Annotated in this window: 96 protein-coding genes, 1 tRNA gene and 1 pseudogene (2 of these 98 running past the window's edge); 55 read left to right on the forward strand and 43 right to left on the reverse strand. The window is 58.1% G+C overall.

The features are described from left to right. The 7 genes from LGL98_RS07460 to menE form a co-directional block, all read left to right on the forward strand. Positions 1-227 carry the 3' portion of a GNAT family N-acetyltransferase gene (locus LGL98_RS07460; RefSeq protein ID WP_136034628.1) on the forward strand. The gene continues 235 nt to the left of window position 1, outside the view, so the window shows 227 of its 462 coding nt (coding positions 236-462); its start codon lies beyond the left edge, outside the window; the stop codon is at positions 225-227. A 129-nt stretch (positions 228-356) separates the two neighbouring features. Next, entirely contained in the window at positions 357-1,646 is a 1,290-nt protein-coding gene (menF, locus tag LGL98_RS07465) for an isochorismate synthase MenF (protein ID WP_136034630.1), read from the forward strand. An 82-nt stretch (positions 1,647-1,728) separates the two neighbouring features. After that, the gene (gene menD, locus LGL98_RS07470) at positions 1,729-3,399 is read left to right on the forward strand and encodes a 2-succinyl-5-enolpyruvyl-6-hydroxy-3-cyclohexene-1-carboxylic-acid synthase (protein ID WP_136034632.1); all 1,671 of its coding nucleotides are present in this window, start codon (positions 1,729-1,731) and stop codon (positions 3,397-3,399) included. Then, a complete protein-coding gene (gene menH / locus LGL98_RS07475; RefSeq protein ID WP_136034634.1) occupies positions 3,396-4,154 on the forward strand; it encodes a 2-succinyl-6-hydroxy-2,4-cyclohexadiene-1-carboxylate synthase in 759 nt (252 codons plus the stop codon). The genes menD and menH overlap by 4 nt, the downstream gene beginning before the upstream one ends. Before the next feature lie 14 nt (positions 4,155-4,168). Beyond that, the gene (gene menB / locus LGL98_RS07480) at positions 4,169-5,026 is read left to right on the forward strand and encodes a 1,4-dihydroxy-2-naphthoyl-CoA synthase (protein ID WP_008803957.1); all 858 of its coding nucleotides are present in this window, start codon (positions 4,169-4,171) and stop codon (positions 5,024-5,026) included. Then, positions 5,026-5,991, forward strand: coding sequence for an o-succinylbenzoate synthase (menC, locus tag LGL98_RS07485; RefSeq protein WP_136034636.1), 966 nt, complete (start codon positions 5,026-5,028; stop codon positions 5,989-5,991). The genes menB and menC overlap by 1 nt, the downstream gene beginning before the upstream one ends. Next, on the forward strand, positions 5,988-7,364 hold the full coding sequence (gene menE, locus LGL98_RS07490; protein WP_136034638.1) for an o-succinylbenzoate--CoA ligase: 1,377 nt from the start codon (positions 5,988-5,990) through the stop codon (positions 7,362-7,364). The genes menC and menE overlap by 4 nt, the downstream gene beginning before the upstream one ends. A 67-nt stretch (positions 7,365-7,431) precedes the next feature. Here menE and nudI read toward each other — a convergent pair whose 3' ends face one another. Next, on the reverse strand, positions 7,432-7,857 hold the full coding sequence (gene nudI, locus LGL98_RS07495) for a nucleoside triphosphatase NudI (RefSeq protein WP_136034640.1): 426 nt from the start codon (positions 7,855-7,857) through the stop codon (positions 7,432-7,434). 137 nt (positions 7,858-7,994) lie between these two features. Here nudI and LGL98_RS07500 point away from each other — a divergent pair, with 137 nt between their 5' ends. The 7 genes from LGL98_RS07500 to yfaU all read left to right on the forward strand — a co-directional run bounded on the left by LGL98_RS07500 (position 7,995) and on the right by yfaU (position 15,406). Further along, the gene (locus tag LGL98_RS07500) at positions 7,995-8,936 is read left to right on the forward strand and encodes an Rpn family recombination-promoting nuclease/putative transposase (protein ID WP_136034642.1); all 942 of its coding nucleotides are present in this window, start codon (positions 7,995-7,997) and stop codon (positions 8,934-8,936) included. Positions 8,937-9,209: 273 nt separating this feature from the next. After that, positions 9,210-9,752: a YfaZ family outer membrane protein gene (locus LGL98_RS07505; RefSeq protein ID WP_136034644.1), complete on the forward strand. Its 543-nt coding sequence runs from the start codon at positions 9,210-9,212 to the stop codon at positions 9,750-9,752. Positions 9,753-9,854: 102 nt separating this feature from the next. Beyond that, the gene (locus tag LGL98_RS07510) at positions 9,855-11,051 is read left to right on the forward strand and encodes a nicotinamide mononucleotide deamidase-related protein YfaY (protein ID WP_110210292.1); all 1,197 of its coding nucleotides are present in this window, start codon (positions 9,855-9,857) and stop codon (positions 11,049-11,051) included. 203 nt (positions 11,052-11,254) lie between these two features. Continuing rightward, positions 11,255-12,040: an IclR family transcriptional regulator gene (locus tag LGL98_RS07515; protein ID WP_002913046.1), complete on the forward strand. Its 786-nt coding sequence runs from the start codon at positions 11,255-11,257 to the stop codon at positions 12,038-12,040. A 10-nt stretch (positions 12,041-12,050) separates the two neighbouring features. Beyond that, complete coding sequence (gene rhmD / locus LGL98_RS07520; protein WP_136034646.1) at positions 12,051-13,256, forward strand: L-rhamnonate dehydratase; 1,206 nt, start codon at positions 12,051-12,053, stop codon at positions 13,254-13,256. Between the two features lie 42 nt (positions 13,257-13,298). Beyond that, positions 13,299-14,588 carry an MFS transporter gene (locus tag LGL98_RS07525; RefSeq protein ID WP_136034795.1) on the forward strand — a complete coding sequence of 430 codons (1,290 nt, stop codon included), beginning with the start codon at positions 13,299-13,301 and terminating at the stop codon, positions 14,586-14,588. A 14-nt stretch (positions 14,589-14,602) separates the two neighbouring features. Then, positions 14,603-15,406 carry a 2-keto-3-deoxy-L-rhamnonate aldolase gene (yfaU, locus tag LGL98_RS07530; protein ID WP_136034648.1) on the forward strand — a complete coding sequence of 268 codons (804 nt, stop codon included), beginning with the start codon at positions 14,603-14,605 and terminating at the stop codon, positions 15,404-15,406. Between the two features lie 21 nt (positions 15,407-15,427). Here yfaU and glpC read toward each other — a convergent pair whose 3' ends face one another. The 4 genes from glpC to LGL98_RS07550 form a co-directional block, all read right to left on the reverse strand. Next, complete coding sequence (glpC, locus tag LGL98_RS07535) at positions 15,428-16,606, reverse strand: anaerobic glycerol-3-phosphate dehydrogenase subunit GlpC (protein ID WP_136034650.1); 1,179 nt, start codon at positions 16,604-16,606, stop codon at positions 15,428-15,430. Then, positions 16,603-17,862, reverse strand: a complete 1,260-nt coding sequence (gene glpB, locus LGL98_RS07540) for a glycerol-3-phosphate dehydrogenase subunit GlpB (protein WP_136034651.1) — start codon at positions 17,860-17,862, stop codon at positions 16,603-16,605. The genes glpC and glpB overlap by 4 nt, the downstream gene beginning before the upstream one ends. Beyond that, positions 17,852-19,480: an anaerobic glycerol-3-phosphate dehydrogenase subunit A gene (gene glpA, locus LGL98_RS07545; protein WP_136034653.1), complete on the reverse strand. Its 1,629-nt coding sequence runs from the start codon at positions 19,478-19,480 to the stop codon at positions 17,852-17,854. Before glpA ends, glpB begins: the two co-directional genes overlap by 11 nt. 110 nt (positions 19,481-19,590) lie before the next feature. Further along, entirely contained in the window at positions 19,591-20,469 is an 879-nt protein-coding gene (locus tag LGL98_RS07550) for a LysR family transcriptional regulator (RefSeq protein ID WP_025711601.1), read from the reverse strand. A gap of 184 nt (positions 20,470-20,653) precedes the next feature. On the opposite strand from LGL98_RS07550, the gene LGL98_RS07555 reads away from it, so the two are divergent. After that, positions 20,654-21,844, forward strand: a complete 1,191-nt coding sequence (locus tag LGL98_RS07555) for an MFS transporter (RefSeq protein ID WP_136034655.1) — start codon at positions 20,654-20,656, stop codon at positions 21,842-21,844. A 3-nt stretch (positions 21,845-21,847) separates the two neighbouring features. Here LGL98_RS07555 and yfaE read toward each other — a convergent pair whose 3' ends face one another. From yfaE to ubiG, 4 genes are all read right to left on the reverse strand, one after another. Next, positions 21,848-22,102 (reverse strand): class I ribonucleotide reductase maintenance protein YfaE, encoded by a 255-nt coding sequence (yfaE, locus tag LGL98_RS07560; RefSeq protein ID WP_002913017.1) that lies wholly within the window; start codon positions 22,100-22,102, stop codon positions 21,848-21,850. Next, on the reverse strand, positions 22,102-23,232 hold the full coding sequence (gene nrdB, locus LGL98_RS07565) for a class Ia ribonucleoside-diphosphate reductase subunit beta (protein WP_004140835.1): 1,131 nt from the start codon (positions 23,230-23,232) through the stop codon (positions 22,102-22,104). Before nrdB ends, yfaE begins: the two co-directional genes overlap by 1 nt. A 101-nt stretch (positions 23,233-23,333) precedes the next feature. Further along, entirely contained in the window at positions 23,334-25,619 is a 2,286-nt protein-coding gene (gene nrdA, locus LGL98_RS07570) for a class 1a ribonucleoside-diphosphate reductase subunit alpha (RefSeq protein WP_002913016.1), read from the reverse strand. Positions 25,620-25,963: 344 nt separating this feature from the next. After that, complete coding sequence (gene ubiG, locus LGL98_RS07575; protein WP_136034657.1) at positions 25,964-26,692, reverse strand: bifunctional 2-polyprenyl-6-hydroxyphenol methylase/3-demethylubiquinol 3-O-methyltransferase UbiG; 729 nt, start codon at positions 26,690-26,692, stop codon at positions 25,964-25,966. Between the two features lie 146 nt (positions 26,693-26,838). Between ubiG and gyrA the strand changes: the two genes are divergently transcribed. Both gyrA and rcsC read left to right on the forward strand, forming a co-directional pair. Further along, positions 26,839-29,472, forward strand: coding sequence for a DNA topoisomerase (ATP-hydrolyzing) subunit A (gene gyrA, locus LGL98_RS07580; RefSeq protein WP_136034659.1), 2,634 nt, complete (start codon positions 26,839-26,841; stop codon positions 29,470-29,472). Between the two features lie 131 nt (positions 29,473-29,603). Further along, complete coding sequence (gene rcsC / locus LGL98_RS07585; RefSeq protein WP_136034661.1) at positions 29,604-32,444, forward strand: two-component system sensor histidine kinase RcsC; 2,841 nt, start codon at positions 29,604-29,606, stop codon at positions 32,442-32,444. A 46-nt stretch (positions 32,445-32,490) separates the two neighbouring features. On the opposite strand, the gene rcsB is transcribed toward rcsC, so the two are convergent. After that, on the reverse strand, positions 32,491-33,141 hold the full coding sequence (rcsB, locus tag LGL98_RS07590) for a response regulator transcription factor RcsB (RefSeq protein ID WP_002913007.1): 651 nt from the start codon (positions 33,139-33,141) through the stop codon (positions 32,491-32,493). 15 nt (positions 33,142-33,156) lie between these two features. Beyond that, positions 33,157-35,814: a phosphotransferase RcsD gene (rcsD, locus tag LGL98_RS07595; RefSeq protein WP_136034663.1), complete on the reverse strand. Its 2,658-nt coding sequence runs from the start codon at positions 35,812-35,814 to the stop codon at positions 33,157-33,159. A gap of 769 nt (positions 35,815-36,583) precedes the next feature. Here rcsD and LGL98_RS07600 point away from each other — a divergent pair. The 6 genes from LGL98_RS07600 (at position 36,584) to mgtE (ending at position 43,935) form a co-directional block, all read left to right on the forward strand. Beyond that, positions 36,584-37,684 carry a porin OmpC gene (locus LGL98_RS07600; RefSeq protein ID WP_032733378.1) on the forward strand — a complete coding sequence of 367 codons (1,101 nt, stop codon included), beginning with the start codon at positions 36,584-36,586 and terminating at the stop codon, positions 37,682-37,684. Positions 37,685-37,787: 103 nt separating this feature from the next. Beyond that, positions 37,788-38,840: an FAD:protein FMN transferase ApbE gene (apbE, locus tag LGL98_RS07605; RefSeq protein WP_136034664.1), complete on the forward strand. Its 1,053-nt coding sequence runs from the start codon at positions 37,788-37,790 to the stop codon at positions 38,838-38,840. Between the two features lie 73 nt (positions 38,841-38,913). Next, complete coding sequence (gene ada, locus LGL98_RS07610) at positions 38,914-39,978, forward strand: bifunctional DNA-binding transcriptional regulator/O6-methylguanine-DNA methyltransferase Ada (protein ID WP_136034666.1); 1,065 nt, start codon at positions 38,914-38,916, stop codon at positions 39,976-39,978. Next, on the forward strand, positions 39,978-40,631 hold the full coding sequence (alkB, locus tag LGL98_RS07615; RefSeq protein ID WP_136034668.1) for a DNA oxidative demethylase AlkB: 654 nt from the start codon (positions 39,978-39,980) through the stop codon (positions 40,629-40,631). The genes ada and alkB overlap by 1 nt, the downstream gene beginning before the upstream one ends. A 74-nt stretch (positions 40,632-40,705) precedes the next feature. Beyond that, on the forward strand, positions 40,706-42,349 hold the full coding sequence (locus LGL98_RS07620) for a multidrug ABC transporter permease/ATP-binding protein (protein ID WP_136034670.1): 1,644 nt from the start codon (positions 40,706-40,708) through the stop codon (positions 42,347-42,349). Positions 42,350-42,498: 149 nt separating this feature from the next. After that, positions 42,499-43,935 (forward strand): magnesium transporter, encoded by a 1,437-nt coding sequence (gene mgtE, locus LGL98_RS07625; RefSeq protein WP_136034671.1) that lies wholly within the window; start codon positions 42,499-42,501, stop codon positions 43,933-43,935. On the opposite strand, the gene LGL98_RS07630 is transcribed toward mgtE, so the two are convergent. Further along, positions 43,898-45,058: a SulP family inorganic anion transporter gene (locus tag LGL98_RS07630; protein ID WP_136034797.1), complete on the reverse strand. Its 1,161-nt coding sequence runs from the start codon at positions 45,056-45,058 to the stop codon at positions 43,898-43,900. The genes mgtE and LGL98_RS07630 overlap by 38 nt on opposite strands. Positions 45,059-45,416: 358 nt before the next feature. Between LGL98_RS07630 and mqo the strand changes: the two genes are divergently transcribed. Beyond that, positions 45,417-47,051: a malate dehydrogenase (quinone) gene (gene mqo / locus LGL98_RS07635; RefSeq protein ID WP_136034673.1), complete on the forward strand. Its 1,635-nt coding sequence runs from the start codon at positions 45,417-45,419 to the stop codon at positions 47,049-47,051. A gap of 66 nt (positions 47,052-47,117) precedes the next feature. On the opposite strand, the gene eco is transcribed toward mqo, so the two are convergent. The 5 genes from eco to LGL98_RS07660 all read right to left on the reverse strand — a co-directional run bounded on the left by eco (position 47,118) and on the right by LGL98_RS07660 (position 51,248). Continuing rightward, positions 47,118-47,609, reverse strand: a complete 492-nt coding sequence (gene eco / locus LGL98_RS07640; RefSeq protein ID WP_025711620.1) for a serine protease inhibitor ecotin — start codon at positions 47,607-47,609, stop codon at positions 47,118-47,120. Between the two features lie 175 nt (positions 47,610-47,784). Next, the gene (locus tag LGL98_RS07645; protein WP_136034675.1) at positions 47,785-48,894 is read right to left on the reverse strand and encodes an AI-2E family transporter; all 1,110 of its coding nucleotides are present in this window, start codon (positions 48,892-48,894) and stop codon (positions 47,785-47,787) included. A gap of 194 nt (positions 48,895-49,088) precedes the next feature. After that, positions 49,089-49,165: transfer RNA gene (locus LGL98_RS07650), tRNA-Pro, on the reverse strand. A 76-nt stretch (positions 49,166-49,241) separates the two neighbouring features. Beyond that, complete coding sequence (gene yejM / locus LGL98_RS07655) at positions 49,242-51,002, reverse strand: LPS biosynthesis-modulating metalloenzyme YejM (protein WP_136034676.1); 1,761 nt, start codon at positions 51,000-51,002, stop codon at positions 49,242-49,244. An 18-nt stretch (positions 51,003-51,020) separates the two neighbouring features. Continuing rightward, a complete protein-coding gene (locus tag LGL98_RS07660; protein WP_004195346.1) occupies positions 51,021-51,248 on the reverse strand; it encodes a YejL family protein in 228 nt (75 codons plus the stop codon). Between the two features lie 186 nt (positions 51,249-51,434). On the opposite strand from LGL98_RS07660, the gene yejK reads away from it, so the two are divergent. Beyond that, the gene (gene yejK, locus LGL98_RS07665; RefSeq protein ID WP_004144267.1) at positions 51,435-52,442 is read left to right on the forward strand and encodes a nucleoid-associated protein YejK; all 1,008 of its coding nucleotides are present in this window, start codon (positions 51,435-51,437) and stop codon (positions 52,440-52,442) included. 25 nt (positions 52,443-52,467) lie between these two features. Here the strand turns inward: yejK and LGL98_RS07670 are convergent, their stop codons facing one another. Next, positions 52,468-53,223: a DeoR/GlpR family DNA-binding transcription regulator gene (locus LGL98_RS07670; protein ID WP_136034678.1), complete on the reverse strand. Its 756-nt coding sequence runs from the start codon at positions 53,221-53,223 to the stop codon at positions 52,468-52,470. A gap of 81 nt (positions 53,224-53,304) precedes the next feature. Between LGL98_RS07670 and LGL98_RS07675 the strand changes: the two genes are divergently transcribed. Then, positions 53,305-53,901: an NUDIX domain-containing protein gene (locus LGL98_RS07675; RefSeq protein WP_136034680.1), complete on the forward strand. Its 597-nt coding sequence runs from the start codon at positions 53,305-53,307 to the stop codon at positions 53,899-53,901. Positions 53,902-53,919: 18 nt separating this feature from the next. Here LGL98_RS07675 and LGL98_RS07680 read toward each other — a convergent pair whose 3' ends face one another. After that, on the reverse strand, positions 53,920-55,206 hold the full coding sequence (locus tag LGL98_RS07680; RefSeq protein WP_136034682.1) for a serine hydrolase domain-containing protein: 1,287 nt from the start codon (positions 55,204-55,206) through the stop codon (positions 53,920-53,922). A gap of 103 nt (positions 55,207-55,309) precedes the next feature. Here LGL98_RS07680 and LGL98_RS07685 point away from each other — a divergent pair, with 103 nt between their 5' ends. Continuing rightward, entirely contained in the window at positions 55,310-56,197 is an 888-nt protein-coding gene (locus tag LGL98_RS07685; RefSeq protein ID WP_136034684.1) for a LysR family transcriptional regulator, read from the forward strand. Between the two features lie 58 nt (positions 56,198-56,255). On the opposite strand, the gene rplY is transcribed toward LGL98_RS07685, so the two are convergent. Together rplY and radD are read right to left on the reverse strand one after the other, a co-directional pair. Then, positions 56,256-56,540, reverse strand: a complete 285-nt coding sequence (gene rplY, locus LGL98_RS07690; protein WP_004201664.1) for a 50S ribosomal protein L25 — start codon at positions 56,538-56,540, stop codon at positions 56,256-56,258. Positions 56,541-56,676: 136 nt separating this feature from the next. Continuing rightward, positions 56,677-58,434, reverse strand: coding sequence for a DNA repair helicase RadD (gene radD / locus LGL98_RS07695; RefSeq protein ID WP_136034685.1), 1,758 nt, complete (start codon positions 58,432-58,434; stop codon positions 56,677-56,679). 147 nt (positions 58,435-58,581) lie between these two features. Between radD and rsuA the strand changes: the two genes are divergently transcribed. The 3 genes from rsuA to LGL98_RS07710 all read left to right on the forward strand — a co-directional run bounded on the left by rsuA (position 58,582) and on the right by LGL98_RS07710 (position 61,169). Then, positions 58,582-59,301: a 16S rRNA pseudouridine(516) synthase RsuA gene (gene rsuA, locus LGL98_RS07700; RefSeq protein WP_136034688.1), complete on the forward strand. Its 720-nt coding sequence runs from the start codon at positions 58,582-58,584 to the stop codon at positions 59,299-59,301. Beyond that, positions 59,298-60,494, forward strand: a complete 1,197-nt coding sequence (locus LGL98_RS07705) for a Bcr/CflA family multidrug efflux MFS transporter (protein WP_136034690.1) — start codon at positions 59,298-59,300, stop codon at positions 60,492-60,494. Before rsuA ends, LGL98_RS07705 begins: the two co-directional genes overlap by 4 nt. A 330-nt stretch (positions 60,495-60,824) precedes the next feature. Further along, complete coding sequence (locus LGL98_RS07710; RefSeq protein WP_002912974.1) at positions 60,825-61,169, forward strand: YejG family protein; 345 nt, start codon at positions 60,825-60,827, stop codon at positions 61,167-61,169. A 3-nt stretch (positions 61,170-61,172) separates the two neighbouring features. On the opposite strand, the gene yejF is transcribed toward LGL98_RS07710, so the two are convergent. From yejF to LGL98_RS07755, 9 genes are all read right to left on the reverse strand, one after another. After that, a complete protein-coding gene (gene yejF, locus LGL98_RS07715; protein WP_136034694.1) occupies positions 61,173-62,762 on the reverse strand; it encodes a microcin C ABC transporter ATP-binding protein YejF in 1,590 nt (529 codons plus the stop codon). A gap of 1 nt (position 62,763) precedes the next feature. Next, positions 62,764-63,789, reverse strand: coding sequence for a microcin C ABC transporter permease (locus LGL98_RS07720; RefSeq protein ID WP_136034696.1), 1,026 nt, complete (start codon positions 63,787-63,789; stop codon positions 62,764-62,766). Next, positions 63,789-64,883, reverse strand: coding sequence for a microcin C ABC transporter permease YejB (locus LGL98_RS07725; RefSeq protein WP_004149130.1), 1,095 nt, complete (start codon positions 64,881-64,883; stop codon positions 63,789-63,791). The genes LGL98_RS07720 and LGL98_RS07725 overlap by 1 nt, the downstream gene beginning before the upstream one ends. 9 nt (positions 64,884-64,892) lie before the next feature. Further along, positions 64,893-66,698, reverse strand: coding sequence for an extracellular solute-binding protein (locus tag LGL98_RS07730; protein WP_136034698.1), 1,806 nt, complete (start codon positions 66,696-66,698; stop codon positions 64,893-64,895). 68 nt (positions 66,699-66,766) lie between these two features. Then, the gene (locus LGL98_RS07735; protein WP_136034700.1) at positions 66,767-68,329 is read right to left on the reverse strand and encodes a cyclic di-GMP phosphodiesterase; all 1,563 of its coding nucleotides are present in this window, start codon (positions 68,327-68,329) and stop codon (positions 66,767-66,769) included. Between the two features lie 188 nt (positions 68,330-68,517). Beyond that, positions 68,518-69,087, reverse strand: a complete 570-nt coding sequence (gene mepS, locus LGL98_RS07740; protein ID WP_004201653.1) for a bifunctional murein DD-endopeptidase/murein LD-carboxypeptidase — start codon at positions 69,085-69,087, stop codon at positions 68,518-68,520. Between the two features lie 426 nt (positions 69,088-69,513). Further along, entirely contained in the window at positions 69,514-70,227 is a 714-nt protein-coding gene (locus tag LGL98_RS07745) for a phosphatase PAP2 family protein (protein WP_168435423.1), read from the reverse strand. Between the two features lie 37 nt (positions 70,228-70,264). Continuing rightward, positions 70,265-71,242: a CobW family GTP-binding protein gene (locus LGL98_RS07750; protein WP_136034704.1), complete on the reverse strand. Its 978-nt coding sequence runs from the start codon at positions 71,240-71,242 to the stop codon at positions 70,265-70,267. Between the two features lie 120 nt (positions 71,243-71,362). Beyond that, positions 71,363-72,829 carry a mannitol dehydrogenase family protein gene (locus tag LGL98_RS07755; protein ID WP_136034706.1) on the reverse strand — a complete coding sequence of 489 codons (1,467 nt, stop codon included), beginning with the start codon at positions 72,827-72,829 and terminating at the stop codon, positions 71,363-71,365. A 206-nt stretch (positions 72,830-73,035) separates the two neighbouring features. On the opposite strand from LGL98_RS07755, the gene uxuA reads away from it, so the two are divergent. Continuing rightward, positions 73,036-74,226: a mannonate dehydratase gene (gene uxuA / locus LGL98_RS07760; protein WP_136034708.1), complete on the forward strand. Its 1,191-nt coding sequence runs from the start codon at positions 73,036-73,038 to the stop codon at positions 74,224-74,226. Between the two features lie 487 nt (positions 74,227-74,713). Here the strand turns inward: uxuA and yeiP are convergent, their stop codons facing one another. Further along, the gene (yeiP, locus tag LGL98_RS07765) at positions 74,714-75,286 is read right to left on the reverse strand and encodes an elongation factor P-like protein YeiP (RefSeq protein ID WP_002912951.1); all 573 of its coding nucleotides are present in this window, start codon (positions 75,284-75,286) and stop codon (positions 74,714-74,716) included. A gap of 147 nt (positions 75,287-75,433) precedes the next feature. Here yeiP and LGL98_RS07770 point away from each other — a divergent pair, with 147 nt between their 5' ends. Further along, positions 75,434-75,688 carry a YkgJ family cysteine cluster protein gene (locus tag LGL98_RS07770; RefSeq protein WP_004175066.1) on the forward strand — a complete coding sequence of 85 codons (255 nt, stop codon included), beginning with the start codon at positions 75,434-75,436 and terminating at the stop codon, positions 75,686-75,688. A gap of 39 nt (positions 75,689-75,727) precedes the next feature. Here LGL98_RS07770 and setB read toward each other — a convergent pair whose 3' ends face one another. Next, positions 75,728-76,909, reverse strand: coding sequence for a sugar efflux transporter SetB (setB, locus tag LGL98_RS07775; RefSeq protein WP_136034712.1), 1,182 nt, complete (start codon positions 76,907-76,909; stop codon positions 75,728-75,730). A gap of 334 nt (positions 76,910-77,243) precedes the next feature. Here setB and fruB point away from each other — a divergent pair, with 334 nt between their 5' ends. Genes fruB through fruA form a run of 3 tightly spaced genes read left to right on the forward strand, consistent with a single transcriptional unit; the run spans position 77,244 to position 81,024 of the window. Continuing rightward, positions 77,244-78,374 carry a fused PTS fructose transporter subunit IIA/HPr protein gene (fruB, locus tag LGL98_RS07780; protein ID WP_136034714.1) on the forward strand — a complete coding sequence of 377 codons (1,131 nt, stop codon included), beginning with the start codon at positions 77,244-77,246 and terminating at the stop codon, positions 78,372-78,374. Next, positions 78,375-79,313, forward strand: coding sequence for a 1-phosphofructokinase (gene fruK, locus LGL98_RS07785; RefSeq protein ID WP_002912941.1), 939 nt, complete (start codon positions 78,375-78,377; stop codon positions 79,311-79,313). 16 nt (positions 79,314-79,329) lie between these two features. Then, entirely contained in the window at positions 79,330-81,024 is a 1,695-nt protein-coding gene (fruA, locus tag LGL98_RS07790) for a PTS fructose transporter subunit IIBC (protein WP_136034715.1), read from the forward strand. Between the two features lie 52 nt (positions 81,025-81,076). On the opposite strand, the gene nfo is transcribed toward fruA, so the two are convergent. Both nfo and LGL98_RS07800 read right to left on the reverse strand, forming a co-directional pair. After that, complete coding sequence (nfo, locus tag LGL98_RS07795; RefSeq protein WP_104453429.1) at positions 81,077-81,931, reverse strand: deoxyribonuclease IV; 855 nt, start codon at positions 81,929-81,931, stop codon at positions 81,077-81,079. A 71-nt stretch (positions 81,932-82,002) separates the two neighbouring features. Continuing rightward, positions 82,003-83,052: a YeiH family protein gene (locus LGL98_RS07800; RefSeq protein WP_136034718.1), complete on the reverse strand. Its 1,050-nt coding sequence runs from the start codon at positions 83,050-83,052 to the stop codon at positions 82,003-82,005. A gap of 265 nt (positions 83,053-83,317) precedes the next feature. On the opposite strand from LGL98_RS07800, the gene yieE reads away from it, so the two are divergent. From yieE to cirA, 3 genes are all read left to right on the forward strand, one after another. Then, complete coding sequence (gene yieE / locus LGL98_RS07805) at positions 83,318-84,184, forward strand: DNA-binding transcriptional regulator YeiE (protein WP_002912932.1); 867 nt, start codon at positions 83,318-83,320, stop codon at positions 84,182-84,184. 177 nt (positions 84,185-84,361) lie between these two features. Further along, positions 84,362-85,831 carry an amino acid permease gene (locus tag LGL98_RS07810; RefSeq protein WP_002912929.1) on the forward strand — a complete coding sequence of 490 codons (1,470 nt, stop codon included), beginning with the start codon at positions 84,362-84,364 and terminating at the stop codon, positions 85,829-85,831. 299 nt (positions 85,832-86,130) lie between these two features. Continuing rightward, entirely contained in the window at positions 86,131-88,104 is a 1,974-nt protein-coding gene (gene cirA / locus LGL98_RS07815; RefSeq protein ID WP_136034722.1) for a catecholate siderophore receptor CirA, read from the forward strand. A 71-nt stretch (positions 88,105-88,175) separates the two neighbouring features. On the opposite strand, the gene fghA is transcribed toward cirA, so the two are convergent. Beyond that, a complete protein-coding gene (gene fghA, locus LGL98_RS07820) occupies positions 88,176-89,009 on the reverse strand; it encodes an S-formylglutathione hydrolase (protein ID WP_136034724.1) in 834 nt (277 codons plus the stop codon). Positions 89,010-89,369: 360 nt separating this feature from the next. Here fghA and folE point away from each other — a divergent pair, with 360 nt between their 5' ends. From folE to mglC, 6 genes are all read left to right on the forward strand, one after another. After that, positions 89,370-90,038: a GTP cyclohydrolase I FolE gene (gene folE / locus LGL98_RS07825; RefSeq protein ID WP_023290444.1), complete on the forward strand. Its 669-nt coding sequence runs from the start codon at positions 89,370-89,372 to the stop codon at positions 90,036-90,038. A gap of 15 nt (positions 90,039-90,053) precedes the next feature. Then, positions 90,054-91,211, forward strand: a complete 1,158-nt coding sequence (gene yeiB, locus LGL98_RS07830) for a DUF418 domain-containing protein YeiB (RefSeq protein ID WP_136034726.1) — start codon at positions 90,054-90,056, stop codon at positions 91,209-91,211. 155 nt (positions 91,212-91,366) lie between these two features. Further along, positions 91,367-92,389: an HTH-type transcriptional regulator GalS gene (gene galS, locus LGL98_RS07835; protein WP_080892452.1), complete on the forward strand. Its 1,023-nt coding sequence runs from the start codon at positions 91,367-91,369 to the stop codon at positions 92,387-92,389. 297 nt (positions 92,390-92,686) lie between these two features. After that, positions 92,687-93,685 carry a galactose/glucose ABC transporter substrate-binding protein MglB gene (mglB, locus tag LGL98_RS07840; protein ID WP_136034728.1) on the forward strand — a complete coding sequence of 333 codons (999 nt, stop codon included), beginning with the start codon at positions 92,687-92,689 and terminating at the stop codon, positions 93,683-93,685. A gap of 118 nt (positions 93,686-93,803) precedes the next feature. Continuing rightward, entirely contained in the window at positions 93,804-95,324 is a 1,521-nt protein-coding gene (mglA, locus tag LGL98_RS07845) for a galactose/methyl galactoside ABC transporter ATP-binding protein MglA (RefSeq protein ID WP_004201625.1), read from the forward strand. A 15-nt stretch (positions 95,325-95,339) separates the two neighbouring features. Further along, on the forward strand, positions 95,340-96,350 hold the full coding sequence (mglC, locus tag LGL98_RS07850) for a galactose/methyl galactoside ABC transporter permease MglC (protein WP_002912871.1): 1,011 nt from the start codon (positions 95,340-95,342) through the stop codon (positions 96,348-96,350). Positions 96,351-96,418: 68 nt separating this feature from the next. On the opposite strand, the gene sanA is transcribed toward mglC, so the two are convergent. The 6 genes from sanA to LGL98_RS07880 all read right to left on the reverse strand — a co-directional run bounded on the left by sanA (position 96,419) and on the right by LGL98_RS07880 (position 100,547). After that, positions 96,419-97,135, reverse strand: a complete 717-nt coding sequence (sanA, locus tag LGL98_RS07855; protein WP_004201624.1) for an outer membrane permeability protein SanA — start codon at positions 97,133-97,135, stop codon at positions 96,419-96,421. A 36-nt stretch (positions 97,136-97,171) separates the two neighbouring features. Next, positions 97,172-97,390 (reverse strand): hypothetical protein, encoded by a 219-nt coding sequence (locus LGL98_RS07860; RefSeq protein ID WP_136034730.1) that lies wholly within the window; start codon positions 97,388-97,390, stop codon positions 97,172-97,174. Between the two features lie 21 nt (positions 97,391-97,411). Next, positions 97,412-98,296: a cytidine deaminase gene (gene cdd / locus LGL98_RS07865; protein WP_136034732.1), complete on the reverse strand. Its 885-nt coding sequence runs from the start codon at positions 98,294-98,296 to the stop codon at positions 97,412-97,414. Between the two features lie 128 nt (positions 98,297-98,424). Then, positions 98,425-99,120 (reverse strand): CidB/LrgB family autolysis modulator, encoded by a 696-nt coding sequence (locus LGL98_RS07870; RefSeq protein WP_136034733.1) that lies wholly within the window; start codon positions 99,118-99,120, stop codon positions 98,425-98,427. After that, the gene (locus LGL98_RS07875) at positions 99,110-99,514 is read right to left on the reverse strand and encodes a CidA/LrgA family protein (RefSeq protein WP_004201620.1); all 405 of its coding nucleotides are present in this window, start codon (positions 99,512-99,514) and stop codon (positions 99,110-99,112) included. The genes LGL98_RS07870 and LGL98_RS07875 overlap by 11 nt, the downstream gene beginning before the upstream one ends. 127 nt (positions 99,515-99,641) lie before the next feature. Next, positions 99,642-100,547 carry a LysR substrate-binding domain-containing protein gene (locus LGL98_RS07880; protein WP_136034735.1) on the reverse strand — a complete coding sequence of 302 codons (906 nt, stop codon included), beginning with the start codon at positions 100,545-100,547 and terminating at the stop codon, positions 99,642-99,644. A gap of 127 nt (positions 100,548-100,674) precedes the next feature. Between LGL98_RS07880 and mhbT the strand changes: the two genes are divergently transcribed. From mhbT to LGL98_RS07930, 10 genes and pseudogenes are all read left to right on the forward strand, one after another. Next, a complete protein-coding gene (gene mhbT, locus LGL98_RS07885) occupies positions 100,675-102,033 on the forward strand; it encodes a 3-hydroxybenzoate transporter MhbT (RefSeq protein WP_136034737.1) in 1,359 nt (452 codons plus the stop codon). 11 nt (positions 102,034-102,044) lie between these two features. Next, on the forward strand, positions 102,045-103,082 hold the full coding sequence (gene gtdA, locus LGL98_RS07890) for a gentisate 1,2-dioxygenase (protein WP_136034739.1): 1,038 nt from the start codon (positions 102,045-102,047) through the stop codon (positions 103,080-103,082). 17 nt (positions 103,083-103,099) lie between these two features. Then, positions 103,100-103,801: a fumarylacetoacetate hydrolase family protein gene (locus tag LGL98_RS07895; protein ID WP_136034741.1), complete on the forward strand. Its 702-nt coding sequence runs from the start codon at positions 103,100-103,102 to the stop codon at positions 103,799-103,801. An 8-nt stretch (positions 103,802-103,809) separates the two neighbouring features. After that, a complete protein-coding gene (gene maiA / locus LGL98_RS07900) occupies positions 103,810-104,454 on the forward strand; it encodes a maleylacetoacetate isomerase (RefSeq protein WP_136034743.1) in 645 nt (214 codons plus the stop codon). Between the two features lie 12 nt (positions 104,455-104,466). After that, the gene (locus LGL98_RS07905) at positions 104,467-105,660 is read left to right on the forward strand and encodes a 3-hydroxybenzoate 6-monooxygenase (protein ID WP_136034745.1); all 1,194 of its coding nucleotides are present in this window, start codon (positions 104,467-104,469) and stop codon (positions 105,658-105,660) included. A 74-nt stretch (positions 105,661-105,734) separates the two neighbouring features. Continuing rightward, positions 105,735-106,667, forward strand: coding sequence for a tRNA dihydrouridine(16) synthase DusC (gene dusC / locus LGL98_RS07910; protein WP_136034747.1), 933 nt, complete (start codon positions 105,735-105,737; stop codon positions 106,665-106,667). A gap of 352 nt (positions 106,668-107,019) precedes the next feature. After that, positions 107,020-108,384, forward strand: a complete 1,365-nt coding sequence (locus LGL98_RS07915) for a carbohydrate porin (protein WP_136034749.1) — start codon at positions 107,020-107,022, stop codon at positions 108,382-108,384. A 155-nt stretch (positions 108,385-108,539) separates the two neighbouring features. Next, positions 108,540-109,373 (forward strand): transcriptional antiterminator BglG, encoded by an 834-nt coding sequence (bglG, locus tag LGL98_RS07920; protein WP_032442073.1) that lies wholly within the window; start codon positions 108,540-108,542, stop codon positions 109,371-109,373. 29 nt (positions 109,374-109,402) lie between these two features. Further along, positions 109,403-111,377: pseudogene (gene bglF / locus LGL98_RS07925) on the forward strand (PTS beta-glucoside transporter subunit IIABC). Between the two features lie 15 nt (positions 111,378-111,392). After that, a complete protein-coding gene (locus tag LGL98_RS07930) occupies positions 111,393-112,787 on the forward strand; it encodes a glycoside hydrolase family 1 protein (RefSeq protein WP_032442075.1) in 1,395 nt (464 codons plus the stop codon). Between the two features lie 33 nt (positions 112,788-112,820). Here the strand turns inward: LGL98_RS07930 and LGL98_RS07935 are convergent, their stop codons facing one another. After that, on the reverse strand, positions 112,821-113,555 hold the full coding sequence (locus LGL98_RS07935; protein WP_114692639.1) for a class I SAM-dependent methyltransferase: 735 nt from the start codon (positions 113,553-113,555) through the stop codon (positions 112,821-112,823). A 128-nt stretch (positions 113,556-113,683) separates the two neighbouring features. On the opposite strand from LGL98_RS07935, the gene mdtQ reads away from it, so the two are divergent. After that, positions 113,684-115,123: a multidrug resistance outer membrane protein MdtQ gene (mdtQ, locus tag LGL98_RS07940; RefSeq protein ID WP_032442077.1), complete on the forward strand. Its 1,440-nt coding sequence runs from the start codon at positions 113,684-113,686 to the stop codon at positions 115,121-115,123. A gap of 33 nt (positions 115,124-115,156) precedes the next feature. On the opposite strand, the gene LGL98_RS07945 is transcribed toward mdtQ, so the two are convergent. Further along, on the reverse strand, positions 115,157-115,343 hold the 3' end of the coding sequence (locus LGL98_RS07945; protein ID WP_032442078.1) for a DedA family protein. It continues 383 nt past the right edge of the window; the window shows 187 of its 570 coding nt (coding positions 384-570); its start codon lies beyond the right edge, outside the window; its stop codon occupies positions 115,157-115,159.

The following is a 115,343-nucleotide window of genomic DNA, read 5'->3' on the forward strand; positions in this document are numbered from 1 at the left end:
GGGTCATCGTCAGCCCCGCCGCGCGCGGTGAGAAGCTCGGCTATCAGCTGATGGAGCAGGCGCTGGCCAGCTGTCAACAACACTGGCCACAAAAGGCGCTTTACCTCGGCGCCCAGGCGCATCTGCAGAAATTTTATGCCAGCTTCGGTTTTACGCCGGTGACCGAGGTCTATGATGAGGATGGCATCCCCCACATCGGAATGGCGCGGGAAAGTCGCCCGGTCTAATTTTTCAGCACGCTCGTCAGGGCGCTGGCCTGGCGAGCGGGGAAGATAAACCCGCTCCCTCGTCATGGGTACTGCTATTCCGCCGTCGAACCCCTTATAATGTGGGGTTTTACTACCGTGGAGGTTTGCGTGCTGTCTGTTTCCACCGCGCTGGCCCGTTTATCTGACGGCCTGGGTGAGTCTTTTCCTGACTCGCCCGGCACGCGAATTATCGATATTGCCTTTCCGCTGAATGATGCCTTCGATCCGCTGCTGTGGTGCGGCCAGCAGGCGCAATGGCCGCAGTTTTACTGGCAGCAGCGTAATGGCGATGAGGAACTGGCGACGCTGGGGGCGGTAAAAACCTTTTCCTCGCTCGACGCGGCCAACCGCTTTTTACGCCAGGCCGGGCAGCAGGATCTGCGTATCTGCGGCCTGAATGCGTTCGAACCGCAGCAGGGTTGCCTGGTGCTGCCCCGACTGGAGTGGCGTCGGTGCGGCGGCAGGGCCGTGCTGCGGCTGGTGCTGCATAGTGATATCTCCCTGCGCGACGATGCGGCGATGGCCCGCGTGTTTCTCGCCAGCCTGACAACCACTCAGGCGACTCCCGGCGCCATACCGCCGCTGCTGAGCGAGCGCCACTCATCCAACTATCTTCAGTGGCAGGCAATGATTGCGCGGGCGACGCAGGCGATTAGCGCCGGTGAAATGGATAAAGTGGTGCTGGCGCGGGCAACCGACCTGCAGTTTGCCGCGCCGCTGGACGCCGTGAGCATCATGACGGCCAGCCGCCGCAGCAATCTCAACTGTTTTCATTTCCTGATGGCGTTTAATGCCCGGCAGGCATTTTTCGGTTCCACGCCGGAACGGCTGTGGCGCCGGCGCGGCGCGCTGCTGCGCACCGAAGCGCTGGCGGGGACCGTCGCGAACCATCAGGACGACGCGAAGGCGCAGCAGCTGGCCGACTGGTTGATGAAAGACGACAAAAACCAGCGGGAAAACATGCTGGTGGTGGAGGATATCTGCCAGCGCCTGCAGAGTGAGGCCTCGACGCTGGACGTCCTGCCACCGCAGGTGGTGAGGCTGCGTAAGGTGCAGCATCTTCGACGTTGTATCTGGACCGAGCTGGCGGTGCCTGACGACAGCCGCTGTCTGCTGCAGCTGCAGCCCACCGCCGCGGTGGCCGGCCTGCCACGCCGGGCGGCGCTGGCGTTCATTCAGCGCCATGAACCGTTTTCCCGTGAATGGTATGCCGGTTCCGCCGGGTATCTGTCGCTGGCGCAAAGCGAGTTTTGCGTGGCGCTGCGTTCAGCGAAAGTTGAGAACGACATCCTGCGGCTGTATGCCGGGGCGGGGATCGTCAGCGGCTCTGATGCGCAGCAGGAGTGGCAGGAGATTGACAACAAAGCGGCCGGGCTGCGCTCGCTGCTTTGTCCATAAGCCGGGAATGACGATACATATCAAAACGACGTCACTTTGCCTTATCTATACTTAGCATCAATATTTGATAGCGGACAATTTCATGTCAGTAAGCGCATTTAACCGACGCTGGGCGGCGGTGATTCTGGAAGCTTTAACGCGCCATGGCGTGCAGCATATCTGCATCGCGCCGGGCTCGCGCTCGACACCCTTAACCCTGGCGGCGGCGGAAAACCGCGCCTTTATCCATCATACCCATTTCGACGAACGCGGCCTTGGCCACCTGGCGCTCGGTCTGGCGAAGGCCAGCCGACAGCCGGTGGCGGTGATTGTCACCTCCGGGACCGCCACGGCGAACCTCTATCCGGCGCTGATTGAGGCGGGCCTCACCGGCGAAAAGCTGATTCTGTTGACCGCTGACCGTCCGCCGGAGCTGATCGACTGCGGCGCGAACCAGGCGATCCGCCAGCCGGGGATGTTTGCCTCCCATCCTTCGCAGACGATTTCTCTGCCGCGTCCCTCGCAGGATATTCCTGCCCGCTGGCTGGTCTCAACCATCGACCAGGCGCTGGGGGCGCTGCACGCCGGCGGGGTGCATATCAACTGCCCGTTCGCCGAACCACTGTATGGCGACATGGATGAGACCGGTCTGGAGTGGCAACAGCAGCTCGGTAACTGGTGGCAGAGCGATAAACCCTGGTTGCGCCAGGCGCTGCAGCTAGAGAGTGAGAAACAGCGCGACTGGTTCTTCTGGCGGCAAAAACGCGGCGTCGTCGTGGCGGGCAGAATGAGCGCCGCGGAAGGGAAAAAGGTTGCTGAGTGGGCGCAGACCCTCGGCTGGCCGCTGATCGGTGATGTTCTGTCGCAGACCGGGCAGCCGCTGCCGTGCGCCGACCTGTGGTTGGGCAACGGCAAAGCGGTCAGCGAGCTGGCGCAGGCGCAGATCGTTGTGCAACTCGGCAGCAGCCTGACCGGCAAACGCGTGCTCCAGTGGCAGGCGACTTGCGAGCCGGATGAATACTGGCTGGTGGATAATCTGCCCGGTCGTCTCGATCCGGCGCAGCACCGCGGCCGCCGCCTGCTTGCCAGCGTTGAGCGCTGGCTTGAGCTGCACCCGGCCGAGAAACGGCAGCCGTGGGCGACGGCCATCCCTGAGCTCTCCCGCCAGGCATGGCAGGCAGCGGTCGCCAGCAACGAACCCTTTGGCGAAGCCCAGTTGGCGCAGCGTATTCGGCGCTATCTGCCGGAGCAGGGCCAATTGTTTGTCGGTAACAGTCTGGTAGTGCGCCTGATCGACGCCCTGGCGCAGTTGCCGGCGGGTTATCCGGTCTACAGTAACCGCGGCGCCAGCGGCATTGATGGCCTGATCGCCACTGCAGCTGGCGTACAGCGCGCCAGCGCCCGACCGACGCTGGCCATCGTTGGCGATCTCTCCGCGCTCTACGATCTTAACTCACTGGCCCTGCTGCGCCAGGCGTCAGCGCCGCTGGTGCTGATCGTGGTCAATAATAACGGCGGACAGATTTTCTCTATGCTGCCGACGCCCCAGGACGAGCGGCGCCAGTTCTACTTAATGCCGCAGGATGTTGATTTCAGCCACGCGGCGGCGATGTTCGATCTGGCCTATCATCGCCCTGATGACTGGCCGTCGCTGGAAGAGGCGCTGGCAGCCGCCTGGCGCAGGGCGGGGGCGACGGTGATTGAGCTGGCGGTCAACGAGACCGACGGCACACAGACCCTTCAGCAGTTGCTGGCGCAGGTAAGCCGCCTGTGATCCTCAGCGCTGCTGTCGAAAACGGTCAGTTGGGTTATCCCTGGCTGGTGTTTCTGCACGGTTTTTCCGGCGACCGCAACGAGTGGCGGGAAGTGGGCGACGCCTTTCCCGCCTGGCCGCGGCTGTATCTCGATCTGCCGGGCCACGGCGGCTCGGCGGATATCGCGGTGCAGGACTTTGCCGGGGTCAATGCTCTGCTGCAGGCTACGCTTGATAGTTACAACATACATAAGTATTGGCTGATCGGCTACTCGCTGGGCGGCCGAGTGGCGATGAACTTCGCCTGCCAGCCGCGCGCGGGCCTGCGCGGGCTGATCGTCGAGGGCGGACACCCGGGCCTGCAGGATGCAGAGTCACGGCAGGCGAGGCGTAGCACCGATAGCGCCTGGGCAGAACGTTTCCGCCATGAGCCGTTGGCGCAGGTCTTTGCCGACTGGTATCAGCAGCCGGTCTTCGCTTCACTAAACGCCGGGCAGCGCGTGGCGCTGGTCGCCTTACGCAGCCGCAATAACGGCGCGACGCTGGCGGCGATGCTGCAGGCGACCTCCCTTGCCCGGCAAGCCGATTTGCGCGCGTCTCTGCAGGCTCGCGATTTTCCTTTTCACTACCTGTGCGGGGAATGCGACACGAAGTTTCGCGCCATCGCGCAAGCGCTCGCCGCCGATACCCATATCATTCACCATGCCGGACACAACGCGCACCGGGATAACCCGGCGGCGGTGATTGCCTGTCTGGCGCAGATTCTGGCAAGTTAACTGAAGGACATTCTATGATCTCTCTTGATGAAGCAATGCTCTACGCCCCCGTTGAATGGCACGATTGCTCCGAAGGCTATACCGATATTCGCTATCACAAATCGGCCGACGGCATTGCCAAAATCACTATCAACCGCCCGCAGGTGCGCAACGCTTTCCGCCCGCTGACCGTCAAAGAGATGATTCAGGCGCTGGCGGATGCCCGCTATGACGACAATATCGGCGTCATCGTGCTGACCGGTGAAGGCGAGAAAGCCTTTTGCGCCGGCGGCGACCAAAAAGTCCGCGGCGACTACGGCGGCTATCAGGACGACTCCGGCGTTCATCATCTTAACGTGCTCGACTTCCAGCGCCAGATCCGCACCTGCCCGAAACCGGTGGTGGCGATGGTGGCCGGCTACTCTATCGGCGGCGGCCACGTACTGCACATGATGTGCGATCTGACCATCGCGGCGGACAATGCCATCTTCGGCCAGACCGGGCCTAAAGTCGGCTCCTTTGATGGCGGGTGGGGCGCTTCCTATATGGCGCGGATCGTCGGGCAGAAAAAAGCGCGCGAAATCTGGTTCCTGTGCCGGCAGTATGACGCGCAGCAGGCGCTGGACATGGGGCTGGTGAATACCGTGGTCCCGTTGGCGGAGCTGGAAAAAGAGACCGTGCGCTGGTGTCGTGAAATGCTGCAAAACAGCCCAATGGCGCTGCGCTGCCTGAAAGCGGCGCTGAACGCCGACTGCGATGGCCAGGCCGGGCTGCAGGAGCTGGCGGGTAATGCCACCATGCTGTTCTACATGACGGAAGAAGGGCAGGAAGGACGTAACGCCTTTAACCAGAAACGTCAGCCGGACTTCAGCAAATTTAAACGGAATCCATAATGCGCGTTTCGCAGGTTTACCGCTGGCAGATACCGATGGACGCGGGCGTGGTGCTGCGCGAGCGGCGGTTAAAAACCCGCGACGGGCTGTTCATCCGCCTGCAGGAGGGGGAGCGCGAAGGCTGGGGGGAAATTTCTCCCCTGCCGGGATTCAGTGACGAGACGCTGGAAGAGGCGCAAATGGCGCTGCTGGCGTGGGCGCTGGCCTGGCGCAACGGCGCGGAGCCGCCGCTTCCGATGCAGCCCTCCGTCGCGTTTGGTATCAGCTGCGCGCAGGCGGAGCTCAGCGGCGTGCTGCCGCTGGCCGCGGATTATCGCGCCGCGCCGCTCTGCTCCGGCGACCCGGATGAGCTATTCGCCAGACTGGCGGCGATGCCCGGCGAGAAGGTCGCTAAGGTGAAAGTGGGGCTGTGGGAGGCGGTCCGCGACGGCATGGTGGTTAATCTGCTGCTGGAGGCTATCCCCGACCTGCAGCTGCGGCTGGACGCCAACCGGGCGTGGACACCGCTTAAAGCGCAGCAGTTCGCCAAATACGTTAATCCGGCGTATCGCCAGCGCATTGCCTTTCTTGAAGAACCCTGCAAAACGCGAGAGGAATCGCGGGCCTTTAGCCGCGAGACAGGGATCGCTATCGCCTGGGATGAAAGCCTGCGCGAGGCGGATTTCCGCTTTGTCGCCGAGCCGGGCGTGCGCGCGGTGGTGATCAAGCCGACGCTGACCGGCAGTGTGCAAAAGGTTCAGCAACAGGTCGCCGCGGCGCATGCCCTGGGGCTGAGTGCGGTGATTAGCTCGTCGATCGAGTCCAGCCTCGGGTTAACCCAGCTGGCGCGGATTGCCGCCTGGCTGACGCCGCAGACCATCCCCGGACTCGACACGCTGGCGCTGATGGGCGCGCAACTGATACGGCCGTGGCCGGAAAGTACGCTACCGATGATTAACATTGATGCGCTGGAGCCGCTGCTGTGACCTTTAACGACTGGCCCTGGCGCCACTGGCGCCAGCGGCGCGGTGAAGCCCAGGCCTTACGTCTCAATAACCAGCCGCTGACCTGGCGTGAGCTATGCGCGCGGGTTGACGCGCTGGCGTCTGGTTTTGCCGCGCAGGGCGTAATGGAAGGTCAGGGCGTGGCGCTCCGGGCTTATAACCAGCCGGAAACGCTGCTGGCCTGGCTGGCGCTGCTACAGTGCGGGGCGCGGGTACTGCCGCTGAATCCGCAGCTGCCAGCGGTGTTGCTGCAAGAACTGTTGCCTGCGTTAACCATACAGCATCAACTGGTGCTTAACGGGGCTGCGCTGCCGGGGGATTTACCCGCGTTAACGCTGCAGGCGGCAGAAGGCGCCCATGCCCTTTGCTGGCATGGCGAACGGTTGGTCTCGATGACGTTAACCTCCGGCTCAACCGGTCTGCCGAAAGCGGCGGTACATAGTGCCAACGCTCATCTGGCCAGCGCGGCTGGCGTGCTGGCGCTGATGCCGTTTGCCGCGGAAGACGACTGGCTATTGTCGCTGCCGTTGTTCCATGTCTCCGGGCAGGGGATCATCTGGCGCTGGCTGCTGGCTGGCGCGCGGCTGACGGTGCGTGACAAACAACCGCTGGAGCAAGCGCTGCAGGGCTGTACCCACGCTTCACTGGTACCGACTCAGCTGTGGCGCCTGCTGAATGATGATGCTGCGCTTTCCCTCAAGGCGGTGCTGCTCGGCGGGGCGGCGATCCCGGTCGAGCTGACCGAAAGAGCGCGAGCGCAGGGGATACACACATTTTGCGGCTACGGCCTCACCGAGTTCGCTTCCACGGTCTGTGCCAAAGTGGCCGACGGCGCGGCGGATGTGGGCGAACCGCTGCCGGGGCGGGAGGTGAAAATTGTTGCCGGCGAGATCTGGCTGCGGGCGTCCAGTATGGCCGCAGGCTACTGGCGGGATGGTCAATTGTTGCCATTAACCAACGATGAAGGCTGGTTTGCGACGCGCGATCGCGGAGCATTACACAACGGTCGGCTGACGGTTGTTGGGCGACTGGATAATCTCTTTTTTAGCGGTGGGGAAGGTATTCAACCGGAAGAGGTCGAGCGTGTGATACTCGCATATCCGCAGGTACAACAGGTGTTTATTGTACCGCTGGATGATGTCGAATATGGTCAGCGCCCGGTCGCGGTGGTGGAATGCGATGACGGCTGCGAGATGAGCGCCCTGGCGGCATGGAGCGCTGAGCGGTTAGCGCGTTTCCAGCAGCCGGTGCGTTGGCTACGGCTGCCGGAAGCGTTAAAGAACGGCGGGATTAAGATTTCGCGCCGGGCGCTGTGCGAGTGGGTCAGGCAGCAGACGCATACAACGGTATCGTAACCCCCCACTTATCCGGCGGCAAACGCGGGGTGGGTTGAATGTCGCACTGTACCGGTATGTTGTGGACTTAAAGTAGTCCTTTCAGGCTGAGGGTAAGGCGGGTGGCGGCATTGAGATCGTAGTTTTTGAGATCTTCGGCTTTGACCCAGGCGTAATCGTCAAACTCCTCATTGATCGTCACGTCGCGATTGGCGCTGACGCAGTCGAAGATGAGATAGATCATGTAGATCGTTTCCTGATGCCCGTCGGGATAGGTTTTGACGCGGGTATCGTCGCGAAAGCACCATGGCGCGATATGGGTGAGAATAAGTTTTTCGCCGAGCTCTTCGCGAATTTCCCGCCGCAGCGCCTCTTCAATACGTTCCCCTGGCTCCACGCCGCCGCCGGATAAGGCCCATTGCCCGGGAAAAACGCCGCGGTCGGGTGCCATCTTACACAGCAGATAATGGCCTTCATTCTGAATAAGCGGGCAAACAATCGTCCTTTGGCGCATGGGTTTTCTCCTGCAGGGGGATGGGGCGGTATGCTGGTGAAATAGTTTGCGAGCCGCCTCGGTAAACTGCAAGAGAAATACCGTTCAGGTCTTGTTGAGTGCTACGTTAAGCGAAAATGATTGCATGGAGCACCGCCATGGAAAGGGCGACGAATTCCCCCCACGACGCTGTATTTAAACACCTATTGTCGCATCGGGCGACGGCCAGGGATTTTCTCGACATTCACCTCCCCGCACCGCTACGCGCGTTATGTAACCTGAACACGCTGCGGCTGGAATCCGGGAGCTTTATCGACGACGAACTGCGGGCGAGTCATTCCGATATCCTTTACTCGCTGCAAACGCAGGCGGGGGAGGGCTATATCTATCTGCTGATAGAGCACCAAAGCTCGGCGGATCGCCATATGGCATTTCGCCTGATGCGCTATGCGATAGCCGCGATGCAGCGTCATCTGGATAAAGGGCATACGCAGCTGCCGTTGGTTATCCCGCTGCTGTTTTATCATGGTCGCGTTTCTCCCTGGCCTTATCCCATGTGCTGGCTGGCAGGTTTTGCCGATCCGGACATCGCGCGGCGGATCTATGGTGAAGATTTTCCCTTAATTGATATCACTAGCACCCCGGACGATGAGATCATGCGCCACCGGCGCGTAGCGATGCTGGAGCTGCTGCAGAAGCATATTCGCCAGCGGGATTTGATGGACCTGCATGAGCAGCTGGTCAGGCTCCTGGCGCTGGGATACACTAGCCGCAGACAGCTTAAGACGCTGTTGCACTATTTATTACAGGCAGGAAACGCCGCCGATCCGGTTGCTTTTTTGCGCCATCTTGCGCAAAACGTTCCCCGGCGGCCGCATAAGGAGACGCTAATGAATATTGCCCAGTTTCTGGAACAACGCGGCCATCAGCAAGGATTAAAGCAAGGTCTTGAACAAGGTCTACAGCAAGGTATCGAGCAAGGTGAGCAGCAGACCGCGGAGCGTATCGCCCGGGCGATGCTCGCTAACGGGCTCGACCTGTCGCTGGTGGCGAAACTGACCGGCCTCGCCTCGGAGCGCCTGGCCCGGCTGCAGCATTAATCGTTCCCATTTTCACCCGCGCCGCACCGATCGTGCGGCGTTAGTTTTCTTTTTTGTCAATATATCAGTGTTAACCATATTAACAATGAATACGAATGGCACTAAATGGGCCGTTCGTGGTTCTGGCAACGCCCGATGCCGTAAAAATACGCAACTGGTTACACTCTTGTGAAAATTCATTTCTCCAGGTCATTGATTCCTGACGGGTGCGCAGTAGAATTTTCAGGTTTTTTCGGGACTTCTTTGATTTTAATTTTCTGGATAGAGTAAATAATGAAAAAAAGCATTTTTATGGCGCTGGCGGGCGTCATGCTGGTTTCTTCGGCGGCCCATGCGATCAGCGTTACCGGTGAAGCAGGCGAGCATTACACCAACCTTGGCGTCGGGTTCGGCACCGAGTCCACCGGCCTGGCCGTTTCTGGTAACTGGCTGCACAGCGATAACGACGGCGACGCAGCTGGTTTAGGCCTGGGACTCAATATTCCGCTGGGGCCGTTCCTCGCGACCGTGGGGGGGAAAGGTATTTACACCAACCCGAAACAGGGCGATGAAGGCTATGCGGCCGCGGTCGGCGGCGGCCTGCAGTGGAAAATCGGCGATAGCTTCCGTCTGTACGGCGATTACTACTACTCTCCGGATTCGCTCTCCAGCGGCATTGATAGCTATCAGGAAGCCAACGTTGGCGCCAGCTGGACCATTATGCGTCCGCTCAGCATCCAGGCCGGCTACCGTTACCTGAACCTGGCGGGCAAAGATGGCAACCGCGATAATACCATCGCCGACGGCCCATACATCGGCGCCAGCGCCAGCTTCTAATCTCTTCCGGCGCGGTATCTTCTTGCCGCGCCAGATTTTCCTCCTCGTCAGCATCCCGCTTTGCGTTATAGTATTTCTCACCTGGCAGGCAAGGAGTGAGCAATGTTGAATGTGGAAATGCTGTCCACTGGCGATGAAGTGTTGCATGGTCAAATCGTTGATACCAATGCGGCATGGCTGGCGGATTTCTTTTTTAATCAGGGTTTACCGTTAACGCGCCGCAATACCGTTGGCGACGATCTCGATGCGTTGGTGGCGATTCTGCGCGAACGCAGCGAACAGGCGGATGTGCTGATCGTCAACGGCGGCCTCGGTCCAACCAGCGACGACCTCAGCGCGCTGGCCGCCGCCACTGCGAAAGGCGAAGGGCTTATTTTGCACCCCGAGTGGCTGGAAACCATGACCCGCTTTTTTGCCGAGCGCGGCAGGCCAATGGCGGAAAGTAACCGTAAGCAGGCGGAAATCCCGGCCAGCGCCGAGATGATCAACAACCCGGTCGGCACGGCCTGTGGCTTTGCCATCCAGCTCAACCGCTGCCTGATGTTTTTCACCCCCGGGGTACCTTCTGAATTTAAGGTGATGGTGGAGCAGGAAATTTTACCGCGCCTGCGCCAGCGCTTTACGCTGCCGGACCCGCCGGTATGCCTGCGTTTGACCACCTTTGGCCGCTCGGAGAGCGAGCTGGCGCAAAGTCTTAATCCGCTGACGTTGCCCCCTGGCGTGGTGATGGGTTACCGTTCGTCGATGCCGATTATTGAACTCAAGCTAACCGGACCGGCCGACCAGCGCGACGCCATGCTGGCCCTGTGGCCGGAGGTGCGTAAGGTGGCTGGCGACAGCCTGATTTTCGAAGGCACTGAAGGGTTACCGGCGCAGATCGCCCGCTGTCTGCAGGAGCGGCAGCTGAGTCTGACGCTCAGCGAGCAGTTTACCGGCGGTTTGCTGGCACTCCAGCTGTCCCGCGCCGGTGCGCCGCTGCTGGCCAGCGAAGTCGTTCCGGCGCAGGAGGAGACGCTGGCGCAGGCGGCCCGCTGGGCCGCCGAGCGGCGCATAAACCATTTTGCCGGCCTGGCCCTGGCGGTGAGCGGCCAGGAAAACGATCACCTTAACGTGGCCCTGGCCACCCCGGACGGCACCTTCGCGCTGCGGGTGAAGTTTAGCGTCACCCGCCACAGCCTGGCGGTACGCCAGGAAGTCTGCGCCATGATGGCGTTAAACATGCTGCGTCGCTGGCTGAATGGTCAACCACTGGCCAGCGAACATGGCTGGATTAACGTGGTGGATTCCCTCTCGCTGTAAGTCATTCCCCCGGCGCACCGCATCCTCGGGGCGCCGGTTGTCCAACCTGTTGTACTCTCCTGAAAAAATTCTGTGCGTTAAGTCGCAATTTTCTGCTGCGAACGGTCCAGCATACGGGAAAGCGATTGCCCCGCGAGGTTGCTCACACTTTACCGCCCGGACAATCGCAACACTGATTCCAGTATTCAGGATTGGAGTCCAGTATGTTGGAATCAACGAAAGTCCCGGCGCTGACCCGCGCGATTGAGATCCTCAATTTAATTGGCCGCATCGGCCCCTGCAGCGCGGCGACGATAATAGCGGAGCTGGGGATCCCGAAAAGTACGGTGTATCTGCTGCTGGGCGAGCTAAAAAAGCAGCGCTTCATCAGCATGGATAATCAGGATAACTACTGCCTGTGGACCAAGCTGGTGGAGCTGGCCGGGCAGGCGCTGAGCAAAATGGACCTGCGCGAGCTGGCGCGGCCGCGCCTCACCCGGCTGATGGACGAGTGCGGCCTGCTTTGTCATCTGGGCATCATCGATCAGGGTAACGCCTACTACATTCTGAAAATTGAGTCTCCCGCCACCATCAGCGTGCGCTCACATGAGGGTAAGAGCCTGTCGCTTTACCGCTCCGGGATCGGCAAATGTTTGCTGGCCTGGCAGCCCGCCAGCGTTCAGGCGTCGATTATCGAAGACCTGCAGTGGGAGCGGGCCACGCCAACGACCATCACCGATGCTCAACAGCTGCGTGAGGAGCTGGGGCGGATCCGCGCCCGGGGCTGGAGCTTTGATAATGGCGAGGACTATCCGGATGTGCGCTGCGTGGCTGCCCCGGTATTTAACGCCAATAACGACCTGACCGCCGCCATCTCGGTGGTGGGTACCCGTCTGCAAATCAATGAAGACAATCGCGATTACCTGGCCGGTAAGGCGATTGCCTGCGCGAAAGATATTTCACGTCTGCTGGGGTGGAAAAGCCCCTTCGAACAACTCGCCTCATCATAAGGAGAACATCATGACCCTACCGAAAATTAAACACGTCCGCGCCTGGTTCATCGGCGGCGCCACAGCAGAGCAGGGCGCCGGCGGCGGCGATTACCACGATCAGGGGGCTAACCACTGGATTGACGATCATATCGCTACCCCGTTGAGCAAATATAAACAGTATGAGCAGTCCCGGCAGTCGTTTGGCATCAATGTGCTGGGGACGCTGATTGTGGAAGTGGAAGCCGACAACGGACAGACCGGCTTTGCGGTGTCGACGGCCGGGGAGATGGGCTGCTTTATCGTGGAAAAACATCTCAACCGCTTTATCGAAGGCAAATGCGTCAGCGATATCAAACTGATCCATGACCAGATGCTTAATGCCACCCTTTACTACGCGGGATCCGGCGGCCTGGTGATGAATACCATCTCCTGTGTCGACCTGGCGCTGTGGGACCTGTTCGGGAAAGTGGTTGGCCTGCCGGTCTACAAACTGCTGGGTGGGGCGGTACGCGACGAAATCCAGTTCTATGCCACCGGCGCGCGTCCGGACTTGGCGCAGGAGATGGGCTTTATCGGCGGCAAAATGCCCACTCACTGGGGGCCGCACGATGGCGACGCCGGGATCCGCAAAGACGTCGCCATGGTGGCGGACATGCGTGAAAAATGCGGTCCAGATTTTTGGTTGATGCTGGACTGCTGGATGAGCCAGGACGTCAATTATGCCACCAAACTTGCCCATGCCTGCGCCCCTTATAACCTCAAGTGGATCGAAGAGTGCCTGCCGCCGCAGCAGTATGAAGGCTATCGCGAGCTGAAGCGCCAGGCGCCGGCCGGGATGTTGGTGACCAGCGGCGAGCACCACGGCACGCTGCAGTCCTTCCGCACCCTGTCGGAAACCGGCATCGATATTATGCAGCCCGACGTCGGCTGGTGCGGCGGCTTAACCACCCTGGTGGAGATCGCGGCCATCGCCAAAGCGCGCGGGCAGCTGGTGGTGCCCCACGGCTCGTCGGTTTACTCACATCATGCGGTGATCACCTTTACCAACACGCCGTTCAGCGAGTTTCTGATGACCAGCCCGGACTGCGCCACGCTGCGTCCGCAGTTTGACCCGATCCTGCTCGGCGAGCCGGTGCCGGAGAGAGGGCGCATTCATAAATCGGTCCTGGATAAACCCGGCTTTGGCGTCGAGCTCAATCGCGACTGCAACCTGAAGCGTCCTTATCAACACTGATTGCGTCGGGCCGCCCGGCGGCCCGCGCCTGAGGATATTATGATGAGCAACACTCTGCTGGAGAGCGTGGTGAAGAAAAACCGCGCCCGCTTAATCCCCTTTATGCTGGCCCTGTATGTGCTGGCGTTTCTTGACCGCTCCAATATTGGTTTTGCCAAGGAGACGTACCAGCTCGATACCGGGCTCAGCAATGAAGCCTACGCGCTGGGGGCCGGTATTTTCTTTGTGGTCTATGCCTTCCTCGGGGTGCCGGCCAATCTGCTGATGCGCAAATTTGGCGCCAGGAGATGGATCGGCTGCACCACGCTGCTGTGGGGCGTGCTGTCGGCGGCGATGGCGTGGGCGGACACTGAAGCGAAGTTTCTTCTGGTACGTACCCTGCTGGGCGCGGCCGAGGCAGGTTTCTTTCCCGGAATGATCTACCTCACTTCGCAGTGGTTTCCCCAGCAAAACCGCGCCAGCATTATGGGGCTGTTTTATATGGGGGCGCCGCTGGCCCTGACGCTGGGATCGCCTTTATCCGGTGCGCTGCTGGAGATGCATGGATTTATGGGCCATCCCGGCTGGTTCTGGATGTTTGTCATTGAAGGCCTGCTCGCCGTCGCCGCGGGAGCGTTCACCTTCTTCTGGCTGGACGATTCCCCGCAGCATGCCCGCTTCCTGAGCGCTGCAGAGAAACAGGCGCTGATAAGCGAGCTGGCGCGCGAGGAGGAGAAAAAGATCACCTCTCGCCTGTCCGATGCGCTGCGTAACGGGCGGGTCTGGCAGCTGGCGCTGATTTATCTGACTATTCAGGTAGCGGTCTATGGCCTGATTTTCTTCCTGCCCACTCAGGTCGCCGCGCTGCTGGGCACCAAAGTCGGCTTCGTTGCCTCGGTGGTGACGGCCATCCCGTGGGTGGCAGCGCTGTTCGGCACCTGGCTTATCCCTCGCTACTCCGATCGCACCGGCGAGCGGCGCAATATTGCCGCCCTGACGCTGCTGGCGGCGGCGGTCGGGATTGCAGTTTCCGGACTGGTGGCACCGGTGCTGGCTATCATCGCGCTGTGCGTGGCGGCGGTCGGGGTGATTGCCGTGCAGCCGGTCTTCTGGACGATGCCAACGCAGCTGCTGTCCGGCACGGCGCTGGCCGCCGGGATTGGCTTTGTTAACCTTTTTGGCGCCATCGGTGGTTTTCTGGCGCCGATCGTGCGCGTGCAGGCCGAAACGTTGTTCGCCAGTAGCGCCGCCGGACTGTTAACCCTGGCCGGCGTCGCCATTGTCGGGGTGGTCATTATCTTTTCATTGAGCCTTGCCCGCGCGGTTCCCCAGCGCGGCAGCGTACAGCATTGAATAAAGGAATCGCTATGAACGCACTGTTATCTAACCCCTTTAAACGGGGATTATTACGCGGTGAGACGCAAATCGGCCTGTGGCTGAGCTCCACCTCATCCTACATGGCGGAGATCGCTGCGACGTCGGGATACGACTGGCTGCTGATCGACGGCGAGCATGCCCCGAACACCATTCAGGACCTTTATCATCAGCTGCAGGCGATTGCCCCCTATGCCAGTCAGCCGGTCATTCGTCCAGTCGAGGGCAACCGTAGCCTGATAAAACAGGTGCTGGATATTGGCGCCAGAACGTTGCTGGTGCCGATGGTCGATACCGCCGAGCAGGCGCGGGAGGTGGTCTCAGCGACCCGTTATCCCCCCATCGGGAGCCGCGGCGTTGGCGCCGGCGTGGCGAGAGCGGCGCGCTGGGGAAGGGTGGAGAATTATATGGCGGAGGCGAATGATGAACTCTGTCTGCTGATTCAGGTCGAGAGCCGTACCGCGCTGGAGAACCTGGACGCTATTCTCGAGGTGGACGGCATTGACGGGGTGTTTATCGGTCCGGCGGATCTCTCCGCCTCGCTGGGCTACCCGGACGATGCCGGTCACCCTGACGTGCAGCGGGTGATCGAGCAGAGCATCCGGCGCATTCGCGCGGCGGGGAAAGCGGCCGGATTTCTGGCGGTCGACCCGGCGATGGCGGAAAAATGTCTTGCCTGGGGGGCCAACTTCGTCGCCGTCGGGGTGGATACCATGCTGTATACTCAGGCGCTGGACCGGCGGCTGGCGATGTTTAAATCTGCCAGCGCCCAGCCGCAAGAGAAAGCGAGCTATTGACGGCACAGGCTGGCGCTGGGCTCAGACGAGCGCCTGCGCCAGCACCGTCAGCGGATGCTCGCAGCGTTTGCTGGTGGACATCTCAATCTGCCATTTGCAGGTCTCGCAGTCGGTGACGACGATGTCGGCCCCGCTCTCCTCAATCTGCTTGAACAGCGGGGCGCCGATAGCCTGGGATACTGCGTAATTCTCAGTTTTAAACCCGTAGGTGCCCGCGATGCCGCAGCACTGTGAATCCAGCACCTCCAGCTGCAGGTCGGGGATCAGCCGCAGCAGCTCGAGGGTATATAGCGACCAGCCCATTTTCTCCATATGACACGGGGTGTGATAGACCACCTTCATCGGCAGCCGGCGCAGCGGTAGCGTCTTGCCGGCATCCAGCTGTTTCCAGATCCAGCGGGTGGCCAGCTCCACCCGATCGCGAAGATCGCTGTTGTCGACATCGAGGAGATGCGGGTATTCATCACGTAGCGTAAAGGTACAGGTTGAGGAGGTGGCAATGATCGGCAGCGCGTTTTCCCGCATGGCGGCGACGTTGCTCTGCGCCTGCTTACGCGCCTTGTCGAAAAAGCCGTTGGCGATCAGCGGCACGCCGCAGCATTTTTCCTTTGATAACAACTGCACCCCGGTACCCAGCGCGTTGACGACGCGGATCAGATCCTTACCCAGCTGCGGGTGGTTATAGTTGACGTAGCAACCATGAAAGAAAGCCACCTGCTCAGGGTACTGCGCCTGTCTGGCGGCGAGCTGGCGGTAAGCGCGGCGGAAGGTGCCTAAGCCATATTTCGGCAGCGTGCGGCGATGGTCGATGTTGAGCGCCGCGTCCAGCAGGCGGCGCACCGGTTTTAAGCCGGTGGCGGCGTTGACCAGCGGGGCAACGGGGGTGGAAAGGGTGCCCATCAGGTCGGTATGGCTGAGGATGGCGTCGCGCAGGGTTGGCTTTTGCTGGCCGTACTGTGCCCGGGCGCGTTGAATGATATCGCCAATTTTCACATCCGACGGGCAGGCAACCTCGCAGCGCTTGCAGTTAATGCAGTATTTCAGCGCCTCATCGTACAGCGCGCCATCCTTCAGACGCAGACGTTCGCCGTCCGGCCCCGCCTGCTTGGGACCAGGATACCGTGGATTGACCCGACTTACCGGGCAGGTGGTGGTACAGACCGTGCACTTAATGCAGCTTTCAAAACGGGTATCGTTCATGGCCGGCCTCCGGCAAGGGCGTGCATCTGTCTGGCGGCGTGCAGCGCGGTGACGGCGCAGACGCCGCCGCCACAGCCGAGCTGAATGGCATCGAACCCGCCGAGCAGCGAACCGATAGCGAACAGATTATGGAACGGCTGCCCGCCCAGCAGAGGGCGCAGCAGGGCATCGGTTTTCACGCCGAAGCGCTGCCAGGGTTGTGAGGCGAAGAAATCGCGCTGGTACCAGCTTTCCCGTGGCAAGGTCTGCTGTAGGTCGAGGCCGAGGATCGGCTCGCGCACGCTATCGCGAGTGGCGACAAGACCGTTGCTGAAAAAGCTGCCGCTGGCCAGCACGGTAAAGCGTGGACGCAGCGCAATATCGCCGTGATTTCGCGTCCAGACGGCTTCGACGACGCCCTGCTGATGGCTGATTTTCACTACCTCATCGCCGGCAAGCCAGGTGCCGCCGCTGCGAACGAACTGGCGTTGCAGCTGAGAATGCAAGCGCATCCCGGAAACCGAAGGCGGCAGCGTTGGCAGCAGACGCAGCGGGCAGGGCAGACGCGCCTGCAGCCAATGGTACAGGCGATCGTCGGCGAGGCCAAAACAGGCGGGCATGATTAAGAGGTCATGCTGCTGCGCCAGCGGTAGCAGCGCTGCATGCAGGGCCGGCCACATATTCTCATCATCCAGGACGCGGGCAATATTGGCGGCGCGAAACTCGGTGGGGTTGTCACGCAGCACATCCAGCAGCGGTAACTCAATTTCCACCGCCGCGGCGGTAACTCCGTGTTGACCGAGCGCGGCGGCGGCGAGATGTGGCTGAAAATCAGCAAAGCCGCTGATCCCTACCAGACAGGTGCCCTGCGACGGCAGAGGCGCGACAGGCACCTCAAGGGGCGACAGCCACGTCGGGCGCAACGTCCCCAGCGGCGTCACCCGCCGGTGCGGCCGGCGCGCGTCGCCCTGCATCACCGCGCCGCAGGCGGCCAGCAGGGCTTCGGTCTGCGTAGCGTATTCGAGTACCGCCTCGGCGCCGAGCCGGGAATAAGGGTGTTCAGGAAGCTGTTCAGCGAGTTGCTGCAGACCTTGTGCGACGTCAGTGACGTTATCGCCGTTGGGCAGCGCCGAGAGGAGGTCTAACGACGCGGAGGAAAAGTGCAGCGCGCTTTGCCCGCGGCTGACGATGACGCTGCGCAGGCCGTGCTGATTCAGCGCCAGCCCGCACAGCAGGCCGGCGAGCCCGCCGCCGATAATCGCGCAATCAAACTTCATCCTGTTGCTCCTGTGGCAATCCGCACAGGCCGAGGTAGACCCAGCGGGTGAATTCGCTTTCGCGCAGCGCGTCGCCCCAGGCGATGGGCTGCACCCCCTTCCAGCGTTCATTGAGAAATTCCGCTAGCTGGGTTAACGACTGCGCGGGCGTGGTGACGTTAAAGCGCTGCAGCAGTCCGGCAGCGCGGCAGGCGCAGAGTTCCCCCTGACAGGTCCCCATGCCAATGCGGGTGCGGCGGCGCAGGTCGAGCAGGGTGTTGACCGCCAGATTTTCCACTGCGTATTTCACTTCACCAGCGGTAACGGCTTCGCATTCGCAGACCAGGCTACGGTGCTGGCGGCTGTCGCCAAGCCAGGCCGGAGTGCGATCGCCGTGACGGTAGACGGCTGAGCCGCGCAGCGGGGTGGGGAGGGAGATAATTTTTTGCAGGGTACTTTCCGTTGGCTCCTGGGAACCGGGCAGCGGGGTTTCGGCCGTGGTACAGGGGGTGGTGTTTCCCAGCTTACGACAGACGGCGTCGGTGGCCCACTCGGCCATCAGGCGATAGGTCATCAGCTTGCCGCCGGTGATGGTAATGAAGCCTTCCATACCGTCACGCTGGGCATGATCGAGCAGAACGATGCCGCGGCTGACGCTGCGCCCGCTGGGATCGTTATCGCTGGCCACCAGCGGGCGGACGCCGGAGTAGGCGCGAAGGATCCGGGTGCGGCCCATGACTGGCGCCAGCTTTTCGCCTTCGCGCAGCAGAATATCGACTTCCGCCGTCGTTACCCGGTTGTCGTCAATGTCGTCATAAGGAATATGCATTGAGGTGGTGCCGATCAGCGAGATAGTATCGCCGGGCACCAGAATATCGGCGTCGGCCGGCTTACGGCAGCGGTTGATCACCAGGTTGTTAATCCGGTGATCGAGGATCAGCAGCGATCCCTTCGCCGGGAACATGGTGATGCGCAGGTCGGCATATTCCGCAATACGCTGCCCCCAGATCCCGGCGGCGTTAACCACCACCCCGGCGTACAGCGTGCGGGCCTGGTGAAGTTGGCGGTCGTATACCTGGACGCCGCAGACACGATCGCCCTGGCGCAGCAGGCCTGTTACTTCGCAGCCGGTAAGGATCTGCGCGCCGTGTTCGCGGGCGTCGAGCATATTGGCCGCGGTGAGGCGAAACGGGTCAATGGTGCCGTCCGGAACCTGCACCGCGCCCAACAGCGTCGGGTTGACGGCGGGCTCCCGGCGCAGCGCTTCCTGCGGCGAGAGCGGCATAGCTTCAATGCCTGCCTGCTGGCAGGCGGTGATAAAAGTCTGCTGATACGCCAGGTCATCTTCAGGCAGGGTGATAAACAGCCCATTGGTCGATTCAATGCAGTGGCGGGCGATGCGGCGCAGGATGCGGTTCTCACTGATGCATTCACGGGCGGATTCGTTGTCGGTCACTGCATAGCGGGCGCCGCTATGCAGTAGCCCATGATTACGGCCGGTGGCCCCGGTGGCGATATCATGGCGCTCAATAAGCAGCGTTCGTAATCCGCGCCGGGCGCAGTCGCGGGCGATGCCGGCGCCAGTTGCCCCGCCGCCGATGATAATGACCTCGCTATCGTCTGACTGGGCGCTGTTCATTTCATCTCCTTTATGTTCGGTTTATCCCCATTAAGTCATGGGTTAGCGATAATTTGTTTGATATCGAACAAAATCGAGCATAAATCGAAAATTAAATGTTTGTTATGTGGTCAAAGTCGCTTTTGGTCCACCAGCTGACGCAGGCAATCATGCAGCAACTGAATCGGGCTGCCGCTAACCGGTGAGGTGCTGGTGATAAGCGATACGTGACGATAAAAGGCAGGTTCCAGAGGCACGGAGTACAGCGGTTGTTCCAGCGTTTTTAGCGTGAGTTCTGGCAGCAAAGCGATACCTAATCCCAGACGAATAAAACTCATGGCAGTGCCTGGGTGGTTAAATTCATATTTTATATTAGGTGTAATATTCCTGTTCGCAAACAGCGACATAATGCTCATTTCGTACCGCCCTTTGCTGATAATTAATGGCTCATCGTACAGTGCTTCGAGAGGAATACTGCTCCGGCGGGCAAAAGGATGCGATTGAGGAACGACAACCATAAATCTGTCTTTATAAAATGGTGTGGCAAACAGGCCGTTAACGGAAATATGAGTGAATCCGGCGTCGATATTATTCTCCCGAATGGCTTCAATAATCTCCGTACTGTTTGCTTCATAAGGCACTATTTTAATATGCGGATGATGTTGCTCGAAGTAGTGAACGACCTGGGGCAGGATACTGGCACAAATGCCGGGGAAGCAGCCGATGCGCAGCAGGCGCAGCGGTGTTTTCTTTTCCTGTTCGGCTATCTCCTTAATGACGCTCACTTCACTCATGAGTCGTCGCATCGCCGGAACAAGGCGTTCTCCTGCCGCCGTCAGCTTGAGTGCTTTTCGCCGTTCTCGTTCGACTATCGCCACGCCAAGCTCCTCTTCCAGTCCGGCAATGGCCTGGCTGACCGCCGATTGGGTCATATAGAGACGTCTGGCGGCCTCAGTAAAACCGCCGTATTTCAGCACGGTAAGCAGAGCGTGGATCTGCGTTAATGTCATAAGTTTTCTCTAATGAAATTAATTAAAATGATTAATTTTACTAATTTACACAGGTTGCTTATAATTTTCCTGAAACTTAATCACACAATCACGCACGCAATTATTGGTATTCACAATGTATTTCTGAAATTATATATTCGTTATGAATGTAGTAATGCGCGCCGTTACAGTAAGGTGCAATTAGATGAAAGAAAAACTGTGGACGAAAGATTTTTGGGCCATCACGATTGTTAGTTTTATTATTTTCTTCGTATTTTATGTTCTTCTGACGCTCCTGCCTATTTATATTGCTGACAATTTGCATGCGACTGCGGATAAGGCTGGGTTGCTGGTGACCTTCTTCCTGGTTGCCGCGATTATTGTCCGCCCCTTCGCCGGTCAGTGGGTGGGTAAATATTCCAACAAAGGCATTTTGCTGATTTCCTCTTTAGCCTTTTTGGTGGTTACGGCTCTGTACCCCTTTTGCCATACCATTGAAGGACTGCTGTTCATTAGGGTTCTTCACGGCATCACCTTCGGTGTGATCACCACCGTCAAGGGGACCATCTCTGCGCGCTTAATTCCCGCCTCGCGGCGAGGAGAGGGAATTAGCTTTTTCTCCTTAGCAATGGGACTGGCAATGGTAGTGGGACCATGGATTGGTCTGAATATGGCGCGCCACAGCGCGTATATTCCCGCATTCTGGATGTGTACGGTGGTGTCTGCTATCGCGATTGTACTGTCGATGATGATCTGCGTGCCGCCGGTTATTCGTCATGCCGATGGTTCGCAGCCAAAGCTTGGCTTTTCCGCTATGTTCGATCGCGCGGCCATGCCTTTTGCCCTGGTCACCTTCTTTATGACGTTCTCTTACGCCGGGGTTTCCGCCTTTCTTGCCCTCTATGCTCGCGAACTGGATCTGATGGCGGCAGCCAGTAACTTTCTGTTGTGCTATGCGATTTTTCTCATGATCTGCCGGTCGTTTACCGGGAATGTGTGTGATAAAAAAGAGCCGAAGTATGTGGTTTATCCGTGCCTGCTCGCCTTTACCATTGGTTTAGTGGTGCTGGGTTATACGCACGGTAGCGTTTCAATGATCCTGTCCGGTGCGCTGATTGGTATTGGATATGGCTCAGTAACGCCTGTTTTCCAGACGCAGATCATCAGTTCTGTTGAAACGCATAAAATTGGCGTCGCGAACTCACTGTTCTTTAATGCCATGGATGCGGGCCTGGCGATAGGGGCGTTCGTGATGGGGATCATGGTCGACGGCGTGGGTTACCGTGCTATTTATCTGGTGGGGGCGCTGTTGGTGGTGGTGGCGGGGCTGATTTATGTCTTGCAGATGAAACGCCATGGCACAATGCAATTAGTCAGTGCACACGAAGTGCACTAACCGTTACATCTCAATTTCGATATCCCCTTTTGCCCGGCAGCAGCAGGGCAAAATTTCTCCCGGCTGGATAAAGGCCAACGGCTCGGTCAGCCAGTCGACCTGGCCGGAAACCAGGCGGGTGCGGCAGGAGCCGCAGTAACCTTCGCGGCACTGATATTCGACGTCGATATTATGCGACTCCAGCGCCGCCAGCAGGGAAGGGTGTTCATCCTGACACTCAAGGCGAGTGTCAGAGATTTTCAGGAAGATCCGCTTCATTACAGCTGGAAGTTGCTCAGGTCATCGGCATCGACTTCTGAGTCGATCTGGCCCACCAGATACGAGCTAACCTCTACTTCCTGCGGCGCCACCTGAACGTTGTCGGAGACCAGCCAGGTGTTGATCCATGGGATCGGGTTGGAGCGGGTCTGGAACGGCAGATCGAGGCCTACCGCCTGCATGCGGATATTGGTGATGTACTCGACGTACTGGCAGAGAATATCTTTATTCAGGCCGATCATCGAGCCGTCGCGGAACAGGTAGTCCGCCCACTCTTTTTCCTGCTGCGCCGCCAGCACGAACAGGTCATAGCACTCCTGCTTGCACTCTTCGGCGATTTCCGCCATTTCCGGGTCATCGCTGCCGGAGCGCAGCAGGTTCAGCATATGCTGAGTGCCGGTCAGGTGCAGTGCTTCATCGCGGGCAATCAGGCGAATAATTTTGGCGTTACCTTCCATCAGCTTGCGTTCGGCAAAGGCGAAAGAGCAAGCGAAGCTGACGTAGAAGCGGATCGCTTCCAGGGCATTAACGCTCATCAGGCACAGATAGAGTTTCTTTTTCAGCTCGCGCAGATTCACGGTCACGGTTTTGCCGTTGACGGTGTGGGTGCCTTCGCCCAGCAGATGCCAGTAGCTGGTCATCTCGATCAGCGAATCGTAATAGTGAGAGATGCCTTCCGCACGTTTCTGGATCTGCTCGTTGGTGACGATATCGTCGAACACGGTCGCCGGGTCGTTGACGATGTTGCGGATGATATGGGTGTACGAGCGCGAGTGAATGGTTTCGGAGAAGGCCCAGGTTTCCACCCAGGTTTCCAGCTCCGGGATGGAGATCAGCGGCAGCAGCGCGACGTTCGGGCTGCGGCCCTGGATGGAGTCGAGCAGCGTCTGGTACTTCAGGTTGCTGATGAAAATATGTTTTTCATGTTCCGGCAGCGCCTGGTAGTCGATGCGATCGCGGGAAACGTCAACCTCTTCCGGACGCCAGAAAAAGGAGAGTTGCTTTTCGATCAGCTTTTCAAAGATGTCATATTTTTGCTGATCGTAGCGGGCCACGTTAACCGGCTGGCCAAAAAACATGGGTTCCAGCAGCTGATCGTTTTTCGTCTGTGAAAAAGTGGTGTATGCCATTGAAGTGAGTCCTGTTGAAATGTATTGCCCGGCGGTACTGTATTGGCCGGGCCTACACAATCGTAGGCCGGGTAAGCATCGCGCCACCCGGCAAAAATAACTTAAATCTTACAAGCGCCGCTTTCGCAGCCGTCGTCCTGGATGGACGGGGCCAGGTCATCCTGCGCGTCTTCTGCGCCATCACGGGTGTTGTGATAGTACAGCGTTTTGACGCCGAATTTATAGGCGTTGAGCAGGTCTTTAAGCAACTGCTGCATCGGCACTTTTCCGGACGGGAAGCGCGTCGGATCGTAGTTAGTGTTGGCAGAGATCGACTGGTCGATAAACTTCTGCATGATACCCACCAGCTGCAGATAACCGTCGTTGTTCGGCATCTCCCACAGCAGCTCGTAGGCGTTCTGCAGGTTTTCGTAATCCGGCACCACCTGGCGCAGGATACCGTCCTTGGACGCTTTGATACTCACGTGGCCGCGCGGCGGCTCAATGCCGTTGGTGGCGTTGGAGATCTGCGACGAGGTCTCGGACGGCATCAGCGCGGAGAGCGTGGAGTTGCGCAGACCATGGGTTTTAATGGATTCGCGCAATGCTTCCCAGTCGTAGTGCAGGGGTTCGCTGACGATACCGTCCAGATCTTTCTTATAGGTATCGATCGGCAGGATGCCCTGCGCATAGGTGGTTTCGTTGAACCACGGGCAGGCGCCTTGCTCGATAGCCAGCTCGTTAGAGGCCTTCAGCAGATAGTACTGAATCGCTTCGAACGTTTTGTGCGTCAGGTTGTTGGCGCTGCCGTCGGAGTAGCGTTTGCCATGCTTCGCCAGATAGTAAGCGAAGTTGATCACGCCGATACCGAGCGTACGGCGGCCCATCGCGCCGCGTTTAGCGGCCGGGATCGGGTAATCCTGATAGTCGAGCAGCGCATCCAGGGCACGCACCGCCAGCACCGCCAGCTCTTCCAGCTCGTCGAGGCTGTCGATAGCCCCGAGGTTGAAGGCCGACAGGGTGCACAGCGCGATTTCACCATTTTCGTCGTTAACGTCTTCCAGCGGTTTGGTCGGCAGAGCAATCTCCAGGCACAGGTTAGACTGACGCACCGGGGCGACTACCGGATCAAACGGGCTGTGGGTGTTGCAGTGGTCGACGTTCTGGATGTAGATGCGGCCGGTAGAGGCGCGCTCCTGCATCATCAGCGAGAACAGCTCAACGGCTTTAATACGCTGCTTGCGAATGCTGTCGTCCTGCTCGTACTGAGTGTACAGGCGCTCAAACTCGTCCTGATCGGCGAAGAAGGCGTCATACAGGCCCGGGACATCGGAAGGGCTGAACAGGGTAATATCGCCGCCCTTCAGCAGACGGGTATACATCAGCTTGTTAATCTGTACGCCGTAGTCCATGTGACGAACGCGGTTGGCGTCGGTACCGCGGTTGTTTTTCAGCACCAGCAGGCTTTCCACTTCCAGATGCCACATTGGGTAGAAAAGGGTCGCCGCGCCGCCGCGAACGCCGCCCTGCGAGCAGGATTTCACCGCGGTCTGGAAATGTTTGTAGAACGGAATACAGCCGGTGTGGAAGGCTTCGCCGCCGCGGATCGGGCTGCCCAGCGCGCGAATGCGGCCGGCGTTGATGCCGATGCCGGCGCGCTGGGAAACGTATTTCACAATCGCGCTGGAGGTGGCGTTGATGGAGTCCAGGCTGTCGCCGCACTCGATCAGCACGCAGGAGCTGAACTGACGGGTTGGGGTACGCACGCCGGACATGATCGGCGTCGGCAGCGAGATTTTAAACGTGGACACTGCGTCGTAGAAACGCTTGATGTAGTCCAGACGCGTTTCGCGCGGGTAGTTCGAGAACAGACAAGCGGCAACCAGAATGTAGAGGAACTGTGCGCTCTCATAAATTTCGCCGGTAACGCGGTTTTGTACCAGATACTTGCCTTCCAGCTGCTTAACGGCTGCGTAGGAGAAGTTCATATCACGCCAGTGGTCGAGGAAACCGTCCATCTGCTGGAACTCTTCTTCCGTGTAGTCTTCCAGCAGATGATGATCGTATTTACCTTTCTCAACCATCTTTACCACGTGATCGTAAAGCGCCGGCGGCTCAAACTGGCCGAAGGCTTTTTTACGCAAATGGAAGATCGCCAGACGCGCAGCGAGGTACTGGTAATCCGGCGCGTCGCGGGAGATCAGATCCGCGGCGGCTTTAATAATGGTTTCGTGGATGTCCGCGGTTTTGATGCCGTCATAGAACTGGATATGGGAGCGCAGTTCTACCTGGGAAATCGAAACGTTATTCAGTCCTTCTGCCGCCCAATCCAGTACGCGATGGATTTTGTCGAGATTGATGCGCTCGGTGGTCCCGTCGCGCTTTGTCACCAGCAGACTCTGATTCATGTGGATTTTACCTGTCCGTGAAAGAAAATATCCCCCGTTTATCCACAGAAGGTCGTTGTGACTAACTCTGTGGATAAATACTATATGTAGGGGGTTGTCGATAAAAGGAACGCTATATGGTGAGTATTTTAGTAAGGAATCTTTTGAGTACAAGGGTTGATTTTGACGTTAAATTGAGGTTGCGGAAGGGTAATAATCCGCAAGTCCACGTCGCATAAGGCCTGGAGAAGAAGTCAATAAAACAGAAAAAAAAATGAAAATTTGATCGAGTGCTGATTTCTTCATCGGAAGAAATAATCACGCGGCTTGATGCCGCGCAATCATCATAAGCGCAGGTGCTGACGTCACTCTGGTTTGGCGCTGGTGTGCAACATATAGTTAACATCAACCCCCGGCGCCAACTTGAAGGTATTAGTCAATGGGTTGTAATGCAGACCGATGATATGCTGCTCTTTCAGAGTAGTCTGATCTACCCAGCCTAGCAGTTCGGCCGGCTTGATAAACTTCTTCACATCATGGGTGCCTTTGGGCACCATCTTCATGACATATTCCGCGCCCACCACCGCCATCAGCCAGGCCTTGCCGTTGCGGTTGATAGTGGAAAAGAAGACCTGGCCGCCGGGCTTCACCAGCCGCGCGCAGGCGTGCACCACCGACTGCGGGTCGGGAACGTGCTCCAGCATCTCCATGCAGGTGACGACGTCGTACTGCTGCGGGTGCTTCGCGGCATGTTCCTCAACCGTTTCCTGAACATAGTCCACCTGAATACCGCTCTCCAGCGCATGCAGCTTCGCCACCTGCAGCGGTTCGGCGCCCATATCCAGCCCGGTGACGGTCGCGCCTTCGCGCGCCATGCTCTCGGCGAGAATACCGCCGCCGCAGCCGACATCGAGGACTTTTTTACCGAACAAGCCGCCGGCGCGTTCGGCGATATAGCCCAGCCGCAGCGGGTTAATGCGGTGGAGCGGCTTGAACTCGCCCTCCAGGTCCCACCAGCGTGAGGCGACGGCTTCGAATTTGGCGATTTCAGCATGATCGACGTTAGGGGCTACCGACGTTTTTTCGGTATTCATGGGCGCTTTTACTCCTTTTCTGTTCAGACCTGCGAGTATATCAGCAGCGCGCCATGAATAAACCGTATTGCTTTACCTCTATTAGCGCGGCTGTGTTATAATTTGCGACCTTTGAATCCGGGATACAGTAGAGGGATAGCGGTTAGATGAGCGACCTTGCGAGAGAAATTACACCGGTCAACATTGAGGAAGAGCTTAAGAACTCTTATCTGGATTATGCGATGTCGGTCATTGTTGGCCGTGCGCTGCCGGATGTCCGAGATGGCCTGAAGCCGGTACACCGTCGCGTACTTTACGCCATGAACGTATTGGGCAATGACTGGAACAAAGCCTATAAAAAATCAGCCCGTGTCGTTGGTGACGTAATCGGTAAATACCACCCGCACGGCGACTCCGCGGTATACGACACCATCGTGCGTATGGCGCAGCCGTTCTCGCTGCGTTACATGCTGGTGGACGGCCAGGGTAACTTTGGTTCCATCGACGGCGACTCCGCCGCGGCGATGCGTTATACCGAAATTCGTCTGGCGAAAATCGCTCATGAGCTGATGGCCGATCTTGAAAAAGAGACGGTCGATTTCGTCGACAACTATGACGGTACGGAGCGTATTCCGGACGTCATGCCGACCAAAATTCCTAACCTGCTGGTAAACGGCGCCTCCGGGATCGCCGTAGGGATGGCCACCAACATACCGCCGCATAACCTGACGGAAGTGATTAACGGCTGTCTGGCGTATGTTGATGATGAAGACATCAGCATTGAAGGGCTGATGGCGCATATTCCTGGCCCTGATTTCCCGACCGCCGCCATTATCAATGGCCGTCGCGGCATTGAAGAGGCCTACCGCACCGGTCGCGGTAAAGTCTACATCCGCGCGCGTGCGGAAGTGGAAGTGGACGCGAAATCCGGCCGCGAGACCATCATCGTGCACGAAATTCCGTATCAGGTGAACAAAGCGCGCCTGATTGAGAAAATCGCCGAGCTGGTCAAAGAAAAACGCGTGGAAGGCATCAGCGCGCTGCGTGACGAGTCTGATAAAGACGGGATGCGCATCGTGATTGAAGTGAAGCGCGATGCGGTAGGGGAAGTGGTACTTAACAACCTCTATTCCCAGACCCAGCTGCAGGTCTCTTTCGGCATCAACATGGTTGCCCTGCACCATGGTCAGCCGAAGATCATGAACCTGAAGGACATCATCGCCGCGTTTGTACGCCACCGCCGCGAAGTGGTAACCCGTCGTACGATTTTCGAACTGCGCAAAGCGCGCGACCGGGCACACATCCTTGAAGCGTTGGCCGTGGCGCTGGCCAACATCGACCCAATTATCGAACTGATCCGTCGCGCGCCGACCCCGGCAGAAGCGAAAGCGGGGCTGGTTGCCCAGGCATGGGATCTCGGTAACGTCGCGGCGATGCTGGAGCGCGCCGGGGATGACGCCGCGCGTCCGGAATGGCTGGAGCCAGAGTTCGGCGTGCGCGACGGGAAATACTACCTGACCGAGCAGCAGGCTCAGGCGATTCTGGATCTGCGTCTGCAGAAACTGACCGGCCTTGAGCATGAAAAACTGCTCGATGAATATAAAGAGCTGCTGGAGCAGATCGCAGAGCTGCTGCACATCCTCGGCAGCGCCGACCGTCTGATGGAAGTGATTCGCGAAGAGCTGGAGCTGATCCGCGACCAGTTCGGCGACGAACGTCGTACCGAAATCACCGCCAACAGCGCTGATATCAACATCGAAGATCTGATCAACCAGGAAGACGTGGTGGTCACCCTGTCGCATCAGGGCTATGTGAAGTATCAGCCGCTGACCGACTACGAAGCACAGCGTCGTGGCGGTAAAGGCAAATCGGCAGCGCGCATTAAAGAAGAAGACTTTATCGACCGCCTGCTGGTGGCCAACACCCATGACACCATCCTCTGCTTCTCAAGCCGTGGCCGTCTGTACTGGATGAAGGTCTATCAGCTGCCGGAAGCCAGCCGCGGCGCGCGCGGTCGGCCGATCGTCAACCTGCTGCCGCTGGAAGCCGATGAACGTATCACCGCCATCCTGCCGGTCCGCGAGTATGAAGAGGGCGTCAACGTCTTTATGGCCACCGCCAGCGGTACCGTGAAGAAAACCGCGCTGACCGAGTTCAGCCGTCCGCGTTCCGCCGGTATCATCGCGGTCAACCTGAACGAAGGCGATGAGCTGATCGGCGTCGATCTGACCTCTGGTCAGGATGAAGTGATGCTGTTCTCCGCGGCCGGTAAGGTTGTGCGCTTCAAAGAAGACGCCGTTCGCGCCATGGGCCGTACCGCCACCGGCGTACGCGGCATTAAGCTGGCGGAAAACGACAGCGTCGTCTCGCTGATTATTCCGCGCGGCGAAGGCGCGATCCTGACGGTGACGCAAAACGGTTACGGTAAACGTACCGCGGCGGCAGAGTATCCGACCAAGTCGCGTGCCACTCAGGGCGTTATCTCGATTAAAGTCACCGAGCGTAATGGTTCCGTGGTCGGCGCCGTGCAGGTGGATGACTGCGATCAGATCATGATGATCACCGATGCCGGGACGCTGGTGCGTACCCGTGTTTCTGAAGTGAGCATCGTGGGCCGTAACACCCAGGGCGTGATCCTCATCCGCACCGCGGAAGATGAAAACGTGGTGGGTCTGCAGCGCGTGGCTGAGCCGGTAGATGACGAAGAGCTGGATGCTATCGACGGTAGCGTAGCGGAAGGCGATGACGATATCGCGCCGGAAGCGGATACCGATGACGATGTCGCCGAAGACGAAGAGTAATCGTCCGGGATAAATGTTCTGAAAGGGCCGGGTATTCTCCCGGCCCTTTTTGCATTAACATTGCGGCAAAGCCGGTTTACCGCTACCTTAACCCCATTCTGTTGAGTTCCTGACGGCCGAGCATCGCCACATTGAAATATCTTGCCTCTTTTCATACAACCCTGAAGGTTTCACGTTATCTGTTCAGAGCGCTGGCGGTATTGCTGTGGCTCCTGATTGCGTTTGTCTCTGTGTTCTATATTGTCAATGCGCTGCATGAGCGGGAGGCCGAGATCCATCAGGAGCTTAATCTCAATGCCGATCAGGCCCAGCGCTTTATTCAGCGTACGGCGGACGTGATTAAAGAGCTGAAATATGTCGCCGGCAACCGGCTGTCAGCGGGGGAGTCTGCGTCGACCGGGCAAAGCAGCGATATTGCAGTACCTAACTTTGATCCCCTGTACCCCGATTCTGACTGTAGCGCGATGAGCGCCACCTGGCGTAATTCATTGCAGTCCCTGGCGTGGTTTATGCGCTACTGGCGGGACAATTTTACCGCTGCCTACGATCTGAACCGCATCTTTCTCATCGGTAGCGATAATCTCTGTATGGCCAACTTTGGCCTGCGTGATGTGCCGATTGAGCGCGATCAGGCGCTGAAAGTCCTGCATCAGCGCATCGAGCAATATCGCCATGCGCCACAAAATGAGCGCGGTAATAACCTGTTCTGGATAAGCCAGGGCGTTCGCCCCGGCGTGGGGTATTTTTATGCCCTGACCCCGGTCTATATGGCCAATCGTCTGCAGGCGATGCTCGGCGTTGAACAGACCATCCGCATGGATAGCTTCTTTACGCCCGGCAGTCTGCCGATGAGCGTGACGATCTTTGACGATAATGGCCAACCGCTGATTTCGCTGGCCGGTGCGGAAGGCAAAATTCAGAGCGAAGCGAAGTGGATGCAGGAGCGGATGTGGTTCGGCTACAGCGCGGGCTTCCGCGAGCTGGTGCTGAAAAAAAGCCTGGCGCCGTCCTCCTTGAGCATTGTCTATTCCGTCTCGGTAGACCAGGTGCTGGAGCGGATCCGCATGCTGATCATCAACGCCATCATTCTCAATATTCTGACCGGGGCGCTGCTGTTCGCGCTGGCGCGGATGTATGAGAGGCGTATTTTTATCCCGGCGGAAAATGACGCTCAGCGGCTGGAAGAGCATGAACAGTTCAACCGTAAAATCGTGGCCTCGGCCCCGGTGGGGATCTGTATTCTGCGCACTGTCGACGGCACCAATATTCTCAGTAACGAGCTGGCGCACAACTACCTGAACATGCTGACTCACGAGGACCGGCAGCGGCTGACGCAGATCATCTGCGGCCAGCAGGTTAACTTTGTCGATGTGCTGACCAGCAACCATACCAACCTGCAGATCAGCTTTGTCCACTCACGCTATCGCAATGAAAACGTGGCGATCTGCGTGCTGGTGGACGTGTCCGCCCGCGTGAAAATGGAGGAGTCGCTGCAGGAGATGGCCCAGGCAGCAGAGCAGGCCAGTCAGTCGAAATCGATGTTCCTGGCCACCGTCAGTCACGAGCTGCGTACCCCGCTATACGGCATCATCGGTAACCTCGATCTGCTGCAGACGAAGGCCCTGCCGAAGGGCGTTGATCGTCTGGTGACGGCGATGAACAACTCCTCCAGCCTGTTGCTGAAAATCATCAGCGATATCCTCGACTTCTCAAAAATCGAGTCCGAGCAGCTGAAGATCGAGCCGCGGGAGTTTTCCCCACGCGAGGTCATGAACCATATCTCCGCTAACTATCTGCCGCTGGTGGTGCGCAAGCAGCTGGGACTGTACTGTTTCATCGAACCAAATGTGCCGGAGCAGATGTCCGGCGACCCGATGCGCCTGCAGCAGGTGATTTCTAACCTGCTGAGCAATGCGATCAAGTTCACCGACACCGGCTGCATTATCCTGCATGTTCAGTGCGCGGGGGATTATCTGCAGATTAGCGTCCGCGATACAGGCGAGGGGATCCCGGCGAAAGAGGTGTTGCGCCTCTTCGATCCCTTCTTCCAGGTGGGGACCGGCGTTCAGCGTAACTTCCAGGGGACTGGCCTTGGGCTGGCTATTTGTGAAAAGCTGATCAGTATGATGGATGGCGATATTGCCGTCGAAACCGAGCCGGGGATGGGCAGCCGCTTTACCATCCGTATTCCTCTGTATGGTGTGCGCAATACCTCGTCCGTATCGGCAGACGGTTTTGCAGGCAAGACCTGCTGGCTGGCGATCCACAACGCTTCGCTGGCGATGTTTGTGACCTCGCTGCTGAGCCATCACGGTCTCACGGTACGCCCTCATGATGGGGAGACGCCGAGCGCTGACGACGTTTTACTGACTGACGATGCAGCGCTGAGCGGCTGGCAAGGAAGGGCGATGGTCATTTTCTGCCGTCGTCATATCGGTATCCCACAGGAGCGAGCCGCTGGTGAGTGGCTGCACAGCGTGACGACGCCGCATGAGCTGCTGCCGCTGCTGGGCCGTATTTTCCACATTGCGCTCGCCAGTGCGGAAAACAGTCAGGCGCTGATGGCGCCAGAGGCTCAGACTGGCAATAACGACGATATGATGATCCTCGTAGTCGACGATCACCCTATCAACCGCCGCCTGCTGGCGGATCAGCTGGGATCGCTTGGCTACCAGTGCGTGACGGCGAACGATGGGGTCGATGCGCTCAATGTTCTCAGTAAGCAGCATATTGATATCGTGCTCAGCGACGTCAACATGCCCAATATGGATGGTTATCGCCTGACGCAGCGCATTCGCCAGCTAGGGTTGACGCTGCCGGTGATCGGCGTAACGGCTAATGCTCTGGCGGAAGAGAAGCAGCGCTGTCTGGAGTCGGGGATGGACAGCTGCCTGTCCAAGCCGGTTACGCTGGATGTGCTGAAGCAAACGCTGACGGTGTATGCGGCGCGAGTGCGTAAGGGGCGGGAATAAAGAGAGGCGCTCCGTCTCGCCAGCGCGAGACGGAGAAAGCAAGGGACTATTCTTTGTCCGTCGCGCTTAGGGAGACGGAAGAGAGGTAGTTCAGCAGGGCGATGTCGTTTTCGACGCCCAGCTTCATCATCGCCGATTTCTTCTGGCTACTGATGGTTTTGATACTGCGATTGAGCTTTTTGGCGATCTCGGTCACCAGGAAGCCTTCAGCGAACAGACGCAGCACTTCGCTCTCTTTCGGCGACAGGCGTTTGTCGCCATAGCCGCTGGCGCTGATTTTTTCCAGCAGGCGGGAGACGCTTTCCGGCGTGAATTTCTTCCCTTTCTGCAATGCGGCCAGCGCTTTTGGCAGATCGGTCGGCGCACCTTGCTTGAGAACGATCCCTTCGATGTCCAGATCCAGCACCGCGCTGAGGATCGCCGGGTTATTGTTCATGGTCAGAACAATGATCGACAGGTCCGGGAAGTGGCGCTTAATGTATTTGATAAGCGTGATCCCGTCGCCGTATTTATCACCGGGCATGGACAGGTCGGTAATCAGAACATGCGCGTCCAGCTTCGGAAGATTGTTGATAAGAGCCGTGGAGTCTTCAAACTCGCCAACGACGTTCACCCACTCAATTTGCTCAAGTGACTTACGAATACCGAACAGTACGATCGGATGGTCATCGGCAATAATTACGTTCATAGTGTTCATGTATAAGGCTACCTTCTACAGCAAACTCTTGACGTAAGCGTCAATGTCGCTGATATATTTTTCTATGCCTTGCGCATCCTTTTCGCGAATCAGATGCTCAAGCGTTTCACATAACTGCTTGCCGGGTATCAGATTAAGCATAGCAAATGCCCCTTTGAGGCGGTGGGCGGTTTGCGCCAGAGCAGCAAAATCACCCGCTTCGATTTCAGTATACAATCTCTGAACATCATCCGGTACCGTATCGGCGAACAGTGCGTAATAGCCGCTGGCATGGAGTTCGGCGTTACTCTCGTTTCCTGAGGTGACGGGCTGAACCGCCTCCTCCGCCAGCTGTTGCTCAATAAGCTGCAGGATAGCCTCCTGCATCGCCGTGCTAATATTAAAGTTGACCCGCAGTTGGCCCGGGCCGATCTTGCGTATCCCTACCTCATCATCGCTTAAAAGCAAGCCAGAAGCAGTAAGATTAGACGGATTATCCGTTAAATAAAGATCAAATGCTTGACTTGTCGCACGGTCGTCCGGCGTGATGCAGGATGCCCCCCAGCTCTCCAGCTGGCGGGTGACAATCCGCCGCACTTCGCTGGAGGTGACATCCAGCAGGACAATAACGTCATCCAGCAGATGTTCACCCGCCTCTGGCGCCTCTTCGCTGGCCGGCATTTTCAAATGCAGGGTATAGCGGGTTCCCAGCGACTCTCGCGTTTTAATTGTCAGTTGCCCGCCGAGCTTGCGCATCATGCGATCGCACAGCCAGAAGGTGAGGGCGTTCGCTTTGCCGTACAGATCGCTCTGGGTCTCGTTGAGATACGGGAAATGCATATTATCGATCTCGTTGGTCGAAACGCCATTGCCGGTGTCCAGAATACGGATGGTCAGCCGATCGCCGGCTGATTCATCCTGACAGACGTCGAGGGTGATCTTGCCAATAGGCGTGGTCGTGACCGAATACTGGATCAGCAGTACCAGCGTGCGCCGAAGTGCTTCACGGTCGCCGTAGCGCTGCTCACCGGCGGGGAGCGCATTATTGATTAGCAACTGCAGACCTTTGCGCTTCATCGCCGGCAGCACTTCCGGTACAACGTCGTCGATCAGTTCCTGAACCGAGAATAGGGCCTGGCTGGTTTTCCAGGCATCGCTTTCCAGCAAATTAGCGAGCTGAATGTCGTCGACCAGTTTGACCAACTCATCGGCATGCTGCGCCAGCGTGCGGTTCTCCGCGCTGTTAAGTGCCGCCGCTTCTGCCGCCAGGCTCAGGGCGGGCTGCTTCAGGGCGTTGCCGATGTGCTGCATAAAGGCCGCCCGGCCCTGCTGGTTCTTCTCGTACAAGCGCTGAGCCTGCTTGAGCTTTTTATTCACCAGCACTTCGCGATCCTGGTCACGGATAATCAGGATTTGGGTGCGCGGCGCCACCTGGCTGCGGTACTGGCGGATCTCATATTGTTCATTGTTGACGGTGGCCTGGATCACCCCCTGGTGCTGGTCCGCCATGTTGGTAATGTTCTGCAGATTCAGGTGCGGAAGCAGATGGTCGGCAATAGGATTGCTGATAACCGTTCGGTTGGCTTCCTGATCATGGACAAGCAGCCCCAGCGGTAGCAAAGAAACAATCTCTTCGTTAATGGCGCGCAGCAGACGCAGTTCGCTGTTGGCGGCGGAGGGGAGCCCGGCACCAGACGAATGGCTGCGTCCTTTATAGTGGCGAAAGGTGGTAAAACCAAACAGCGCCAGCGCTAGCAGACCAATGTTGAGCAGCAGCGGCAGAAGAATATTCTGCAGGGATTCCAGCAGCATGGTGCTCATTGGTACCGTCCACAGCAACTGCATACCGGTGGTACTGATGTCGGTGGCGATTTCGACCTGCATGCCGTTAAAGGTGATCCCGATATGGTCGGCGCGCTCTTTATCCGGTGCCGTCGCGACATTTTGCGACGGATCGGGCTCGATACGGAAGCTGTCTATCGTCATGCCCGGTGGGATCAGATCGTTAATCGGCAGGTCAAAAGCGACCACGGTAGCCAGATGCCCGGGCTGATTGAAGGTGGTGCGTAGGGTAAAGTAGTGTGCATTCTGCCAGGCGAGATGGCGCAATGGCGAAAAGGTCTCGCGCTCATCAAGCGTGTTGGCCTGCAGCAGCATCTCTGCGCGCCGTGACTCCACGAGGCTACCGATCGTTGACTCTTTGACGCTTGAAGAGAGGTCTTTTAATGGCAGGGTGGAGACCAGAATCAGGCTATTGTCCAGACCGTTGAGATAATACATCGACCACGGGATGGTCTCCGCGCCCCACAAGATATCGAGATAATCGGACATTTTCTGCGTCATCTCGAGAGTCGAGCTGTCGTGGGAGCCGAAGATCAGTGCTTCAGTTTTACGCCGGGGTTTCTCCAGGTAGTAAACGTCCTGCTTTAACCGGGTCTCCTGCAGGCCGCCGCTCGCGGCATTGGCGGAGGTGGCGGCGATATTGTCATAGATTTGCCAGGTGGCGTAGCGCCAGGCGTCAATACGCTGGTGCAAAGCGTGGGACACATCAACAACCTGATAGCTTTTCTCTTTCAGCCAGGCATTGACGGCGCTCTGAATCATCACCCCCATCGTCGCCAGCAGGACAATAACCAACAAGATAAAGAAGCGGCTGATGTTGCCGGGGATCAGGGAGAATTTTTTCGGGGTCATCTTGTGACTGAACGACTCATCATTGTTTGTAAACAGGATGTAGCGCCAAGGTAACTGGCAACACAGTACGAGCCCCAGCAGTATAAAGGCTAATGACGTAAATCTACACTACAGAATGGTGTGAGCCCTGTTTTGCCATCCAGGAATTATCTTAGATGAGAGCTGAAAATGAAATCGTCTGGCGAAGGCGGCAGGGGGACGATATTGGCAATAAAGCGGCCAGAAATCGCACGAAATAACAAGACATTGGCGGAATAAGGCAGATTTACCGACGCATTGATTGATTAATAGTCGTTAGGGAATCGTTTGTAGTAGCACAGTTAAATTAAAGTTGTGTAAAGAAGGGTAAAAAAAACCGGATGCGATGCATCCGGTTGAAATAGGGGTAAACAGACATTCAGAACTGAATGACGGTAATAAATAAAGTTAATGATGATAGCGACTCATATTTTAGTCACCAACGAGCGTTTTGTTTTACCATTCAGTGCTATACTAATAACGAGTTGTATCTTATTGATTCTAAAGCTCTAAATATTTTTTTTGATTATTGGTGCGTATTTCCCTGACCGTTTTGGGGTGAAAAAAGTTCCGCTAAATTTACAAATTGAAACATCTTGTGGGAACTTTGAAACATCTTAGAAGTTTTAGTATCATATTCTTGTTGGATTATTCTGCATTTTGCAGCACAATGAAATAGCCGACTGATTAGAAGGGTAATCAGTAAGCAGTGGCATAATAAAAGGCATATAACAAACAGAGGGTTAATAACATGAAAGTTAAAGTACTGTCCCTCCTGGTACCGGCTCTGCTGGTAGCAGGCGCAGCAAATGCGGCTGAAATTTATAACAAAGACGGCAACAAATTAGACCTGTACGGTAAAATCGACGGTCTGCACTACTTCTCTGACGACAAGAGCGTCGACGGCGACCAGACCTACATGCGTGTAGGCGTGAAAGGCGAAACCCAGATCAACGACCAGCTGACCGGTTACGGCCAGTGGGAATACAACGTTCAGGCGAACAACACTGAAAGCTCCAGCGATCAGGCATGGACTCGTCTGGCATTCGCCGGTCTGAAATTTGGCGACGCGGGCTCTTTCGACTACGGTCGTAACTACGGCGTAGTCTACGACGTAACGTCCTGGACCGACGTTCTGCCGGAATTCGGCGGCGACACCTACGGTTCTGACAACTTCCTGCAGTCCCGTGCTAACGGCGTAGCAACCTACCGTAACTCTGACTTCTTCGGTCTGGTTGACGGCCTGAACTTTGCTCTGCAGTATCAGGGTAAAAACGGCAGCGTCAGCGGCGAAGGTACTTCTCCGACCAACAACGGTCGTGGCGCTCTGAAACAGAACGGCGACGGTTACGGTACCTCTCTGACCTATGATATCTTTGATGGTATCAGCGCTGGTTTCGCGTATTCTCACTCCAAACGTAACGGCGACCAGAACACCCAACTGGAACTGGGTCGTGGCGACAACGCTGAAACCTACACCGGTGGTCTGAAATACGACGCCAACAACATCTACCTGGCGACTCAGTACACCCAGACCTACAACGCTACTCGCGCTGGTTCCCTGGGCTTTGCTAACAAAGCGCAGAACTTCGAAGTGGTTGCTCAGTACCAGTTCGACTTCGGTCTGCGTCCGTCCGTGGCTTACCTGCAGTCTAAAGGTAAGGATCTGGAAGGCTACGGCGACCAGGACATCCTGAAATATGTTGACGTTGGCGCGACCTACTACTTCAACAAAAACATGTCCACCTATGTTGACTACAAAATCAACCTGCTGGACGACAACAGCTTCACCCGCAACGCCGGTATCTCTACCGACGACGTGGTTGCACTGGGCCTGGTTTACCAGTTCTAAGTTGCAAGCTGCATAACAAAAAGGCGCCTCTGGCGCCTTTTTTTATGTCCGGTTTAACCTCGCTGGTATACTCTTGTCGCCCTGGTAAGAGGAGCCTCGATTAATGGATATGACTTTCTTTCGCGCCGCGCTGCTGGGCGCCTGCGTTTTGCTCTCTGGCTGCGATTCAGCTACCCCTCCTGCAACTTCCAACTCGACGGCCACTGTGCTGGATGGCAAAACAATGGGCACCTTCTGGCGGGTCAGCGTGATTGGCGTCGATGAAGCAAAAGCCCAGGCATTGCGCGCCAAGGTTCAGGCCCAGCTGGATGCCGACGATCGCCTGCTGTCGACCTGGAAAAACGACTCGGCGCTGATGCGTTTCAACCACGCGGCGGATACCCGTCCCTGGCCGGTGAGCGAAGCGATGGCGGATATCGTGACCCTGTCGCTGCGGATTGGCGCCAAAACGCACGGTGCGATGGATATTACCGTGGGGCCGCTGGTCAATCTGTGGGGCTTTGGCCCGGATAAACAGCCGGTCACCACCCCCGACGCGCAGGCGATTGCCGCAGCGAAAGCACGCACCGGCCTGCAGCATTTGCAGGTTATCAATCAGAGTGGCAGGCAGTTCCTGCAAAAAGATATTCCCGATCTGTTCGTCGATCTCTCTACTGTGGGGGAAGGCTATGCCGCCGATCACCTTGCGCGGTTGATGGAGCAGGAGGGGATCTCCCGCTATCTGGTGTCGGTTGGCGGGGCGCTAGTCAGCCGCGGGATGAACGGCGAAGGCAAGCCCTGGCGGGTGGCGATCCAGAAACCGACCGACCGGGAAAATGCCGTCCAGGCGATTGTCGACATCAATGGCCACGGCATCAGTACCTCCGGCAGCTATCGCAATTACTATGAACTTGATGGCAAACGTATCTCTCACGTTATCGATCCGCAGACCGGGCAGCCGATAACCCATAAGCTGGTCTCCGTCACTGTCATTGCGCCAACGGCGCTGGAGGCGGACGGCTGGGATACCGGACTGATGGTGCTGGGGCCGGAAAAAGCGCAGCAGGTAGTGCGCGAACAGGGGCTGGCGGTCTATATGATCGTTAAAGAAGGAGAGGGCTTTAAAACCTGGATGTCGCCGCAGTTCCGCACTTTCCTTGTCGGCGAGAAAAATTAAAAAGCAAGATTGCGGGTTTTTTACTGCGGGCTTTACCACAGACTGAGGGTACACTTACAGCTGGAGACCCGTCATGAAACCGATAGTTGTCGATACCGATGACCGCCGCTGGCAGGCGGTCTGCGAACGTGATACTCGGGCCGATGGTCAATTTGTCTTTGCGGTACTGACTACCGGCATCTGCTGCCGCCCTTCCTGCCGCTCGCGGCGCGCGCGGCGGGAAAATGTGCGCTTTTTTGCCGACGTCACCTCCGCCGTGGCGGCGGGGTTCCGCCCCTGCAAACGCTGCCAGCCGGATAAAGACGATCCGCAGCAGCAAAGGGTCGACAAAGTGGCGCAGGCCTGCCGGTTGCTGGAGCAGGACGCGCCCCTGACCCTTGAGACGCTGGCCCACAGGCTGGCGGTCAGTCCGTTTCATTTCCACCGTTTGTTTAAATCCGTCACCGGTATGACCCCCAAAGCCTGGCAGCAGGCATGGCGGGCGCGGCGTCTGCGGGAAGCGCTGGCGCAGGGAAGTCCGGTGACTCGCGCCGCGCTGGCCGCTGGTTTTCCCGACAGCAGTAGCTATTATCGCCAGGCCGATGCCGCATTAGGGATGACCGCCAGCCAGTTCCGCCGCGGCGGCACTACCACCGTGGTGACCTGGACGACGGGCGATTGCACGCTGGGTCGCTGCCTGGTGGCATACAGCGAACGCGGCGTTTGTGCGGTGCTGCCGGGTGATAACGATGCGGCATTGCTCGACGACTTGCGCCGGCGCTTTCCCAATGCCGAGCTGCGTGAAGGCGACCCTGAGTTTCGCCGCCAGATGGCGGAGATTTTCGCCCACCTTGATGACAGCCGACGGCCGGTATCGCTGCCGCTGGATCTGCAGGGCACCGCATTTCAGCTGCAGGTCTGGCAAGCGCTGAGACAGATCCCGGTGGGCGAGACCCGTAGCTACCGCCAGGTGGCAGAGCATATTGGTCTGCCGCGGGCGGCAAGAGCGGTGGCCGGCGCCTGTGCGGCGAATTCGCTGGCGGTGATCGTTCCCTGCCATCGGGTGGTGCGGGAGGGCGGTGCGATGTCCGGTTACCGCTGGGGAACGGCGCGGAAAGCGCAGCTACTGGCGCGCGAGGCCCAACATGAGGAGGAGTAATGCTCGATCTGTTTAGCGATACCCCACCGTGGCAGGAGCCGCTAGCCCCTGGCGCGGTGGTACTTCGACGATTTGCCCGCGAGCGCGCCCCGGCGCTGCTGCAGGCGATTGCCGACGTCGCCAGTCAGTCGCCGTTTCGCCAGATGGTCACGCCTGGCGGGTACACCATGTCGGTTGCCATGACCAACTGCGGCCCTCTGGGCTGGACCACCGATCGCCACGGCTATCTGTACGCGCCCATCGATCCGCTAACCGACACTCCCTGGCCACGGATGCCTGCCATATTTTGTGAACTGGCGCTTGAGGCCGCCGCAGCCGGCGGCTATCCGGAGTTTTCCCCCGATGCCTGTCTGATTAACCGCTATTGTCCCGGCGCAAAACTGTCATTGCATCAGGATAAAGATGAACAGGATCTGCGGGCGCCGATCGTCTCGGTCTCGCTGGGCTTGCCGGCCATCTTTCAGTTTGGCGGGTTGCAACGCAGCGACCCGCTGCAGAGGCTGCTGCTGGAGCATGGCGATGTGGTGGTCTGGGGCGGGGCGTCGCGCCTGTTTTATCATGGCATTCAGCCGCTGAAAGCGGGGCATCATCCGGAAACGGGCGACTGTCGTTACAACATTACCTTTCGTCTGGCGGGGCGTTCCCGCGACTAAAATAAGAATTATTCTTGATGTCGCCGCCGAGCCGTTTAAACTGCTGGCTGTTTTGCTTTTGCGGATAGCCTGTTATGGAACTTCTCTCTCTCGTCTGGCGCCAGTATCGCTGGCCGTTTCTGGGCGTTATTGCTCTCAGCCTGCTCAGCGCCGCGCTGGGTATCGGCTTAATCGCGTTCATTAACCTGCGGCTGATAACGGTTGTCGATACGTCGCTGCGGGTCCTGCCGGAGTTTCTTGGTCTGCTGGGGCTGCTGATGGCGGTGACCCTGGGCTCGCAGCTGGCGCTAACCACTCTCGGCCACCATTTTGTCTATCGTCTGCGCGGTGAGTTTGTTAAACGCATCCTCGATACCCAGATTGAACAAGTAGAGAAGATCGGCAGTGCGTCGCTGCTTGCCGGGCTGACCAGCGATATTCGCAATATCACCATCGCCTTTGTGCGCCTGCCGGAGCTGGTGCAGGGGATCATTCTCACCTTCGGCTCCGCGGCCTACCTCGCCTGGCTGTCAGGAAAAATGATGCTGGTGACGGCGCTGTGGATGGCGCTCACCATCTGGGGCGGCTTTGTGCTGGTGTCGCGGGTATACAAACATATGACCAGCCTGCGCGAAACGGAAGATAAACTGTATCACGACTATCAGACGGTGCTGGAGGGGCGTAAAGAGCTGACCCTCAACCGCGAACGCGCAGAATATGTCTTTAATCAGCTCTACCTCCCGGACGCCCGGGAGTACCGGCACCATATCGTTCGCGCCGATACCTTCCACCTCAGCGCGGTTAACTGGTCGAATATTATGATGCTTGGCGCCATCGGGCTGGTGTTCTGGATGGCCAACAGCCTCGGCTGGGCCGATACCGCCGTGGCGGCGACCTATTCCCTGACGCTGCTGTTTCTGCGTACGCCGCTGCTCTCCGCCGTCGGCGCGCTGCCCACGCTGCTCAGCGCCCAGGTGGCGTTTAACAAGCTGCGTCAGTTCTCCCTCGCCCCGTATCAGGCCGACTTTCCCCGGCCGCAGGCGCATCCTGACTGGCAGACGCTGGAGCTGCGCGATGTCACCTTCCATTATCCGGACCAGCGCTTTGCGGTAGGGCCGCTTAATCTGACGCTGAAGCGCGGCGAGCTGGTGTTTCTCATCGGCGGCAACGGCAGCGGCAAGTCAACGCTGGCGATGCTCCTGACCGGCCTGTATCAACCGGTTTCCGGTCAGATCCTCGTCGACGGCCAGCCGCTGGCAGTCGAGAAACCGGAGGAGTACCGCAAACTGTTCTCCGCGGTGTTTACCGACGTCTGGCTGTTCGACCGTCTGCTCGGGCCGCAGGGCGAGGAGGCCGATCCGGCGCTGGTGGCAACATGGCTGGAGCGTCTGCAAATGGCCCACAAGCTGCAGCTGGAGAACGGAAAAATCGCTGACCTGCGGTTGTCGAAAGGGCAGAAGAAGCGCGTGGCGCTCCTGCTGGCGCTGGCCGAGTCCCGGGATATCATTCTGCTGGATGAATGGGCGGCGGATCAGGATCCGCATTTCCGCCGCGAGTTCTATCAGGTGCTGCTGCCGCTGATGCAGCAGATGGGGAAAACCGTGTTCGCCATCAGCCATGACGATCATTATTTCCAGCACGCCGATCGCCTGCTGGAGATGCGCGCCGGCCAGCTCGCCGAACTTACCGGTGAAGAGCGAGAACAGGCTTCTCGCGATGCGGTGGCCCGCACGGCCTGACAATCGCCATACGCCCGGGTAAAGCCCGGGCGCCGCTGAAATTTTCAGCGTCTACATCGCTGACGGTTATTATTTCCCCCTCCTCGCGCTATGCTTAAGGCTTCCGGCCCGCAGGCCGGCTCACTATTCTCAAAAGGATTGCCCGATCGATGTCCGTTTTGCATAAAAAAAGCGCCCGCTTGCGTGACGAAGAGCGCGCCCGTCTGATTTGGCTCTTGAGCACCGATAAAGCGGTGACCTCCGTGCTGCTGGGCAAACTGACGCTGGCTGAGCGCTATGATGAAGGGACGCTGGCCGATGACCTGGCCGAAGTGGAAATGCTGGTCTCGCATCTGCCGCCACCGGATCTCGCCGATGCGCTGGAAGCGCTCCCCTATGACGCCCGCACCGCACTGTGGTGCCTGGTGCCTGACGAGAAACGTGGCGAAGTGCTGCTGGAAGCCTCAGAGAACGTCTGGGGCGATCTCATTGACAAAATGAGCGACCACGAGCTGCTGCAGACCATGCAGCCGCTGGATATCGATGAACAGGTTTACCTGCTGCAGCATCTGCCGCGCAACCTGACCGGACGTCTGCTGGCGACTCTGCCGGCCGAGAAGCGCGCCCGTATCCGGCAGATAATGCGCTACGCCGACAACAGCGTCGGGTCGATCATGGAGTTTGAGGTCATTACGGTGCGGCCGGAGGCCACTCTGGCAGCGGTGCAGCGCTATCTGCGGCGTCTCGGTAAAATGCCGGAGAACACCGATAAGCTGTTCGTCACTACCCGCAATAAGCTGCTGCTCGGCGAGCTGGAGCTCCAGACCATTCTGCTCAACGATGCGCAGAAACGGGTGGGGGAGGTGATGGAGGGCGATCCGGTTACCTTTCAGCCGCATGAAGAGGCGGAGAAAGTGGCGCGCACTTTCGAACGTGATGACTTACTCAGCGCCGCCGTCATTGATGCCGACGGCAAGCTGATCGGGCGCCTGACCATCGATGAGATCGTCGATGTGGTCTATGAAGAGACGGATAACGATCTGCGCCGGATGGGCGGCCTGAGTGATGAAGAAGATGTCTTCGCCCCGGTCAGCAAAGCGGTGAAAACCCGCTGGGCGTGGCTGGCGGTCAACCTGTGTACGGCGTTTATCGCTTCCAGGGTCATCGACGGCTTCGAACACACCATTTCACAGCTGGTGGCGCTGGCCTCGCTGATGCCGATCGTTGCCGGCATCGGCGGCAATACCGGCAATCAGACGATCACCATGATCGTCCGGGCGATGGCGCTGCAGCAGATCCAGCCCGGCAGCTTTACCTTCCTGATCCTGCGTGAAATGGGGGTCGCCCTGATTAACGGCCTGGTGTGGGGCGGGATTATGGGGGCCATCACCTGGTGGCTGTATGACGATCCGCAGCTCGGCGGGGTGATGACGCTGGCCATGATGCTCAATCTGCTGATGGCGGCGATGATGGGCGTGATCATCCCGATGGTTATGGTGAAGCTGGGGCGCGACCCGGCGGTCGGCTCCAGCGTGATGATCACCGCCATTACCGATACCGGTGGCTTCTTTATTTTCCTTGGTCTGGCGACGCTGTTTCTGATGTAGCCGACGCTTTCGCCCGCAGGCGGCGGGGGATGATCGCCATGGCGACAATCCCCGCCAGCACACCGATCGCCAGATTGCTGGTTCCCACCGTCGCGGCGACGGTCACCAGCATCACCAGCGTTTCCGGCCACGGATTACGCGCCAGCTCCCCCGGGCGTATGCTGTGCCAGCTAAAGGTCTTCACCGCCACGATCACCATCACCCCGGCCAGAACCGCCATCGGGATCTTCGCCATCACCTGGCTGAGCGCCGTTACCAGCAGGAGCAGCACCAGGCCGGCGATAACCGTTGAGAGGCGGCTGCGGGCCCGGCCCATTTCCACGTTAACGATGGTCTGGCCGATCATCGCGCAGCCGGCGATGCCGCCATAGCAGCCGGCAAGAATATTAGCGATACCCAGCCCGGCGCTTTCCCGCGATTTATTCGACGGGGTATGGGTGAGATCGTCCACCAGCTTAGCCGTCAGCAGGGACTCCATCAGGCCGACAAAGGCGATACTGAGGGCGCAGGGCCAGATTATCTGTAGGGTGGCCAGGTTTAGGGGAACGGTCAGGGCGGTGAACCCCGGCAGGCCGCCGCTCATTGACCCTTCATCACCCACGGTCGGCAACAGCTGGCCGGTGGTCGCGGTATAGAGGGTGAGCACGACGATGGCAATCAACGGCGCCGGGATAGCCTTAATAAAGCGTGGCGCCCACAGAACGATAAGCAGGGTCAGGACGAACAGACCGACGATCAGCGGTTGTCGGCTCCAGAAATGCGGCACCTGAGCGAAAAAAATCAGGAGCCCGAGGGCGTTGACGAACCCGGTCATCACCGCCGGGGGAATAAAGCGCATCAGGCGCGCCATGCCGCACAGACCAAACAAAATTTGAATAATACCTGCCAGAATGACAGCCGGTAAAATGTACCCCACGCCGTGCTGATGCACCATCGGGCCAATCACCAGCGCCACCGAGCCCGCGGCGGCGGTGACCATCGCCGGGCGTCCGCCGAGGACCGACATCGCCAGACAGAGCACGACCGAAGCAATCAGGCTCACCTGTGGGTCAACGCCGGCAATGACCGAAAACGAAATCACTTCAGGGATTAAGGCGAGCGCGGTGAGCACCCCAGCCAGCACTTCACGCGTGAACAGTGACGGGGAGCGGACGATTAGACGCAGGTTGCCGGAAGCGGCGGGGTCAGAAACTGGGGGCATAAAAAAAGTTCGCAGCTTATAAAAAAGAGGGAGTGGTGTCAGGCCTTGCTTCCGTGCGGTCTGTCACAAAACCAGGGATGATAGCGCGGAATCTGCCAACGCACCAGTACAAAAAGTGATTTGCCGTATACATTTATTAAACATTTTTATAACGGATCTCAAAACAGAACTTAAAATTTAAACAATATTTAAATTTTTGAGCTTCGGTGGTAACGTGAGTGGTGACAATCGTATCACCTGCGCTAAATAAAAACAGCGAGTAAAGTAAGGCTCAAATCCGATGAATAAAAAGATGGCCGTACCACGCTCACAGGCGGTTGGTCCCAACAGCACTCGGACCGACACCCGCCATGAGCAAGAGACGGATGTATTGTTGATTGGCGGCGGCATTATGAGCGCCACACTGGGAACCTGGCTGCAGGAGCTTGAGCCAGACTGGTCTATTACCATGGTTGAGCAGATGTCCAGCGTAGCGGAAGAGAGCTCAAATGGGTGGAACAATGCGGGTACCGGCCACGCGGCGCTGATGGAGCTGAACTATACGCCACAGACCGCCAACGGCATCAATATCGACAAAGCTGTCGACATCAACGAAGCCTTCCATATCTCGCGTCAGTTCTGGGCGCATCAGGTAACGCGCGGCGTCCTGAACAAACCAAAATCTTTCATTAACAGCGTGCCGCACATGAGCTTTGTGTGGGGCGAAGATAACGTCAACTTCCTGCGTGCGCGCTATGCGGCGCTGCAGCAAAGCGAACTGTTCCGCGGTATTCGCTATTCTGAAGACCATCAGCAGATCAAAGCCTGGGCGCCGCTGGTAATGGAAGGCCGCGACCCGCAGCAAAAGGTGGCAGCCACTCGCACTGAAGTGGGAACCGACGTCAACTATGGCGAAATCACCCGCCAGCTGATCGCCGGCCTGCAAACGCATGATAATTTCTCCCTGCAACTGGGCACCGTGGTGCGTCGCTTCAAGCGCAACGCCGATAAGAGCTGGACGGTCACTCTGGCGGATGCCGACAACCGTCGCCAAAAGCGGGTCATTAAAGCGAAATTTATCTTTATCGGCGCCGGTGGCGCGGCGCTGACCCTGCTGCAGGAGACCGGTATTCCGCAGGCCAAAGAGTATGCGGGCTTCCCGGTTGGCGGCCAGTTCCTGGTCTGCGAAAACCCGGAGGTGGTTAACCACCATCTGGCGAAGGTTTACGGCCAGGCTGAAGTGGGTGCGCCACCGATGTCGGTGCCGCACATCGATACCCGTATTATTGACGGTAAACGCGTGGTGCTGTTCGGGCCATTCGCGACTTTCTCGACCCGTTTCCTGAAGAACGGGTCGCTGTGGGATCTGCTGGCCTCGACAAATACCTCGAATATTTTACCGATGCTCAACGTCGGCCTGGACAACTTCGATCTGGTGAAATATCTGATTAGCCAGGTGATGCAGAAAGATAAAGATCGTCTGGCCGCGCTGTGCGAATACTATCCGGAAGCGCGGAAGGAGGACTGGCGGTTGTGGCAGGCCGGTCAGCGCGTGCAAATCATCAAGCGCGATGCGAAGAAGGGCGGGGTATTGCGTCTGGGCACGGAAGTGGTCAGCGATGACGAAGGCACTGTCGCCGCACTGTTGGGCGCGTCGCCTGGCGCCTCCACCGCGGCACCTATCATGCTGCAGCTGATGGAAAAAGTGTTTAAAGACAAAGTTAATTCGCCGGAATGGCAGGCCAAGCTGAAGGCGATCATCCCAACCTACGGTATCCGTCTTGATGGCAACCCGGCGGAGATCGAGAAAGCGTTGGCATGGACCAGTGAAGTGCTGGAGCTGAAATATGAGCCAGCCGGGGCGATGGATGAGGCCCCGCAGGCGGAGCTGAAGCCGCTGAGCGGCGGCAAGCCGATGGCGGATATCGCGCTCTGATAAACGCTCTGACAAAAACGGCAGCCTGCGGGCTGCCGTTTTGTATGGTCGGTTTGTTGGTTCGCCTTAGCGGACGACGGCGTTGCCGATAGTCTCGTCTGCGCGCCAGATGCGATATTTCACATCGACATTGGTCGGCGTGTATACCACGATCGGCAGTTTGCTGTTGTAGCGCAGCATGGCGTCATCCCCGAGGCCGGCAGTGACGAATTTCTTCTCTTTTTTGCCGTCCGGGCAGGCCATCATCGTGGAGACCGGGCCGCTCAGCTTCTCAAAGACATAGTAATCATAGCCCCAGCCTTCCAGGGTTTTGCTTTCCAGTTCCCCGCCGAGACGATGATGGTTGCAGTCGACTTCCAGCGTCTGGCCGATCATCAGCTCAACCTTGAGCGCCGACTCATCCTGCTGCTGCGGCAGCTGAATAACCTGACGCTTCATGCCTTTTTCCGCTTTCGGGAACGGCGCGACTTTTTCCAGCGGTTGGTCTGCGGCCAATGCGCCAGCGGACATGCAGGCGGCGGTCAGCAGAGAAACGGCTAGCGTAGTGATTTTTTTCACGGTTGATCATCCTTTATTTTCGTTCCTGACTGATACAGCCTATCATTGCTTTGCTGAATGTTAAGTTTTATTTACTAATTTTTTCAAAATGAATAGTGTTATGTACTGGCATCATGTCAGCTCAAACCTTGCGCCACGGCAGCGCTGGCGGGCCGCCAGCCGCTGGCCAGGGAAGCTATTCGTTACGGCTATTTTTCGCTTCCTCAATAAACTCTTCGTCAATTTCATCCGTGTTACCGGCGTGTTCCCGTCCCGACAGCAGGTTCCAGCAGGCGATAAACAAGGCGGCAATCAGCGGGCCGATCACAAAACCGTTGATACCGTAGATCTCCATGCCGCCGAGGGTGGCAATCAGGATCAGGTAGTCCGGCATCTTGGTATCCTTGCCCACAAGCAGCGGACGCAGAATATTGTCCACCAGGCCAATCACAACCACAAAAAAGCCGACGATAAAGGCCCCCTGCCATAGCTGCCCGGTGGCGAAGAGATAAATCGCCGCCGGTACCCAGATAATGGCCGAGCCTACCGCCGGGATAAGCGACAGGAAGGCCATCAGCGCCCCCCAGAGAATGCTGCCGTCCAGTCCGGCGACCCAGAAGGCAAAGCCGCCAAGCGCTCCCTGCGCCAGCGCCACGGCGACGGTGCCTTTCACTGTCGCGCGAGCCACTGCGGCAAATTTTGCGAACAGGTGCTGTTTCACATAACTCGATAGTGGCAAAGATTCAAGGATCAACAGCACCAGGTAAGGCCCATCCTTCAGCAGGAAAAATAGCAGGTACAGCATAATGCCGAAACTGACGGTGAAGCCAAAGGTCCCTTTACCAATCAGAAAGGCGCTGCCCGCCAGATACTGGCCGCCTTTCAAAGCGACATCGGAGAGTTGCTGCTGGATCTGCTGCGCGCTATCAAGGTTATGCTCGGCCAGGAAGTTTCTGGCCCAGCCGGGGAGGTGGGCAAACAGGCTGGCGACCACCGTCGGGAACTGAGTGTCGTTATGCTGCAGTTTGCTGTACACCAGATTCAGCTCGTAGGCCAGCGATGACAGAATGATCGCCAGTGGTGTAAACACGATAAGACAGATAATGACGATGGTCATCAGGGCCGCAAGGCCATTGCGTTCGCCGAGGCGGGTACGGATCTTGTTTTTGACCGGATTAAAAATCACCGCGAGGATAGCGGCCCAGAGGATGGCGGAATAATAGGGTGAGAGAACATCGAAAAAGGCCAGGGTCACAATAAAGACGATAAGGATGAAAAATCCTTTAGTAAGTCCATTAACTCTCATGCTATCCGCTCCTGCTTATGAGTCATACATTCGAATAATAGATGCTACGACGTAATTTACCATCAGGATAGTCGCATGCTTAACGATTAACGATGTGGCGCAGAAAGGGGGGAAACCTCAGCGGGCGGGGGGGAGCAGACCTCAAAGACAGGTATAAAAAAACCAGCCATCAAGGCTGGTTTCTGTGGAGTTTTTGGTCGGCACGAGAGGATTTGAACCTCCGACCCCCGACACCCCATGACGGTGCGCTACCAGGCTGCGCTACGTGCCGACGCGTGGGGAACAATATTACCCGTTCCCCAGGCGAATGCAAGCGGGGCACGCGCGATTGATTCATAATTAATCAATCAGTTAGCGATAAAGCGTTTTTCGTCCGTCAGGACCTGCAGTAACAGGCTTAGCTGCGGTTTCTGATCTTTGATTTTCTCGCCGTCGCGGCTCCAGGTGGTGTAGGTGCCGTTATGGTTGAGGACCACGGTGATGGTCGGGGTGGTGATGGCCAGCGTATCGCCGTTGGCCGCGGTCACCCAGTTACGACGCCGTGCGGCGCTGAACAGATCTTCACCCTGCGAATACTCATTGGCCGGTGTCGAAACGTGAAGCAGACGCTGCATCAGCGTGGTCATCACATCTTTGTTATCGGTCAGGGTGGCAATCTCCTGCGCCGGGGTGCCTGGCCAGTGAATAACCAGCGGAACCTGCAGCTGCTCTCGCGACCAGTCGAAGCGATCGCCTTTCGCATTGAGCGCCTTGCCGTGGCCGCCGGTAATAATCACCACCGTATTATCGAGCTTGCCAGCTTCGCGCAGCGCGGTCAGGACCCGATCGATCTGGGCATCAACATCACCTGCCGCCTTGCTATAACGGCGGACAAAGCCCTGCTGCTGGCTGTCGTCAAGGGTGGTGCCATTGAGCGAGATCCACGAGAACCAGCGATTCTCATCCTGCGCATAACGGTCCAGCCAGCCGATCCACTGATTGGCCGTCTGCTCGTCGCTCTGGGTCTTCGCGCTCGGTAGCGAGAAATCGGAGAGCAGCGCCTGGCGATACAGCGGGCTGCTAAAACCATCGGAGGAGAACAGCCCCAGCTGGTAGCCCTGCTGGTTGAGGGCAGTGATCAGCGCCGCGGGAATACGCGCCGAGAGGACACCGTCCATATAGCCTGGTGAAATACCGTAGAACAGGCCAAACAGGCCGCTGTCGGCGGTGTTACCTGAGCTCATATGCTGGGTAAAATTGACGTTCTCTTTGGCAAACGCCGCCAGCGCCGGCATGGTCTTTTCAAACCGCGAATAGTTCAGGTTGTCGACGGTGATTAGCAGCACGTTATAGCCCGCACCCAGGTCGCGGTAGCGCAGGTTGCTGAGCGGATACTGGACCGATACCGCCTCCGGCGCCCCTTGCTCCACCAGACGTCGCTGATAATCCTGGGCGTCGAGCAGGCCATGTTTCTCAAGGAAACGGCGGGCGGTCATCGGATAAGAGAGCGGCAGGTTGGCCCGCTGCATAGTGATCGGACGATAGAAATTGGCATCCGCCCAGATATACACCAGATGGCTGCTAATAAAGGACAGAAAGAAGAACCAGGCGACCGGACGGGCATAGTGACGGCGGCGCGTCAGGCTGCGCAGTTTTTGCCAGCTCCAGGTGGCAAAGAGCATTTCAATCAAAAAGATGACCGGGACGCTGATAAACATCAGCTGCCAGTCGCGCGCCATTTCATTCTGGTCGGGGTTAATGACCAGCTCCCAGACGACCGGGTTTAAGTGAAGATGGAAGCGGGTGAAGACCTCGCTGTCAATCAGCAGCAGCGTCATCCCGGCGGTGGCAAGGATCACCGACAGGAAGCGCATCAGGCGCTGCGAGACCACGATAAAGGTCAACGGAAAGAGGATCAGCACATAGCTGGTAAACACCAGGAAGCTGAAGTGCCCGACGAGACTGACGTACGAAAAAAGTCGTCCGGCAAGCGTCGTCGGCCAGTCGGCGACAAAAAGATAGCGGCTGCCGAGCGCCATGGCCAACAACATGTTGAACAGGGCGAACCAGTGCCCCCAGCTAACCATCTGGGAGACTTTTTCTCGGTAGGGCTGACGTAGAGTCACCATATACTGTTGCTGTTATCCTTAATGCGCTGGATCGTCGTTAATCGAAGATTGCAAAGCCTGCGCGAAAGAACGGGCGATGGCCTGACGCTGCGCCGGCGCGACGCTACTGTTGATCAGGTTGGTCACCATATTGCCTAACACCATCAGTGAAAGGTCAACCGGGGCTTTGTGTGATTCCAGGACGTTCGTCAGCTCGCTGAGCAGCTGTTCGACCTGTTGATCGCTATAGCGGGAAATTTGCGGCATAAACTCAAAATCTGTTTGTTCGTGAAAGGGCAACATATTACCGTAGCAGCAGCTTTTTTTCCGCATTTTTTCGCCGCGGCGTAAAAGCGCACTCATCGTCGGTGATAACGGCGAAATGGGTCGCGCCAGTTGCGTCAGCAAGCCGGCGGTGGTTGAATACCGCCCGGTCTAAAAGGAGAGTTTAACATGAGTCTGGATATCGACCAGATTGCCCTGCATCAGTTAATCAAACGTGATGAACAAAATCTGGAGCTGGTGCTGCGCGAATCACTGCTGGAGCCGAACGCGACGGTCGTCGAGATGATGGCTGAACTGCACCGGGTCTATAGCGCCAAAAGCAAAGCCTATGGCTTGTTCAATGAAGAGAGCGAACTGGCCCAGGCGCTGCGCCTGCAGCGTCAGGGGGAAGAAGAGTTTCTGGCGTTCAGCCGCGCGGCCACTGGTCGCCTGCGCGATGAGCTGGCGAAATACCCGTTCGCTGAAGGGGGCATTGTGCTCTTCTGCCAGTATCGTTACCTGGCGGTTGAATACCTGCTGGTGGCGGTGCTCAATAACCTGAGCAGTATGCGTGTCAACGAAGAACTGGATATCCGCTCGACCCATTATCTGGATATTAACCATGCCGATATCGTCGCGCGCATCGATCTCACCGAGTGGGAAACCAACCCGGAATCGACCCGCTACCTGACCTTCCTTAAGGGGCGAGTAGGGCGCAAAGTGGCCGATTTCTTTATGGATTTCCTCGGCGCCAGCGAAGGGCTCAACGCCAAAGCGCAGAACCGCGGCCTGCTGCAGGCGGTGGACGATTTCGCTGCCGATGCGCAGCTTGATAAATCCGAGCGACAGAACGTGCGCCAGCAGGTCTACGCGTACTGCAACGAACAGCTGCAGGCCGGGGAAGAGATTGAGCTGGAGTCGCTGTCCAAAGAGCTCGCCGGCGTCAGCGAAAAGAGCTTCCAGGAATTCACCGCTGAGCAGGGCTATGAGCTGGAAGAGAGCTTCCCGGCGGATCGCAGCACTTTACGTCAGCTGACCAAGTTTGCCGGCAGCGGCGGCGGATTGACCATTAATTTCGACGCGATGCTGTTAGGTGAACGCGTATTCTGGGATCCCGCCACCGATACCCTGACCATCAAGGGTACCCCGCCGAATCTGCGCGACCAGCTGCAGCGCCGGACGTCCGGCGGCAACTAAGCGCCGCACTTCGTCGACGCTACCGCTAAACCGGGATAATCTCCACGCCGCTCTGCACCAACTGCTGGCGCAGCGCGGCGTCGGGTTCCCCATCGACGATAAGCGTACTGGCGAGACTCAGCTCGCCGATAGCAAAGGCCGACGCGGCGTTAAGTTTCTCCTGGGAGGCCATGACTACGGTTTCTGCGGCTCTGGCCGCCAGCGCACGTTTGATACCCGCCTCTTCATAATCCCCGGTGGTGAACCCCGCCCGCGGGTGGACTCCGGTCACTCCCATAAAGAACAGATCGGCATTGATCCGCGCCATGCCCGCCAGCGTCTCGGCGCCGACCGCGACAACCGAATGTTTAAATACTCTGCCGCCGAGCAGGATCACCTCGATTCGCGGGTGGTCCGCCAGCGCCACGGCGATGCCAGGGCTGTGGGTGACCACCGTGCAGTTCAGTTCCGCAGGTAGAAAGCCGATCATCGCCGCGGTAGTGGTGCCGCCATCGACAATCACCACCTGTCCTGGCTGGATCAGGGCGGCGGCGGCGCGGGCGACCGCCTGCTTGGAGGCGATCTGCACGCTTTTGCGCGTTTCAATTGGCGCAATGGCGGCGGATACCGGCAATGCCCCGCCATGGACCCGCTGCAGTTTTCCCTCCGCCGCCAGCTCGCGCAGATCGCGGCGAATGGAGTCCTCGGAGACGTTAAACCGCTGGCTTAGCTCCCCGGACATCACCTGTTTTTCCTCGGCGAGGATCTGGAGGATCTGCTGTTTTCTCTGACTGGCGAGCATCGGTTTTCCTTCTCGGGTGATCTTGTTTGTGCACGATTATGCATGTTATGGTGCCTGCTGTCACCTCAAAGGGGAAATAACATGCAAACACACGCACCGCACGTCCGCCACGTTCGCGAGACGCTGCTCTCGGATAACTGGTACACGCTAAAAAAATATACCTTCGAACTGCTGCGCCGGGACGGTCGCTGGCAGGAGCAGAGCCGCGAGGCCTATGACCGGGGTAACGGCGCGGTCATTTTACTCTACAATCGGGAAAAGCAGACGGTGGTCCTGACCCGCCAGTTCCGCTTTCCGGTGTTTACTCATGGTCACGACGGATATCTCATTGAGGCGGCCGCCGGGCTGCTGGATAACGCATCGCCGGAAGCGCGGATCGTTGCCGAAGCGGAAGAGGAGACCGGTTTTCGCGTGACGCGCGTCGAGCCCGTCTTCACCGTCTTTATGAGTCCCGGCTCCGTCACCGAAAAACTCTACTTTTTTATCGCCGAATACCAGGCTGATGACCGGCAGGGCGACGGTGGTGGGCTGGCGGCGGAAGGTGAGGACATTGAAGTGCTGGAGTGGCCGCTTGCGCGGGCGCTGCAGGCCATTCGCGATGGCGAGATCATGGATGCTAAAACCATTATCCTGCTGCAGCACCTGGCGCTGAATGCCGACACGCTCCTTGCCGGCTGAGCGGCAAGGAGCGGGGAGTTAACGCAGCTCGCGGGCAATGGCGCTGTACATCAGCGCCGCTTCCAACGGCTGAGCATTGAAGGAAGGTTCCGCCTGCGGCCAGGTCGACCACTGAACGATCACCAGGTGTTCCGCGCGATTCACCATGATCACCTGGCCGTAGATCCCCAGCGCCCACAGCGACCCTTTAAGCCCTTCCTGCGGCGTCGGCTGGACGTTTTGCACATTCGCCGGAATGGCGTTATTCCACCACTGATAGCCATAGATACCCTCAGGATGCGCCGCCGAGACTGAGTTTAGCGCGGTGGTCCAGCTGGCGGCCTGATCGAACCAGTCCGCTGGCACCAGCTGTTGGCCGTTGCTTAACCGACCATCGCGGGCAACGAATTCGCCGAAGCGGCCCCAGTCTTCAAGGGTGGCGTTAAAGCCGTGGGCGCCGACGTCGTGCTTCCCTTGCTGATAAGCATGCCACACGCCGTCGTGAGCCATCCCGGCCGGCTGCCATAGCGCCTGTTCAAGCCAGGCGGCCAGCGACATACCGGTGGCGCGCTCCAGGATATCGCCCAACAGCCAGGCGCCGCCGGAAGAGTAGGACCACTGCTCGCCTGCTGGATGCTGGCGCGCCAGGCCGGTGACGATCTTGCGCACGCAGGCATAGGCGCCGGGCTGCGCCTCGCACTGGGTCAGGCGGGCGAAGTGCGACTGCGGGTCGGTGTAGTCTTCATTCCATTCCACGCCGCTGGTATGTTGAATGAGCTGCTTCAGCGTCACGCCGTCCCAGGCGGTGCCTTTCAGTTCGGGTTCGTAAACGGTGATCAGGTCATCGAGGGAGTGGATCTTACCTTGCTGAATGGCGATGCCCACCAGCGTTGAAACCACCGATTTCCCCACCGAGCGAGAGGTCCACAGCGTGGTATCGGTGTTGCCATTGCCAAGGTATTTCCAGGCGACTTTGCCATCTTTCAGTACCAGCATGCCGCTGACGTTCTCGCGCTTCAGGTAATCCTGCAAATTCCAGGTGTGGCCGTTGAGCGTATAGCTGGCATCGGTCAGTTGTTTCTCAGCGCGTTCCAGCGGCGCCGCGGCGCCGTGGCGGAACACATCGCCGGCATAGTTGCGATAGTCATTGCGAAAACCAATGACCCGTGACGTCTGATCCCAACTGAGCATGTCTTTGGCCGCGGGTAGCGTTTGGTCGTAAGGCGTTGGGCAGACATCCAGCGTCAGGCCGCCGCAGTGTTGTGCCATTGCCGCCGCCGGCAGCGCCGCCAATATTAACGCCAGGGCCAGTGGTTTTCTTATCATCGTCATTTCCTCGTTTGCCATAGATTCGCTGCGCAGTATATAAATCGGCTCGCGAAGGCTAAAATCAGCACATGGGGGATTTTCCCCCGCAAGGGAGAGAAGGATGAAGACCCTACAGTACTCATTCGCACAGATTGAGGCCTTCGCGACGATTGCTGAGACCGGCAGCCTGTCTCAGGCGGCCATTCGTTTAGCTAAAGACCGGACCACGCTTCGTGATCTGCTTGATTATCTGGAAGATGCGCTGGGCTACCGGCTGTTCAGCCGTGAAGGACGTAGCCTGACGCTAACCGCCGAGGGCGAGCAGCTGTTTCGCCAGGCGCATTTGCTGTTGCGTCAGGCGCAGGCTTTCGAGTCCTTTGCGCAAACGCTGCCGCAAACCGCGTGGCAGGCGTTACGTCTGGTATACGATCCCTTCGTGCCGCGTGAATTTCTCTGCGCGCTGGCCGATAACCTGGCCCGGCGGCAGATTCGCCTGAGCTGCTGGAGCGCCTCGCGGCGCGAAGCCGAGCAGGCGCTGAGCGATGGCGTGGCGGAGATAGCGATGTGCCAGGCTAATAATCGTACGCTGGGTAGCGAAATGGAGTGGCGGGCGCTCGGCAGCGTGGATCTGCGTTTCTACGCGGCGGATAGCCTGTTCCGCGACGTTCCGCGGCCGCTGACGCTGTTGAATCTTTCGTTGACGCCGCAGCTGGTGATGCACCGGCGCAGTGACGAGCAGATCGCCCGCCGGCTGCAGATTTCCGGGCATACGCTGTATATGAATGAAATGACTATGCTGCGCCATGCGCTGGAGCAGGGAAGGGGCTGGGGTTTTTTACCGGACCATTGGCGGCCAGGCGAGTGGCAGGGGGTCAGTGAAATCGCCACCGAGGTCGGCAGTCAGGGACTGAACGTCACTATGGTGATGCTCTGGCTACCCGGAATGAATAAGCACCGGCTGCTGAGTGAAATTGTGGACGAGGCGCCGGAGCTTTGGCGGCGCGGATAACAAAACGCCCCGGAGCCAAAGACTCCGGGGCGTTTGCCATACAACTTGTTATCGGCGATTACGCGCGAACGAAGTCGATGTGAGTCAGTTTCGGCTTGAACGCGTGACGCTGAACAGCCTGAACTTTGACTTTTTCTTCTTTGCCATCAACAACGACGGTCAGAACTTCGCCGTAAAACTCAGCTTTGTCCTGCATGTTCCATACTTTGTCGTGGTCCAGTTCGATAGCAACCGGAGCAGCTTCGCCACCGTAGATGATTGCCGGGAACTTGTTAGCTGCGCGCAGGCGGCGGCTCGCACCCTTACCCTGCTCTTTACGTACTTCTGCGTTGATAGTAAACATTGATGTCTCTCTATATATAAAGCCTGCTACAGGCGACCCAGCAACAGGCGGATTATCTGCTCTGCGAATGCAAAAGCGGGCGGCATTATAGCCGCCAAACGACACCCGGGCAATCAAAACCTCAGCTTTCCGGTAATTAACGCAGCTCGTTGGCGCGACGAAAACGCCCCTGATAATCGAACACTTTTTCCCGCACCTGCCAGTACTGCCCCTTCATCCGGGCGACGACAAAGTCCGGATGGCGCAGCAGCGCCTGCTGGGCCACGATATCCGCTGGCGTTATCCAGCGCAGCGGCACCCCCGGGGTGCGGGTATGCGGGCGGATAAACAGCTGCTCAAAGGCGGTGCGCTGGGCGGGCGTCTGCAGACGGAAGCGCTCACTGACGTCCGCCCCGTCTTCATCGTAGTAGGTGATTTTCAGCCACGGGCCTTTTTCGTCACCGCCGTGCTGTAGCACCATGCCGCTGCAGCGCAGCACCAGCGCATCCTTTAGCTTTAGCGCCGCCTTCAGCATATCGTCCGGGTCGACCAAAATCGTGTCGCACTCCCGGCAGCGGCGGGCGGCGATGTCGTTTTCCGCGTTGCACTGCGGGCAGTTCTTGAAGCGAAAGCGGAAGTCGCACTGTTCGCGGTGGCCGTCATCATCCTCGAACCAGCCCTGACAGCGGCGGCCAAAATGCTCAATCAAGGTACCGTCGGCGGTGGTTTTGCCCCAGAAGGTGTTGGCGAAGCCGCAGGCCGGACAGAAGACCTGCACCGGCACGTTGTCGCTTTTACCCTTCGGCGTCCCCACCTCCGGGGCGTACAGGTCATGCGGGTTGCCGGCGTAGTCGAGGATCAGGCAGTCGGTTTTCCCCGGCGCCAGGCGCAGGCCACGGCCAACGATTTGTTGGTAAAGGCTCACTGACTCGGTTGGGCGGAGGATAGCGATCAGGTCAACGTGCGGGGCGTCGAAGCCGGTGGTCAGCACCGCGACGTTTACCAGATAGCGATATGCCTGCGCTTTAAACGCCTCGATGATCCGATCCCGCTCCGGCCCCGGCGTTTCGCCGGTGATCAGCGCTGCCTGGCCTGCCGGCAGCAGGCCGGTCACTTCCCGGGCGTGCTCCACGGTGGCGGCGAAGATCATCACTCCTTTGCGGTTTTCGGCAAACTCTACGATCTGACTGACGATATGCGGCGTGATGCGCTGCTGTTTTTTCAGCTCGTGGTTAAGGTCGGCTTCGCTAAACAGGCCGTTGCTCTGTGGTTGCAGGCGGCTGAAATCGTACTGCACCACCGGCATATCGAGGCGTTCCGGCGGCGTCAGGTAGCCATGCTTAATCATATAGCGCAGCGGTAGCTCATAGATGCAGTCGCGGAACAGGGCCTTTTCATCGCCGCGCACCATCCCGTGGTAGTGGAACTGATAGATCCATCCCTTGCCGAGGCGGAACGGGGTGGCCGTCAGGCCGAGCAGCCGGAGCTGCGGATTGACCTGCCGCAGGTGGCCGATGATCTGCTGATACTGGCTGTCGTCGTCATCGCTGATACGGTGGCATTCATCGACGATGAGCAGCGAAAATTCGCTACGAAACTGCTCCAGATTGCGCGCCACCGACTGCACACTGCCGAACACCACTTTGCCGTGGCTCTCTTTACGCTGCAGACCGGCGGCAAAGATATCCGCCTCGAGACCAAGGGCGCAGTATTTGGCATGGTTCTGCGCCACCAGCTCTTTGACGTGGGCCAGCACCAGCACGCGGCCGCGGGCCAGCCGGGCAAGCTCGGCGATCACCAGGCTTTTGCCCGCGCCGGTGGGCAGGACAATCGCTGCCGGCTCGGTATGGCGACGAAACCAGGCGAGTGTGGCATCGACGGCTTCTTGTTGGTAGGGACGTAATGTAAAAGTCATGAATTCACGGGGCTAATTAACTCGCGAATAGTATGCCACGAATCTTTTCCCTTGAGTGGTGTTAAGAGCCCGTTATACTAGCCAGTGAAATTCTTCTTTTTCGGGCGATTTGCCCGCTCCAGCACTATGACAGGCTAATAAAATCTCATGCGACTTGATAAGTTTATCGCTCAGCAGCTTGGCGTCAGCCGGGCTATTGCCGGGCGTGAAATCCGCGGCAGCCGGGTTACCGTGGACGGCGACATTGTGAAAGATGCTTCCTTTAAGCTTCAGCCGGAGCACGAGGTGGAGTATGACGGGAATACGCTGATCCAGCAGAACGGCCCGCGTTATTTTATGCTCAACAAGCCGCAAGGGTACGTCTGTTCCACCGACGATCCGGATCATCCGACCATCCTTTATTTCCTCGACGAGCCGGTCGCGCACAAGCTGCACGCCGCCGGGCGCCTGGATATCGATACCACCGGGCTGGTGCTGATGACCGACGATGGCCAGTGGTCGCACCGCATTACCTCGCCGCGCCACCACTGTGAAAAAACCTATCTGGTGGCGCTGGAAAGCCCGCTGGCGGAAGGGACCGCAGAGCTATTCGCCAAAGGCGTCCAGTTGCACAATGAAAAAGATCTCACTAAACCGGCGGTACTGGAAGTGATCACCCCGACTGAGGTGCGTCTGACCATCAGCGAAGGCCGCTATCATCAGGTGAAACGGATGTTTGCCGCCGTGGGCAACCACGTGGTTGGCCTGCACCGGGAACGCATCGGCGACATCGTGCTGGATGATTCGCTGGCGCCCGGTGAATATCGTCCGCTGACGGAAGCGGAAATCGCCAGCGTGGGCGCCCCGCAGCCACGGAGTAAAACGTGACGCTGAAGCAGAATTCATCTCTGGGAATTGTGTTTATCCTTGGCCTGCTGGCCATGCTGATGCCGCTGTCTATTGATATGTATCTCCCGGCGCTGCCGGTGATCGCCGCCCAGTATAACGTCCCGGACGGCAGCGCGCAGATGACGCTCAGCACCTATATCCTCGGTTTTGCGCTGGGTCAGTTGCTGTACGGTCCGATGGCGGACAGCCTTGGCCGCAAGCCGGTGATCCTCGGCGGGACGTTGGTCTTCGCCGCGGCGGCGGTGGCCTGCGCCCTGTCGCAGACCGTCGAGATGCTGATCGTGATGCGTTTCTTCCACGGTCTGGCGGCCGCGGCGGCCAGCGTGGTGATAAACGCCCTGATGCGTGATATTTATCCGAAAGATGAGTTTTCGCGGATGATGTCCTTTGTCATGCTGGTCACGACCATTGCGCCGCTGGTGGCACCGATGGTTGGCGGGGCGGTGCTGGTGTGGTTCAGCTGGCATGCCATCTTCTGGATCCTCGCGCTGGTGGCCTTGCTGGCCTCGCTGATGATCGGCCTGTTTATCCGCGAAACGCTGCCGGCTGAAAGGCGTCAGCCGTTCCACCTGCGCACCACGCTGGGTAACTTTGCCACTCTGTTCCGCCACAAGCGGGTGCTGAGCTATATGCTGGCGAGCGGCTTTAGCTTCGCGGGCATGTTCTCTTTCCTTAGCGCTGGTCCCTTTGTCTACATCAATATTAACCACGTCGCGCCCCAGCACTTTGGCTACTATTTTGCGCTGAACATCGTTTTTCTGTTTCTGATGACCATGTTCAACAGCCGGTTTGTGCGGCGGGTAGGGGCGTTGCGTATGTTCCGTGCCGGGCTGTGGATCCAGTTTGCCATGGCGGTGTGGATGGTGGTTTGCGCGCTGCTCGACGTCGGCTTCTGGTCACTGGTGATCGGCGTGGCAGCCTTTGTCGGCTGCGTATCCATGGTGTCGTCTAATGCCATGGCGGTGATCCTCGATGAGTTTCCGCATATGGCGGGCACTGCTTCGTCGCTGGCCGGAACGTTTCGTTTCGGTATCGGAGCGATCATTGGCGCGCTGCTGTCGATGGCGACGTTTACCACCGCCTGGCCGATGCTGATCTCTATCGCCTTCTGCGCCACCAGCTCTATTTTCTTCTCCCTTTACGCTTCCCGCCGGCGAAAAATCGCACGCTAGGTCACATTTTCAGGGGCGAAATCGCCCCTTTCTTGATACATGTCAACCAGAATGGGCTTCAGGGTTCTGCGATTTGTTTCCTTTATGTAAAATCAATTAGTGTAAAAAGTCGCATTGTTGCGATAAAAAAGTTGTTTTGGATCACAGAAACGGGTACATATAGCGCCAATCGGCTCGCCGGGTATAAAAATAAAGCGCTGGATTATAAGCGCTTAACCCTGGTCCGCCCCGGCTGTAAACGTTTTCTGCCTCAAGGCAGGACTATTTGTCAACAGTGTGTTAATATTGATGTAAATTTATTGTGAAGCCTTTTGCTTCCGGGGAAACCACGTGAATACACAACAACTCTCTATCGTACACCGTCTGCCGCAGAGCTATCGCTGGCTGGCCGGTTTTGCGGGTTCCAGAGTTGAACCGATTCCGCAAAACGGCGCGCAGAACGAGAACAGTCTCGTTGCCCTGAAACTGCTGAGTCCGGACGGTGAAAAAGCCTGGCCGGTAATGCATAAGCTCAGCCAGGCGTTAAGCGACATCGAAGTCGACTGTTCTGTTCTGGAGTGTGAAGGGGAACCTTGCCTGTTCGTTAACCTGCAGGATGAGTTTGCCGCCACTTGTCGTCTGAAAAATTTTGGTGTGGCCATCGCCGAGCCCTTCTCCGGCAACAACCCCTTCTGACCGTCAGCTCAGCGCCAGCAGCTGGCGGGTATAGTCATGCCGGGGTGCGCTGAAGACGGACTTGCACTCGCCCTGTTCAACCACCTCTCCTTGACGCAGCACCATCACCTGATGACACAACGCGCGCACTACGCGTAAATCATGACTGATAAAAATATAGGCCAGCTGATGCTTTTGCTGTAATGCTTTCAGCAGATGCAGGATCTGCGCCTGAACGGTTTTATCCAGTGATGAAGTCGGTTCGTCGAGCACGATCAGCTGTGGTTTAACAATCAACGCTCTGGCGATGGCGATACGCTGGCGCTGGCCACCGGAGAACGCCGCCGGGTAGCGCTGGCGGCTGGTCGGGTCGAGCCCAACCTCCTGCATGGCGAGGATCACTGCCTGTTCGCGTTCCGCTGCCGTCAGCGTCGGCTGATGGACACGCAAGCCTTCCTCAATAATCTGTAGCGCCGTCAGGCGCGGATTGAGCGACGAGTTCGGATCCTGAAACACTACCTGCATCTGCCGGCGCAGCGGTAGCAGCTGTCGGCGGTTACGCCCCTCAATCGGCTGACCGGCAAAGGTTATTCTGCCCTCGGATGAGATCAGGCGCAGCAGCGCCAGACCGGTCGTGCTTTTTCCCGATCCCGATTCCCCCACCAGGCCCAAGGTCTCGCCGGCGCGCAACTGAAAACTGAGGCTGTTGACCACCCGGTGGTGATCGACCACCCGGCGCAGGATCCCTTTGCGAACAGGAAAGGCCACCTTTAAATCGTCCGCCTGCAGCAATACCGGGGCATTGGCGGCCAGCGGCACCGGCTCACCGTCCGGCTCGCTATCCAGCAGGCGCTGGGTGTAGGGATGGGCCGGCGCGCTGAACAGCGCCCGACAGTCATTTTGTTCCACACAGCGGCCGTTCTGCATCACCGCCACCCGGTCAGCCAGCTGACGGACAATGCTCAGGTTATGGGTGATAAACAGCAATCCCATGTTTAGCTCTTGCTTCAGCTCGCGCAGTAGCTGCAGGATCTGCGCCTGCACAGACACGTCCAGGGCGGTGGTCGGCTCGTCGGCGATCAGCAACTCCGGGCGCGTCAGCAGCGCCATGGCGATCATCACCCGCTGGCGCTCGCCGCCGGAGAGCTGGTGCGGATAGTCCGCCAGCCGCCGCGGTGCCTGACGGATCCCGACGCGATCCAGGCAGTCGATGATCTCCCCGCGCGCCGCCTCTTTGCGCATTCCACGATGCAAAGACAGCACTTCATAGAGCTGTTTTTCCAGGGTGTGCAGGGGATTGAGCGATACCATCGGCTCCTGAAAGATCATCGCGATCCGGTTGCCGCGCACGCCGCGCAGGGTCGCCTCATCCGCATGCAGCAGCGACTGGCCATGAAAACGGATGTCACCGCTGGGGTAGCTGGCCGGGGGGGTAGGGAGCAGCCGCAGCACCGACAGCGCGGAGATGCTTTTTCCAGAGCCGGATTCGCCCACCAGGGCCAGCGTCTCACCGACTGCCACCTCGAGCGACAGATGGTGCACCACGGTCTGCGTCTCGCCTTGCTGGCGAAAGGCAATAGAGAGATTGTCGATAGCTAACAGTGGGTGGGTCATATTACACCGCCTTACTCGGGTCAAAGGCGTCGCGAACCGCTTCACCGATAAAAATCAGCAGCGTCAGCAGTACGGCGACAGAGAGAAACGCGGCAATGCCCAGCCAGGGCGCCTGCAGGTTGTTTTTACCCTGCAGCAGCAGCTCGCCGAGGGAGGGGGAGCCCAGCGGCAGGCCGAAGCCGAGAAAATCCAGCGACGTCAGGGTGGTAATGGAGCTGCACAGGATAAACGGCAGGAAGGTGAGGGTCGCCACCATCGCGTTGGGCAGCATATGCCGCAGGATAATCTGCCGGTCGCTGACCCCTAGCGCCTGCGCCGCCCGGATGTAGTCGTAGTTGCGGGTGCGAAGAAATTCAGCGCGCACCACGCCCACCAGCGTCATCCAGCCAAAAAGGACGGTGATCGCCAGCAGCCACCAGAAGCCGGGCTGTACGACACTGGAGAGCAGGATGATCAGAAACAAGGTCGGCATGCCGGACCAGACTTCGATAAAACGCTGCCCCCAGAGGTCGATTTTACCGCCGTAGTAACCCTGTATCGCCCCGGCCAGCACCCCCAGCACGCTGGAGAACAGCGTCAGCAGCAGGCCGAATAGCACCGAGATCCGCGTACCGTAGAGGATCCGCGCCAGTACATCGCCGCCGTTGGCGTCGGTGCCGAGCCAGTTACTGGCCGAGGGTGGTGACGGAAAGGGGACGGTGCTGGCAAAATTAATCGTTGTTGCGCCGAAGCGCACCGGCGGCCATAGCGCCCAGCCGTGAGTTGCCAGCTGGTGCTGCAGCCAGGGATCCTGATAGTCGGCGGCGGTGGCGAACGCGCCGCCGAAAGTCTGTTCGGTGTAATTTTTTAACACCGGAACGTACAGCTGGCCCTGGTACTGCACCAGCAGCGGGCGATCGTTGGCCAGCAGATTGGCGCCGAGGCTGCAGGCGAAGATCAGTAAAAATAGCCACAGCGACCAGTAGCCGCGGCGGTTGTGACGAAAGCGCGCCCAGCGGGCCTGATTAACGGGACTGAAGAAAGACATTAGCGGCCCTCAAAATCAATGCGCGGGTCGACCAGCGTATAGCTGATATCGCTGACGATATTCAGCAGCAGGCCGATCAGCGTGAAAATATAGAGCGTGCCGAACATCACCGGATAGTCGCGAGAGACCGTTGCTTCATAGCCCAGCAGGCCCAGGCCGTTCAGCGAGAACATCACTTCGATCAGCAGCGAGCCGGTAAAGAACATACTGATAAAGGTGGCCGGGAAGCCGGCGATCACCAGCAGCATGGCGTTGCGGAACACATGCCCCCAGAGGATCTGTTTCTCACCGACGCCTTTGGCGCGGGCGGTGACCACATACTGTTTGCGGATCTCATCGAGGAAGCTGTTTTTGGTCAGCATGGTCAGAGCGGCAAAGCCGCCAATCACCGTCGCCAGCACCGGCAGGGTGATGTGCCACAGGTAGTCAAGGATCTTCTGATACCAGGGGAGGGTGTCAAAATTTGGCGAGACCAGACCGCGCAGCGGGAAGAGGTCGAAATAGCTGCCGCCGGCAAAAATCACGATCAGCAGGATGGCGAACAGAAAGGCGGGGATCGCATAGCCAATAATAATCAGCGTACTGCTCCAGATGTCAAAGCGGCTGCCGTTGCTGACCGCTTTGCGAATCCCCAGCGGAATGGAAACCAGGTAGATAATCAGCGTGCTCCACAGTCCGAGGCTCACCGAGACCGGCAAGCTGTCTTTAATTAGCTGCAGTACTGAGGCGCTGCGAAACAGACTGTCGCCGAAATCAAAGCGCAGATAATCGCTCAACATCTTCAGGTAACGCTCGTGCAACGGTTTGTCGAAGCCGTAGCGGTGGGTGATCTCGGCGATGACTTCCGGATCGAGGCCGCGTCCGCCGCGATAGTGCCCTTCGCTGATATTGCCTGCGCCGGTGCGGGCATGGCTGGCGCCCATCCCGCCGTCGCCAGCCCCCGGCATCCCGCCGCGCTGATTAAACTCGATGGCGGCGATGGCCTGATCGACCGGGCCACCGGGGGCAATCTGCACAATAAAAAAGTTAATGGTGATGATGGCCCACAGGGTGGGGATGACTAACAGCAAACGGCGGATCAGGTAGCTGCCCATGATATATCCTTAGCGTCTGTCCGCGGGAAGGGTGGCTGCTTTAGTGGCGTCGTACCACCAGGTATCAAGGCCGGACGAATAAATGGGGCGGGTTTTGGGGAACGAGAATTTATTCCACCACGCGATGCGGTCCTGCGCCATATACCACATCGGCAACATGTAGTTGTTCCAGGTGAGGACGCGGTCCAGCGCCCGGCCGAGAGGGATCAGTTTCTGCTTATCACCCTGCCACTGCAGGATCTGCGCAATCAGTTTATCCACCACCGGACTTTGCACCCCCGGCGCGTTGTAGCTGGAGTGAATATAGTCTGACGCCCAGGAGATTTGCAGGTCGGTCCCAGGCCAGGGCATGGCGCGCCACAGGCTCGGCATCATATCGTAATCGCGGCTGCGGCGGCGGTTGCTGTACTGCGAATTATCCACCTGACGAATATCCATGACGATCCCCAGACGCTGCAGGTTGTGCTGAAACGGCAGCACCCAGCGGTCATTGCTCCCGGCAGGCATCAGTAGCTCGAAGCGCAGCGGCTTGCCAGTGGCAACGTTAACCCTGCGCTGGTTCTTCACCGTCCAGCCCGCCGCATTGAGCAGGGCGTCGGCCTTAAGTAAGTTGGCGCGATCGAAGCCATCGCCGCGGGAGACCGGCGGCTGGTAAACCTGGTTGAAGACCTCCGGGGGCAGTTCGTTTTTCATCGGCGTCAGCAGGGCCAGCTCGGCCGCGTCGGGCAGGCTGCGGGCGGCATATTCGGTGTTCTGGAAATAGCTGTTGGCGCGCTGATAGGCGCTGTAAAACAGCGCCTTGTTCATCCACTCAAAATCGAACGCCAGGGTAATGGCCTGCCGCACCCGGCGATCGGCGAATACCGGGCGCTGAATGTTGAATGCCAGCCACTGGGTATCCTGCGCCGAGGTATTGGCATACTCCTCTTTCATGATGTAGCCGCGGCTGAAGTTGCGACCGACGTAGCGGGTGGCCCAGTTTTTGGCGACCGTCTCTTCCCGGCGGTCGACCGCCCCGGCTTTAAAGGCTTCGAAGGCGACGTTGTCGTCAAGATAATAGTCATAGCGCAGTGTATCGAAATTCCAGCGACCACGGTTGACCGGCAGGTCGGCCGCCCAGTAGTCGGCGACGCGTGAATAGGTAATGTATTGCCCCATTCGCCAGGCGCTGATGCGGTAGGGGCCACTGGCCAGCGGCGGCTTTGACAGCGGATCGCTGAGTTTGTGCTGGCGCCAGAACGCCTCAGGCATCACCGGCAGGCTCAGCAGGCTTAGCATGTTCTCTTTGCCGGGCTGGCCGAGGTCGATTCGTACGGTCAACGGCGCGATGGCCTTCACGGTGGTGCCTTTATAAAAGAGGCGGAACTGCGGCACCCCTTCGGTCATAAACTTGTTGAAGGTAAAAGCGACATCGCGGGCGGTGATCGGCGTGCCGTCATGAAAACGGGCGCGCGGGTTGAGGGCGATCTCCATCCATGAATAATCCCCGGCATAGCGCGCCCGTTCGGCAATCAGCGGATAGTAGCTGCCAGGTTCATCATCCGAGGTGGTGAACAGAGTATCGTAGAGCGCCTCCGTGCGTACCGCAGGATTACCGCGCAGCGCATAACGGTTGAAGTTGTCGAAAGTGCCCATCGCCGCCAGGGTGAGGGTGCCGCCTTTTGGCGCCTCAGGATTGACATAATCAAAATGGCTGAAACCGGCGGCGTATTTGGGTTCGCCGATAATCGCGAAGGCGACGCTTTCTTTTATTGTTTGCGCCTTAACGCTCAGGCTAAACAGAGCCAGCAGAATCAGAAAGAGGCGCGCATACATAGGCGGCTAAATATCCTGTCATGGCCGGCCCCCATGGCCGACCTCTGTTCCCGCATCATAAGTGAGACTTAGCGCGTTGTGAAATAGTTAGCGGGTTCATCGTGCGCGGCCACCAGCCCGGCCAGCGACAGCGGTCGGCTGATCCAGTACCCCTGCAGGAAATGAACGCCCTGGCCGCGAAGCCACTCTGCCTGTTCCTGGGTCTCCACCCCTTCGGCGACGGTCATTAATTTCAGCCGACGGCTGAGGGTTAACACTGCATCCAGCACTGGCGAGGTCACGGTTTCGGTGCCAATCGCCTGCACAAAGCCGCGATCGATCTTCAGATAATCGAAGTTATAGCGTTCGAGATAGATTAGCGCGCTATGTCCGGTACCAAAATCATCAATCGCGATTTCAAAACCCTGCCGGTGGAGCCAGGCGAAGTTAGGGATCGATTTCTCTTTATCAATCATGGCTCGCTCCGTTACCTCCAGCACCACGTGAAAATGATCGGCGGGCAGCGCAGCGGCGAAGCGCAGCATATCGTCGCGGAAGCTGTCGGCCTGCAGATGGGCAGGAGAAATATTCAGCCCCAGCTTCACGCCGCGAGGCAGAATACGCTTCAACACCGCAGCGTCGCTGGCGATCAGCGCCAGCAGGTGATGGGTCAGCGGCACGATCATCTGCTGGGTTTCCGCCAGGTTAATGAAAACATCGGGCGGAATTTCACCGACCACCGGATGGCGCCAGCGCATCAGGACCTCTACGCCGCTGATCTGTAGAGTCTGGGCATTGACCACCGGCTGATAGACAACGTAGAACTGGTTATTCTTGATCCCCAGCAGAATGGATTTTCGCGGATCCGATTTGATCGTCAGCACGAAATAGCAGAGCAGCCCCGCCAGCAGGCCGCAGACCACCCCGAGCAGCAGAGCAAACTGGGTATTTTCCGCCAGCCAGCTGTTGGCATACAGATAGACCTTCAGCGGTAAACCGTCGATCTGCACCTGGCGGATCGGAGTGTTGTGCAGGCTTTGCGGATCCACCAGTCGGTTACTGAAGGTGGAGATGGCGGAGTGGCCAATCGCCAGCGCAATACCGCTGAAATCGTTTTGCCGCGCGGAATAGAGGATATACGGCGTGAGATTAGCGTTAATCGACACGAAAATACCGCTGTTTTGATCGCCGGGTTTACCTACCCACAGCGCCAGCGCTGCTCTCTTCGGCATCATCGGCGTGCCTGGCAAAATCGCCATATCAACGGGCTTACGGATATCGATAGCCGGGATGAGCTGGCTGAGGGGCGTATTCATCGTCCCGGTAGCCGAAGAGCAAAAAACGACGCCGTTTTTGACCAGCAGAAAAGCGCGGACATTGGGGCTGAACGCGGCGTGGGAGGTAAGCCCGGAGTCAATATTCTCACAGGGCTGGTCCACCAGCGGCTGCAGGCCGTCGATGGTCTGGCGCAGATCGTGAAAATAGCTTTTCAGATAGTTGTTGACGTTATTGATAATGGCGTCGAAGCGCTCGGCCCGGTTATGGTAAATCACCATAAATTGAATGCTACCGGCCAGTAACGCGACGATGATCCCCACGCACAGGCTGATTAACCAGGTGTTACGCTGGGGCGAAAAGTAACGAGTCAGCATAGCCAGATTCTTTCCGTGTTATTGAAGCGCATCAACGGGGTGGTAGTCGTCGTTTTCTCTTTCCCACTTAAAAGACATAGCTTATTTTGCGTCGTTGAGAATCCGGTGGCAAAAAAAAACACTGCCGGGGCAGTGTTTTTTTTATCCCGCTTCCAGCCAAGGGATAACCGGCGGCGGTAGAGGACAGTTTACGAGCGGCTCAGAACTCGACGCGCTTCGTTATAGCGCTTTTTCCAGTACGGTTCATCCATGCTGGAGATGGTCACCCCACTGCTGGTGGAGGCGTGAACGAACTGGTTGTTGCCGAGATAGATCCCGACATGGCGGCCAGTGGAGCCGGCGCGGAACAGAACCAGATCGCCCGTCCGCAGCTGAGTACGGGAAATCGATTTTCCGGTTTCCTGCTGTTCAGAGGTTGAACGCGGCAGTTCCAGACCAAATTGTTCGCGGAAGGTGCGCTGCACAAATGCCGAGCAGTCGATACCTTTACGAGTGCTGCCGCCGAGGCGGTAACGCACGCCTTTCCAGCTGGCATACTGATCCATTAAACGGGACTTAACGTCCAGGTTACGGACCATTGTTTCAAATTCATCCTGAGAGGCTTGCAGTGATGATAAATCGCCACTACCCACAGCATGCGTCTCAGAATGCATATTCCTGGCGGTACTTGTTGAACTACACGCGGAAAGCAGAACCGCTACTGCAATCGCGGGGGCTACCCGCAAGATGTATCTCAAAATCGGCTGAGATTTGACCATGCTGTTTATTTTCCCTTGTTGTCCTTAACGACAATGTCGTTATAAAAAATGCCAAACGTGTTAGAGCCTAAATACCCATCCGCAATGAGACAATTCCTTAAGCTGAAATTTGTGCAGTCACGCACAAATTTATTCATGCTCTGAATTAATGTTGCGGAAAAGGCAAAACGAGAACGAGATTACCCTATCAAACGCCGCATGGCGAGCGGTTTTGCGCGATTTCTTATAAGTATTTTGGTGACAAAAAGTGAATCATCGGGAAAGGACAAAATAGCGGCAGCTTCGGGTAAAAAACAGACAATTCCTTCAATTGTCAGGGGAATATTGTGACAAGAAGATGAACATTATGTTTAAAAAAAGAACAGTTGAAAAAAGGGACCCAAAAGGTCCCCTTATAGTTAATGCGATCGGCCAGCGTCAGGGACATTATTTCGCCGATACTCTGCCGGGCAAGTAGCGATCGAAAAAGGCGATTAATTTATCGCTCAGTGGCGTCATTAGTACCCACGGTACGCCAATCAGAACGGCACTCAGAGAGCCGACGGCAATATCGCTAAACCAATGGGCGCCAATCATGACGCGCGGGAAAGCAAAGACCACCACTATCACCAGCGCCACGGCCAGCGCACGGCAGCCGAAATAGCGCCACATAAAGCTGGCGAAGATCAGCAGCATCATTCCATGATCGCCCGGGAAGCTGTCTTTCGAGGCATCCTTGGTGGGGAAGTTAACCACATCGCTGACACGAGTGATATCGTCGAAAAAGAGCGACGGGCTGGCGCGCTGAACTGGCATCAGGTGCTGTGCGAGCTGGTTGATGATCACCGCCGCCAGCAGCATCACCAGGCCCATGATAGCGATCTGGCGACGGCCAGCCGCCGGTGCTTTAAGCCAGTAGCTGAGCATCAGACAGCCCATCGCCAGCAGCGAACAGGCGTCGAAGGCGCGATTGTTGATGATCGCCAACAGCCAGGCATAAGCATGGCTGACGCTGACGCCATGGTTAAAGAAATGGAAGATCGCGGAGTCGACCGGGAACCATGCGCCATGGTTGGCTGGCAGATACCAGGAGCAAAATAGCGCCACACCCGCGATGTTAAGCAGCAAGATTAAAGGAATTCGGTTTTTCATCATAGCCATTGCGATTTTGTGACAGTCGGCGGCAACCTTAGCCGCCTTAACTTAAACGAAGCCTCAACAATGAGGTCTGGAGCCCGTTCCAGTCGGCTTCATTCACGGAGATAAGCTCGATCCGGCTATCGGGCGGAGCAACGCTGAGGGTTTCGATGTGCAGATCATCACCCTGACGGTTGATCCGCACGCTCCCTTCGGCAATGCGCATCACGCCTTTGACGCGCGTCACAGGTGCCAGGCGGGCCCATTCGAGCAGGCCGATGGTGTCAAAGACCGTTTCCGCGTCGAAGATCCAGCCGCAGGACTGGTAACCCTGGCCGCTATTCAGATGGCGGCGCCAGCGCTGGTGCTCGGGGAGGCTGAGCGCGGCGAGACCGCTGGTCGGGCGGGAATGGTGAACATGCTCCGCGCTCGCCGGCAGCGGGGCGGTGTTCCGTCGTGGCTCATCGAGCAGGGTCAGATCGATATTGCCCTGGGTTGCCGACACCTTGCGACGCCCGCCGCCCCAACGTTGCCACCAGTCGGCCAGCGCCCGGGCGCTTTCGGGGGTTTCCCGATCGCTTTTATTAGCCACAATGATGTCCGCCGCAGCCAGCTGATCGCGGAAATTGTCGTTGCTGACGGCTCTTGCATCCAGCAGCTGGCGGGGATCGAGGATGCACAGCGTGGCGCGCAGATCGATCCAGGGCTCATACACCGCCGCGGTGAGGATATCGAGGATCTGCTTTGGGTGGCCCAAACCGGTGGGTTCGATCAGCAGGCGATCGGGTTTGCCCTGGCGCAGCAGGGTGTTCAGCCCAACCTGCATCGGCAGGCCATTGACGCAGCACATGCAGCCGCCGGGGATCTCTTTGAGCAGGGCACCGCTGTCGGCCAGCAGCGCACCGTCTATCCCGACTTCGCCAAACTCATTCACCAGTACGGCCCATTTTTCATCCGCAGGCTTTTGCGCCAGCAGATGAAGAATTGAGGTCGTCTTACCGCTGCCGAGAAAGCCGGTGATCAAATTGGTTCTGGTCACTCTTTTCTCCAGGATAAATGTAATGTTGTAACAGTTACGTCTATCCTGACGAAAAAAGGGGGAAAAGAGAAGTCCTGAGGCGGACAGAAGAGAATTCTGTCCGCATAAGCGCAAATATTGTTAAGAATTCAACGCACGGGCAACGGCCTCGCGGGCACCGTGCGTCGCCAGCTGTTGCCAGGCGGCGCGGATCCCGGCAACAAACTGGGCGTTGCGCGGCAGGTCGCGGCCAAATATCTCTTCCAGTTCCAGCAGGGCGTCAACGCGCTGCAGCTCATTACTCTGCGCCACCCGTTGCTGGATCTTATCAATCAATGGGTCGCGGACATCGATCGCCTGACCAGCATCATCCGTGCCGCTGACGTAGCGCATCCAGCCGGCCACGCCGAGGGCCAACAGCGGCCAACGGCTGCCGCGCTCAAGATGCACGCGGATGCCATCGAGCATACGCTGGGGCAGCTTCTGACTGCCGTCCATGGCGATTTGCCAGGTGCGGTGTTTGAGCGCCGGATTGCTGAAGCGCGCGATCAGGCTGTCGGCATAGGCTTTCAGATCGACGCCGGTAATGGTCAACGTCGGGGCCTGTTCGTCAAGCATCAGCTGGCGGGCGGCGCGGCGGAAGACCTCATCCTGCATGCAGTCGCTGACGTGCGCATGACCTGACAGATAGCCAAGCCAGGCGAGGAAAGAGTGGCTGCCGTTGAGCATTCGTAGCTTCATCTGTTCCCAGGGCAGCACATCGTCGGTCATCTGTACGCCTGCCGTCTCCCAGGCGGGTCGTCCGGCGACAAAGTGGTCTTCGACCACCCACTGGATGAAGGGTTCGCAGCTGATGGCGCAGGGATCGTCCACCCCCAACACGGCGGCGATTTCCGCCAGCGACTCCGGTGTGGCGGCGGGAACAATACGATCCACCATGGTGCCCGGGAAGCTGACGTTGTCGGCGATCCAGCTCGCCAGCGCCGGGCTGCGTTTTTCCGCCATGCCGAGGACCGCATTTTTTACCACGTGGCCGTTATCGGGAATATTATCGCAGGAGAGCACGGTAAAAGGCGGGAGGCCTCGTTCCCGGCGGCGGGCCAGCGCTTCAACTAAAATACCGGGAGCCGACTGCGGCAGCGTCGGGTTCTCCAGATCGTGAAGGATGCGCGGATGCGTTGGATCCAGCTTCCCGGTCGCCGGATCGATGCAGTAGCCTTTTTCGGTGATGGTCAGCGAGACAATTGCCACCTGCGGTTCGCAAAATTTTTCGATAATCGCCGCCAGTGAATCGAGCCTGGCGTTCAGGCATTCGTGCACTGCGCCGATCACAATGGGCTGGTTGCCGTCAGCGCCTTTTTCCAGCACGGTAAAGAGATGGTCCTGTTCGCGAAGCTGGCTCATCAGCGTGTCGCCGCTGAACAGGCTGATTTCACAGATCCCCCAGTCGCCGCCGGCGTTATTCAGCACGCGATCGGTCAGCAGCGCCTGGTGCGCGCGATGAAATGCGCCAAAGCCGAAATGGACAATACGCGAGCGGAGCTGGCTGCGATCGTATTGAGGACGTTGCACATTCTTCGGTAGCGTAGCGGTTGCAATTGTTGTCATTCTTCAAACACCTGTTTAACTGCTTATTAACAATGCCAGTCTAAAGTTATATGACAGGAAATAAAATTGGTAAGCCGAAATTATCCGCTGACTGTGAGCTGGATCAATCAATACACCGCCACTATTTGCAGCCTGGCGAGAAACATGTATGGTAGTCGTCATGAGTGTCGCCATTATTGGTATAACAACTTTGTGAGGACATAGCGATGGAACAAACCTGGCGGTGGTATGGGCCGAACGATCCGGTATCGCTTGATGATGTACGGCAGGCGGGGGCGACCGGCGTCGTCACTGCGCTGCACCATATTGCAAACGGTCAGGTCTGGCCGGTCGACGAGATTAAAGCGCGTCAGGCGCTGTTAGCGGCAAAAGGGTTGACCTGGTCGGTCGTCGAAAGCATTCCAGTCCATGAGGATATTAAAACCCACAGCGGGCAGTATGCGACCTGGATTGCCAACTATCAGCAGAGCATCCGCAACCTCGCGGCCTGCGGCATCGATACCGTGTGCTACAACTTTATGCCGATCCTCGACTGGACGCGCACCGATCTGGAATATGAACTGCCGGACGGCTCCCGTGCGCTGCGTTTCGATCAGATCGCCTTCGCCGCCTTTGAGCTGCATATCCTTAAGCGCCCGGGAGCGGAAGCGGATTACAGCGAAGAAGAACAGCGTCAGGCTGAGGTCTATTTCAAGGCGATGAGCGAAGCGGACATTGAGAAACTGACCCGCAATATCATCGCCGGCCTGCCGGGAGCGGAAGAGGGCTATACTCTCGACCAGTTCCGCGCGCGCCTGGCGGAATATGACCACATTGATAAAGCGCAGCTACGCGACAATATGGCCTATTTCCTGCGCGCCATCGTGCCGGTGTGCGAAGAGGTAGGGATCCGCCTGGCTGTGCATCCGGACGATCCGCCGCGGCCGATCCTTGGCCTGCCGCGTATCGTGTCGACCATCGAAGATATGCAGTGGCTGAAGGAGACGGTGGACAGCATTAACAATGGCTTCACCATGTGTACCGGATCGTATGGCGTTCGCGCCGATAACGATCTGGTGAAAATGGTGGAGACCTTTGGCGATCGTATCCATTTTACCCATCTGCGCGCTACCTGCCGTGAAGCAAACCCGAAAACCTTCCATGAGGCGGCGCACCTTAGCGGCGACGTCAATATGGTGGCAGTGGTGGATGCGATCCTGCGTGAAGAGCAGCGGCGTAAACAGGCCGGCGATCTGCGCCCGATCCCATTCCGCCCGGATCATGGTCATCAGATGCTCGACGATCTGCGCAAGAAAACCAACCCAGGCTATTCGGCGATCGGCCGTCTCAAGGGGATGGCGGAAGTGCGCGGCGTCGAGCTGGCGCTAAAAATGACCAAATACCCTGAACTGCTGTAATCGCGGCACAGGGGGTAATAAAAAGGACAGCCAGCGCTGTCCTTTTTTACTGTTGGGATGTCAGCCTGGTCAGATAAGTGAAGCTCCACCCGACAAAATAACGGCGCAATGGGGTAGATACTGTGATCGGTTTGCAACAATGTCGACCCTGGAAAAACCTGTGTTCTCTGTTAGTTCCGAGCTGATTGCGCTCCCGATATTTCTTCTGCGTAATCTCACTTATGGTGCAGGGAGCGCACAGGGGGCGGCCAGTCGCCACCGCCCCCTGTACCCCCGGGCTCCGGCCTGCACCGGCAGTTTCAGCAAGAATAGTGAATAAATTAACGACAGGACACCCGGATCGTAGGCCGGATAAGGCGTCAGCCGCCATCCGGCACAAGTACGGGAACCGTGTTGAATGAATATTACCCGGTACAGGGGCATACCCTCGCCAAATAAAAAGGACAGCCAGCGCTGTCCTTTTTTACTGTCGGGGCGTCACCGATGATTAATCCGCGCGGCCCATATAGCGGCACTCTTCGATATGAATGCGGATTTTCTCACCGGTAGTCAGGTATTCCGGCACCTGAATCACCAGGCCGGTGCTCATGGTGGCTGGCTTGGTGCGGGAGCTGGCGGAGGCCCCTTTAATACCCGGCGCGGTTTCGATAATTTCCAGGTCGACGGTCTGCGGCAGCTCCAGCGCCAGCAGCTGGCCGTCCCAGGTCAGCACCTGCATGTCCGGCATTCCGCCTTCCGGAATAAACTGCAGCTCTTCTTCGATCTGCTCTTTGGTAAAGGTGTAAGGGGTATAGTCTTCTTTATCCATGAACACGTATTCGTTGCCATCGACGTAGGAGAAGTCAACGAAACGGCGGGTCAGGGTCACGGTATCGACGATATCGTCGCCTTTGAAGCGCTCTTCTACTTTCAGGCCGGTGCGCACGTCGGAGAAGCGCATTTTATACAGTGTCGCAGCACCGCGGGCGCTGGGTGACTGAATATCAATATTTTTCACAATCAGCAGCTTGCCGTTGTAATTCAGCACCATACCTTTTTTAATTTCATTCGCTCTTGGCATTGCAGTAATCCTGTCACTTAACGAGTCAAAAATATCGCGTAAAACTACTCGCGCCCGGGCGTTCAGGCAAGCGGAATTCGCGAGTTTTGCTATCTTCTGGCAAAACGTTTAGGCTGTGGCGCAAAATGAGCGTTCGGGAGTCGGGTTATGGAATGTCGTACTGATTGTGGCGCATGTTGCATCGCCCCCTCTATATCATCGCCGATCCCCGGCATGCCGCAGGGGAAGCCGGCTAACACCCGTTGTATCCAGCTTTCCGAGCGCAATTTATGCCTTATTTTCGGCTCCCCTCTGCGCCCGAAGGTGTGCGCCAGCCTGCAGCCCTCGCCGGAGATGTGCCTCACCCACCGCGATGAAGCGATCACCTGGCTGCTGGAGCTTGAACTGGCCACCGCGCCCTGAGCTCAACGCAGCAGATGAGAGGGATGGAAACCAATGTGCTTACACGTCTCTGATCCGCCACAGGCAGGCCTGAGTGGCAACGCCCATCGCCAGCGCAATCCAGAACACCGCATGATAGCTCCAGATCTCTGCTACCACGCCCGCCAGTGAACCGGCGATGATCCAGCCGACGCGGGTGGTATTGGTGTAGAGGGTGGTGGCCGCGCCCGCCTGCCCGGGCATCAAATCCTGGAAATAGAGCATGCCGATCCCGGCGAGGATCCCGATATAGATGGCGTTAAGCACCTGCATCGCCAGCAGCAGTGCCGGCGTATGTACCGTCAGCATCCCCACGTAAAACAGCACCCCGGCGACTGCAGAAAGACGCATCAGAAAGCGTTTACCGAAGCGCCGGGCGTAGTAACCGGCAATCAGCATGGTGGGAATTTCCAGCCCGGCGGCGGTCCCCATCATCAGGCCGGCCAGCTTCTCCGGCAGATGCAGCTCATTAATGATAAACAGCGGCATATTAATGATGTACAGGCTGTTGGTGCCCCACATCAGCGTGCAGATGCTGAACAGCAGCAGCGCATCGCGGCGGTGCGTGCGCGGGGCTTCCAGCCGGCCGGTCGCTACCACCTTCGCTTTGCGCATGCTGGGCAAGAACAGCCAGACCATGATCCCGCAGACAATAAACGCCGCCGCGGCGCTGAGATACATCGCGGTAAAGCCAAACCCCATCGCCAGGGCATAGGCCAGCGGGGGGCCAATCACCCATGCCAGGGAGACCTGGGCGCGTAAAATGGAGCTGAACATTACCGCTTCGCGGCCGGTCCTGTCGGCGTGCTCACGCGCGAGGGCAAACATCTGTGGGTTGGCGGTCGAGCCAAAGCTGCTGAGAAAAACACCGATGAACAGCAAGATGAAGTAGTTGCGGTTCCAGGCAAACAGCAGGCAGGCCAGCACCCCCAGCAGGCAGCAGACGACAATCAGCTGCTTGCGGTCGCCCTGACGGTCGGAGCGGCCGGCAAGGAACTGGCTGACCAGAATGCCAATAACCGCGCTGCCGGTAAAAAAGAAGCCGACCATCGCCGGGCGGACGTGCACTTCGTTGGTCAGAAACAGGCTCAGGGTCGGGGTTTGCAACGCCCCGGCAATGCCCGTCAGAAAAGCGACGATTAAGAAGGCGGAAGAAGTGACATCGAACCCGCGTCGGGGAAGGGCGGCGCTACGGTTTTGCATGTTAGTTTTTCTGTAGTTTCAGGAGACGGCGCGGAGTTTACGCCTGCTGGCTGAAAATAAACAGTAGTATGGCACGAATAATTAAAAAGGCGTTTCAAAATATAAGCTTCAGCAAAAAGCTGACGTTCGAGGCGGTCGATCGCAAAGGCTTCAGCAAAAGTGTGCAGTACCTCTAAGTTCTGCAATCAAGTCGCTGACGTTCCTTGCGCGTTGAGCAAGAAAGGTACAAAATTCTTGAAACGTTTCAGCGTCATTCGGCAATCCGTTCCCCGTCAGATGGCGCCTTTTTTCTCAAGTTAGCTGAAACGATTCAATTCAGCAGGAGAGGAGAACCATGTTCCAGTTATCTGTGCAGGATATTCATCCCGGCCAGCAGGCCGGTAATAAAGAAGAGGCCATCCGGCAGGTCGCCGCCGCGCTGGTCAGCGCCGGTAACGTGGCCGATGGCTACGTTACCGGTATGCTGGCGCGCGAGCAGCAGACCTCGACCTTCCTCGGCAACGGGATTGCGATCCCGCACGGCACGACGGACACCCGTGACCAGGTGCTGAAGACCGGCGTTCAGGTGTTTCAGTTCCCGCAGGGCGTCACCTGGGGGGAAGGGCAGACCGCCTATGTGGCGATCGGGATTGCCGCCAGCTCAGATGAACACCTCGGCCTGCTGCGTCAGCTGACCCATGTGCTGAGCGATGACGCGGTCTCTGCCCAGCTGCAGTCAGCGACCACTGCAGAAGAGCTGCGCGCGTTACTGATGGGTGAGAAGCAGAGCGAAGCGCTGAAGCTGGATAACGAGACCCTCAGTCTCGACGTCGCGGCCAGCGATCTGCTGACCCTGCAGGCGCTGAACGCGGCGCGTCTGAAAGAAGTTGGCGCTGTTGATGCCGCCTTCGTTAGCCACGTCATTAACGATACGCCGCTGAACCTCGGTCAGGGCGTCTGGCTGAACGACAGTGCGGAAGGCAATCTGCGCAGCGCCGTGGCGGTCAGCCGCGCGGCTAACGCCTTTACCCGCGACGAGCAGCCGGTTTCCCTGCTGGTCACGGTGGCGATGGCCGATGAGCAGCCGACCACAGTGCTGAACCGCCTGAGCAAGCTGCTGCTGGACAAAAAAGCTGAACATTTGCTGAAAGCCGACGCCGCCACGGTGCTGGCGCTGCTGACCAGCGACGACGCTATTGCCGAAGATGTGCTGAGCGCCGAATTCGTGGTGCGCAATGAACACGGCCTGCACGCCCGTCCGGGCACCATGCTGGTCAACACCATTAAACAATTTTCCAGCGACATCACCGTCACCAATCTCGACGGTTCCGGCAAGCCGGCTAACGGTCGCAGCCTGATGAAGGTTGTGGCGCTGGGTGTGAAAAAAGGTCACCGTCTGCGCTTTACCGCGCAGGGTGAGGATGCGCAACAAGCGCTGGATGCGATTGGCGAAGCGATCGCCGCAGGCCTTGGGGAGGGCGCATAAATGAGCAGACGTGTAGCAACCATTACTTTAAACCCGGCATACGATCTGGTGGGGTTCACCCCGGAGATTGAACGTGGCGAAGTGAATCTGGTGCGCACCACCGGCCTGCACGCCGCCGGGAAAGGCATTAATGTGGCGAAAGTGCTGAAAGATCTTGGCATTGACGTCACCGTCGGCGGCTTCCTGGGTAAAGACAACCAGGACGGCTTTCAGCAACTGTTCAGCGAGCTGGGGATCGCCAACCGTTTCCAGGTGGTACAGGGCCGGACCCGCATCAACGTTAAGCTGACGGAAAAAGATGGCGAAGTGACCGATTTCAACTTCTCCGGCTTTGAAGTCACCCCTGGCGACTGGGAACGCTTCGTCAACGACTCCCTGAGCTGGCTTGGGCAGTTCGATATGGTCTGCGTCAGCGGCAGCCTGCCGTCCGGCGTTAGCCCGGAAGCCTTCACTGACTGGATGACCCGCCTGCGCAGCCAGTGCCCATGCATCATTTTCGACAGCAGCCGCGAAGCGCTGGTTGCTGGACTGAAAGCGGCGCCGTGGCTGGTGAAACCGAACCGGCGCGAGCTGGAAATCTGGGCCGGGCGCAAGCTGCCGGAGATGAAAGATGTTATCGACGCCGCTCATGCGCTGCGCGAGCAGGGGATCGCCCACGTGGTGATTTCCCTGGGTGAAGAGGGCGCGCTGTGGGTCAACGCCTCTGGCGAATGGATTGCTAAACCACCTTCAGTGGAAGTGGTCAGCACCGTTGGCGCCGGCGATTCGATGGTTGGCGGCCTGATTTACGGCCTGCTGATGCGTGAATCCAGCGAGCATACCCTGCGACTGGCGACCGCCGTCGCTGCCCTGGCCGTCAGCCAGAGCAATGTTGGAATTACCGACCGTACCCAGTTGGCCGCGATGATGGCGCGCGTCGACTTACAACCCTTTAATTGACAGCAGGAGAGGCATAATGAAAACGCTGCTGATTATTGATGCCGGACTCGGACAGGCGCGCGCCTATATGGCGAAAACCCTGCTGGGGGCCGCGGCGCCAAAAGCGCGCCTTGAACTGATTGATAACCCGAATGACGCCGAACTGGCCATCGTGCTGGGAACCGCGCTGCCGGCCGATAGCGCGCTGAATGGTAAAAACGTTTACCTGGGCGATATTAACCGTGCTGTCGCCCATCCGGAGCTGTTCCTGGGAGAAGCGAAAGACCACGCTAAGCCCTACGTTGCGCCAGCGGCGGTAGCCGTTCCGACCGCCGCTCAGGGGCAGAAACGCATTGTCGCGGTTACCGCCTGTCCGACCGGTGTTGCCCACACCTTTATGGCGGCAGAAGCCATCGAAACCGAAGCCAAAAAACGCGGCTGGTGGGTGAAGGTGGAAACCCGTGGCTCTGTTGGGGCTGGCAATGCCATCACTCCGGAAGAGGTGGCCGAGGCGGATCTGGTGATCGTCGCAGCTGATATCGAGGTGGACCTGGCGAAATTCGCCGGCAAGCCGATGTACCGCACCACCACCGGTCTGGCGTTGAAGAAAACTGCTCAGGAGCTGGATAAAGCGGTGGCCGAAGCCAAACCGTACCAGCCATCCGGCAAACCGCAGGCGGCTGCTGAAGGGAAAAAAGAGTCGGCGGGTGCCTATCGCCACCTGCTGACCGGCGTCTCCTACATGCTGCCGATGGTGGTGGCCGGGGGCCTGTGTATTGCGCTCTCCTTTGCCTTCGGGATCAAAGCGTTTGAAGTGAAAGACACGCTGGCGGCGGCGCTGATGCAGATCGGCGGCGGCTCGGCCTTCGCGCTGATGGTGCCGGTACTGGCAGGCTTTATCGCCTTCTCCATTGCCGACCGTCCGGGCCTGACCCCGGGCCTTATCGGCGGTATGCTGGCGGTTAGCGGCGGCTCCGGCTTTATCGGCGGGATCATCGCTGGTTTCCTTGCCGGTTATGTGGCGAAAGCCATCAGCACGAAGCTGAAACTGCCGCAGAGTATGGAAGCCCTGAAGCCGATCCTGATCATTCCGCTGGTCTCCAGCCTGATCGTGGGTTTGGCAATGATCTATCTGATCGGTAAACCGGTAGCCGGTATCCTCGCCTGGCTGACCCACTGGCTGCAAACCATGGGCACCGCCAATGCGGTTCTGCTGGGCGCGATCCTCGGCGCGATGATGTGTACCGACATGGGCGGCCCGGTAAACAAAGCGGCCTATGCCTTTGGCGTTGGCCTGCTGAGTACCCAGACCTATGCGCCGATGGCGGCGATCATGGCGGCCGGTATGGTGCCACCGCTGGCGATGGGTATCGCGACGCTGGTAGCGCGCAACAAGTTCGACAAAGGGCAGCGGGAAGGGGGTAAAGCCGCGCTGGTTCTCGGCCTGTGCTTTATCTCGGAAGGGGCGATTCCTTTTGCCGCCCGTGACCCGATGCGCGTTCTGCCGTGCTGTATCGTCGGCGGCGCGGTAACCGGCGCTATCTCCATGGCGGTCGGCGCGAAACTGATGGCGCCGCACGGTGGGCTGTTTGTTCTGCTGATCCCGGGGGCGATTACGCCGGTGCTGGGCTACCTGCTGGCGATTGTTGCCGGAACGCTGGTGGCGGGCCTTGCCTACGCCGTGCTGAAACGCCCTGAGGCGCAAACAGCGGAAGTTGAAAAAGCGGCGTAATCCTACCGCAATAAAAAAGGGCCGACTGTTCGGCCCTTTTTTACGTCTCTATTTACGCCACTTCGGCAATCTGCTGCGCCCGCAGCCAGGCAATCTCTTCCGCCCAGATATCCGGGTTGATGGTTTCCAGAATCAGCGGAATGCCGTCGAAGCGGCTGTCCTGCATAATCCAGCTGAAGCAATCGTGGCCGATGTTGCCTTCCCCCAGGCTGTGGTGACGGTCGACCCGGCTGCCGAAGGTGCTCTTGGCATCGTTGAGATGCATGCCGCGCAGATACTGAAAACCGACGATGCGTTCGAAGGCGGCGAAGGTTTTTTCGCAAGCTTCGGCGCTGCGCAGGTCGTAGCCGGCGGCGAAAGCATGGCAGGTATCGATGCAGACGCCGACGCGGGATTTATCTTCCACGCCGTCGATGATGGCCGCGAGGTGCTCGAACTTAAAGCCGAGGTTGCTGCCCTGGCCGGCGGTGTTTTCGATCACCGCAGTAACGCCTTCGGTCTTCGCCAGCGCGATATTGATCGATTCGGCGATGCGCGCCAGGCACTCCTCCTCCGGGATCTGCTGCAGATGGCTGCCGGGGTGGAAGTTGAGCAGCGTCAGTCCCAGCTGCTGGCAGCGGGTCATTTCATCAATGAAGGCATCACGGGATTTTTCCAGCGCTTCTTCCACCGGGTGGCCAAGGTTAATCAGGTAGCTGTCGTGCGGCAGGATCTGCCCCGGGCCAAAGTGATACTTTTCACAGGCGGCTTTGAATTCGGCGATGGTCTCGTCGCTGAGCGGCGCGGCGCGCCACTGGCGCTGGTTCTTGGTGAAGAGGGCGAAGGCGGTTGCTTCGATTTCGGCGGCGCGAATGGCGGCATTGGCCAGTCCACCTGAGGCGCTCACGTGCGCTCCTACGTATTTCATAAAAAAACTCCAGTTAAAGCCGCTGGGGGGTGGGTAATGATAGCGGCTTAACTGGAGAAAGATGTAGTGCTTTATGCCATCAGGCTGTGGATAGCGACGTTAATGACCCCGCCACCGACAATCAACCAGACGAACAGCATCAGCGCCATCAGCAGCGGTTTCGCCCCGGCTTTTTTCAGCGCGCTGACGTGGGTGGTGACCCCGAGGGCGGCCATTGCCATCGCCAGCAGGACGGTATCCAGTGTCACCAGCATATCCACTACGGCTTTCGGCAGCAGATGGAAGGAGTTAAACACCGCCACCAGGATGAACATAATGGCGAACCACGGAATGGTGATTTTGCTTTTCTCGCCGTTGCCTGCCGGGGTCAGTTGTTTAACACGCGCCGCCAGGAACAGCAGGAACGGAGCCAGCATCATGACGCGCAGCATTTTGGCGATAACCGCCGCGTTCTCGGCGTCTGGGCTGACCGCATGGCCGGCGGCAACAACCTGCGCCACTTCATGCATGGTGGAGCCCATATAGATCCCGTAGGTCTCCGGGGTAAACCAGTGCGCCAGCAGCGGGTACATCGCCGGGTAGAGGAAGATGGCGATGGTACCGAAGATAACCACTGTAGCGACGGCGACCGTCACTTTACTGGCTTCGGCTTTGACCACTGGCTCGGTGGCGAGCACGGCCGCCGCGCCGCAGATGCTGCTGCCGGCGCCGATCAGCCAGCTGGTGTGTTTGTCGAGACCAAACACTTTCTGACCAAGGAAGCAGGCGATGAAAAAGGTACTGGAGAGCGTCAGAACGTCAATCAAAATACCACTCACGCCGACGTCGGCAATCTGGGCGAACGTCAGGCGGAAGCCGTAGAGGATGATCCCCAGGCGCAGCAGATGCTGCTTGGCGAAGATCACCCCGCCGTCGCAGGGCTGCCAGATTTTTGGGTAGACCGTGTTGCCGACGACCATCCCCAACAGGATAGCGAGGGTCAGGGCGCTAAAGCCCGCGCCGGCGATGGCCGGGAAACTACCGGCCCACAGGGCGGCGCCGGTCAATGCGGCGGTCAGCGCCAGGCCCGGGACAAAATGCCACAGGGAACGATGTTTGGTGGGTAAAGTGAGTGCTGTCATAACCTTCTCCTTTGTCTGCCTAAAGGTTACGCCGCGCGGGATTAAATATAAAATTGATTATATGTTTATAATCAATCGTAATAAGTGGTTAATGGCCGCCTCGCCGGTCACAACGGGGTGGGAGCGGGTTGCGCAGATGCGGGGCGGTCTCGCCGACAAGACGATGATTTTGTGAGGTAAGCGGATTTTCCTTCCGTCAGCCGCCTCGATTTGTGTCACCATAGTAAGGAAGGTTATTCAGTCTGGATTACTAAACGGGTGGGTTATGCATATTACGCTGCGGCAGCTGGAAGTGTTCGCCGAAGTCCACAAGAGTGGGTCAACCACTCAGGCGTCACAGATGCTGGCGCTTTCGCAATCTGCGGTCAGCGCCGCGCTGACCGATCTGGAAGGGCAGCTCGGCGTGCAGCTATTTGACCGCGTTGGTAAACGGCTGGTGGTGAATGAGCATGGACGGCTGCTGTACCCGCGCGCGCTGGCGCTGCTGGAGCGGGCCCTGGAGATCGAACAGCTGTTCCGCGGCGATAACGGGGCGATTCGGGTCTACGCCAGCAGCACCATCGGCAACTATATTATGCCGGAGATCATCGCCCGCTATCGCCATGACTTCCCGGATTTGCCGGTCGAACTGAGCGTCGGCAACAGCCTGGACGTCATCAACGCCGTCGCCGACCTGCGGGTGGATTTCGGTCTGATTGAGGGGCCGTGCCACGCTGCGGATATTATTGCTGAGCCGTGGCTGGAAGATGAGCTGGTAGTGTTTGCCGCGCCCAACTCACCGCTGCTGGCGGGGGAGGTGACCCTGCAGCAGCTGGCCGAGGCACCGTGGATCCTGCGTGAGCATGGCTCCGGCACCCGGGAGATTGTCGATTATGTTCTGCTGTCGCATCTGCCGGCATTTCATCTGGGTATGGAGCTGGGCAATTCAGAGGCGATCAAGCACGCGGTCAGGCATGGCCTGGGCATCAGTTGCCTATCGCGGCGGGTGATTGCCGAACAGCTGGCCTCTGGCACGCTGGCGGAGCTGAAGGTGCCGCTGCCCCGGCTGACACGCACGCTGTGGCGGATCCATCACCGGCAGAAGCATATTTCTAAAGCATTACAACGTTTTCTGCACTATTGCCAGGTGTAGCGGCCGATTTTTACGCCTGATAACGGGAGGAATTCGCTGGCAATTCCGCAGGTTAGTGCTTTACTAATAATTTGCGGGCGATCATGAAGCTCTCTTATAACTTTGCATTTGTACCGGATGGAACCCCGATCGTCTGCTACAATCGCGCCTCATTTTTTGGATGGATAGCATTATCACATGGTTTCGGAAACTAAAACCACAGAAGCGCCCACGCTACGTCGTGAACTGAAGGCGCGCCACTTGACCATGATCGCCATCGGCGGTTCCATCGGTACGGGTCTTTTTGTTGCCTCTGGCGCAACTATTTCGCAAGCAGGTCCCGGCGGGGCGCTGCTGTCTTATATTCTGATCGGTTTGATGGTCTATTTCCTGATGACCAGCCTGGGCGAACTGGCGGCGTTTATGCCGGTGTCCGGTTCCTTCGCCACCTACGGGCAGAATTATGTTGAAGAAGGCTTCGGCTTCGCGCTGGGCTGGAACTACTGGTACAACTGGGCGGTGACGATCGCCGTTGACCTCGTGGCCTCACAGCTGGTGATGAGCTACTGGTTCCCTGACACTCCGGGCTGGATCTGGAGCGCCTTGTTCCTCGGCATTATGTTCCTGCTGAACTGGATCTCGGTGCGCGGCTTTGGCGAGGCGGAATACTGGTTCTCGCTGATTAAAGTGGCCACCGTCATTATCTTTATCATCGTCGGCGTGATGATGATTGTCGGTATCTTCAAAGGGGCGCAGCCGGCTGGCTGGAGCAACTGGGGGATCGCGGATGCGCCGTTTGCCGGCGGCTTCTCGGCGATGATCGGCGTGGCGATGATTGTCGGCTTCTCGTTCCAGGGCACCGAGCTTATTGGCATCGCCGCCGGTGAATCTGAAAATCCGGAGAAGAACATTCCGCGCGCGGTGCGCCAGGTCTTCTGGCGTATCCTGCTGTTCTATGTCTTCGCGATCCTGATTATCAGCCTGATCATTCCGTATACCGACCCGAGCCTGCTGCGCAATGATGTGAAGGATATTTCCGTCAGCCCGTTCACCCTGGTGTTCCAGCATGCAGGTCTGCTGTCGGCGGCGGCGATCATGAACGCCGTTATCCTGACTGCCGTGCTGTCGGCGGGTAACTCCGGGATGTACGCCTCCACGCGTATGCTGTATACCCTGGCGTGCGACGGTAAAGCACCGCGCATTTTCTCGAAGCTGTCGCGTGGCGGCGTGCCGCGCAACGCGCTGTACGCGACCACCGTTATCGCAGCGCTGTGCTTCCTGACGTCGATGTTTGGCAACCAGACGGTGTACCTGTGGCTGCTGAACACCTCCGGGATGACGGGCTTTATCGCCTGGCTGGGGATTGCGATCAGCCATTATCGTTTCCGTCGCGGCTACGTCCTGCAGGGTAACGATATTAATAATCTGCCGTACCGTTCCGGGTTCTTCCCGCTGGGGCCGATCTTCGCCTTCGTGCTATGCCTGATCATTACTCTCGGGCAGAACTACGAAGCGTTCCTCAAGGACACCATTGACTGGGGCGGCGTGGCGGCGACCTACATCGGTATTCCGTTGTTCCTCGTTATCTGGTTTGGTTACAAACTGGCGAAAGGCACCCGCTTTGTTCGCTATAGCGAGATGACCTTCCCGGATCGCTTTAAGCGTTAATCTTCGCGATTGTGCGACAAAAGCCCTCTGAAAAGAGGGCTTTTTTTATGTTTGTGCGGTTACAGCTTGTCACAATTCTTCATAATTATATTGATAATCGTAATCATTATCTTTATCATTTTCGCCCATTACGGATGAAGCCACTCCCCGTCTCTGCCGCTTGTACAGACTGACAGCGGGCGACCAGCCACATCGACAAGAAAACAGCGCGAGCATGCCGCCGACAGAGCGGCACGTCGCCAGCGCGTGTGAGCAGCACCTTTTTGTTTATTTGGTTGTACACCTCATGGAGATTTGGAATGTTCAGGTTAAACCCTTTTATCCGGGCGGGATTGTCTGCGTCCGTCGTATCGTTGGCGTTTCCGGCCCTTGCCGATGTGAATGAAGAAACGCTGGTGGTGACCGCCTCGGCCACTGAACAGAGCGTCAAAGACGCGCCGGCGAGCATCAGCGTCATCACCCAGCAGGATTTACAACGTAAGCCCGTCCAGAACCTGAAAGACGTACTGCGCGATGTCCCTGGTGTCCAGCTCACTAACGAAGGGGATAACCGTAAGGGCGTCAGTATTCGCGGTCTGAGCAGCAGCTATACCCTGATCCTGGTTGACGGAAAGCGCGTCAACTCCCGGAACGCCGTATTCCGCCACAACGACTTCGACCTGAACTGGATCCCGGTGGATGCCATTGAGCGTATCGAAGTGGTGCGCGGCCCGATGTCCTCCCTCTACGGCTCCGATGCGCTCGGCGGGGTGGTCAACATTATTACCAAAAAAATCGGTCAGAAATGGACCGGGACGTTGAGTGCCGATACCACTATTCAGGAGCATCGCGATCGCGGGGATACCTATAACGGCCAATTCTTCACCAGTGGCCCGCTGATCGACGGCGTGCTCGGAATGAAGGCCTACGGCAGCCTGGCAAAACGCGCCAAGGACGATCCGCAGTCTTCCAGTAATGCCACCGGCGAGACGCCGCGCATCGAGGGCTTCACCAGCCGCGATGGCAATGTTGAATTCGCCTGGACGCCGAACGAAAACCACGATTTTACCGCGGGCTATGGCTTTGACCGTCAGGATCGTGATTCCGATTCCCTTGACCGCAACCGCCTTGAGCGTGAGAACTACTCCCTGAGCCATAACGGCCGCTGGGATATGGGCAACAGCGAGCTTAAGTTCTACGGCGAAAAGGTGGATAACAAAAATCCGGGGCAGAACGGGACCATCACTTCGGAAAGCAATGCCATCGACGGGAAGTACGTTCTGCCGCTGGGCATGATTAACCAGCTGGTAACCTTCGGCGGCGAATGGCGCCACGACAAACTAAAAGATCCGGTCAACCTGAGCAGCGGCGGCAAGTCGACCTCTGCCAGCCAGTACGCTCTCTTTCTTGAAGACGAATGGCGCATCATCGAGCCGTTGGCGCTGACCACGGGCATTCGTATGGACGACCATCAGACCTATGGCGACCACTGGAGCCCGCGTGCCTATCTGGTGTATAACGCCACTGATACCGTCACCGTCAAAGGCGGCTGGGCAACGGCGTTTAAAGCGCCGTCGCTGCTGCAGCTTAACCCCGACTGGACCACCAACTCCTGCCGCGGCTCATGCAGCATCATTGGTAACCCGGATCTCAAACCGGAAACTAGCGAAAGCTTCGAGCTCGGTCTCTACTACCGTGGGGAAGAGGGCTGGCTGCAGGATGTCGAAGGCAGCATTACCACCTTCCAGAATAATGTCGATGACATGATCGATGTTCTGCGTACCTCCAGCGCCAGCGAAGCGCCGGGCTACCCGAACTTTGTCGGCTGGAAAACCGTCAACGGCAAGCGCGTGCCGATCTTCCGCTATTTCAACGTCAACAAAGCCCGCATCAAAGGGGTGGAGACGGAGGTGAAGATCCCGTTTGGCGATGAGTGGAAGCTGACGGTGAACTACACCTACAACGATGGTCGCGATCTGAGCAATGGCGGCGACAAACCACTGCAGACGTTGCCGTTCCATACTGCCAACGGCACGCTTGACTGGAAGCCGCTGGACGACTGGTCCTTCTACGTGACGGCTAACTATACCGGCCAGCAGCGTGCGGTAAGCGCCACCGGCAAAACGCCGGGCGGCTATACCCTGTTTGACGTTGGCGCGGCATGGCAGGTCACCAAAAACGTGAAACTGCGCTCCGGGGTGCAGAACGTGGGGGATAAAGATCTGAGCCGGGACGACTACAGCTACACCGAAGAGGGTCGTCGCTACTTTATGGCGGTGGATTATCGCTTCTGATCGTCGGCACTAAAACGCGGCCTGCGGGCCTGAACATGCGCCGCGAAGCTAATTCGCGGCGCATTTTGCGTTTAGCCAAAGAGATGCTGCGCGTGAAAGCGCAGATGGTCTTCAATAAACGAAGCAATGAAGTAGTAGCTGTGGTCGTAACCGGGTTGGATGCGCAGGGTTAACGGCCAGGCCTTCTGCCGCGCGACCTCCGCCAGTACCGCCGGCTGCAGCTGTCCGGCGAGGAACGGATCGTTATCGCCCTGGTCGATAAGCGTTGGCACGGCGTCCGCAGGCTGACTGGCCTGCATCAGCGCGCAGCTGTCCCACGACTGCCACGTCGATTCATCCGCGCCAAGATAGGCGGTAAACGCTTTCTTGCCCCACGGCACCTGACCGGGATTGACGATCGGCGCGAAGGCGGAGACGCTGGCGTAGCGGCCGGGATTTTTGAGCGCCATGATGAGCGCGCCGTGGCCGCCCATTGAGTGGCCGCTGATAGCGCAGCGTTCGCCGACGCTAAACTCGCTACGGATAAGCGCGGGCAGTTCGTCGCGCAGATAATCATACATCCGATAGTGCGCCGCCCACGGCGCCTCGGTGGCATTCAGGTAGAAGCCGGCGCCTTGCCCCAAATCGTATCCGTCATCGTTGGCGACCTCATCACCGCGTGGGCTGGTATCCGGCATCACCAGTGCGATGCCCAGCTCGGCGGCAATGCGCTGGGCGCCCGCCTTGGTGGTAAAGTTTTCGTCGTTACAGGTTAGCCCGGACAGCCAGTACAGTACCGGCGGCGGCGTTTCGCGCTCAGGCGGTAAAAAAATGCTGAACGTCATGGCGCAGTTCAGGACAGGGGAGTGATGACGCCAGCGTTGTTGCCGACCGTCAAAACAGCGATGCTCTTCAAGCAGTTCCATGCAAGGCTCCTCGAAAGGGGTGTGCGCGTAAAGGGCCATAATACAGATATTTCATTAGCCGGTGAGTAACTTTCACTTTCTCCTTTTGAGAACTTACTGCATCATTAATGCAACTTATAGCCAACATACCGGTGTAGCAGCGGCGCTTATGGATGCGTACAGCGGTTGGATCATTCCGGATACGGCGGTAAGGATTTGGCGTTGCGCCTAAAGCATTGCTTCGGTCCCTAATAAAAGGCAGCGCCAATTTCAATAATTATCGTTACGGCTACTGGATTCTGTGCGCCACCTCACGCACAATGAATACAAACTTTGCCCCCAGAAAAAGCAAAGAGCGCCACACCTGCAGGAGAAACCCAAATGTCATCACTGAGTAAAGAAGCCGTCCTCGTTCATGAAGCGCTGGTCGCTCGTGGGCTGGAGACGCCGATGCGTGCGCCAGTACAAGAAATTGATAACGAAACACGCAAGCGTTTGATTACCGGTCATATGACCGAGATTATGCAACTGCTGAATCTGGATCTGAGTGATGACAGTCTGATGGAGACCCCGCATCGCATCGCCAAAATGTATGTCGATGAGATCTTCTCCGGGCTGGATTACTCCCGCTTCCCGAAAATCACCGTCATTGAAAACAAAATGAAGGTTGATGAAATGGTTACCGTGCGCGATATCACGCTGACCAGCACCTGCGAACACCATTTCGTCACCATCGATGGTAAGGCGACGGTAGCCTATATCCCGAAAGATTCGGTGATCGGCCTGTCGAAAATCAACCGCATTGTGCAGTTTTTCGCCCAGCGTCCGCAGGTTCAGGAGCGTCTGACCCAGCAGATTCTGATCGCGCTGCAGACGCTGCTTGGCACCAGCAACGTGGCGGTATCCATTGACGCAGTGCATTACTGCGTGAAGGCGCGCGGCATTCGCGATGCGACCAGCGCCACCACCACCACCTCTCTCGGCGGCCTGTTTAAATCCAGTCAGAATACCCGCCAGGAATTCCTGCGCGCAGTACGTCACCACAACTAAAACGGAGCAGGGTACATGGAGAGAAATGTCACGCTGGACTTTGTCCGCGGCGTCGCCATCCTCGGTATCCTGCTTCTCAATATCAGCGCCTTCGGTTTGCCGAAGGCGGCTTACCTCAATCCCGCCTGGTCAGGAAGCGCGACCCTCAGCGATGCCTGGACCTGGGCACTCCTCGACCTGCTGGCGCAGGTGAAATTTCTCACCCTGTTCGCGCTGCTGTTTGGCGCCGGTCTGCAGCTATTGCTCCCGCGAGGGAAGCGCTGGATCCAGTCGCGGCTGACGCTGCTGGCGCTGCTTGGTTTCATTCACGGTCTTTTTTTCTGGGATGGCGACATTCTGCTGGCCTACGCCCTGGTGGGGCTGGTGAGCTGGCGCATGGTGCGTGAGGCGCAGCACGTCAAATCGCTATTCAACACCGGGGTGGTGCTTTACCTCATCGGCATTGCGGTGCTGGTCCTGCTGGGGGTCATCTCCGGGACGGCGGCGAATCGCTCCTGGGTGCCGGATGCGGCGAACCTGCAATATGAGCAGTACTGGAAGCTGCATGGCGGCATGGAGGCGGTCAGCAACCGGGCGGATATGCTATCGGACAATCTGCTGGCCCTGGGCGCACAGTATGGCTGGCAGCTGGCGGGGATGATGCTGATGGGCGCGGCGCTGATGCGCAGCGGCTGGCTCAAAGGGCAGTTCAGCCTGCGTCACTACCGGCGCACAGGCGCCCTGCTGGTGGTGGCCGGTATGGCGGTCAATCTGCCGGCAATATTCGCCCAGTGGTATCTGGCCTGGGACTATCGCTGGTGTGCGTTTTTGCTGCAGGCGCCGCGCGAACTGAGCGCCCCGTTGCAGGCAATCGGCTATGCCTCGCTGGCCTGGGGTTACTGGCCGCAGCTCTGCCGTTTCCGCCTGGTGGGCGCTATCGCCTGCGTCGGACGCATGGCGCTGACTAACTATCTGCTGCAGACCTTGATCTGCACCACCCTGTTTTATCATCTCGGGCTGTTTATGCGCTTCGATCGTCTGCAGCTGCTGGCCTTCGTTCCTCCCATCTGGGCCGTTAACCTCCTCGTCTCATCGCTGTGGCTGCGTCGTTTCCGCCAGGGGCCAGTGGAATGGCTGTGGCGTCAGTTAACCCTGCGTGCGTCAGGCACATCACTCAAAGACACATCCAGATAACGATCTCGATCACAATCATTAACAAAACGGATGTAAACGTTTCCAGCCGTGTGACCTCACTCACGTAGCGGACCGCGGGTCGCTGCCAGAATAGCCTCCTTGCTGAGCACAGGAGGTGAATGTGACGTGCTGTAATTCTCTTAAGGTCGCAGAGTATGATCACCATTCGTGATGTCGCCCGCCAGGCGGGCGTATCCGTGGCCACCGTGTCGCGGGTGCTGAACAACAGCGCGCTGGTGAGCCCTGATACGCGCGACGCCGTGATGAAAGCGGTGACCCAGCTGGGCTACCGGCCCAACGCCAACGCCCAGGCGCTGGCCACCCAGGTGAGCGATACCATCGGCGTGGTGGTGATGGACGTCTCCGACGCCTTCTTCGGCGCGCTGGTGAAAGCAGTGGATACCGTTGCTCAGCAGCATCAGAAATATGTGCTGATCGGCAACAGCTATCACGAGGCGGAAAAAGAGCGCCACGCCATCGAGGTGCTGATCCGCCAGCGCTGCTCGGCGCTGATCGTCCATTCGAAAGCCCTCAGTGATGATGAACTGAGCGACTTTATGCAACATATTCCGGGAATGGTGCTGATCAACCGCATTGTACCGGGATATGCCCATCGCTGCGTCGGGCTCGACAACGTCAGCGGTGCGCTGATGGCCACCCGCATGCTGCTTAATCACGGTCACCAGCGCATCGGCTACCTCTCCTCGAATCACGGTATTGAAGATGACGATATGCGCCGGGAAGGGTGGAGCAAAGCGCTGCAGGAGCAGGGCATCATCGCCCCGGACAGTTGGATCGGTTCCGGCTCCCCGGATATGCAGGGCGGTGAAGCGGCGATGGTCGAACTGCTGGGGCGCAATCTCGGCCTCACCGCGGTGTTTGCCTATAACGACAGCATGGCGGCCGGCGCGCTGACGACGCTGAAGGACAACGGCATTGTCGTGCCGCAGCATCTGTCGCTGATTGGCTTTGATGATATTCCTATTTCCCGTTACACCGATCCGCAGCTCACCACGGTGCGCTATCCGGTGATGTCGATGGCAAAGCTGGCCACCGAGCTGGCGCTGCTGGGGGCGGCCGGTAAGCTGGATCGCGAGGCGACGCACTGCTTTATGCCGACGCTGGTGCGTCGTCATTCCGTCGCCCAGCGGCAAACTGTGGGGCCGATCACTAACTGAAGCGCTGGTGGGATGTAACCGCTTTCAATTTGTGAGTAAATTCACAGTATATTAACATTCGCCTGATTATGATGGCAGCGTTTACCAGTCTGAACCGCAAGGTGACGAGTAATCCTCACTTTTTTTAGTAGGAACAAGGCGTTAAACGAGTTTTAGAGTCGTATTTTTCTGGAGCGTTACCCGACACGGAAGACCGAATTTTCGTCGTGAAATGCGTTGTGCGGTAACACTAATGCAACAAACCCCCGCCCGCATTCTTTCACAATAATGACCCTGCATAATAAAACCGGAGATTCCATGAATAAGAAGGTGTTTACCCTGTCTGCTGTAATGGCTGGTCTGTTATTTGGCGCCGCCGCACACGCAGCAGATACCCGTATCGGCGTGACGATTTATAAATATGACGACAACTTTATGTCGGTGGTGCGTAAGGCGATTGAAAAAGATGGCAAATCCGCGCCTGACGTCCAGCTGCTGATGAATGACTCGCAGAACGACCAGTCGAAACAAAACGATCAAATTGACGTGCTGTTGGCGAAAGGCGTGAAGGCACTGGCGATCAACCTGGTTGACCCGGCGGCTGCGGGAACGGTGATCGAAAAAGCGCGTGGACAGAATATTCCGGTGGTGTTCTTCAACAAAGAGCCTTCCCGTAAAGCACTGGATAGCTATGACAAAGCTTATTACGTCGGTACTGACTCGAAAGAGTCCGGGATTATTCAGGGCGATCTGATCGCTAAACACTGGAAAGCCAACCCGAACTGGGATCTGAACAAAGATGGCCAGATTCAGTTCGTCCTGCTGAAAGGCGAGCCGGGCCACCCGGATGCGGAAGCGCGTACCACCTACGTTATTAAAGAGCTGAATGATAAAGGTCTGAAGACCCAGCAGCTGCAGCTGGATACCGCCATGTGGGATACCGCGCAGGCGAAAGACAAAATGGACGCCTGGCTCTCCGGCCCGAATGCCAACAAGATTGAAGTGGTGATCGCGAACAACGACGCCATGGCGATGGGCGCGGTTGAAGCGCTGAAAGCGCATAACAAGAGCAGCATTCCGGTATTCGGCGTTGATGCCCTGCCAGAAGCGCTGGCGCTGGTCAAATCCGGCGCGATGGCCGGTACCGTGCTGAACGATGCTAACAACCAGGCGAAAGCGACCTTCGATCTGGCGAAAAACCTCGCCGAAGGTAAAGATGCCGCGGCGGGAACTAACTGGAAAATTGACAACAAGATCGTCCGCGTACCGTACGTGGGCGTCGATAAAGACAACCTGAGCCAGTTTACCGGCAAATAATCGTGATGTGAGTTGCGGGCGTGGGTTATCCACGCCCGATTATTCCTGATACAGAACCAGACTCCTGCTGGCGCTATTGCGCCGGACGGGGCGTGCATGAACGCAGCCAGGTATAACTATGGTCAGCAATAATAGCGAACGGTCAGGCGAATATTTGTTGGAAATGACCAACATCAACAAATCGTTTCCTGGCGTCAAGGCTCTTGATAATGTCAACCTGAAGGTTCGTCCGCACTCCATTCATGCGTTAATGGGTGAGAACGGCGCCGGGAAATCGACATTATTAAAATGCCTTTTTGGGATCTATCAAAAAGATTCCGGCAGCATTCTTTTTCAGGGAAAAGAGATCGATTTCCATTCGGCGAAAGAAGCCCTGGAAAACGGTATTTCGATGGTGCATCAGGAATTAAACCTGGTATTACAGCGTTCGGTCATGGATAACATGTGGCTCGGGCGCTATCCCACCAAAGGCATGTTTGTCGATCAGGACAAAATGTACCGGGATACCAAGGCCATTTTTGATGAGCTGGATATTGATATCGATCCGCGCGCCCGCGTCGGTACTTTATCGGTATCCCAGATGCAGATGATTGAGATCGCCAAGGCGTTTTCCTATGACGCCAAAATCGTCATCATGGACGAGCCGACGTCATCGCTGACGGAAAAAGAGGTCAACCATCTGTTTAAGATCATCCGCAAGCTGAAAGATCGCGGCTGCGGTATCGTCTATATCTCGCATAAAATGGAAGAAATTTTCCAGTTGTGCGATGAAATAACCATCCTGCGCGACGGCCAGTGGATCGCCACTCAGCCGCTGGAAGGGCTGGATATGGACAAGATCATCGCCATGATGGTCGGGCGCTCGCTCAACCAGCGTTTTCCGGATCGCGAAAACACCCCGGGGGAAGTGATCCTCCAGGTGCGCAATCTGACCTCGCTGCGCCAGCCGTCCATTCGCGATGTCTCCTTTGATCTGCATAAAGGCGAAATTCTCGGTATCGCCGGCCTGGTGGGCGCTAAACGCACCGACATCGTGGAGACCCTGTTCGGCATCCGTGAGAAGGCCAGCGGCACCATCACCCTGCACGGTAAAAAGATCAACAACCACAGCGCCAACGAGGCGATTAACCACGGTTTTGCGCTGGTGACCGAGGAGCGGCGCTCCACCGGGATTTATGCCTATCTGGATATCGGATTTAACTCGCTGATCTCCAATATTAAGAAATATAAAAACAGCGTCGGCTTGCTGGATAACTCGCGAATGAAGAGCGATACCCAATGGGTTATTGACTCGATGCGCGTCAAAACCCCCGGCCAGCATACGCAGATTGGCTCGCTTTCCGGTGGTAACCAGCAAAAGGTCATTATAGGCCGCTGGCTGCTGACCCAGCCGGAGATCCTGATGCTGGATGAGCCAACGCGCGGTATCGACGTCGGCGCCAAATTCGAGATCTATCAGCTGATCGCCGAGCTGGCTAAAAAAGACAAAGGAATCATTATTATTTCTTCCGAAATGCCGGAACTGCTGGGGATTACCGACCGCATTCTGGTGATGAGCAACGGCCTGGTCGCGGGCATTGTTGAGACTAAAACCACCACGCAAAACGAAATACTGCGTCTTGCGTCATTGCACCTTTAAGATCAGGGGCTTCACATGAGTGCGTTAAATAAAAAGAGTTTTCTCACTTACCTGAAAGAGGGTGGGATATATGTCGTCCTTCTGGTCCTGTTGGCCATTATTATTTTCCAGGATCCGACATTTTTAAGTCTGCTCAACCTGAGTAATATTCTGACCCAGTCCTCGGTGCGTATTATTATTGCCCTCGGCGTGGCCGGACTTATCGTCACGCAGGGGACCGACCTCTCCGCGGGCCGTCAGGTGGGACTGGCGGCGGTCATTGCCGCCACCATGCTGCAGGCGGTGGATAATGCCAATAAGGTATTCCCGGATATGGCGACCATGCCGATCCCCCTGGTCATCCTGCTGGTATGCGCCATCGGGGCGGTCATCGGCCTGATTAACGGGATCGTCATCGCCTACCTGAACGTGACGCCGTTTATTACCACCCTCGGCACCATGATCATCGTGTACGGCATTAACTCGCTGTACTACGATTTCGTGGGCGCGTCGCCGATCTCCGGTTTTGACAGCCACTTCTCCCATTTCGCCCAGGGATTTGTGGCGCTGGGCTCCTTCCGCCTGTCCTACATTACCTTCTACGCGCTGATTGCCGTCTTCTTTGTCTGGATCCTGTGGAACAAGACGCGCTTTGGTAAAAACATCTTCGCTATCGGCGGTAACCCGGAAGCGGCGAAAGTCTCCGGGGTTAACGTGGCGTTGAACCTGCTGATGATCTATGCCCTCTCCGGCGTGTTCTACGCCTTCGGCGGCCTGCTGGAAGCCGGACGTATCGGCTCGGCGACCAATAACCTCGGCTTTATGTATGAACTGGATGCTATTGCCGCCTGCGTGGTGGGCGGCGTATCGTTCAGCGGCGGGGTAGGGACTGTATTCGGCGTAGTGACCGGGGTGATTATCTTTACCGTCATCAACTACGGCCTGACCTATATCGGCGTTAACCCTTACTGGCAGTACATCATTAAGGGGGCGATTATTATCTTCGCCGTGGCGCTGGACTCCCTGAAATACGCCCGTAAAAAATAAGATTGAACGCATAAAAAACCGCGCCTGGCGCGGTTTTTTTATATCTGAAACGAATGCGTTGATGGAGGCTACTTTTCTTTCTGCAGCTCCAGCAGCTGCTCCGGGGTGACTGCCGGGTACGACTGGGCGTCATCCGGTACGTCATGCTGTTGAGCCGGAATCGGGATGAGAGGGCCGAGAAAGCGCGGCTCCCGTTTGAAGATATAGAGGTCCGCCAGCGCGCCAAAGCGGGCGCCGAACTCGCGCAGCCGCACGCTCCACATATCCTTCGGCGACGGCACCGCGTAGCACTGGGCCTGGATCCCCATATGCAGGGCGATAAACAGCGCCCGTTCGCAGTGGAAGCGCTGGGTGATGATAATAAAATCGTTGGTGTCAAACACTTTACGGGTGCGGACGATCGAGTCGAGCGTACGGAAACCAGCATAGTCCAGCACGATATCGGCGGGATCGACGCCGCCTTTAATCAGGTCCCGACGCATGGTCATTGGTTCATTATAGCTTTGCAGGGCATTATCGCCGCTCAGCAGGAGATAGTTGACCTTGCCGCTGTTGTAGGCGTTGAGCGCACCCTGGATACGGTAGCGGTAATACTGATTGATAACGCCGGTGCGGTAATATTTGGCGGTGCCCAGCACCACACCGACCTGACGGTAGGGCAGGTCCTGCAGCTCATCGTAGATATAGGGCGCGGTTTTCCAGCTCATCCAGCGGTCAAGGCCCAGCACGGTCAACAGCAGCAGGCCGAGCAGGACTAACAGGCTGTAGAACACACGCTTTAACATGAACTTGGCTCAATAATAGACAACGGAGTCTTCAGGCTACTTTACCCGCCGGGTAAGCGCAAGAAACCCGCGTTTGATTGCGGGGATTTTCAGCAATATAGACAGATCGCCGAACGCAGGTCGGGTAAGGCGTGAGCCGACACCCGGCATAGAGATCTTCAGCTCGCCATGGCGCGAACCGTAGGTCGGGTAAGCGTAGCGCCACCCGACAACATCACGGTATAACAGGTCGGCAGGATAGGCCAAAGGCGCCATCCGGCAATCTGCTCAGGTTGATCAACCTAACAGCACGCGCTCAATATTCTGGCAGCCCAGCGCCTTCAGGGTGGCAACGGTGGCATCCCACTGGATCAGCGCCGCGTCGGCTTTCTCCGCCAGGATTGCCCGCTGGATATCAGGATAATCATAGCCGTTGAGGCTCAGGAGATTCAGCGCCCCCTGCAACGGCGGCAGCGTCGGGTTGAACGCCGCGTTTTCCGCATAGCTGCCGCGGAAAATTGCGCCATCTTTCAGCTCCAGCGCCACGCCGGAGGGCGAGTGGCTGTAAGGTGCGTGACAGCGGTTGGCTGCCTGAATGGCTGCCTGGGTCAGGGCATCGCCGCTGACCGGGAAGCCATGGTCCTGTTCATCCATCAGCAGGGTTTTGATCTCCAGGTCTTTCGGGCCAAAGGCGTCCGGCAGATAGTGCTGGAGGGCATGGGCTTCGCGACCCGGCAGATGAATGCGCAGCGCCAGTCCACTGTTCAGTTCGTTCATAAACTGACGGCAGTGGCCGCATGGCGTGTAGTTCACCGTAATAGCGCGCAGGCAGGTCTCGCCGCGCAGCCAGGCGTGGCTGATGGCGCTCTGTTCGGCGTGGACGGTCTGCTGCATGGTCGCGCCGAGAAACTCCATGTTGCCGCCGAAGTACCAGCGGCCGCTGACCCCGCGGGCGATCGCTCCGACGTTAAAATGAGAAAGGTCGGCGCGCGCGCAGGCGGCAGCAAGCGGCAGTAGCGCAAAGGCCAGCGCGTCTTCGTCCAGACCTGTCGCCTGCTGCAGCGTCGCCACCTGATCGGCTTCGAGCAGCGCCGGGAAGTGCGGGTCGGTGAGCATCGGGGCGATGGCCGCCTGCAGGTCTGCTGCCAGAGTCGTCAAAGCAGCTTGAAAACGTGAGTGCATAGCGTTGCCTCATAACAATGTAATGGGAAGCCAGTGTACGGGCGTCCAGCAGTCTCATATGTGATGGATATCTCATTGTTTATGCAACTTTGATTTGTTGCATTAAAAAATGTGATTTAAATCACAATTTATCCCACCACCGCGAGGATCAGCGGAAACAAGAACGGCGCCATCAACGAGGTGATGATCCCGCACAGTACCAGCGCCAGCGAGCTAAACGCCCCTTCCTGGTAGTCCAGCTCGGCGCAGCGGGCGGTGCCGAGGGCGTGCGAGGCGGTACCCATCGACAGGCCGCGCGACGCTTTGGTATGAATACGCATCAGATTAAGCAGCGTATGGCCGAATACCGCCCCGAGGATACCGACAAAAATTACGCACACGGCGCTGATGGCCGGAATGCCGCCGATACTGCCGCTGACCGCCATGGCAATTGGCGTCGTGACTGACTTAGGCAGAATAGAGGCGGCGATTTGCGGTGTGGCGCCCATCAGCAGGGCGACTGTAGTACCGGTGATCATCGCCACACAGCTGCCGATAAAGCAGATGGTGATGATCGATTTCCAGCGCGCGCGGATCTGGTGCAGTTGCTCATACAGCGGAAACGCGAGGGCGACCACTGCCGGCTGGAGCAGATCGTTGAGAACTTTGCTGCCGGCAAAATAACGCTCATAGGAGATCCCGGTCAGCAGCAGAAACGGAATTATCACTATCATCGCCACCAGCAGCGGATTGAGCAGCGGGAACTTAAAGCGGGCCGCCAGTTTGCGGGCGAGAAAAAAGACGATCAGGGTTAGCGGCAGCGACCACCAGATTTCATGCATCATTTTTCTTTTCCTTTTGCCCAATCACTTTACGTTCGCCATGCACCAGGTGAGAGCTCCAGCTCACCACCACAAACACCACCAGGGTGCTGATGGCGCAGGAGATAACGACAGGCCCCAGCTGGGCGCGCAGCAGATCCCAGTACTGCATCACGCCGACGCCGATCGGCACGAACAGCAGCGCCATATAGCGGATCAGGATATTGCAGCCTGGATTGACCCACTGCGGCGGCATAATTTGCAGCGCCAGTAGCACGAACAGGATCAGCATGCCGATGATGCTGCCGGGGATAGTAATGGGCAGCAGCCCGGCGATAAAAATTCCGGCGTATAAGCAGGCGTAAATCAGGACGAAGGCCCGCAGGTACTGCCAGATAATAGTCAGCGATTTACTCATGGTATTAACCCTTGATGAACTGCATTCATCATACAATTAATCCCTAAAATGTGCTACCGATCACATCATGAATTCTGCGCATCCCGGGCATAGACAACGGGAACCGGCAGCTCATTCGGCGAGCACGCTATGCGGCGAGGTGATACAGAAAGCGGGCGAGAGCCTGGGAAGGCACTTCGCTTTTGCGCCAGAACACCCCAACGCTACCTTTTTGTTCTATACGCGGCAAATTAAGAATCGCCAGCTGATGATGTTCGGCGTAATGCTGTGCCAGCCGCAAGGAAAGAATAGAGATCATATCGCTACTTTGCAGCAAATTGCTGGTGACGTTCATCGAGGCCGACTCGATGGTGTTCTCCGGCAGCATCACGCCATTATCCACCAGCGCATTATCAATACTCTGGCGAATAGGGGTGCCGGTAGGCCAGACAATCCAGCGCCAGGCGGCGAGATCCGCCCAGCTCAGGTGCGCCCGGCTGGCCAGCGGATGGTCGGGACGGGCGACAAAACAGACCGGTTCGGTATACAGCACCCGATAGTTAAGGGGCAGTTCGAGGGCGCGTCCGCCGACCCGGCCCACGACCACATCCACCACCCCGGAGAGCAGGTCATGCAGCAGTGGGGTCATCACTTTCTCTTCGATATTCAGATGCAGGGTCGGCATCTCATTGAGCAGGGCGAGAATCGCCTGCGCCACGCAGTCTGTCGCCACCGGCGAACAGCCGATCATCAGGCTGCCCACCAGTCCGCCTTGTTTAAAACGCTCGATCTCGTATTGCGAGCGCGACATGTCGTTGATTAGCCGCTGGGCGTGCTGGAGCAGCAATTTGCCGCCTTCCGAAGGGCGGAGCCCCTTACTGTGGCGCTCAAAGAGCGGCATGCCGACTTCTTCTTCAAATTGCGTCAGCCACTTAGAGAGTGCGGGCTGGGTAATATTCATCATTTTGGCTACCTGAGTGAGATTGCCTTGCTCACCCAGCGCCACCAGCATTTTCAAATGCTGCAGCTTCAACTTTTGCGTCCAGTTCGCCATCAGCCAATAACCTCCAGGTTATGTCTATGCCCGAAAAGCCATTGTACATTTCATTGCCATGGTTACAAAATCGCAACATAAAAGAAATAAATACAACATCTACCCTGACCTGCACTGAGGCATCATTATGGCTCAACGACGTGAACTACAGACCTTACTTAACGCCGCGCCGGTTGGCGCCCTGCAGTGGCGTGTGATTATCTGCTGTTTCCTGGTGGTGATGCTCGATGGTTTCGATACCGCTGCGATTGGTTTTATTGCCCCCGATATTCGTCTTCACTGGCAGTTAAGCGCCGGCGAACTGGCGCCGCTTTTTGGCGCCGGACTGCTGGGGCTGACCGCCGGGGCGCTGCTCTGCGGCCCGCTTTCCGACCGGTTTGGTCGCAAACGGGTTATCGAATTCTGCGTTGCGCTGTTTGGCTTGTTCAGCCTGCTCTCCGCATTTTCTACGAATCTTGAAATGCTGGTGATCCTGCGTTTCCTCACAGGCCTGGGGCTGGGCGGGGCGATGCCCAATACCATTACCATGACCTCGGAATATCTGCCGGCCCGCCGTCGCGGGGCGTTAGTGACCCTGATGTTCTGCGGCTTCACGCTGGGTTCGGCGCTGGGGGGCGTGGTGAGCGCGCAGCTGGTGGCGCATATTGGCTGGCACGGCATTCTGGCTCTGGGCGGGATCCTGCCGCTGCTGCTGGCCCTCGCGCTGCTGTGGGTGCTACCGGAATCTCCCCGCTGGCAGGTTCGCCGTGGGCTGCCGCAGACCACCATCGCCAGAACGGTCAGTGCCATCACCGGCGAGCGCTATCCCGACACCCAATTCTGGCTGGATGAACCGGCGGCTGGGCCGAAGGGCAGCATTGGCCAGCTGTTTGTCGGCCGCCAGCTGGCAATCACTCTGATGCTCTGGGTGGTGTTCTTTATGAGCCTGCTGATTATCTACCTGCTTTCCAGCTGGATGCCGACGCTGCTTAACCATCGCGGGATCGATCTACAGCATGCCTCGTGGGTCACCGCCGCATTTCAGGTGGGCGGCACGCTGGGTGCTTTACTGCTCGGCGTCCTGATGGATCGCTTCAATCCCTTCCGCGTGCTGGCGCTGAGCTACTGTCTGGGCGCGCTGTGCATCGTGATGATTGGCTTAAGCGAAAACGGCTTGTGGCTGATGGCGCTGGCGATTTTCGGCACCGGGATTGGCGTGAGTGGTTCGCAGGTAGGACTTAATGCGTTGACCGCCACGCTCTATCCCACCCAAAGCCGCGCCACCGGGGTCAGCTGGTCGAATGCCGTCGGCCGCTGCGGCGCCATCGTTGGCTCGCTCTCCGGCGGCATGATGATGGCGATGAATCTCTCTTTCAGCACGTTGTTTTACGTTATTGCGGTTCCGGCTGCGGTCAGCGCGGGGATGCTTATCCTGCTGACGCTGGCGGTCCGCCACTCTGGATCGGTACCCGACGCGCTGCCCTCTACCGGCATCGTGAATAAGTAAGGAGAAGAATAATGACATCTTTCACCACCGAGGCGAGCCGCGACCGCCAGCGGTTCTACCAACAGATTTCCGGGCAGAATCTGACCCCGCTGTGGGAATCGCTGCACCATCTGGTTCCGCAAACGCCAAATGCCAACTGCGCCCCGGCGTACTGGAACTACCAGGAAATTCGCCCGCTGCTGCTGGAGAGCGGACAGCTCATCGGCGCCAAAGAAGCGGTGCGCCGGGTACTGGTGCTGGAGAACCCGCAGCTGCGCGGCCAGTCGTCGATTACTTCATCACTGTATGCTGGCCTGCAGCTGATCATGCCGGGTGAGGTGGCGCCAAGCCATCGTCACAACCAGTCGGCGCTGCGCTTTGTTGTGGAAGGTCATGGGGCGTTTACCGCCGTCGATGGCGAGCGCACGGCCATGAGCCCCGGCGATTTTATTCTCACGCCGCAGTGGCGCTGGCATGACCACGGCAATCCGGGGGAGGAACCGGTTATCTGGCTGGACGGTCTCGACCTGCCGCTGGTCAACTATCTTGGCTGCGGTTTTGCTGAAGATTATCCGCAGGAGCAACAGCCGGTGACGCGTAAAGAGGGCGATTATCTGCCGCGCTACGCGGCCAACATGCTGCCGCTGCGCCATCAGGTGGGAAATTCCTCACCGATTTTTAACTACCGCTACGACCGCAGCCGCGAGGCGCTGCACGACCTGACCCGCTTCGGCGAGGCCGACGAGTGGGACGGCTACAAGATGCGCTACGTCAACCCGGTCACCGGCGGCTATCCGATGCCCTCGATGGGCGCTTTCCTGCAACTGTTGCCGAAAGGGTTCCGCTCGCGAGTGGCGAAAACCACCGACAGCACCATCTACCACGTGGTGGAAGGCTGCGGTCAGGTGACGATTGGCGAACAAACCTTCGTCTTCCAGGCGAAAGATATCTTCGTGGTGCCGACCTGGCACGGCGTGTCGTTCAACGCCAGTGAAGAGTGCGTGTTATTCAGCTTCTCGGACCGTCCGGTACAGGAGGCCTTAGGCCTGTTCCGCGAAGCACGTTATTAATAATAAGGAAAACCACCATGACTCAATACGTTTTTGCTCCCCAGGCTCCCGTTAGCATCCCCGTCGTTGGCAGCGATGCGCAGTTCCCGGTACGCCGCGTGTATTGCGTGGGCCGTAATTATGCCGCTCACGCCCGGGAAATGGGCTTCGATCCCGATCGCGAGCCGCCGTTCTTCTTCTGCAAACCGGCGGATGCGGTGGTCCCGATCGCGGCGGGTGAAACGCTGGATCTACCGTATCCGGCGCAGACCGACAACTATCACTACGAGATTGAGCTGGTGGTCGCCATCGGCAAGGCGGGACGCGATATCCCGCTGGAGCAGGCGCAGGAATATATCTGGGGCTATGCTACGGGTCTCGACATGACCCGTCGCGATCGCCAGATGGAGATGCGCCAGATGGGGCGCCCGTGGGAAATTGGCAAAGCCTTCGATCTTTCTGCCCCCATCGCGCCGCTGCATAAAGCCGCCGATGTCGAGAATGTCAATCAGGCCGGAATTTGGCTGCAGGTCAATGGCGAGGATCATCAGCGCAGCGATATTCGCCATCTGATCTGGTCGGTGAATGAAACCATCAGCTACCTCTCGGGATTTTTCGAACTGCAGCCGGGCGATCTGATTTTTACCGGCACCCCGGAAGGCGTTGGCGCGGTGGTGAAGGGAGATGTGATCACCGGCAATGTCGACGGACTGACGCCTGTTGCCGTTCGCGTAGTGTGAGGTGAGCGATGAAGCTGTACAGTTTTTTTAACAGCTCGGCCTCGTACCGGGTGCGCATCGCGTTGGCGCTGAAGGGCATCGATTATCAGAGCGTTGGGGTGAATATCCGCATCGGGGCGCAGAACGCGCTGGAGTACCGGCGGTTGAATCCGGTGGGACTGGTGCCAACGCTCATTACCGATGACGGGGAATCGCTGGGCCAGTCGTTGGCGATAATCGACTGGCTCGACCGTCATTATCCCCACAACCCGCTATTGCCCCTGCAGGATCCGGCGCGGATGCGGGTGCTGGAGATGGTCTACGCCATCGCCTGCGATATTCATCCGATTAATAACATGCGGGTGTTACGCTACCTGAGTGACGAGCTGAAGGTCAGCGAAGAGGAGAAACAGCGCTGGTACGCCCACTGGATCCAGCAGGGGTTGAGCGCGCTGGAGCAGTTACTGCGCCAGGCGAAATCCAGTGATTACTGCGTCGGCGATAGGCCGACGCTCGCCGACTGCTGCCTGGTGCCGCAGTGGGCCAATGCGCAGCGAATGGGGTGCGATCTGAGCCATTATCCGCGCTGCCAGGCGGTTTACGACGCCTGTACCCGGCTACCGGCTTTTATCGCCGCCGCGCCGGAAAATCAACAAGACAAAATTCCGGCCTAGGGAGGAGGGAACATGGCGAAAGTGACGCGAGCAATTATCGTCGGCGGCGGCATTGGCGGTGCGGCGACGGCGCTCTCTCTGGCGCGCCAGGGGATCAAAGTGATGCTGCTGGAAAAGGCGCATGAAATCGGCGAAATCGGTGCTGGTATCCAGCTGGGGCCGAATGCCTTTTCGGCACTGGATAGTCTGGGCGTCGGCGACGTGGCGCGCCAGCGGGCGGTGTTTACCGATCACATCACGATGATGGATGCGGTGAATGGGGAAGAGGTGGTGCGTATCGAGACCGGCCAGGCCTTCCGCGACCACTTTGGCGGCCCGTATGCGGTGATCCATCGGGTGGATATTCACGCCACTGTCTGGGAAGCCGCGCTAACCCATCCCGGCGTGGAATACCGAACTTCAACCCAGGTGGTGGATATTCGCCAGACCGCCGATGATGTGACGGTCTTTGATGACCAGGGCAACAGCTGGACCGCTGATATTCTGCTGGGCTGCGACGGTGTGAAGTCAGTGGTGCGTCAGAGTCTGCTCGGCGATGCGCCGCGGGTCACCGGCCACGTAGTATATCGGGCGGTGGTGGAAGCGGCTGACATGCCGGAAGACCTGCGGATTAACGCGCCGGTGCTGTGGGCCGGGCCGCACTGCCATCTGGTGCATTATCCGCTACGCGGCGGCAAACAGTACAACCTGGTGGTCACCTTCCACAGTCGGGAAAGCGAGGAGTGGGGCGTGCGGGACGGCAGCAAAGAGGAGGTGCTCTCCTACTTTAAAGGGATTCATCCGCGCCCGCGGCAGATGCTCGACAAACCTACCTCCTGGCGGCGCTGGTCTACTGCCGACCGCGAGCCGGTTGAGAAGTGGGGCAACGATCGCATTACCCTGGTTGGGGATGCCGCCCATCCGGTAGCGCAGTATATGGCGCAGGGCGCCTGCATGGCGCTGGAGGATGCGGTCACGATCGGTAAAGCGCTGCAGCAGTGTAACGGCGATGCCGCTCGCGCCTTCGCGCTGTATGAGTCGGTGCGTATTCCGCGTACCGCACGCATCGTCTGGTCGACTCGTGAAATGGGGCGGATTTATCACGCCGCGGGCGTCGAGCGGCAGGTGCGTAATCTGTTGTGGAAGGGCAAAACGCAGGATGAATTTTACCGCGGTATCGAATGGCTTTACGGCTGGAAAGAGGATAACTGCCTCGAACCGCGTTAAGGCCCTGCATTGAGCACTTTCAACCAGCGCCCGGAGGCGCTACCATAGCGCCTCTTTTTTTTCCGGGTAATGATATGCGTGTTCTACTGGCGCCGATGGAAGGTGTGCTCGATTCGCTGGTGCGCGAGCTGCTGACCGAGGTTAACGATTACGATCTGTGCATCACCGAATTTCTGCGCGTGGTGGACCAACTGCTGCCGGTAAAATCGTTCTACAGACTGTGCCCGGAGCTGCGTCACCACAGCCGCACCCCGTCCGGAACCCGCGTGCGCGTCCAGCTGCTGGGACAATATCCCGAGTGGCTGGCGGAAAACGCCGCCCGCGCGGTGGCGCTGGGTTCGTGGGGGGTGGATTTAAACTGCGGTTGTCCGTCGAAGCTGGTAAACGGCAGCGGCGGCGGGGCGACGCTGCTGAAAGATCCGGAGCTTATCTATCGAGGCGCGAAAGCCATGCGAGAGGCGGTTCCCGATCATCTGCCGGTGACGGTGAAAGTTCGTCTTGGCTGGGATAGCGGCGAACGGCGCTTCGAAATCGCCGACGCGGTGCAGCAGGCGGGGGCCAGCGAGCTGGTGGTTCACGGCCGCACCAAAGAAGATGGCTACAAAGCCGAACGCATCAACTGGCAGGCGATTGGCGAGATCCGCCAGCGTCTGACTATCCCGGTGGTCGCCAACGGTGAGATCTGGGACTGGCAAAGCGCCCAGGATTGCATGGCCGCCACCGGCTGTGATTCGGTGATGATTGGCCGCGGGGCGCTTAACGTGCCGAATCTTAGCCGGGTGATCAAATACAACGAACCGCGCATGCCGTGGCCGCAGGTGGTTCAGCTGTTGCAAAAATATACCCGCCTGGAAAAGCAGGGCGACACCGGTCTGTATCATGTGGCGAGAATTAAGCAGTGGTTAGGCTATTTACGCAAGGAATATACCGAGGCGCTGACTCTGTTTAATGAAATTCGCGCTCTGCAAACCTCAGCTGAAATAGCGGCGGCGATCGCCCGCTATTAAAATATTGTTATTTGCTTCACATATTATTACTTGCCTGCCTATTGCTGGTAGGCATGGGTTGAATAAAGTGATAATGTGCAGTCAATCAATTCAGGATTGCTACTGAACCCAGGCAAAACCTAAGCATTTTCGTCATTCGTGGCGCAAAGTGCTTAGGTTTTTTTTTGGCTAAAATTTAATGGTGGAAAAATAATGATGTAAAACAATTGGTTGTAATTAGGCTTTTCTCTGGCGCAGTCGCGGTTTTATTACCGATAGACGCCCCTTGCCATTCATTTTTAAAAAAAGAAAACAGGTAAATAAATAGCCTGGGGATCCCCTTTGTTTTTATTCAGTCACGGTGGATATCACAATGCATAATCAAAAAATAAATCAGCTACTAATCGGCGCGGCGCTGGCGGCAATGGTGCCTGCTGTGAGCGCCGCGGAAACGCCGGCGTGGAACGGCAGCGTGCTGGGGTTTGAAGCCGGGCAGCAAGGGCTGTTGGGCGATATGCTGGGCATTCGTCCGATCCTCGAAGAGAACGGCTTTAATTATAATCTCGGCTATCTTAACGAGATGGCCTACAACGCCGGCGGCGGTTATGACCATGATAAACACCTGGCCTATATTGACCAGGTGGCGCTGATCTTTACCCAGGATCTGGAGCGCTGGACCGGCATACCGGACGCCCGACTCGAAGGCAACATCGTCAACCGCAACCACGATGATAACCTCACCACGAAACGGCTGCAGGATCCGCGGGTGAGTTTCAACGATCTGTCGCAGGAGAGCTGGGGCGGCGGGTCGATTACCCGCCTTGGCTGGCTCACCTTTGCCCGCAGCTTTGACGACCGCCGCCTGACCTGGCGCATCGGCATGATGAACAAGGTGCAAACCTTCGACCAGATCATACCCTGCGATTTTCAGCTGCTGACCCAGTGCGGTGGTAAATCGGCCAACTCGCTGACCTGGAATAACTGGAACATTCACACCTGGGGCACCACCCTGGAATACAAGCTGACGCCGACGGTCACCCTGAAAGGCGGGGTGATGGAGCAAAACCCGCAGGCTACCGCGCGCAGCCACGCGTGGAGCTGGTCGACGCAAGGCAGCAAAGGTATCTTACTGCCGATGGAGATCGAAACCCGTCCGCTGATTAATGGCCTGCCGGGAGCCTATAACCTTGGCGTTGTCTGGACTAACGCGCCGCAGAGCGACCTCTACAGCGGTAAATCCGGCGGCGCCGGGGCGACCGATCCGCAAGGTTACGCCGAGCACGACAGCACCTGGTTTATGTACGCCGGCCTGAACCAGCAGATTACCCGCCACGCCGATGACCCGCTGCGGGGGATGAGCGTCTCGCTGAGCGGCAGTCTCAGCGACCAGCGCAGCAACTATATCCACTCCGCCGTCGCCGCCTCCATGCGCTACCGCGGGCTGTTTGACGCCCGCCCGGAGGACTGGATTGGCTTCGGCCTGACGTGGATCGACATGAGCAGCCACTACGCTCGTAACCAGCGCTATATGAACCAGCTCAGCGGCGCCACCGACTACAACGACCCGGCGTACCAGCCGGTCGCCGGTCATTCGCTGAACGGCGAGCTCTATTATCGCTTCCGCCCGGTCTCCTGGCTGGAGCTGCAGCCGGGCCTGCAGTACTGGCACCGTCCGGGCGGCGTCGCGCAGACCCAGGACGCGTGGGTGGTGGAGTGGAAAACCGTCGTGACCTTCTGATAGTCGCGATCTTAATCACGTTTTTTCACTTGTCAGGTTGAGCGCGCAGCAGAAGTTGTTACAGTGCGGGTGTTGGATTGCAACTGCTGCGGCAGGCAAAACCTGATCACCTGGCGTTTCGTCGGGGGTCAGGTTTTTTTGTTTCTGGGGTCTATATGCAAATCGCCAAAGTACTTAATAACAATGTGGTGGTGGTTCTTGACGAGCACCAGCGCGAACAGGTGGTGATGGGGCGAGGGCTGGCCTTTCAGAAACGCCCGGGCGACGTGCTGGATGACAGTAAAATTGAAAAAGTCTTCGCTTTACAAAGCGATGAGCTGGTTGGCCGCTTAGGCGAGCTGCTTAATCAGATACCGTTAGAAGTGATGACCACCTGTGACCGGATCATTGAGCTGGCCCGCGGGCGGCTGGGTAAGTTACAGGACAGTGTGTACATCACGTTAACGGATCACTGTCATTTTGCTATCGAGCGGCAGAAAAAGGGCATCGCACTGCGTAACGTCCTGCTGTGGGAGATTAAGCGGCTGTATCCGAAGGAGTTCGCGCTGGGCCAGGAGGCAAGGGCCATTATTGCCAAAAGGCTCGGCGTGGCGCTGGCGGAGGATGAAGCCGGATTTATCGCCCTGCATCTGGTGACGGCGCAGCTCAACAGCGAAATGCCGGAGGTCATGCACGTGACCCGGGTGATGCAGGAGATCCTGCAGCTGGTGAAGTATCAGTTGCAGCTGAACTACGACGAGGAGTCGCTGAGCTATCAGCGTTTCGTCACCCATCTGAAGTTTTTCGCCCAGCGGATGCTGACCCGCACGGTGGTGGAAGATGACGACGTCTCGCTGCACAGCGCGGTGAAAGATAACTACGCCAAAGCGTGGAAGTGTGCGGAAACGGTGGCGACGCATCTGCAAAAGCAGTATCAGCGGGCGCTGACCACCGAAGAGATTATGTTTCTTGCCATTCATATCGAACGGGTAAGAAAAGAGGGGCGTTAGTTTCCCCAACAAAACTGGATTGTTACTGCATGATGCAGGCAAAACCTGAGCGCGACGCCTACCGGCGTGGTTCTCGGGTTTTTTTATTTTTTACTACTCAGTCGCCGGTTGTCTGCGGGCAGCGGCAGTAAGGAAAAGAGCATGGAATATAAAGCACTCGCGCAGGATATTCTCAACCGCGTCGGCGGCAAAGAGAACATTGTGAGTCTGGTTCACTGTGCGACACGTCTGCGTTTTAAACTAAAGGATAACGGCAAAGCCGATGCCGAAGGGCTGAAGATGAATCCGGGCGTCATAATGGTGGTGGAGAGCGGTGGCCAGTTTCAGGTGGTGATTGGCAACCACGTTCACGACGTCTGGCTGGCGGTGCGTCAGGAGGCGGGGTTAGGCGACGACAGCGAACCGGTTGCCGAGGAAAAAGCGGCAAAAGGCTCGGTGTTAAGCCAGCTTATCGACATCATCTCCGGCATCTTTACGCCGTTTATCGGCGTGATGGCGGCAACCGGTCTGCTGAAAGGACTGCTGGCGCTGGCGGTGACCTGCGGCTGGCTCACGCCGGAGCAGGGGACCTATAAAATCTGGTTTGCCGCCAGCGACGCGCTGTTCTTTTTCTTCCCGCTGTTTCTTGGCTATACCGCCGGGAAGAAGTTTGGCGGTAATCCGTTTATCTCGATGGTGATTGGCGGGGCGTTAACCCACCCGCTGATGATTCAGGCCTTTGAGGCCAGCCAGGCGCCGGGCGCGGCGGTGGAGCATTTTCTCGGCATTCCGGTGACCTTTATTAACTACAGCTCGTCAGTGATCCCCATTATTCTCGCCTCATGGGTCTGCTGCTGGCTGGAGCGCAAGAGCAACGCGCTGCTGCCGTCATCGATGAAAAACTTCTTCACCCCGGCGATTTGCCTGGCGGTGGTGGTGCCGCTCACCTTCCTGGTGATTGGTCCGGTCGCTACCTGGCTGAGCCATCTGCTGGCCAATGGCTACCAGATCATTTATGCGTTTGCGCCATGGCTGGCGGGCGCGGTACTGGGCGCGATGTGGCAGGTGTGCGTTATTTTCGGCCTGCACTGGGGGCTGGTGCCGTTGATGATCAATAACATGACCGTGCTCGGCCACGACTCTATGCTGCCCATTATCCTTCCGGCGGTGATTGCTCAGGTGGGGGCCGTGCTCGGTATTTTCCTCGCCACTCGTGATGCGCGCCAGCGGGTGCTGGCTGGGTCAGCCTTCTCTGCCGGGCTGTTTGGCATCACTGAGCCGGCCATCTATGGCCTGACCCTGCCGCTGCGCCGTCCGTTTATCTTCGGCTGTGTCGCCGGGGCGATTGGCGGGGCGATCACCGCCTTTAGCAACAGTTATGCCTACTCGTTTGGCCTGCCAAATATCTTTTTCCCGGCGCAGATGATCCCACCCGGCGGGTTTGACGCCAGCGTCTGGGGCGGCCTGATCGGCACCGGCGTGGCTTTCGTTCTCGCCTGCGTGCTGACCTTCTTCGCCGGTCTGCCGCGTGCCACCGCCGCACAGGGTGCCGTGGCGGTAGCCCCGGCCTCGGCAAACGACATTCTGGCGCCGATGAGCGGCAGCGTCATCGCCCTCGATCAGGTGCCGGACAGCACCTTCGCCAGCGGCCTGCTCGGTAAAGGGGTCGCTATTATCCCGGCGGTGGGAAAAGTTATTGCGCCATTTTCGGGCGAAGTGGCCTCCCTGTTTCAGACTAAACACGCCATTGGCCTGCAGAGCGACAGCGGCATTGAACTGCTGATCCATGTCGGCATCGACACGGTCAAACTCGACGGCGTGCCGTTTACCGCGCACGTGAAAGAGGGGGACAGGGTGCAGGCCGGCGATCTGCTGATTGAGTTTGATCGTCAGGCGATTCTGGATGCCGGTTACGACCTGGCGACCCCGATCATTATCAGCAACAGCGACGACTACCGGGAGATTGATACGGTGGCGTCCAGCGCCGTCGAAGCCGGTCAACCGCTGTTGTCAGTCAGCCATTAATCACAGGAGCGAAAGATGAAAACATTCCCGGCGGATTTTTTATGGGGCGGCGCGACCGCAGCGAATCAGGTGGAAGGGGCATACCTGGAGGGGGGCAAAGGCTTATCTACCTCTGACGTGCAGCCGCACGGCGTGTTCGGCGAGGTGGTCGAACGCGTACCCGGCGACAGCGGTATTAAGGATGTGGCGATCGATTTTTACCATCGCTACCCGGAAGATATTGCCCTGTTTGCCGAGATGGGCTTCAACTGCCTGCGGGTGTCCATCGCCTGGACCCGTATCTACCCCAACGGCGATGACGCCGAGCCGAACGAAGCCGGCCTTGCCTTCTATGACAAGTTATTCGACGAGATGGCGAAGCACAACATCACCCCGCTGGTGACGCTGTCGCATTATGAAATGCCGTGGGCGCTGGTGAAAAACTACGGCGGCTGGGGTAGCCGGGAGGTGATTGGCTTCTTTGAGCGCTACGCCAGGACGGTGTTCAGCCGCTATAAAAATAAGGTCAAACTGTGGCTGACCTTTAACGAAATCAATATGTCGCTACATGCCCCGATGACTGGCGTCGGCCTGCCGGCCGGCAGCAGTAAAGGTGAGGTGTATCAGGCGATTCACCACCAGCTGGTGGCCAGCGCGCTGGCGGTCAAAGCCTGTCATGAGCTGGTGCCTGAGGGCAAAATCGGCAATATGCTACTCGGCGGGCTGATGTATCCCCTGAGCTGCAAACCGGAGGATGTGTTTGAGACGCTGCAGGAGAACCGCAGCTGGCAGTTCTTCGGCGACGTACAGGCGCGCGGCGCATACCCGGGCTATATGCTGCGCTTTTTCCGCGACAACGGCATCACGCTCACCATCACTGATGCCGATCGCGAGGCGCTGAAAACCACTGTCGATTTTATCTCCTTCAGCTATTACATGACCGGCTGCGTCACCGCCGATGAGGCGCTGAACCAGCAGGCGCGCGGCAATATTCTCAGCATGGTGCCGAACCCGCATCTGGCGAGCTCGGAGTGGGGCTGGCAGATAGACCCGCTGGGTCTGCGCACGCTGCTGAATGTGCTGTGGGATCGCTATCAGAAACCGCTGTTTATCGTGGAAAATGGTCTGGGCGCCAAGGATAAGGTGGAAGCCGATGGCAGTATTAACGATGACTACCGCATCAGCTATCTGAACGATCATCTGGTGCAGGCGCGGGAAGCCATTGACGATGGCGTTGAGCTGATGGGCTTTACCAGCTGGGGGCCGATTGACCTGGTGAGCGCCTCGAAGGCGGAGCTGTCGAAACGCTACGGCTTTATCTATGTCGACCGCCATGATGACGGTACCGGCACTCTGGCACGCAGTAAGAAGAAGAGCTTTGACTGGTATAAAGAGGTGATTGCCAGCCGCGGCGCCAGCCTGAAAGCGTAAAGAATGCCCGCCCGACCAGCGTCGGGCGGGGGATTAGCCCGGTTTACGCGCGCGCAATAAAAAGATCATCGGACGTTCTTTCTCTTCATCCAGGGCGGGCTGTTGGACAATCTGTTCGGTGCTCGGACCCCACTCATCCAGCTGCTCCAGCACAAAACCAGCGGCGATAAGCGCGTTTATCCAGCTTGAGAGTTTGCGGTGCTGTTTAATGACGCCCTCGGCAAACCAGTTGCTGACGCGCTCGCCCTCCTGCTGATAGTGACTGACCGGCCAGCTTTTCTGTCCCTGGTCATCCACCCGCCAGCCCTGCTGTAAGGGGGCAGTATAGATGGGATGTTCAGCGGAAAAGACCAGGATGCCGCCGGGAACCAGTGCCTGATGCAGGGTGGCGAAGAGCGGAGCAATGTCCGGTAAATAATGCAGCGCCAGCGAGCTGTAGACCAGATCGCAGCTGTTGGCGGGCAGCGTCAGGGTTTGCAGATCGGCGCAGCGGTAGTCAATCTTATCCCCACGGGTCATTTCCCGCGCCTGCGCCAGCATACGCTGGGAGAGATCAAAACCAATTATCTGGCTGGCTCCCTGCTGCTGCGCCCAGCGGCAAAACCAGCCGTAGCCGCAGCCGAGATCCACCACCCGCAAACCGGTTATCGGCGGCAGCATCGCCTGCAGGGAAGGCCACTCGGGTGCGCCATCCAGCCCCTTCACCGAGCGATCGAGGGTCGCATAACCGGCAAAGAAGTGTGGATCGTCATAAATATTCTGGCTCATATTCATCCCTTGAATTTGTAAGGTTGTTTATTTTTAGCAAACTAATAATTTAGTCACACGCTTTACTAAACGCGTTAAATTCAATTAATTTATGATAACTATCCTGATTAAGTTATCTGACCTGTCTAATGAAATTGATATTAAATAAAAGCGTGCTGGCGGCATTGCCCCTGGCCATCGCGCTGGCTGGCTGCGCGCCATCTCATGAGATTGCTCATTCGCCGCAGCAGCAAATTCCGGCTTCCCATGTATCGATGGAACTCCCTGCCGCCGTTAAAAATGGCTGGCCGCAAACCGAGTGGTGGAAAGACTATCACGACGCCCAGCTGAATAATCTGATCCAGCGAGCGTTAGCCAACGCGCCGGATATGCAAATTGCCGAACAGCGGATCCGTCTGGCGGAAGCCCAGGCCAGAATGTCGCAAGCCAATCTTGGCCCGGAGATGGATTTCTCCGCCGATGTTGAACGCCAGCGCATGTCGGCCGAAGGCCTGATGGGACCGTTCGCTACCGACACTGACGGCAACACCGGCCCGTGGTATACCAACGGTACCTTCGGCTTGACCGCCGGCTGGGATCTGGACCTGTGGGGCAAAAACCGCGCACTGGTTAAAGCGCGCATCGGCGAGCTGAAAGCCCAGGTGGCCGAGCAGGCCCAGACCCGTGAATTGCTTTCCGGCAGCGTGGCGCGTCTGTACTGGCAGTGGCAGACAGAAGCGGCGATCAAAGCGGTGCTGCAGCAGGTGAAGAGCGAGCAAAACAATATTGTGACGGTGGATAAGGCGCTGTTCCAGCGCGGGATCACCAACTCTGCCGAAGGGGCGGAGAACGATATTAACGTCAGCAAAACCGACCAGCAGCTGGCGGACGTAGCAGGCACGATGAAAGAGATTGAAGCACGGCTGATGGCCCTGACTAACAGTCAGAGCCAGTCGCTGAACCTCAAACCAGCCAGCCTGCCAACGGTCAGCGCGCAGCTGCCTGACACTCTCGGCTATGAACTGCTGGCGCGCCGCCCGGATCTGCAGGTCGCCCACTGGTACATTGAGGCGTCGCTCAGCGAAGTGGACGCGGCGAAAGCGGCGTTTTATCCGGACATCAATCTGATGGCGTTCCTGCAGCAGGATGCCCTGCACTTAAGCGACCTGTTCCGCCATTCGGCGCAGCAGATGGGCGTCACCGCCGGGCTGACGCTGCCGATCTTTGACAGCGGCCGCCTCAATGCCAATCTGGATATCGCCAGCGCGCAGAACAGCCTGTCGATCGCCCAGTACAACAAAGCGGTGGTGGATGCCGTTAACCAGGTGGCGAAAACCGCCAGCCAAGTCGAAACATTAATGGCGAAAAGCCAGCAGCAGCAGCAGGTTGAAAAAGACGCCCAGCGGGTGGTGGACCTGGCGCAGGCCCGGATGAACGCGGGGATCCTCCCTGGCTCGCGGGTAAGCATGGCTAAGCTGCCGGCGCTGCAGGAGCGGATTACCGCGCTGCGTCTGCACGGCCAGTGGATTGATGCCAGCATTCAGCTGACCTCGGCCCTCGGCGGCGGTTACCACCAGACGGTGAAGTAACCGCTACCCACGGTGCGCCCGCGGGCGCACCGCTTAGTCCTTTTTCTTACCCTCGCGCCGCCTGAGCCACCAGTGGGCGGCCACCACCACCACCACCGCGAGGATCAGCCAGATCCAGTGCTTTAGATGAGCATCCAGATGGTGCAGCCACGGGCCAACCACCTCGCCGCCAAGATAGCCAATGGTGGTAAACAGCAGGGCCCACACCAGCGCTCCGACA

This window comes from Klebsiella africana (assembly GCF_020526085.1).
Classification (GTDB): Bacteria; Pseudomonadota; Gammaproteobacteria; order Enterobacterales; family Enterobacteriaceae; genus Klebsiella; species Klebsiella africana.

What these genes read in the sequence shown, in the direction of transcription:
- LGL98_RS07870 (WP_136034733.1), bottom strand. Translation starts at nt 99,120, where the DNA reads ATGATGCATGAAATCTGGTGGTCGCTGCCGCTAACCCTGATCGTCTTT.
- yejF (WP_136034694.1), bottom strand. Translation starts at nt 62,762, where the DNA reads ATGACCCACCCACTGTTAGCTATCGACAATCTCTCTATTGCCTTTCGC.
- LGL98_RS07525 (WP_136034795.1), top strand. Translation starts at nt 13,299, where the DNA reads ATGAGCAACACTCTGCTGGAGAGCGTGGTGAAGAAAAACCGCGCCCGC.
- LGL98_RS07725 (WP_004149130.1), bottom strand. Translation starts at nt 64,883, where the DNA reads ATGGGCAGCTACCTGATCCGCCGTTTGCTGTTAGTCATCCCCACCCTG.
- LGL98_RS07670 (WP_136034678.1), bottom strand. Translation starts at nt 53,223, where the DNA reads ATGCTCGCCAGTCAGAGAAAACAGCAGATCCTCCAGATCCTCGCCGAG.
- galS (WP_080892452.1), top strand. Translation starts at nt 91,367, where the DNA reads ATGATCACCATTCGTGATGTCGCCCGCCAGGCGGGCGTATCCGTGGCC.
- setB (WP_136034712.1), bottom strand. Translation starts at nt 76,909, where the DNA reads ATGCAAAACCGTAGCGCCGCCCTTCCCCGACGCGGGTTCGATGTCACT.
- LGL98_RS07755 (WP_136034706.1), bottom strand. Translation starts at nt 72,829, where the DNA reads ATGACAACAATTGCAACCGCTACGCTACCGAAGAATGTGCAACGTCCT.
- mglA (WP_004201625.1), top strand. Translation starts at nt 93,804, where the DNA reads ATGGTCAGCAATAATAGCGAACGGTCAGGCGAATATTTGTTGGAAATG.
- LGL98_RS07930 (WP_032442075.1), top strand. Translation starts at nt 111,393, where the DNA reads ATGAAAACATTCCCGGCGGATTTTTTATGGGGCGGCGCGACCGCAGCG.
- LGL98_RS07770 (WP_004175066.1), top strand. Translation starts at nt 75,434, where the DNA reads ATGGAATGTCGTACTGATTGTGGCGCATGTTGCATCGCCCCCTCTATA.
- LGL98_RS07685 (WP_136034684.1), top strand. Translation starts at nt 55,310, where the DNA reads ATGAAGACCCTACAGTACTCATTCGCACAGATTGAGGCCTTCGCGACG.
- LGL98_RS07895 (WP_136034741.1), top strand. Translation starts at nt 103,100, where the DNA reads ATGACTCAATACGTTTTTGCTCCCCAGGCTCCCGTTAGCATCCCCGTC.
- LGL98_RS07645 (WP_136034675.1), bottom strand. Translation starts at nt 48,894, where the DNA reads ATGAGAGTTAATGGACTTACTAAAGGATTTTTCATCCTTATCGTCTTT.
- cirA (WP_136034722.1), top strand. Translation starts at nt 86,131, where the DNA reads ATGTTCAGGTTAAACCCTTTTATCCGGGCGGGATTGTCTGCGTCCGTC.
- rsuA (WP_136034688.1), top strand. Translation starts at nt 58,582, where the DNA reads ATGCGACTTGATAAGTTTATCGCTCAGCAGCTTGGCGTCAGCCGGGCT.
- LGL98_RS07515 (WP_002913046.1), top strand. Translation starts at nt 11,255, where the DNA reads ATGTTGGAATCAACGAAAGTCCCGGCGCTGACCCGCGCGATTGAGATC.
- glpB (WP_136034651.1), bottom strand. Translation starts at nt 17,862, where the DNA reads ATGAAGTTTGATTGCGCGATTATCGGCGGCGGGCTCGCCGGCCTGCTG.
- dusC (WP_136034747.1), top strand. Translation starts at nt 105,735, where the DNA reads ATGCGTGTTCTACTGGCGCCGATGGAAGGTGTGCTCGATTCGCTGGTG.
- menD (WP_136034632.1), top strand. Translation starts at nt 1,729, where the DNA reads ATGTCAGTAAGCGCATTTAACCGACGCTGGGCGGCGGTGATTCTGGAA.
- folE (WP_023290444.1), top strand. Translation starts at nt 89,370, where the DNA reads ATGTCATCACTGAGTAAAGAAGCCGTCCTCGTTCATGAAGCGCTGGTC.
- sanA (WP_004201624.1), bottom strand. Translation starts at nt 97,135, where the DNA reads ATGTTAAAGCGTGTGTTCTACAGCCTGTTAGTCCTGCTCGGCCTGCTG.
- yejM (WP_136034676.1), bottom strand. Translation starts at nt 51,002, where the DNA reads ATGGTGACTCTACGTCAGCCCTACCGAGAAAAAGTCTCCCAGATGGTT.
- LGL98_RS07620 (WP_136034670.1), top strand. Translation starts at nt 40,706, where the DNA reads ATGGAACTTCTCTCTCTCGTCTGGCGCCAGTATCGCTGGCCGTTTCTG.
- bglG (WP_032442073.1), top strand. Translation starts at nt 108,540, where the DNA reads ATGCAAATCGCCAAAGTACTTAATAACAATGTGGTGGTGGTTCTTGAC.
- rplY (WP_004201664.1), bottom strand. Translation starts at nt 56,540, where the DNA reads ATGTTTACTATCAACGCAGAAGTACGTAAAGAGCAGGGTAAGGGTGCG.
- LGL98_RS07550 (WP_025711601.1), bottom strand. Translation starts at nt 20,469, where the DNA reads ATGACATTAACGCAGATCCACGCTCTGCTTACCGTGCTGAAATACGGC.
- alkB (WP_136034668.1), top strand. Translation starts at nt 39,978, where the DNA reads ATGCTCGATCTGTTTAGCGATACCCCACCGTGGCAGGAGCCGCTAGCC.
- nfo (WP_104453429.1), bottom strand. Translation starts at nt 81,931, where the DNA reads ATGAAATACGTAGGAGCGCACGTGAGCGCCTCAGGTGGACTGGCCAAT.
- mgtE (WP_136034671.1), top strand. Translation starts at nt 42,499, where the DNA reads ATGTCCGTTTTGCATAAAAAAAGCGCCCGCTTGCGTGACGAAGAGCGC.
- yfaU (WP_136034648.1), top strand. Translation starts at nt 14,603, where the DNA reads ATGAACGCACTGTTATCTAACCCCTTTAAACGGGGATTATTACGCGGT.
- LGL98_RS07860 (WP_136034730.1), bottom strand. Translation starts at nt 97,390, where the DNA reads ATGGCGCCTTTGGCCTATCCTGCCGACCTGTTATACCGTGATGTTGTC.
- yfaE (WP_002913017.1), bottom strand. Translation starts at nt 22,102, where the DNA reads ATGAAGCGGATCTTCCTGAAAATCTCTGACACTCGCCTTGAGTGTCAG.
- mepS (WP_004201653.1), bottom strand. Translation starts at nt 69,087, where the DNA reads ATGGTCAAATCTCAGCCGATTTTGAGATACATCTTGCGGGTAGCCCCC.
- mdtQ (WP_032442077.1), top strand. Translation starts at nt 113,684, where the DNA reads ATGAAATTGATATTAAATAAAAGCGTGCTGGCGGCATTGCCCCTGGCC.
- gyrA (WP_136034659.1), top strand. Translation starts at nt 26,839, where the DNA reads ATGAGCGACCTTGCGAGAGAAATTACACCGGTCAACATTGAGGAAGAG.
- LGL98_RS07600 (WP_032733378.1), top strand. Translation starts at nt 36,584, where the DNA reads ATGAAAGTTAAAGTACTGTCCCTCCTGGTACCGGCTCTGCTGGTAGCA.
- LGL98_RS07735 (WP_136034700.1), bottom strand. Translation starts at nt 68,329, where the DNA reads ATGCTGACTCGTTACTTTTCGCCCCAGCGTAACACCTGGTTAATCAGC.
- yieE (WP_002912932.1), top strand. Translation starts at nt 83,318, where the DNA reads ATGCATATTACGCTGCGGCAGCTGGAAGTGTTCGCCGAAGTCCACAAG.
- LGL98_RS07915 (WP_136034749.1), top strand. Translation starts at nt 107,020, where the DNA reads ATGCATAATCAAAAAATAAATCAGCTACTAATCGGCGCGGCGCTGGCG.
- LGL98_RS07810 (WP_002912929.1), top strand. Translation starts at nt 84,362, where the DNA reads ATGGTTTCGGAAACTAAAACCACAGAAGCGCCCACGCTACGTCGTGAA.
- ubiG (WP_136034657.1), bottom strand. Translation starts at nt 26,692, where the DNA reads ATGAATACCGAAAAAACGTCGGTAGCCCCTAACGTCGATCATGCTGAA.
- nudI (WP_136034640.1), bottom strand. Translation starts at nt 7,857, where the DNA reads ATGCGCCAAAGGACGATTGTTTGCCCGCTTATTCAGAATGAAGGCCAT.
- LGL98_RS07800 (WP_136034718.1), bottom strand. Translation starts at nt 83,052, where the DNA reads ATGACAGCACTCACTTTACCCACCAAACATCGTTCCCTGTGGCATTTT.
- gtdA (WP_136034739.1), top strand. Translation starts at nt 102,045, where the DNA reads ATGACATCTTTCACCACCGAGGCGAGCCGCGACCGCCAGCGGTTCTAC.
- nrdA (WP_002913016.1), bottom strand. Translation starts at nt 25,619, where the DNA reads ATGAATCAGAGTCTGCTGGTGACAAAGCGCGACGGGACCACCGAGCGC.
- radD (WP_136034685.1), bottom strand. Translation starts at nt 58,434, where the DNA reads ATGACTTTTACATTACGTCCCTACCAACAAGAAGCCGTCGATGCCACA.
- uxuA (WP_136034708.1), top strand. Translation starts at nt 73,036, where the DNA reads ATGGAACAAACCTGGCGGTGGTATGGGCCGAACGATCCGGTATCGCTT.
- nrdB (WP_004140835.1), bottom strand. Translation starts at nt 23,232, where the DNA reads ATGGCATACACCACTTTTTCACAGACGAAAAACGATCAGCTGCTGGAA.
- mqo (WP_136034673.1), top strand. Translation starts at nt 45,417, where the DNA reads ATGAATAAAAAGATGGCCGTACCACGCTCACAGGCGGTTGGTCCCAAC.
- ada (WP_136034666.1), top strand. Translation starts at nt 38,914, where the DNA reads ATGAAACCGATAGTTGTCGATACCGATGACCGCCGCTGGCAGGCGGTC.
- mglC (WP_002912871.1), top strand. Translation starts at nt 95,340, where the DNA reads ATGAGTGCGTTAAATAAAAAGAGTTTTCTCACTTACCTGAAAGAGGGT.
- fruA (WP_136034715.1), top strand. Translation starts at nt 79,330, where the DNA reads ATGAAAACGCTGCTGATTATTGATGCCGGACTCGGACAGGCGCGCGCC.
- maiA (WP_136034743.1), top strand. Translation starts at nt 103,810, where the DNA reads ATGAAGCTGTACAGTTTTTTTAACAGCTCGGCCTCGTACCGGGTGCGC.
- yejK (WP_004144267.1), top strand. Translation starts at nt 51,435, where the DNA reads ATGAGTCTGGATATCGACCAGATTGCCCTGCATCAGTTAATCAAACGT.
- fghA (WP_136034724.1), bottom strand. Translation starts at nt 89,009, where the DNA reads ATGGAACTGCTTGAAGAGCATCGCTGTTTTGACGGTCGGCAACAACGC.
- LGL98_RS07555 (WP_136034655.1), top strand. Translation starts at nt 20,654, where the DNA reads ATGAAAGAAAAACTGTGGACGAAAGATTTTTGGGCCATCACGATTGTT.
- mhbT (WP_136034737.1), top strand. Translation starts at nt 100,675, where the DNA reads ATGGCTCAACGACGTGAACTACAGACCTTACTTAACGCCGCGCCGGTT.
- LGL98_RS07730 (WP_136034698.1), bottom strand. Translation starts at nt 66,698, where the DNA reads ATGTATGCGCGCCTCTTTCTGATTCTGCTGGCTCTGTTTAGCCTGAGC.
- LGL98_RS07660 (WP_004195346.1), bottom strand. Translation starts at nt 51,248, where the DNA reads ATGCCGCAAATTTCCCGCTATAGCGATCAACAGGTCGAACAGCTGCTC.
- glpA (WP_136034653.1), bottom strand. Translation starts at nt 19,480, where the DNA reads ATGAACAGCGCCCAGTCAGACGATAGCGAGGTCATTATCATCGGCGGC.
- yeiB (WP_136034726.1), top strand. Translation starts at nt 90,054, where the DNA reads ATGGAGAGAAATGTCACGCTGGACTTTGTCCGCGGCGTCGCCATCCTC.
- glpC (WP_136034650.1), bottom strand. Translation starts at nt 16,606, where the DNA reads ATGAACGATACCCGTTTTGAAAGCTGCATTAAGTGCACGGTCTGTACC.
- LGL98_RS07720 (WP_136034696.1), bottom strand. Translation starts at nt 63,789, where the DNA reads ATGTCTTTCTTCAGTCCCGTTAATCAGGCCCGCTGGGCGCGCTTTCGT.
- fruK (WP_002912941.1), top strand. Translation starts at nt 78,375, where the DNA reads ATGAGCAGACGTGTAGCAACCATTACTTTAAACCCGGCATACGATCTG.
- LGL98_RS07505 (WP_136034644.1), top strand. Translation starts at nt 9,210, where the DNA reads ATGAAAAAAAGCATTTTTATGGCGCTGGCGGGCGTCATGCTGGTTTCT.
- LGL98_RS07875 (WP_004201620.1), bottom strand. Translation starts at nt 99,514, where the DNA reads ATGAGTAAATCGCTGACTATTATCTGGCAGTACCTGCGGGCCTTCGTC.
- rcsB (WP_002913007.1), bottom strand. Translation starts at nt 33,141, where the DNA reads ATGAACACTATGAACGTAATTATTGCCGATGACCATCCGATCGTACTG.
- apbE (WP_136034664.1), top strand. Translation starts at nt 37,788, where the DNA reads ATGGATATGACTTTCTTTCGCGCCGCGCTGCTGGGCGCCTGCGTTTTG.
- menC (WP_136034636.1), top strand. Translation starts at nt 5,026, where the DNA reads ATGCGCGTTTCGCAGGTTTACCGCTGGCAGATACCGATGGACGCGGGC.
- menB (WP_008803957.1), top strand. Translation starts at nt 4,169, where the DNA reads ATGATCTCTCTTGATGAAGCAATGCTCTACGCCCCCGTTGAATGGCAC.
- LGL98_RS07905 (WP_136034745.1), top strand. Translation starts at nt 104,467, where the DNA reads ATGGCGAAAGTGACGCGAGCAATTATCGTCGGCGGCGGCATTGGCGGT.
- cdd (WP_136034732.1), bottom strand. Translation starts at nt 98,296, where the DNA reads ATGCACTCACGTTTTCAAGCTGCTTTGACGACTCTGGCAGCAGACCTG.
- rhmD (WP_136034646.1), top strand. Translation starts at nt 12,051, where the DNA reads ATGACCCTACCGAAAATTAAACACGTCCGCGCCTGGTTCATCGGCGGC.
- fruB (WP_136034714.1), top strand. Translation starts at nt 77,244, where the DNA reads ATGTTCCAGTTATCTGTGCAGGATATTCATCCCGGCCAGCAGGCCGGT.
- LGL98_RS07880 (WP_136034735.1), bottom strand. Translation starts at nt 100,547, where the DNA reads ATGGCGAACTGGACGCAAAAGTTGAAGCTGCAGCATTTGAAAATGCTG.
- LGL98_RS07500 (WP_136034642.1), top strand. Translation starts at nt 7,995, where the DNA reads ATGGAAAGGGCGACGAATTCCCCCCACGACGCTGTATTTAAACACCTA.
- LGL98_RS07675 (WP_136034680.1), top strand. Translation starts at nt 53,305, where the DNA reads ATGCAAACACACGCACCGCACGTCCGCCACGTTCGCGAGACGCTGCTC.
- yeiP (WP_002912951.1), bottom strand. Translation starts at nt 75,286, where the DNA reads ATGCCAAGAGCGAATGAAATTAAAAAAGGTATGGTGCTGAATTACAAC.
- LGL98_RS07935 (WP_114692639.1), bottom strand. Translation starts at nt 113,555, where the DNA reads ATGAGCCAGAATATTTATGACGATCCACACTTCTTTGCCGGTTATGCG.
- mglB (WP_136034728.1), top strand. Translation starts at nt 92,687, where the DNA reads ATGAATAAGAAGGTGTTTACCCTGTCTGCTGTAATGGCTGGTCTGTTA.
- rcsD (WP_136034663.1), bottom strand. Translation starts at nt 35,814, where the DNA reads ATGACCCCGAAAAAATTCTCCCTGATCCCCGGCAACATCAGCCGCTTC.
- LGL98_RS07680 (WP_136034682.1), bottom strand. Translation starts at nt 55,206, where the DNA reads ATGATAAGAAAACCACTGGCCCTGGCGTTAATATTGGCGGCGCTGCCG.
- LGL98_RS07745 (WP_168435423.1), bottom strand. Translation starts at nt 70,227, where the DNA reads ATGGCTATGATGAAAAACCGAATTCCTTTAATCTTGCTGCTTAACATC.
- LGL98_RS07510 (WP_110210292.1), top strand. Translation starts at nt 9,855, where the DNA reads ATGTTGAATGTGGAAATGCTGTCCACTGGCGATGAAGTGTTGCATGGT.